The organism is Ideonella azotifigens, from assembly GCF_021043325.1.
Lineage (GTDB): Bacteria > Pseudomonadota > Gammaproteobacteria > Burkholderiales > Burkholderiaceae_C > Ideonella > Ideonella azotifigens.
In genome coordinates this window covers 113,457-224,675 of the sequence record NZ_JAJNKD010000007.1, presented here as the reverse complement: position 1 = coordinate 224,675, position 111,219 = coordinate 113,457, and the positions used below count along the sequence as shown (strand labels likewise).

Sequence of the window (111,219 nt, the reverse complement as noted above, 5' to 3'; positions counted from 1 at the left end):
GCCCGAACTGGACGCCGACAGCGTGAGCGCCCTGCGCAGCCTGGCGATCGACGGCGGCGCCAGCGGCAGCTTCCACGCCGCCTGGAGCTTCGCCCACGGCCCGCTGGGGCTGGACGGCGCAACCGTCTGTGCCAGCCGTGCCGACTGCGGCGACGGCGGCAACGGCCGCCTGGGTGACCGCGGCCTGAGCCCGAGCGCACGCGACGCCACCATCAGCCTGAGCAACCGCGGCAGCGTGGTCAATGCCAACGACGCCAAGACCCTGGCGCTCTATGGCCGCACCGGTGACGGCGTGGACCTGCAGAGCAACTACAGCAGCTGCCCCGGCGCGGCGGCGGGCGAGTCCTGCCACTGAGCTGCTTTTTGCCCCTGACACGACGGCGCCCCGCGGGGCGCCGTTTTTCCTGGCTCACCCACACCGCAGCGCCCTGACGCACAAGAAGTAACCCCCTCGAAACTCCTGCGGAGTAAGCTGCGCCGCGGCACCGATGGAATCGGTTCCAAACCGGCGCAGCGCGCTGCCCGCATCGCGGCCGCCGCCACAACAAAAGGAGACAGAGATGCAGCTTCTTCCCACCTCACCGGCGGGTCGCGCGCCCGCGCGCCACAACGCCGAGGCGCGGCGCACACGACCGCTGATGCTGGCGCTGGCCGCCGTCATCGCCACCACCGGCCTGTCGGCCACGGCCTTCGCGAAGTCCGTCAAGCCCACGGTCGTCGCCGCGCCGGACTTCGGCCCCAACGTGCACATCCTCACGCCCGACATGGCGCTGGCCGACATCCAGACCGTGGTCGACGGCATTGCCGCGCGCCAGGTGTCCAACCAGTTCGGCCCCGAGCGTGATGCCGTGCTGTTCATGCCCGGCGCCTACGGCACGCCGGCTGCGCCGCTGAACTTCCAGGTCGGCTACAACACCGCCGTTGCCGGCCTCGGCCGCTCGCCCACCGACGTGACCGTGACCGGCTCGATCAACGTCTACAACCAGTGCGACAGCAGCGGCTGCTTTGCGCTCAGCAACTTCTGGCGCTCGCTGTCCAACCTCAACATCGAGGTCAGCAACAGCAGCTTCGGCTGCTACGCCGGCGAGTTCTGGGCCGTCTCGCAGGCAGCACCCATGCGCCGCGTGCGCGTGAACGGCAACACCACGCTGATGGACTACTGCACCGGGCCGTCCTATGCCAGCGGCGGCTTCATTGCCGACTCGAAGTTCGAGAACACCGTGATCAACGGCTCGCAGCAGCAATGGCTGGTGCGCGACAGCGCGATGGCCGGCTGGAGCAACGGCGTCTGGAACCAGGTCTTCTCCGGCGTGCTGGGCGCGCCTGCGCAATGCTTCCCCGGCGGCAACGGCTGCGGCCCGTACACCACGCTGGCCACCAGCCCGGTGACGCGCGAGGCGCCCTACCTCTACGTGGACGGTGACAGCGGCTACAAGGTCTTCGTGCCGGCCCTGCGCCGCAACTCCAGCGGCACGACCTGGGCCAACGGCCCGACCGCCGGCACCGCGATCCCGATTGCCGACTTCTTCATCGCCAAGCCCAGCGACTCGGTGACCGCGATCAACCAGGCGCTGGCCGCTGGCAAGCACCTGATCCTCACGCCAGGCGTCTACAACCTGAGCCAGACCATCGTCGTCAAGCGCGCCAACACCGTGGTCCTGGGCCTGGGCTTTCCGACGCTGGTACCGCAGGGCGGCGTGATCGCGATGAAGGTCACGGACGTGCCGGGTGTCGACATCGCCGGCGTGGTCTTCGATGCCGGCCCGGTGCTGTCCTCGGTGCTGCTGCAAGTGGGCACCAAGGCCAACACCGCTGGTTTCACCGACCAGCCCGGCGCACTGCACGACGTGTTCTTCCGCATCGGCGGCATGGCGGCCGGCTCGGCCACCAACAGCCTGGCGGTGAACACCGGCGGCACCCTGCTGGACAACATCTGGGCCTGGCGTGCCGACCACGGCAACGGCGTGGGCTGGACGGTCAATCCGGCCGACCACGGCGTGATCGTCAACGGCGACGACGTGACGGCCTACGGCCTGTTCGTCGAGCACTACCAGAAGTACCAGGCGATCTGGAACGGTGAGCGCGGCAAGGTCATCTTCTTCCAGAACGAAATGCCTTACGACCCGCCCTCGCAGGCCGCCTGGTCCAAGTCGCCCACCAGCCCCGGCTGGGCCGCGCTGAAGGTGGACAAGGACGTGAAGGCCTTCAACGCCTGGGCGCTGGGCTCGTACACCTTCTTCAACCAGGGCATCGACATCTTCGCGGCCCGCGCGTTCGAAGTGCCGCGCAGCCTGCCCAAGGGCAGCCTGAAGGACATCACGACCATCTTCCTGGACCCCAGCCACGGCATGGGAGGGACGCTGAACGTGATCAACAGCACCGGCGGCCCGGCGCTCATCACCAACCCGAGCACGCCGGTGACGGTGACCAGCTTCCCGTGATGCGGGCAGGCTGAACTGACCGGCAACGGCGCCCCGCGGGGCGCCGTTTTCCTTGGTGCTTTCGCCACGCGCCAGCAGCTTCGCGGGCCTTGGTCCACAATCTCCGCGCCGCCTCTGGCAGCCTCACTCCCCTCGGTGCCACCGGGCATCGCCTCACTCAGGAAGCGCACAAGATCATGAAGATTTCCACCTCGCTCTTCGCCGGCCTGGCGCTTGCCACCGCTGCCCTCGCCACTCACGCGGCCGACCTGCTGGACGGCGTGAAAAGCCGTGGCACGCTGCGCGTGGCGCTGGAAGGCACCTACCCGCCGTTCAACTTCAAGGACAAGGGCGAACTCGCCGGCTTCGAGGTGGACCTGGCCAAGCTCATCGCCACCAAGCTGGGCGTGAAGGCCGAGTTCACCACCACCGAGTGGAGCGGCATCCTGGCGGGCCTCTCAGCCGGCAAGTACGACGTGATCCTCAACCAGGTCGGTGTGACCGACCAGCGCAAGCAGGCCTTCGACTTCAGCGAGCCGTACACCATCTCGGCGCCGCAGCTGATCCTGCGCAAGAACGAGACGCGTGAATTCAGGAACCTCGAAGCGCTCAAGGGCCTGAAGCTGGGCGTGGGCCAGGGCACGAACTTCGAGCAGAAGGCCAAGGCCACGCCGGGCGTGGAGGTGCGCAGCTACCCCGGCGCGCCGGAATACCTGCAGGACCTGGCCGCCAAGCGCATCGACGCGGCGCTGAACGACAGCCTGATGGTCAACTACCTGGTCAAGACCTCGCCGCTGCCGATCAAGCCCGGCGCGCCGGTGGGTGACGTGGAAAAGTCGGCCATTCCCGTCGTCAAGGGCAACCCGCAGCTGCTGGCCGCGCTGAACAAGGCGCTGGCCGATGCGTTCAAGGACGGCAGCTTCAAGACCGTCTCGGTCAAGTGGTTCGGCGTGGACGTCAGCAAAGCGCCGTCCGAGCGCTGAGCAACTGACGAAGACCCACCGATGGAACTGCTGGATCTTTGGGAACTGTTCCGCGATGCCGCGCCCATCCTGCTCAAGGGCTGCGGCTACACGCTGATGTTCGCGCTGGGCGCGATGGTGGGCGGCACCGTGCTGGGCTTTCCATTGGCCATTGCCCGCGTGCTGCCGAACAAGGCGCTGCGCGGCGCGGCAGCGGCCTACGTCAGCATGATGCGCGGCACGCCGCTGCTGGTGCAGGTGTTCGTCATCTACTACGGCCTGCCCAGCATCGGCATCGAGTTCTCGCCGTTCACCGCCGGCCTGCTGGCGCTGAGCCTGAACGCCGCGGCCTATCTCTCCGAAACCTTGCGCGGCGCGCTCAACGGCGTCTCGCGTGACCAGTGGGCCGCCGGCTACAGCCTGGGCCTCACCTACGCGCAGGCGCTGCGCTTCGTGGTCCTGCCACAGGCCTTGCGCACAGCGCTGCCCGGCATGAGCAACACCTTGATCAGCCTGATCAAGGACACCTCGCTGGTCTCGGTGATCACCGTGACCGAGCTGATGCTGGCGACCAAGGAACTCATCGCCGCCACCTTCCGTCCGCTGCCGCTGTACCTCGCCGCCGCCGCGCTGTACTGGTTGATGAGCCTGGCCTTCGAGCGCCTGCAGGCCTGGCAGGAGAAGCGGCTGAACCGCGCCCACGCCCGGTAAGCGGCGCCGCCCGGGAGGGCGGCGCATCGTCCACATGGGAGTCGTCTTTCGGCGGGTCTTGCCTGACAGTGGCAGGGTCCGACGCACGCGTGACACGCGTTGTCACGCGTCGCGCGCCAACCGAAAGACGACCATGACCACCACCGCGCTGCCCACTGTCCAACCCCTGCTCGCGCGCCAGTCCGTCGCCAACTTCGCCTGGGTCATGGGGCTGGGTGGCCTGGCCAATGCCTATGCCGGCGCGCACGCGGTGTTCGGCCTGCCGCTGTGGTGCAGCCAGGTGCTGCTGGGGCTGAGCTGCGCGCTGTTTGCCTTGCTGGTCGTGACTCACGTGGCCAAGGCCTTGCTGCACTTCGACGCGGTGCGCGCCGAGTTCAACCACGCGGTGCGGTCCAGCTTCTTTCCGGCCGCTTCGGTCGCCACCGTGGTCGTGGCCATCGGCCTGCGGCCTTACAACGAACCACTGGCGCGGGCCTTGTGGTGCCTGGGCGCCGCAGCGCACTTCGCGCTGGCGCTCACCTTGATCCGCCGCTGGCTGCTCGCGGCGCAGGACGAAAGCGTGATGACGCCGGCCTGGTTCATCCCGGTGGTCGGCAACATCCTGCTGCCGGTCGGCGGCGCGCCGCTGGGCTTCGTGCACGCCAGCTGGTTCTTCTTCTCGGTCGGCCTGGTGCTGTGGCTGGTGTTCTTCACGATCGCGATGCACCGCGTGCTGTTCTTCGCGCCGATGAGCGAGCGCAGCATCCCCACGCTGTTCATCCTGCTGGCGCCGCCGTCGATCGGCTTTGCGGCCTACACCGCGCTGGAAGCCACGCAGGTCGGCCAGGTGGGCCTGCTTGCCACGGTGCTCTACAACCTGGCACTGTTCATTGCCATCCTGCTGGCCACGCTGGTGCCGCGCATCACGCACGGCCCGTTTTTCCTCAGCTGGTGGGCCATGACCTTCCCGCTGGACGGCTGGGCCGGCGCCTGCCTGGCCTACCACCGCCTGCAGCCCGGCCCCGCCACCGGCGCGGTGGCCGCCGTCGCGCTGGGCTGCGCCACGCTGATGGTGCTGTGGATGACGCTGCGCACGCTGCTGTACATCCTGCAGGGCAAGGCCTTCCTCGAAGACTGAACCCGCGCAGCGGCGGGCAAGCGTCGACCTCTGCATTTCGGGAGAGCGGCGACGGCCCCATTGCCAGGGGACGGATCGCCGCGCACGCGGCGAGCATGCGCCATGGGCGCATGTCGCGCACCACCACCGATCCACAGGAGTTCCCATGACCCAGCAGCCCTGCCACGACCTGCCCACGCTGTTCCAGCAGCTCGGCCTGCCCAGCGCCGAAGAGGACATCGCCCGCTTCGTCGCCACGCACCGACCGCTGGCCCCCGGCGTCGTGCTGTCCGAAGCCTCGTTCTGGACGCCCGCGCAATCGGACTTTCTCTGCACCGGCATTGCCGACGATGCCGAGTGGGCCGAGGTGGTCGACCGACTCAGCCAGATGCTGCGCTGAGCGCCGCACGCTTCAGAAAGCATTCAGATGTCTCCTCATTCGCGCATTCCCGGCAAGATCTCCACTGTCATGGCAGGCGCCCTCACGGCCTGCGCCCTGCTCGCCGTCGAGCTTGCCGTCCCGCCGGCCCGGGCGGCCGCCCCGCAACAGCGGGTGCAGGTGGCCGGCTGGTACCGCATGATGCTGGGCGACTTCGAAGTCACCGCGCTGCTGGACGGCACCCACCCGTTCCCGGTCGACGAGGTGATGACACACGCCACGCACGAACAGCTGGACCAGCTGCTCGCCAGCGCCGACACGCCGCGCCCGGTCGAAGGTCCGATCAACGCCTTCCTGATCAACACCGGCTCGCGGTTGGTGCTCATCGACAGCGGCGCAGGCACGCTGTACGGCGAGTGCTGCGGCCACCTGATCGCCAACCTGCGCGCGGCTGGCTACCAGCCGGAGCAGGTCGACGACATCTTCCTGACCCATTTACACCGCGACCATGTTGGCGGCATCAACGCCCGCGGCCAGATGGCGTTTCCCAACGCCACGCTGCACATCAGCCGCACCGACGCCGACTACTGGACCAGCCGCGACCAGCAGAAGCTCGCGCCCGCCTTCCTCGGCTCGATGTTCGACGGCGCCATCGAGTCGCTGCAGCCCTACCTGGCAGCGCATCGCGTGCAGACCTTCGTCGGCGGCGTGGACCTGCTGCCTGGCCTGCGCGCCATGCCCAGCGCCGGGCACACGCCTGGCCACACGGCTTATGTGGTCGAGAGCCGGGGGCAGAAGCTGGTCGTCTGGGGCGACGTGGTGCACGTCGCACCCATCCAGTTCCCCGCACCCGGCATTCGCCTGAAATACGACAGCGACCAGGACCAGGCCGAGCAGGTGCGGCGCCAACTGTTTGCCGAAGCGGCCCAGCAGGGCCAGTGGGTGGCTGCGGCGCACATCGCCTTCCCCGGCATTGGCCACATCCTGGCGCGCGACGGGCGCTACGACTGGGCACCGGCAGCGTTCACCAGCTGGCTGCCCGCGCCCGCCGCGGCCTCCGCGCCGGCGCGCTGAACGCAGACGCAAAAAAGCCCCGGCCTTCGCGGGCCGGGGCTTTTGCGTCGAGCCGGAAGCCCGCGCGCGGGACTCAGCCCTTGATGAAGGCCAGCAGGTCGGCGTTGAGCACGTCGGCGTTGACCGTCAGCATGCCGTGCGAGTAGCCCTTGTAGACCTTCAGCGTGCCGTTCTTCAACAGCTTGATCGACTTCAGCGCCGCGTCTGCGATGGGGACGATCTGGTCGTCGTCGCCGTGCATCACCAGCGTCGGCACCTTGATGGTCTGCAGGTCTTCGGTCTGGTCGGTCTCGGAGAAGGCCTTGATGCCGTCGTAGTGCGCCTTGGCGCTGCCGGTCATGCCCTGGCGCCACCAGTTCTGGACCACGCCCGGCAGCGTCTTCGCGCCAGGACGGTTGAAGCCGTAGAACGGGCCGGCCGGCACGTCCAGGAAGAGTTGTGCGCGGTTTTCGGCCACGCCCTTGCGGAAGCCGTCGAAGACCTCCATCGGCAGGCCTTCCGGGTTGCTCGCGGTCTTGAGCATCAGCGGCGGCACGGCGCTGACCAGCACGGCCTTGGCGACGCGGCCGGACGGCTGGCCGAACTTGGCCACGTAGCGGGCAACTTCGCCACCGCCGGTCGAGTGGCCGATGTGCACGGCGTTCTTCAGGTTCAGATGCTCGACGACCGCAAACGCGTCGGCCGCGTAGTGGTCCATGTCGTGGCCTTCACTGACCTGCGCCGAACGGCCGTGGCCGCGCCGGTCATGGGCGACCACGCGGAAGCCCTTCTGCAGGAAGTAGATCATCTGCGTGTCCCAGTCGTCGCTGGACAGCGGCCAGCCGTGGTGGAACACGATGGGCTGGGCCGACTTGTCGCCCCAGTCCTTGTAGAAGATCTGGACGCCGTCCTTGGTGGTCACATAGCTCATGGTTTGATTTCCTGTTGGGTCGTTGGGGTGGGACAGATGAGACGCGGCAATGGCCGCACCGGGCAAGGCGAACGTGGCGGCCAGGCCGGCACCGCTCACCAGCAGTTGCCGGCGGCTGAGGTTCGCCAAAGTGGTTTCGAATTCGATGGACACCGGGGTGCTCCTCGCGGGTTCGTGGGTTGGACGAAGTCATTGTGTTGACCCGCGTCAAGCCCGACATCGCCATGACACCCGTGTCCGGTCTAGGTCGAATGGCCGGGTTGACCCTGTACCTTGGGAGTGCTCAGCCAAGCGCAAGTTGCCGCAGCGAGACGCAACATGCAAGCCCTTGTCAGCACCGGCCTGCTTGGCTAGACTGCGCTCCCTTTGCCACCCCCAGCCGCCACGGAGCTTCAATTGCCCTGCCGCATCGCCGCCCTTTAAGCCGTCGACCGCTTTCCGACTCGCCCCAGGCGCTGACCCCTCAGCCCTCGCCATGCCGCCGCCCCGGCGCATGCCCCAGAGTCCGGCCGCCGCTGCAAGCGCTCCGTGCCCGCGCCGCCACGCCATGGTGGAGGCGCCGCACCCAGCCAGGCAGGCACCGCGTTGTCAGGTCGTCGGTTCGTTCACCCGAACCTGGAGACGACCATGTCTGCGCCATTTGACGCGAAGCATCCGCTCGCGCCCGAACTCCACTCGCTGGAGATCCTGAAATACCCCCGCACGCCCCACCTGGAGGGCTCCCGGCTGCAAGCCGGTGACGAAGGGCACGACCACGTGCCGCTGGCCGACTTGCGCGGCCGGCATGCCGTGATCGAAGAAAAGCTCGACGGCGCCAACGTCGCCGTCTCGTTCACCTCGGCAGGCGACTTGCTGCTGCAATCCCGCGGCCACTACCTGGCCGGCGGCGGGCGCGAGCGCCAGTTCGCACCGTTCAAGCAATGGGCCAAGGCCCACGAAGCGACCCTGCTCGCGCTGCTGGAGGACCGCTACGTGATGTACGGCGAGTGGCTGTACGCGAAGCATTCGGTCAGCTACGACCGGCTGCCGCACTACTTCTGCGAGTTCGACGTGTTCGACCGGCAGGCCGGCGTGTTCCTCAGCACGGCCAGGCGCCACGCGCTGCTGGCCGGCTCGCCGGTGCTCAGCGTGCCTGTCCTTCATCAGGGCACCATGCCAGCGGCGCTGAAACCGCTGCGCGCCTTGCTGCAGCCTTCGCTGGCCAAGGGGCCGGCGTGGCGGCAAGCCTTCGAGCGGGCGGTGCGGCGCCAGTCGCTGGACCTGGCGCTGGCCTGGCGGCAGACCGACGCGTCCGACCTGGCCGAAGGCCTCTACATCAAGCTCGAAGACGGCGAGCAGGTGCTGGGCCGCTACAAGTGGGTGCGGCCGGACTTCGTGCAGACCATCCTGGACTCCGGCTCGCACCACAGCACCCGACCCTTGATCCCCAACGGCCTGGCCGACGGCGTGGACCTCCACGCGCCGCAGCCGCTGGTCGGCTGGCCACAACCCAACCACGATGGAAGGACCGCATGAACGCCGACACCTTGCGCGCGCTGTGCCCTGCGCCGGGGCAAGACTACGACTGGGCCGCCTGCTGCGAGGCCATCCCTCGCCTGCATGCGCTGGAGACCACGCCGCAAAGCCCGCGCTATCACGCCGAAGGCAATGTGGGCATCCACACCAGCATGGTGCTGGACGCGCTGCTGGCCGACCCGCACTACCAGGCGGCGGGCGACACGCGCCGCCTGGTGCTGTTCCTGGCCGCGCTGCTGCACGACCTGTGCAAGCCGGAGACCACGGTGGTGGACCCGCTGACCGGCGACATCGGCCAGCCCGGCCACTCGCGGCGCGGCGCGGTCGACGTGCGGGTGCTGCTGTGGCGGGCCGGCCTGCCGTTTGCGGTGCGCGAGGCCATCTGCCGCATCGTTGCCGCGCATCAGGTGCCCTTTTTCGCTTTCGACTCACGCCGCGGCGAGTCGCCCGAGTTCATCGCCCGCAAGCTGTCCTGGGGCGTGGACCTGTGCGACCTGGTCTGCGTGGCACGGGCCGACATGCGCGGGCGCATCTGCGAGGACCAGCAGGCGCGGCTGGACGACATCGCGCTGTTCGAGGAGTTGGCGCGGGAGGACGGCTGCTGGGACCAACCGAAGGCCGCCGCGTCGGCCCACACGCGGCTGATGTACGCCCGCGGTGCAGCGCTGCACCTGGACACGCCACTGTTCCAGCCGCCCGGCTCGCAAGTCATCGTGCTCAGCGGCCTGCCGGCCTCGGGCAAGAACCCCTGGGTGGACCGGCACGCGGCCGGCCTGCCGGTGGTCTCGTTCGACGACGCGAAGACCGAGCTCGGCCTGAAGCATGGCGAGAACGACGGCATGGCCGCACACCACGCGGTGGACAAGGCCAAGGCCTTGCTGCGCCGGCACGCGCCTTTCGTGTGGAACGCCACACATCTCAGCGAGCAGATGCGCAACAAGACCCTGGACCTGCTCTACGCCTACGACGCGCAGGTGCAGCTGGTCTACCTGGAGGTGCCGCATGCCACGCTGTTCCAGCGCAACTGCCTGCGCGACACCACGCTCAGCCAGCAGGCCCTGGCGCGCATGCTGCACCGCTGGGAACTGCCGCTGCCGTGGGAGGCGCACGAGGTGGACCACGTGATCGGAGGGTGACATCCACCACGCAGCTGTTCGGGCGCCACAGGCCGATGAACCTGGCGCTGGTCTCCAGCGTGCTCGGCGACAACGGCCCATCCGGCGGTGACGGCCATCGACGCGGCCTCGGCGCTCACTGCCATCGCACACCAGCCGCGCGACCTGATCCTGATGGACGTGCAACTGCCCGGCATGATCGAAGCGCTGCTGCAATCGACACCTGACGCTGGCGCTTTACCTTGACGTGCAGCTTGCCCTAGGCCTCGTGCAGCGCGTCGCCCAAGGCGCGACCGAGCTGCCGCTGCGCGGCGCGCGCGGCCGCCGAAAATCCACCTTGCGACAAGAAGCCGTGCGGCAGGCCATGACACTCGATCACGCTGACCAGCACGCCACTGTCGTTGAGGCGTGCTCCCAGGGCCAGGCCCTCGTCGCGCAGCGGATCCAGCGCTGCCAGCATCAGCAGCGTACGAGGCAATCTCGACAGATCGTCCGCCAACAAGGGTGCGCCGCGATGATCGGGCGCGCGGCCGGCGTCGCCGAAGAAATGGTGGCTGCACCAGTCCATCGTGCGCTTCGTCAGGGTCGGCCCGGCCGCGTGCGCCGTGTGCGATGGATAGTCGCCGTGACCGCCCGCGGCCAGCGGGTAGGCCAGGGCCAGGCTGCGCAGCCCTGGACCCCCTTCGTCACGCGCCCGCAGCGCGGTGGTGATGGCCAGCAGCGCGCCGGCACTGTCACCCGCCAGGGCGAGCCGGCCCGTGTCGGCCACCGTGCCGAGCGCCCGCGCGCCTTCCGGCGAGGCCACCCACTTCAATGCCGCCCAGGCATCGTCGAAGGCGGCTGGGAACGGGTGCTCCGGCGCCAGCCGGTAGGCCACCGAGACAACCACCGCCCGCGCGTCCACCGCGAGCTGCTTCACCACCACGTCGTATTCGTCCAGGCCGCCGACCACGCAGCCGCCGCCATGCGTCCACAGCACGACCGGAGCGGCCTGCGCGCCGGGCGGCGTGTAGACACGCAGTGCGGGCACGCCGCCAGCCGCCGCAATGTCCCGGGTGTCTACCCCGGCCGGCGGTGCGCCAGCGCCGCCCATGATCTGTCGATAGATCTCGCGCGCCACCGGCAGCGGCACGTCGCAGAGATCGGGGGCGCCATTGGCGCGGGCGGCTTCCAGCACCTGCTGGATCTGCTTGTCGAGCATTGATTACTCCTGGTTTGAACGAATGGGTGCCATTCAGGCCACCTGGCCGACCGGCGCGGCCACGGCCGCGGCACTGGGCTTGGGCGGCGTCAACAGCCAGCGCGCCAGCGCCGGCAACAGCACCAGGGCCCCGACCATGTTCCAGAGGAACATGAACGCCAGCAGCAGCCCCATGTCGGCCTGGAACTTGATGGGGCTGCCAAGCCAGGTGCCCACCGCCAGCGCCAGCGTCATGCCGGTCAGCAGCACCACGCGGCCGGTGAACTGCAGCGCGGCGCGCCACGCGGCGTCCAGGCTGTCACCGCGCTTGAGCCGCTGCAGCATGACGGCCAGCACGTACAGCGCGTAGTCCACACCGATGCCCACCCCCAGCGCGATCACCGGCAAGGTGGCCACCTTCACGCCCATGCCCAGCACCACCATCAAGGCCTCGCACAGCATCGAGGTGAGCGCCAGTGGCAGCACCGCCACCACGGTGGCGCGCCACGAGCGGAAGGTCAGCAGGCACAGCAGCAGCACCGCGCCGTACACCCACAGCAGCATCTGATGCATGGCCTGGCGCACCACGATGTTGGTGGCCGCCTCGATGCCGGCCGAGCCGGCGCCCAGCATGAAGCGCACGTCGCCATCGGCACCCTGCGGCTGCTCGGCGATGAAGGCTTCGGTGGCGGCAACGACCCGCTCCAGCGTCTGCGCCTTGTGGTCCTTGAGGAAGACGTGCAGCGCGAGGAACGAGCAGGCCTTGTTGAACAGCTCGCGCGGCGCGATGGCCTGCACGCCGCCGAGCGACTTGTCGTTGGCGATCAGCTCGTACCACTTGAACTGGCCTTCGTTGAAGCCGACCATCGCCAGCTTGGCCAGCCCCGCCATCGACTGCGTACCCTCCACGCCGGGCAGTTGCTTGAGCCGCCAGGCCAGCTCGTCGACGCGGCTGAGGTTGGCGTAGCGCGTGCACTGGTCATCGGGCGTGGTGACCATCACCGTCAAGATGTCGGAGCTGGCGGCGTAGTTCTGCACCACGAAGGCGCTGTCGCGGTTGTAGCGCGAATCGGCACGCAGCGCCGGGGCGCCGGCATCCAGGTCTCCCACCTGGATGCGCGACGACAGCGCCGCCGCTCCGGCCAGCAGCAGCGCCGCTGCCGCACACGCCCATAGCGCCGGCCGGGTGCGCGTGAAGCCGGCCAGCACCGCCCACGCACCACGCAGCTGCGCCGCCTGCTCCTGCCTGAGGCTGCGCTGCGCGGCCTGCGGGTTGACGCCGACGTAGGAGAGCAGCACCGGCAGCAGCACGAGGTTGGTGAAGATCAGCAACGCGACGCCGATGCTGGCGTTGATGGCCAACTCCTGGATCACACGGATGTCGATCAGCGCCAGCACGGCGAAGCCCACCGCATCGCACAGCAGTGCCGTCAGGCCGGCGGCGAACAGGCGGCGGAAGGTGTAGCGCGCCGCCACCACGCGGTGCGTGCCGCGGCCAACGTCCTGCAGGATGCCGTTCATCTTCTGCGCGCCGTGGCTCATGCCGATGGCGAACACGAGGAAGGGCACCAGCACCGAGTACGGATCCAGCGCGTAGCCCAGCAGGCGAAGCAGGCCCAGCTGCCAGACGACCGCGACCAGCGAGCAGGCAACGACGATGGACGTCGAGCGCGCGCAGCGCGTGTAGCCGAAGAGCACGCCGGCGCAAATGGCCAGCGCCGCCAGGAAGAACAGGGCCACCTGGTGCACCCCTTCGATCAGGTCACCCATCACCTTCGCGAAGCCGACGATGTGGATGTCCACCTTCCCGTTGGTGTGGCGCTGGCGCAGCTCCTCGATCCGGCGGCCGAGGTCGCCGTAGTCCAGCGGCGCGCCGGTGCGCGGGTCCTTGTCCAGCAGCGGCACGTAGACAATGCTGCTCTTGAAGTCGGCCGCGACCAGCTGGCCGATCTCGCCCGAGCGCTCGACGTTGGCGCGAACCTCCGCCAGCGCGGCGGGGCTGCCGTCGTAGCGGTCGCTCATCACGGTGTCGCCGTCCAGGCCGTCTTCCGTCACGGCCACCCAGCGCGTGTTGGCGGTCCACAGGCTCTTGATGAACGGCCGGTCCACGCCGGGCATCAGGAACAGCTCGTCGTTGATCTGGCGCAGCGTGTCGAGGTAGCCGGGGTCGAAGATCGTGCCCTGCTTCGCGGCCACCGCAACGCGCAGCGCATTGCCGCCACCCGCCAGCTGCTCGCGATGCTTGAGGAAGTTCTGCACGTAGGGGTGATGCGTGGGGATGGTCTTCTCGAAGCTCGCGGCCAGGCCGATGCGCGCGGCCTGCCAGCCCAGCACCAGTGTGGCCAGCAGGCACAGCAACAGCACCCAGGGGCGGTGGTTGAAGAACAGGCGCTCGGTGCGCGATCCGCTCGCGGGGTCGAAGTCTTCCAGTCGCTGGATGACCGGCTGGGTGCTGTCGTCAGTGGAGATGGCCACGGGGTACTCGTAATCGGTTGGGGTTCAGACCTTGGGGCGGCGCTGCAGGCCGCGAAGACCGGTGACGACGAGCTCGCCGCCCGTGGTCGCCGCCAGCGCGGCGGCCGGAAAGGGCTGCGCCTGTGCAGCCAGGCTCAGCGTGGCACCGTCGTCGCGGCTCACCAGCAGCTCGCCGTTCTGTGTCACCAGCGCAAAGCCTCCACCAGGCAGCGCAGTGGCCGCGCTCACGGACACCGGATGCGGCATCGGCACCTGGGTCCAATGCTCGCCGTGGTCGGCCGAGCGCCACACGTTGCCGCGCAGGCCGAAGGCGATCACGCTGCCGGCGGCGGTGAGGTGCAGGCCGAACAGGCTTCCCTTGTAGGGCGAAGGCAGTGCCTCGAAGCTCTCGCCGCTGTCCACCGAACGCAGCAACAGGCCCTGCTCGCCCACGATGAACACGCGCTCGCCAGCGGCGCGGATGCCATAGAGGTGCAGCTGCCTGGGATTGGGCAGGCGCGGCGTCAAGCCATGGAAGGCCTGGCCGTCGCGGGTCTGCAGCGCGATGCCATAGGCGCCGACGGCCAGCCAACGCCCCCCCGCCAGGGCGATGTCGAAGAAGGGCTTGTCGGCCCCCTCCTTGAGGCGGCGCTGCGCAACTGCGCGCTGACTGTCGTCGCTGGCTTCGTTCAGCAGCAGTTCGGCGGCGCGGGTGCCGTCCATCATGCGCTGCCAACGGGCGCCACCGTCCTGCGTGCGCAGCAGCACGCCGAAATGTCCGGTGGCCCAGCCATGCTGCGCGTCGGCGAACGAGAGCGAGGTCAGGCTCACCTGCACCGGCACTGCGGCCTGCTGCCAGGTGGCGCCGTCGTCGTCGCTGTAGAGCACGATGCCGCGCTCGCCGCCGACCACCAGGCGGCTGCCGGCCCGCGCCGCGGCCAGCAGCACCGCCCCGCGGGCCAGCGACGTGGACACGGCAGCGCGATCAAGCACCGGCGGCAGCGCGGCGAGCGCGCCTCCCGCACCGGTCGCGCCGGCCGCCAGGGCCAGCACCAGGCTGCGGCGCCGTCGGTTCATCGCAGCCCCTCGTTGGCCAGTTCCTCGGGGCTGAAGAAGCTGCGCTGGAACGACGGCAGTACCTTCATCTGGACCGGCAGCTCGTTCAACGCAAGGTTCAGGTAGTAGGCGCCGGTCTGCAGGTCGTAGCCACCCCACTGCACGGTGCCGATCACGGCCGGCACGTCGGGCGCCGTCAGCGTGAGCGTGAAGTTGGTGCGCCAGAGCTCGCCATTGGCATCCCAGCCGTCGAGCAGGATGATCTGCCAGGTGTCTTCGTCGAGGTAGTACCTGCGCTTGGCTGCCACGTGCCGCTTGCCCGGGGCCAGCGCAGCTTCCACCACCCACACGCGGTGCAGCTCCCAGCGCACGAGGTCGGGGTTCAGTGTCTTGGGCGTGACGAGCTGGTCGACCTTGGCGAGCGCGGCGCGATTATTGTTGTAGGGGATGTAGATCTCCTTCTTGCCGATGAGCTTGAGCTCGTGCTTGTCGATCGGACCGAAGAGCATGAAGGCTTCGTCAAACAGGCCGATGCCGCTGGTCACCGCGTCCGGTGTGTCGTAGCCGACCGAGGGCGACTTGCGCACGCGGCGCTGACCCACCAGGTATTGCCAAAGGCCGCGCGGGTGCTGGGCGTCGATGCCGTCGTGCGCCAGGATCGCTTCGCCGGCCTTCGAGCCCGGCTCGCTGGCAATGAACTTGCCCAGCGCGTAGAAGCCGTCGAACTTGTCTGCCGCGAGGTTCGGATCGTGGTAGGGGCGCCACCACGACTGCGTGCCGCCGGAGGCCAGGCTGCGCCTGCCGTCGGCCGTCATCACCCACACACGGAAAGGCGTCTGCATGGCCATGCCGGTCCAGGCCAGGCGATGGTTCATGATGACCTCGTCGCCGCTGGCGGGAATCGGAAACGGGGTGCCGCCGAACGCGCCTTCCACTCCCAGGCCGTTGTCCACCAGCTTGGCCTTGGTCGCATTCTTGAACGTGTTGTCGTACACATGCTGCGGCGCCGCCGCGCTGCGACGCGTGGGGTACACGTCGATGCGGAAGTCGGGGTACTTCTTCATCAACGCCTTCACGCCGTCGGACAGCTTCGCGGCATGCTGGTCCATGTTCTTGGCGCTGATCTGCAGGATGGGTTTGTCGCCCGGGAAGGGGTCGGGCCGCGGGTCGCCGTTCTTGTAGCCGGCGGCGGCCTTGGTCAGGCCCCCTTCCCACGAAGGGATGGTGCCGTCCTTGTTGCCGGCCCTCTCGGCGCCCAGCGGCGTGAGCGTGGTCTTGAGCTTGGCAGCCTCTTCGGCCGACACCGCGGCATGGGCCGTGAACGGCAGGAGCGCGGCGCAAGCCAGTGCAATGAGCTTGTGCTTCATGGTGATGATCCTTAGAAAGTGCGCGAGGCGCTGAACGACAGGTTGGCGCGGTCGCGCAGGGTCTGGCCGAAGCTCAGCTGGCGCAGCGCTGCGCTGCCGGGCACCAGCGTCTCGGTAAAGGTCTTGGCCTTGCCGAAGTAGTCGGTGTAGGCCAACGAAAAATTCCAGGCGTTCTGGTACTTGCCCTTCAGGCCAAGGCTCCACTCGCCGCCATCGGAAACGCCGCCGGCGAAGTTGCTCACGGCCGATGACCGCCCTGCGAAGTTGTAGGCCACGGAGATGGGCACCGAGAGATCCAGCCCCGATGCCGCCTGGAAGTACGCCGGCTCGAAGAGTGCGCGGGCGGCCCAGGCGCCCTTGGTGGTGTTCGGGTCCAGCCCGCCGATGCCCTGGCTGCTGCCGTCCGCTCCGGCGAATATGTCGCGCTTGATCTTCAGCCGGTAGTTGTAGGCAATCTCGCCCAGCACCGCGCCGCCACCCCAAAGTGCCGAAGGCTGCAGCACGTAGATGCCCGACAGGTTCAGGTGCGCAGTGTTGCCAAGCGCGTAGCAGGGGTTTTCCTTGCCGTTGTCGCAGGCCAGCACCGGACTCGCACCCCCAAGCACTGCGGGGTCGCTGGTGAGCGGCGTGTCCTGTCGCACGCTGCCCTCCAGCGCCCAGTTCAGCTGACCCAACGACGAAGTCATGCTGGCACCATAGGCACGAATGTTCTTCGCGTAGGCGACGTGCACGTCGCCGTTGACGAAGTCCATGACCAGCGCACTGGGCGTCTTGTCATGGTATTGAACCGCGTAGAAGCCGAACTCATAGTCGCCACCGGGCGGGCTCCAGCGCAGCTGCACGCCACCCTGGCCGCTGTTGCCCGGTGTTTTGTCGCGCTCGGTCAGCGTCGGCAGGATGATCGGGCTGCCGTCGGGTGCATTGCCGAAGTTGACCTGGTCACCGCCGATGTAGTCCTGGTTCGAGAAGAAGCTGCCGACACCGGGCAGCTTGCTCTTGCGCCACTTGAGCTGGTAGTACGCACCCAGTTGCACGCCCTCGGCCACGCGCAGCGAGCCCGACAGTTGTTCCACCGGCAGAAGCACTTCCTTGAACTGCCAACTGGGCACGGAAACGATTTTCGCGATGTCCACCGGCCCCTGCGCGTTGGCAATGGCGTTCTGGCCGAAGAACAGGCTCTCACCCCACTGCAGGGTGTGCCTTCCGAGGCGAACCGTGCCCGCCATTCCGGCAACCTCCCCCTTGGCAAAGACAAAGGCATCGAGCAGCTCCGTGCCGCGACCGTGCCGACGCCGCGTGGCGGACACGAACTCGTTGGGATCCTGGCCGATCTGGTTGTTGCTGGTGTCAATGACCGGGCCGAGCGGCACGCCGCCGGCATACAGCGGCGTGCCGTTGTAGTCGTTGCGGCCCAGGTACATGCCGTCATACCAGGCCGTGCCCGACAGGCGACCGCCAAAGTTGGGGGCCTGCACATCCAGTTCGGTGAGCAACTCGAACCGACGGCTGATCAGACCCTTCCTGAAGTTGTGGTCGCCATCGTCCTCGTTGACGACACCGGGGTCGTCGGCCACGTCCACGCGCGTCAGGTCGCGCGACGGGTCCTTCAGCCGATAGCCGGCGCTGAACTTCGGCGTCAGGTCCAGCCGGACCTTGAGGTCCGGGTCCGGTGTGTCGATGGTGAAGGCGTGTGCCGTGCAGGCGGCAAGCGCCGCCGCCGCCACTGCCGTCAGGTGCAGTTTCATTGTTGTCTCCTGTGGGTCTTCTTCGGTTCGATCAGAGGTAGCTGGCTTCAAATCCGCCGTCCACCGGCAGGTTGGCACCAACGATCGCGCGCGCGTCGTCGCTGCAGAGGAACGCGATCGCCGGCGCCACTTCGTCAGCGAACGAGGGGCGCTTGACGCGCGAGGCATCGGCCTGCACGCGTGCTTCACCCAGCTGGGTGGCAAACTCGCCCAGGATCGGCGTGAACACCGGCCCAGGCGCAACCGCGTTCATGCGGATGCCCTGCTCGAGGAAAAGCGCGTGGCCGCGACGCATGGTCCAGACGATCAGCGCTTCCTTGAAGAACTCATAGCAGGTGGCCTGCGAGACCGGGTTGCGCGCCAGCCAGGCCAGGCCCGCCTCAAAGCTGCGGGTGTCGGCCAGAGCCTTGTGCTGGTCCAGCCGCTGCATGTAGAAGTGACCGAGGATCGACGACACGTTGACGATGCTGGCGCCTGCCGACATGCGCTCTGCCACGCGCTCGCTCAGGTGCCGCAGGCTGAGGTAGTTCACGCGCCCCAACAGTTCGGCCGGCGCGGTGCCGGGCACGCCAGCCACGTTGGCCAGCGCATCGACCTGCGCCGGCAGCTGCTTCATCGCGTGGTCGATGGCGGCCTGCTCCGACAGGTCGGCCTTGACGAATCCGTCCAGTGTCAGCATCGGGTCGCTGCGGTCCAGGCCGATCACGCGCGCGCCGCGGGCACGCAGCACGCGCACAGTTTCGGCACCAATGCCCGAGCACGCGCCGGTGACGACGATGGTCTTGTCCTTGAGACTCATGAATCCTCCTGGGCCGGGTTCAGAACGGATACGCCGGAGGCGTGTCCTTGACGGTCAACCACTGCCATGTGGTGAAGGCCTCCCAGTCGGCCGGTCCACCGTGCACGCTGCCGTTGCCGGCGACGCCGGGGCCGCCGAACGGGTTCACGATGTCGTCGTTCACGGTCTGGTCGTTCACGTGCACCATGCCGGCCTTCAGTCGCTGTGCGATCCCGCTGGCGCGGCCCACGTTTCGCGAGATCACGGCCGCGGCCAGGCCGCCGGCGTGGTCGTTGGCCAGCGCCACCGCCTCGTCGTCAGTCCTGAAGGTCATCAGGCAAAGCACCGGGCCGAAGATCTCCTCGTCGTACGCGCGCATGCCGCGCCCCACGCCGGCCAGCACGGTGGGCTTGTAGAAGAGCCCGTCGTACGTGCCACCGGCCAACAGTTGCGCACCGGCCTTCACGCTGTCCTGCACGACGCCATGCACGCGGTCACGCTGGCGTTCGTCGATCAGCGGACCCAGCGCCACCTGCTGCGTGGCACCGTCACCCAGCGGCAGATGCCTTGCCTTGGCAAGCAATCGTTCGGTGAGCGCCGCAGCAATCGACTCGTGCACGATCACGCGGTTGGTGGCCATGCAGATCTGGCCCTGGTGCCCCCACGCGCCCCAGGCAGCGTTGCTGGCGGCGAGGTCGATGTCGGCGTCTTCCAGGATCACCAGTGAATTGGTGCCTCCCAGTTCCAGCGAAGCCTTCTTCAACTGGCGAGCGGCCAGTTCACCCACACGTCGACCTGCGGCGACCGAGCCGGTGAACGAGATCATGTGAATGGACGGTTCGGCAACCAGCGCCTCGCCCACGTCGGCGCCGCCGGGCAGCACATGCAGCATGCCGGCCGGCAGGCCGGCGGCCTCGAACAGCTGCGCCAGCAGGTAACCGCCGGACACAGGCGTACGCATGTCGGGCTTGACGACCACCGCATTGCCCGCAGCCAGCGCCGGAGCCACCACGCGCAGCGTCAGGATCAGTGGGAAGTTGAACGGGCTGATGACCCCCACCACGCCGTGCGGCACCCGCCGCGCCACGCTTGTGCGGCCCGGCACGCTGGGCAGCACCTGGCCCTGCGGCTGCATCGGCATCGCGGCGGCCTGCTCGCAAAAAGCCATGGCTTCGCGCACCTCGTGCTGCCCCTTGGGCAGAACGCCGCCGGTCTCGCGGGTGACCCACAACGCCAGTTCGTCGAAGTGCTGCTGAAGCAATGCCGCGGCCCTGCGGAAGACGGTGGCCTTCTCGCGCGGCGGCTTCGCGGCCCACACGGCCTGCGCGGCAACGGCGACCTCGGCGGCGCTCTTCACATCGGCCGGCACGGCGCGGCCGGCGCGCGCCAGCACCCGGCCCGTGGCGGGCTCGACGATGTCGGCCGACTGCGAAGCGGCGCGCCATCCGTTGCTGTAGATGTGCTCGCGCCAAGCGTCGAAGTCAAGGAAGGAGGATGTGCTCACGTATGTTTTCTCCACAAATAGTTAGTGTGGCTATGCATGTTATTGGCTTTGCATCCAATGCGCCACGCGCATCGCCTCGGGACCAACCCTTAGGAGCGACTCGAAGACGCGGCCGCTGCCGGCACAACGCATGTGCCACAGGGCCGACTCCCTGCGCATGCCTTCACGGCAGCGATCAGGGTTTGCACCGATCGGCTTCTGTCGATATCCAATTGCCACACACATTCTTATCCAAGATAATGATTTCACTATGTCAGCAATACCGCTCAAACCATGATGGATTCCTCCCTGTCCAGGCCTGTGGGCGCTCCGGCGCTCGTCGAGGTCGAACTGCACGACTGCGTCGCCACGCTGACGCTGAATCGCCCCGACAAGCGCAACGCGCTGAGCCTGGGCGTGATCGGCGAGCTGCGCGCCGCCTTCGAGTCGCTGCCGGATGCCGTGCGCGCGGTGGTCCTCAGCGGGCGCGGCGAACACTTCTGTGCCGGCCTCGATCTCAGCGAGCTCACCGAGACCTCGCCGGCCGAGGGCCTGATGCACTCACGCTCCTGGTACGAGGTCTTCGACCGCATCCAGTTCGGACGGCGGCCGGTGGTGTGCGTGATGCACGGCGCCGTGGTGGGTGGCGGGCTGGAGCTGGCCTCGGTCGCGCATGTTCGCGTGGCCGAGCGGTCGGCCTACTTCGGTCTGCCCGAAGGCCAGCGCGGCATCTTCCTGGGCGGCGGCGGATCGGTGCGCGTGTCCAAGCTGATCGGCGGCTCGCGGGTGGCCGAAATGATGCTCACCGGCCGCGTGTACAACGCCGAGGAAGCCTTCCAGGTGGGCCTGACGCACTACACCGTGCCCGATGGCGAAGGCCTGGCCAGAGGCCTGGAGCTGGCTCGACGCATCGCCAGCAATGCCCCGCTGTCCAATTTCGCGATCATGCAGGCGCTGCCGCTGATCGCCGAACAGCCGATGGCCCACGGCCTGCTCACCGAGGGTCTGATGGCCGCCGTGACCCAGTCCGACGGCGAAGCCAAGGCGCGCATGCGTGCCTTCCTGGAGAAGCGCGTCGCCAAGGTGACGCCGCCCGAGGCCCGCGTGAGCAACGCTTGAGGAGAACGCCGATGCCCGCGATGTCCAACACCCCCGATCTCCGGCCACTGCTCGCTCCGAGCTCGGTCGCCATCGTCGGCCTGTCCACCAAGCCAGGCTCGGCCGGCCTGGTGGTACTGCAGAACCTGCTCCAGGCTGGCTACGACGGCGCGCTGCACCTGGTGGGCAGAAGCGGCGGCAGCGTCGGCGGACGCACCGTCCACACCTCGATCGCCGAGCTGCCGCCAGGCCTGGACCTGGCCATCCTGCTGGTGCCTTCGGATGCCGTGCTTGACACCCTGAAGGCCTGTGTCGAACGCGGCGTGCGCGGCGCCGTCTGCTTCGCCTCGGGCTTTGCCGAAATGGGCGAGGAGGGTCGCACGCGCCAGCAGCTGATCGCCGAGACGGCACGGGCCGGCGGCCTGGCGCTGCTGGGCCCCAACACCATCGGCTTCTTCAACAGCGTGGCCGGCTTCCATGTCTCGATGGTCGAACTCGTGCTGCCGCCGAAGCTTCGGCCCGAGGACGGCCCTGCCGTGGCCGTGGTGGCGCAGAGCGGTGGCATCGGCGTGCATGTGTCGGCCTCGCTGCGCGCGCGCGGCGTGCCGGTCTCCTATGTGCTGACCACCGGCAACGAGGCCCAGGTCGGCCTGTCGGAGACGCTTTCCTTCCTGGCCGACGACCCCAGCACCCGAACGGCGGTGGTGTACGCCGAGCAGATCCGCTCGGCACCCGAGGTGCTCGCGGCCTTCGGGCGCATGCATGCCGCCGGCAAGGGCGTCGTGTTGCTGCACCCCGGTCGCAGCGAAGGCGCCCAGGCCGCCACCAGCTCGCATACCGGCGCGCTGGCCGGCAACCACGGCGCCATGCGGCTGGCCGCAGAGCGTGCCGGCGTGCTGGTCGTGGACAGCCTGGAGGAAGCCATCGACCTCGGCCAGCTCATGCTGCGTTTCCCGCAGCCGCCGGTCGGCGGGCTGGGCCTGATCACCGCGTCCGGGGCGCTGTGCGGCATCGCGCTCGACTACCTCGAACCGCTCAATCTGGAGATGCCCCCGATGTCGGCGCCGCAGGTCGAGGCACTGCGCGAGCAGCTGCCCGCCTACACGCCGCCACGCAACCCGCTGGATCTGGGCACACTCATCGGCCCGCGGCCGGAGCTGATCACGCTGGGCGTGGTCGCCGAGCAGGACGATCCCGCCATCGGCAGCCTGCTGGTCTCGCTGCCCATGCCCTCGCCCGAGATCGCCCCGGTGTGGCTCGACGCCCACCTGCTTGGCATGGAAGGCCGCACCAAGCCGGCCATCTTCGTGATGCAGAACGAAGACACGCCCCTGCCGCCGGCCATGGTGGAGCGCGCTGCGCGCATGGGCACGGTGGTGATGCGCTCGCCCGAGCGTGCGCTGCGCGCGCTGGCCACCTTCACGCGCTTCGGCCGCCTGCGGGCCGAGTGGCACGCGGGGCCGTCGCAGATGTCCCTGCCGCTGTCCGCCCTGCCGAAGCTGGCCGGCGGCACGCTGCCCGAGTGGCAGGGCAAGCAGGTGCTCGCCGCCGCCGGCCTGGCCACACCGCCCGGCGCGCTGGCACGCTCGCTGGAAGAGGCGCTGGCCACCGCCGCGCGCATCGGCTACCCGGTGGTGATGAAGGCGCAGGCTGCCGCCCTGGCCCACAAGACCGAGGCCGGCGGCGTGCTGCTGAACATTGCCGACGAGGCCGCCTTGCGCCAGGCCTGGCAGCGGCTGCACGACAACATCGCGCGCCATGCGCCCGGCATGGTGCTGGACGGCGTGCTCGTCGAGACCATGGCCGCCAAGGGCCTGGAGCTGGTGGTGGGCGCGGTGCGCGACGCGCAATGGGGCCCGGTGCTGATGCTCGGCCTGGGCGGCATCTGGGTGGAGGCGCTGGGCGACGTGCGGCTGCTCAGTCCCGACCTTCCGCACGCCGCCATCGTCGCCAGGCTGCGCTCGCTGAAGGCCGCCAAGCTGCTGCAGGGCTTCCGCGGTGCGCCGCCGGTGGACCTGGACGCGGTGGCACGCGCCGTGGCCACGATAGGCGCACTGATGCTGCAGCGGCCCGAGATCGCGGAGATCGACGTCAACCCGCTGTTGGCCTACGGACCGGAACGTGGCGTGCTGGCGCTCGACGCGCTGGTGGTGGTGCGATGAGCGAGGCACCGCTGCCGGGGCAGGGCTTCCTCGACGCGATCGTCGCCATCGACATCCACACGCACGCCACCGTCTCGACGCGCAACCCGCCCGACGAGGTGGCGATCGCGATGGATGCGGCAATGGACGCCTACTTCAAGCAGCCGATGGCGCGGCCGACGATCAGCGAGACGGCCGAGTACTACCGGCAACGACGCATGCTGGCGGTGATCTTCACCGTCGACACCGAACGCGAGACCGGCCAGGCCCGCATCACCAATGAGGAGGTCGCCGAAGAGGCGGCTCGCCACCCCGACGCGCTGATCCCCTTCGCCAGCATCGACCCGATGCGCGGCAAGATGGGTGCGCGCGAAGTGCGCCGCCTCGTCAAGGACTGGGGTGTGCAGGGCTTCAAGTTTCATCCCTCGGCCCAGGGCTTCTACCCGAACGACCGCGCCGCCTACGCGGTGTACGAAGCCATCGCCGAGGTCGGCCTGCCGGCGATCTTCCACAGCGGGCAGACCGGTCTGGGCGCCGGCCTGCCTGGCGGCGGCGGCATCCGGCTGAAGTACTCCGACCCCATGTTCCTCGACGACGTGGCGGTGGACTTCCCGCAGATGCCCATCGTCATCGCCCACCCCTCGTTCCCGTGGCAGGACAACGCGCTGGCGGTGGCCACCCACAAGCCCAACGTCTACATCGACCTCTCGGGCTGGTCGCCACGCTACTTTCCGCCCCAGCTGGTGAAATACGCGAACTCGCTGCTCAAGCACAAGATGCTGTTCGGCTCGGACTACCCGGTGATCACGCCTGATCGCTGGCTGAAGGACTTCGAGACGCTGGACATCCGTCCCGAGGTGCGGCCGCTGCTGCTCAAGCAGAACGCCATCCGCTTGCTGGGCCTGGACCGCGATCCCGTGAATGGCCGCTACTCGCGGCTCAAGCCGCCCTCGGGCGAGTGCTGCTGAGGGGCCGGCATGCCATCCCGCAACCCCGCCATGCCGCTGCTGCTGCTTCCCGGCCTGCTGTGCGACGAAGACGTCTGGGCGGCCCAGGCCGAGGCCCTGGGCAGCACGCGCGAGGTGATGGTCGGCCCGCTCGGCATCGACGACACGGTCGACCACCTCGGCGCGATGGCGCGGCAGCTGCTCGCTGCCATTGCGGCGCCGCGGTTCGCCGTGGCCGGACACTCGATGGGCGGGCGCATTGCCCTGGAAATGCTGCGCCAGGCGCCAGGGCGCGTGGGCGGGCTGGCCTTGCTGGACAGCGGCACGGCTGCGCGCCCGGACGGCGCCGCCGGCGAGGCCGAGTACCGCTCGCGCCACGCCCTGGTGGCGCTGGCGCGAAGCCAGGGCATGGCGGCGGTGAGCCGCGAATGGCTGCCACCCATGGTGCACCCCGCCGTGATCGGCACCGCGCTGTTCGAGCGCATGGTGGCGATGGTGTTGCGCAGCAATCCCGCCCGCTTCGCCGCGCAGGTGCAGGCGCTGCTGCACCGCCCCGATGCCGAACCGGTGCTGCGCGGCGTCCACAGCCCGGTCCTGCTCGTCTGCGGCGAGCAGGACCGATGGAGCCCGCCGGAGCGCCACCGCGCCATGCAGGCCCTGCTGCCGGGCTCGGTGCTGCGGTTCATCGGCGAGTGCGGACACATGAGCCCCATGGAGCAGCCCGCGGCCGTGTCGGCCGCACTGGCACAGTGGCTGGTGCATTGCGATGCAGCAGCCTGATCCGGAGCACCAGGCCGATGCGATGCGGCGCCTGCTCGACGAAGCCGCCTGCCGCGAACTGGTGCTGCGGGCCGCAACGCTGGCGGACACCGGGCAGGCCGATGCGCTGGCCGCGCTGTTCACGGCCGACGCGCATCTGACGCGCCCGAACGGCGCGGCGCTCAAGGGCCGCGAAGCCATCGCCCGGGCCTACCGTGAGCGTCCCGCGCACCGCATCACGGTGCACCTGGTCTGCGGCACCTTGTTCGACGAAGTCGGCCCGGACCACGCCGAGGCCACCACCCGCGTGCTGCTGTGGGCCGCGGACCTGCGCGCCGACAGCGGCCCTCAGGGGCGCGCTGCCGAAGGGCGGCAGATCGTCGGTCGGTTCATCGACCGGTTCGTTCGCAGCGCGCAGGGCTGGCGCATCGACCAGCGCGTGGCCTGTTTCGATCTGCACACACCCGACCTGCCGCAGGTTTGACGCCTCACCCGCCGCACCATGCCCTTCAACCGCCACATCGCCCCGGCCCTGCTCGCCGCCTGCAGCTTGCGCCGGTGCGCACGCAGCCGCGTGGCCGGACCCGCATGCTGAACGGCCTGCCTGCCGGCAGCGCCAGACCTTCGAGCGCATCCGCATGAGCCCACCCCTCTCCAAGCCCTACCTGGACATTCCGGGCACCACCGTGTTCGATGCCGACATGGCACGCCGCGGCTACGGGCTCAACCAGTTCTGCATGTCACTGATGCAGGCCGGCAACCGGAGCCGCTTCCGAGCCGACGAAGACGCCTACCTCGCAGCCTGGCCGATGACGCCCGAGCAGCGCGCGGCCGTCCGGGCCCGCGACTACAACGCCTGCATCGCGCTGGGCGGGAACATCTACTTCCTCGTGAAGATCGGTGCCACCGATGGCATCAGCGCGCTGCAGTTGGTGAGCTCGATGAGCGGAATGAGCGAAGACGGGTACCGCCACATGATGTTGGCCGGCGGGCGCTCGCCCGAGGGCAACCGCCGACTCGGCGAACACGGCGATGCGCAAGCACCCCGAACCGCAGACTGAACACGCCATGGCCCAGATCACAGCTTCGGTCTATACCTCGCATGTGCCCGCCATCGGCGCAGCGCTCGACCACGGCAAGACGCAAGAGCCGTACTGGCAACCAGTCTTCGAGGGCTACCAGTTCGCCAAGGAATGGGTCGCCGCGCGGTGCCCGGACGTGGTGGTGCTGGTCTACAACGACCACGCCACGGCCTTCGGCCCGGAGCTGGTTCCCACGTTCGCCCTGGGTACCGCCGCCGAGTTCCCCATCGCCGACGAGGGCTTCGGCCCTCGCCCGGTACCGCCGGTGCAGGGTCACCCCGAACTGGCGGCACACATCGCGCAGTCGCTCATCGAGGAAGACTTCGACCTCACCCTAGCCAACCGCTTGCCGGTTGACCATGGCCTGACGGTGCCGCTGTCGCTGATGTTCGGCGAGCAGCCCGTCACCGGGCAATGGCCGGTGCGCGTGATCCCGCTGGCCGTGAACGTGGTGCAGTACCCCGTGCCGTCGGGCCGCCGCTGCCTTGCGCTGGGCCGCGCACTGCGTCGCGCGGTCCATGGCTTTCCCGCGCCTTTGAACGTCCAGGTCTGGGGCACCGGCGGCATGAGCCACCAGTTGCAGGGCCGCCGCGCCGGCCTGATCAACCGCGCCTGGGACCAGCAGTTCATCGACCGGCTGATCTTCGAGCCCGAGGCGCTGGCCGCAGTGCCCACGGTCGACTACGTGCGCGAGGCCGGATCCGAAGGCATCGAGCTCGTGATGTGGCTGGTGGCGCGCGGCGCCATGGGCGATCTGGCCGGACAACCGCCCCCGCGCTTGGCGCGACGCTTCTACCACGTGCCCGCGTCCAACACGGCCGTGGGCCACCTGATTCTCGAGGACCCGGAGATCCGCACATGAACATCCAAGATCAGTCGGCCGTCGTCACCGGCGCCGGCTCCGGCCTGGGCGAGGCCGTGGCCCGCGCCCTGGCCGCCGGCGGCGCCCGCGTGGCCTTGCTGGACATCGACCTCGACCGCGCCGAGCGCGTGGCGGCGAGCCTGCGCGAGCTGGGCCTTCAAGCCAACGCCTGGCTCTGCGACATCAGCGATGCCGACAGCGCGACCGCAGCGCTCGAAGCCGCCGCGACCGCGCATGGCCCGGCGCGCGTGCTAATGAACATTGCAGGCGTGGGTGGCGCACGCCGCGTCATCCAGCGCGACGGCACCCCCGCGCCGCTGGCCGACTTCGAGCGCACATTGCGCATCAACCTGCTGGGCACCTACAACATGGTGCGGCTGATGGCGGCGCAGGCAGCCACCCTGCCGCCGCTGGCCGACGGTGAGCGCGGCGTGATCGTCAACACGGCCTCGGTCGCCGCCTTCGACGGCCAGGTAGGCCAGGAGGCCTACGCCGCCAGCAAGGCCGGCATCGCCGGCATGACGCTGCCGCTGGCGCGCGACCTGGCGCAATGGGGCATCCGCGTCTGCACCATCGCGCCGGGCATCTTCGCCACGCCGCTGCTGAAGGCGCTGCCCGAGCCGGTGCAGCAGTCGCTTGCCGAGTCCATTCCGTTCCCCAAGCGCCTTGGGCACCCTGAAGAGTTCGCCGCCCTGGCGCTGCACATCGCCGTCAACGGCCACCTTAACGGCGAGGTCATCCGCCTCGACGGCGCGCTGCGCATGGCACCGCGCTGAACACCCGCCCCGAAGACGCCAGTGCCCGAGCTGGCCGGCCAGACGCTGCCGACCTTCAGCGCCGGGGCGCATGTGGACCTGCGAGCGCGCGCCGCTCTCATCCCGGCAGCGCGGTGCGGTTGAGCAGCCCGATCAGCTGCTCCCGCTCTGCGGGCGACAGGCCGGCGGCGATGCGGTCCTCGTACTCGGCCATCCGCACGCGAAGCTGCTCGAGCTTGGCGCGGCCCGTGGCGGTGAGCGCCAGCACGTAGCGGCGCCGGTCACCCTGTACGTCGAGCCGGCAGATCAGGCCTGCGGCCTCGAGCGCATCGACGATCTTCAGCGCGCTCGGACCGGCGATGTCCAGGCTGCGCGCCAGCTTGGCCTGGTTCATGTCGTCGCCGGTGGCGATGAGGGACAAGGCCGTTACGCGCGCCGGCGTCAGGCCCAAGTCGCCGATCATCTCGAAGAACAGGTTGTACATCCGCACCTGCGTCAGGCGCAGGGAGTATCCAAGCGAGCCCGTCAGGAAATCGAAGCGCGCCAAAGGGTCGTCGGACATGGCTGCGGCCCGCGGACGTCGCGCTGCTGGTTTGCCTTTGATGGGGGAAGCTGACACGTGATCGGAACCTTGCGCGAGATGGGTGCGGGTTGGCAGGCTGCGGCCCCGGAGAATCCAGGGACATCGTGTGACCGCGCCGGAACGGCCAACCGCCGCGGGAATCGGCATTGCGATAATTAGTATATCTAACGCTTAACCTGCCACGCGCACCGTCCGCCACGCCTTGGTGGCCCGGGACTTGCTCGCGTTGTTGCCACGACGGCGTATGCTTGTTCACGTCGGCCACCAAGCAGGAGCGGTGCGAGATGAGCAGTGAGAAGTCAGGGGACGTGCGTGCCACCCGGCACATCCGCCTCACCAGCCACCCGGGCCAGCAGGGCCCGAGCGGCGCGCCCGCGATCCACTGGGGTGCGGCCACCGCGGCCAAGCGCGGCCCGGTCATCGGCACCACCACCAACCGCAGCCAGCGCAACGTCATCGGCACCCACAGCGGCAGCTATGGCGTGTACCGCGCGCTGGCGGTTGCGGCCGGCAACCTGGTCAAGGGCCACCGGGCCGACCTGACCAACACCTCCCCCACCGACCTGATCGGCCCGAATCCGCAGTGGGGCGAGGCCGAGAAAATGGTCTCGATCGACCCCTGGGGCGCCAGCGTGGCCGACGTGTTCAGCGAACACATCGCCCAGGGTTACGACGTGCGGCCGACGATTGCCGTCACCAAGGCCCACATCGACCTGCCCGAAATCCGCCATGCGATGGTCTTCCAGCGCCTGATCCCGGACAACCGGGTGCTGCTGGAAAACGGCTCGGCGGTGGTCACCAAGGTTGCCATCGAGCCAGTCTGGTGGCTGCCGGGCGTGGCCAGGCGCTTCAATGTGAGCGAGGCCGACCTGCGGCGCAACCTGTTCGAGGAGACCGGCGGCATGTACCCCGAGCTGGTCACGCGCAGCGACCTGGAAGTCTTCCTGCCACCCATCGGCGGGCAGACGCTGTACATCTTCGGCAACCCGCGCGACCTGGCCGATTCGAACGTCACGCTGACCGCGCGGGTGCACGACGAATGCAACGGCTCGGACGTGTTCGGCTCCGACATCTGCACCTGCCGGCCCTACCTGACACATGCGATCGAGGAATGCATCAAGGGCGCGCAACAAGGTGGCGTGGGCCTGATTGCCTACAGCCGCAAGGAAGGCCGCGCGCTCGGCGAAGTCACCAAGTTCCTGGTCTACAACGCCCGCAAGCGCCAGCTCGGCGGCGACAGCGCGGACAAGTATTTCCTGCGCACCGAGTGCGTGGCCGGCGTGCAGGACATGCGCTTCCAGGAGCTGATGCCCGATGTGCTGCACTGGCTGGGCATCCGCAAGATCCACCGCCTGGTCAGCATGAGCAACGACAAGTTCGACGCGATCACCGGCAGCGGCATCGAGGTGGGCGAGCGCGTGAAGATCCCGGACGAGCTGGTGCCAGCCGATGCACGGGTCGAGATCGAGGCCAAGATCGCTGCGGGGTATTTCACGGACGGTGCAGTCCCGGACGGAGATCAGCTCGCAGCCACCAAGGGGCGCACGCTTGGCTGACCTGGCTTCCAAACTGCGATCCACCACGACCATCCGCGAGCGCTGCGGCAACATCCTCGCCGCGGCCGACGCAGGCCAGTCGCGCCACTTCACCGTGCAGCGCAGCCGACTTGAAGCCGCCGCCCAACTGGTCGAGCAGGTGACGCGCCGGCAGTACCCGGACCTGCGCATTCCGTACCACAGCCGCTGGCGGCACTTCGAATCCGGCGGCGTGGACCGCAAGGGCGAGCTCGACGCGCTGCTGGCCGGGCGCGACGCAGCCGCGCAGGCCCGGGCGCGCATCGACCTGACACTGGTCAGCGTGTTGCTGGACGCCGGCGCCGGGCCGCAATGGCGCTACGCAGAGGTGGCCTCGGGGCAAAGCTTCAACCGCTCCGAAGGCCTTGGCGTGGCGAGCTTCCGGGCGTTTCTGCAAGGGCTGTTCTCGTCCGACGCGAGCGACCCGTTGCGGGTTGACGCCGCCGCGCTGCAGCGCGTGGACGAAGCCGCGCTGGCCGCCGTGTTCCAGGTCAGCGCAGACAACCCGCTGGTCGGCCTCGCAGGCCGCGCCACCTTGCTGCGCGGGCTCGGTGACACGCTGGCCGCCCAGCCCGCAGCCTTCGGCCTCGAAGGTCGTCCCGGCCGCCTGTTGGACCTGCTCACCGACAACGGCCAGACCACCCACCTGCCCGCGCCGCGCGTGCTGCAGGCCTTGCTCGACCACCTGAGCCCCATCTGGCTCACCGGCAGCGAACTTGAAGGCGTGCCGCTGGGCGATTGCTGGCAGCACCCCGCCGCGGGCGGCAGCGGCCCCACCGCCGGCTGGGTGCCGTTCCACAAGCTAAGCCAGTGGTTGACCTACTCTCTTCTCGAACCCTTCGAGTGGGCCGGCATCACGCTCACCGAGCTGGACGGCATGACCGGCCTGCCCGAGTACCGCAACGGCGGCCTGCTGCTGGACACGCAGGTGCTGCTGCCGCGCGACCCAAACTTCGCAGAGCGCCAGTACACGGCCGCGAACGAGGCCATCGTCGAGTGGCGCGCACTCACCGTCGCGCTCATCGATGAACTCGCACCGCTGGTGCGCGCCCGGCTCGGCAAGACCGCGGCCGAGATGCCGCTGGCCTGCATCCTCGAAGGCGGCACCTGGGCGGCAGGCCGCGAGATCGCCAGGACGCTGCGCGAAGGCGGCAAGCCGCCGCTGAACATCGCCAGTGACGGCACGGTGTTTTGAGGAGTTGAATTGAACCCACCCATGTCGAAGCAGCGGGCCGAGCGCCAGGCCGCTCCCAAGCCGGCCCGCGCCCCCTCCGGGGGCCGGGCGATGTACCCATCGCACGCGGGGCAGTCATGAGCCAGATTCATCACGTTGTCCACCCGCTGATCCAGCACAAGCTCACGCTGATGCGCGAGAAGGACCGCAGCACCAACAGCTTCCGCCGCCTGATGGGCGAGATCAGCATGCTGATGGCCTATGAAGTGACGCGCGACATGCCCACGCAGCTGATCGACATCGAGACGCCGCTGGAGCCCATGCAGAGCCCGGTGATCGACGGCAAGAAAACCGTGTTCATCAGCATCATGCGGGCGGGAGCCGGTTTCCTGGACGGCATGCTCAACGTCGTGCCCGGTGCCCGCATCGGCCACATCGGCCTGTACCGCGACCCGAAGACGCTGGTGGCCGTCGAGTACTACTTCAAGATGCCGGCCGACATGGAAAACCGCGACGCCATCGTGCTCGACCCCATGCTCGCCACCGGCAACTCCGCCGTCGCCGCCGTCGACCGCCTGAAGGAAACCCGCCCTAAGTCCATCCGCTTCGTCTGCCTGCTGGCAGCCCCCGAAGGCCTGAAGAACTTCACCGAAGCCCACCCGGACGTACCGGTCTACACGGCAGCCATCGACCGCGGCCTGAACGAACACGGCTACATCGTGCCGGGGCTGGGGGACGCGGGGGATCGGCTGTTCGGGACGAAGTAGCTGCACGTCAGCCTCTTCGGCCCAGCGCTGCCTGCCAACCTTCGCTCCGCCTTACTGGCCGCTCACCAACTCGTTTGCGACCTCTCGCAGGCAACGGATCAGTTGCGCGCTGCTGGGCGTGTTCACGCGAGTGCGCAGCGTGATGATGCCCACCGGCGGCAATTCGATCGGCACCTTGATGGGCAGCACCTTGAGCAGGCCCTCGCGCTCGAAATGCAGCGCCACCTGCTGGGCGAGAAAGCCCAGTGCGGCGCGGTCGCGCACGAAGCTGAGCGTGGCCAGGAAGGAAGCTGATTCGATCAGATCCGCCGGCGGGTTCAGCCCATGCTTGTAGAACATCTGGTGGAGCTTGATGCGCGAGGAAGCCCAGGGCGGAGGCACAACCCAGGGCTCGCGCGCGAGGTCGGACCATGTCAGCCTGACCTGCCTGGCAAGCGGGTGATCGGGACGGGCCACGACACGCATCGGCTCCTCGTACAGCGCTTCGGTCGCCAGGTCCGGCGCGGCATAGCCAGGTTCCAACCGGCCAACGAACAGATCCAGCTCGCCCACCCGCAGCCGCGGCAGCAAACGGGTCAGGTCCCCCTCTTCCACCAGCACCGTGCTCTGCGCCGATTGCGCCTTCAGCAAGGCCACCGCCCGGGTCAAGAGCACCGGCATGGCCACCACCATGCAGCCCACGCTGGTGCGGCCAGCCGCGCCGCTGGCCACGGATGCGATCTCGTCACGGGTGCGCCCGTAGTCGGCCAGCACCGAGCGGGCGAAGCGCACGACCGCGGCGCCATACGGGGTGGGCTCGGTGCCGCGCGTGGAGCGGTCGAACAGACTCAGCTCGAACATGCGCTCGATCTCCGCGAGCGTTTTGGAGACGGCCGGCTGGGTCACCGACAGGAACTCGGCAGCCCGCCCCAGGTGGCGGAATTCATCCAGGGCCACCAGCAGTTGCAGGTGGCGCAGCTTGAGGTTGGAGCGCAGCACACGGTCAATGTCAGCCATCCCGCGACCATAACCTGGACGGAATGAAGACAGTCCACTATGTGATTGGATCGCCATGAGCCAAAGGCGAAGAATGGGCGCCACTACAACAGGAGACATTCCCCATGCATGCCAGCCGCCGCCACTTCATCCTTGGCAGCTTGAGCGCCGCTGCGCTCGCTGCCACCAGCCGCGCTTCTGCCGCCGGCTATCCCGACCACCCCATCACCTTCGTCTGCCCGTGGCCCGCAGGCGGCACGGCGGACATGACGATGCGCGTGCTGTGCGCAGAGGCTGCCAAGCCACTGGGCCAGACCATCGTGGTGGACAACAAGGCGGGGGCGGCCGGCATGCTGGGCCTGCGCGCGCTGGCCGCGGCCAAGGCCGATGGCTACACCATCGGCCAGATTCCCATCTCGGTGGCGCGCTTCTCGCAGCTGGGGTCGGTGCCGCTCGATCCGTTGAAGGACCTGAGCTACATCGCCCGCGTGTCGGGCCAGACCTTTGGCATCGTGTGCCAGGCCGAGGCGCGCTGGAAGGACATCAAGGAGCTGGTGGCCGATGCCAAGGCCCACCCGGGCAAGCTGACCTATGCCAGCGCGGGCGTGGCCGGTGCCACGCATGTGGGCATGGAGGAATTCAACCAGGTCGCCGGCATCGAGATGCTGCACATCCCCTACAAGGGCGGTGCACCGGCCCTGCAGGCGGTGCTGGGTGGCGAAGCCGACCTGCTGATCGATTCCAGTTCCTGGGCGCCGCATGTGCAGTCCGGCAAGCTGCGTCTGCTGGGCACGCTGGGAGCACGCCGCACGAATGACTTCAAGGACGTGCCCACCGTCAGCGAACAAGGCTTCCCGGTGGTGGTGGACGCGCCCAATGGCATTGGCGGGCCCAAGGGACTGGACCCTGCCGTGCTGGCCAGGCTGCGCGCAGCCTTCAGGCTGGCCGCAGCCAGCCCGGAGTTCGCTGCCGCCTGCGGCAGGATCGATGCGCCGCTGATGTACCTGGACGGCCCGGACTACGAGAAGTACGTGGCCCAGACCATGCAGAAGGAAAAGCTGCTGATCGACAAGCTCAAGCTGCGCGAGCTGCTTGCCAAGGGATGACCACCACCGCCCTCCTTCAAGGCTTCATGCAAAACAACGCACCGCTGATACGCCTGCACCCGCGGGACAACGTGCTGATCGCCCGGCGCCCCATTGCGCTGGGCGAAACCCTGGCTGGCATGGGCCTGCGCGCCCGTGCCCAGGTGCCGGCCGGGCACAAGATCACCGCCCGCGCCATCGCCGAGGGTGAAGCCGTCCTCAAGTACGACACCGTGATCGGCTTCGCGGCGCGTGCGCTCGAGGCCGGCGAGTACCTGCACACGCACAACATCCGCCACGAGGAACGCGACGGCTTCGCCTACGAATTCGGCACCGACCTGAAACCCGTGGCCCTGTTGCCAGCGCACGAGCGGGCCACCTTCCTGGGCATCGTGCGTGCCGATGGCAGGGTGGCCACGCGCAACTACATCGGCCTGATCGCCTCGGTGAACTGTTCCTCCACGGTGATCCACAAGGTGGCCGAATGGTTCACGCCGGAGCGGCTGGCCGCCTATCCGAATGTGGACGGTGTCGTCGCCTTCGCCCAGACCAGCGGCTGCGGCATGTCCTCGCCCAGCGAACATTTCGATGTGCTGCGCCGCACCCTGGCAGGCTATGCGCGCCACCCGAACCTGGGCGGCGTGGTCGTCGTGGGCCTGGGCTGCGAGCGCAATCAGGTGCCTGAATTGATGGCCTCGCAAGGCCTGGATGAGAGCCGGCAGCTGCAAAGCCTGGTGATGCAGCAGACGGGCGGCACCCGCGCCACCATCGCGGCAGGCATCGCCGCCGTACAGGCCATGTTGCCGGCGGCCAATGACATCCAACGCGTGCCGGTGCCCGCCAGCCACCTGAAGATCGGCCTGGAATGCGGCGGCTCGGACGGTTTTTCCGGCATCAGCGCCAATCCTGCATTGGGTGCGGCAATGGACATCCTGGTCGCCCATGGCGGCACCGCCATCCTGTCGGAAACGCCGGAGATCCATGGCGTGGAGCACCTGCTGACGCGCCGCGCGGTCAGCGAAGCCGTGGGCCGCAAGCTGCTGGCCCGGCTGGACTGGTGGAAGCGCTACACCGCCGGCCACAACGGCCAGTTCAACGGCGTGGTGGGCCCTGGCAACCAGGCCGGCGGGCTGGCCAACATCGTCGAGAAGTCGCTGGGCTCGGCAATGAAAGCCGGCACCACGCCGCTGCGCGCGGTCTACGAATATGCCGAGCCCATCACCGAAACCGGCTTTGTCTTCATGGACTCGCCCGGCTACGACCCGGTGGCGACCACCGGCCAGATCGCCAGCGGCGCCAACCTGATCTGCTTCACCACCGGCCGCGGTTCGATGTTCGGCTCCAAGCCGGCCCCCACGCTGAAGCTGGCCTCCAACACGCCGATGTTCGAGCGGCTCAGCGAAGACATGGACATCAACTGCGGCCTGGTCATCGACGGCAAGCTCGGCATCGAGCAGATGGGCCGCCAGATCTTCGAGCACATCCTGCGTGCGGCCTCTGGCGAAGCCACCTGCAGCGAAAAACTTGGCCTGGGCGACCATGAATTCGTCCCCTGGCACCTTGGAATTGTGAGCTGAACATCCCGATGCAACACGACCTGACCCTGCACAACAGCGAGCTGCTGCGCACCCGGAATTTCATTGCCGGCACCTGGCGCGCCGCGGCTGGCGGCGCCACGCTGCCGGTGACTGACCCGGCCAACCAGCGCCTGATCGCCGAGGTGCCCGACAGCAGCGCCGACGACGCGCAACAGGCGGCCGATGCCGCCTACGCCGCCTTCCCGGCCTGGCGCGCCACCCCCGCCAAGGCCCGGGCCCAGGTCATCAAGCGCTGGCTGGCCTTGATCCTGGCGAACCAGGACGACCTGGGCCGCCTGATCTCGCGCGAACAGGGCAAGCCGCTGGCCGAAGGCCGGGCCGAGGTGCTGTACGCAGCCAGCTATGTCGAATGGTTCGCCGAAGAAGCGGTGCGCATCTGCGGCGACGTGATCGCCCCGCCGGTGGTCGGCCGGCAGATGTTCGCGATCAAGGAGCCGGTGGGCGTGGTCGCGGTCATCACGCCCTGGAACTTCCCCGCGGCGATGATCGCCCGCAAGATCGCGCCGGCCCTGGCCGCAGGTTGCAGCGTGCTGGCCAAGCCTGCCGAGGACACGCCGCTGACGGCCCTGGCCCTGGTGCACCTGGCCGAACAGGCCGGCTTGCCGGCCGGCGTGCTGAACATCATCTGCGCCTCGCGCGCCCAAACGCCTGCCGTGGTCGATGCCTGGCTGGCCGACGGGCGGGTGCGCAAGATCAGCTTCACCGGCTCCACGCCGGTGGGCAAGCACCTGGCGCGCGAGTCGGCCGCGACCCTCAAGAAGCTCTCGCTGGAGCTGGGCGGCAACGCCCCCTTCATCGTGTTCGACGACGCCGACCTGGACGCCGCAGTCCAGGGCCTGATGGCCGCCAAATTCCGCAATGGCGGCCAGACCTGCGTCTGCCCCAACCGCGTCTACGTGCAGGCCGGTGTGTTCGAAGCCTTTGCCGACAAGCTGGCGGCCCAGGTGGGTGCGTTGCGCGTCGGTCCGGCCACCGAGGCCGATGCACAGATCGGGCCGATGATCAACGAGCGCGCGGTCCACAAGATCCTGCGCCACATCGACGACGCGGTTGCGCAGGGGGCCAAGGTGCTGGTGGGCGGCCACCGCGTGCGCGAGGAGCTGGGCCCGAACTACATTGCCCCTACGGTGCTGGCTGGCGCCACCAAGGCCGCCGCGCTGTGCGCCGAGGAGACCTTCGGCCCGGTCGTGCCGCTGTTCCGCTTCGAGCAGGAGGACGAGGTGCTCCGGGACGCCAACGACACGCCCTTCGGCCTGGCCGCCTACTTCTACTCGCAGGACGTGCGGCGCATCGCCCGCGTGGCCAGCGCGCTGGAATGCGGCATCGTCGGCATCAACGAAGGCGCGGTTGCCGCCGAGGCGGCCCCGTTCGGCGGCGTCAAGGAATCCGGCTACGGCCGCGAGGGGTCACGCCACGGCCTGGAGGATTACATGCACATCAAGTACCTTTGCCAAGGCGGCCTGGCATGATCGCCGCCGGCAACCCCTTCAAGGCCGCGCTGGCCCGCGGCGAGCCGCAGATCGGCCTGTGGCTGTCCATGGCCCATCCCTACAGCGCCGAGATCTGTGCCACGGCCGGCTTCGACTGGCTGCTGATCGACGGCGAGCACGCGCCCAACGACGTGCGCGCCAGCCTGGCCCAGCTTCAGGCAGTGGCCCCCTATCGCGGCCAGCCGGTGCTGCGCAGCGTGAACAGCGACCCCGCGCTGATCAAGCAGCTGCTGGACATCGGCGCCCAGAACCTGCTGGTCCCCATGGTGGACACGCCCGAGCAGGCGCGCGCCATCGTGGCTGCAACGCGCTATCCACCGCAAGGTGTGCGCGGCGTGGGCGCCGCGGTGGCCCGGGTGTCGCGCTGGGGCGCTCGCGCCGACTACGTCCACCGCGCCAACGACGAAGTCTGCCTTCTGGTCCAGGCCGAGACCGTCACCGCGCTGGCCAACCTGGAGGCGATCTGCGCGGTAGACGGCGTGGACGGCGTCTTCATCGGGCCGGCCGACCTGGCCGCCTCCATGGGCCATCTCGGCCAGCCCCAGTACCCCGAGGTGCAGGCCGCCATCGACGACGCGATCCGCCGCATCCACGCCAGCGGTAAGGCCGCCGGCACGCTCACCGGCGACGTGGCCGCGGCCCGCCGCTACCTGGACCTGGGCGCTCGCTTCGTTGCCGTGGGCATCGACGTGACGCTGATGATCAGCGCAGTGCGCCAGCGCGCCGCGGAATTCGGCCTGGGCGGCCCGTCATCCGTACCGAGCGGCGGCCCTTATTGAATGCCCATGCCCCGCTGGCTTCGACCGAGCCCAGAAAGGCGGTGACCAGCGCGCTGACGTTTCGTTGCTCCAGCAAACGCTCGTCCTCATCGAGAATGTCGTGGAACTCGCTGAAGCGACTGGGGCCATCCTTGAGGAAGCCTTCTGTCTGCGCGTCGTCACAGAAATGCAGGTCGAGTGCGTCGAGCGCGGTGCGCAGGGCCTGCTGGTAGGGGCCCCGGGGTCGGAGGCGTTCCACAAAAAGTGCAGACAGCGCCGACCACGAGCCTGGAAGATAGCGAAGGACGTGGACGATGTCGGCCACATCCTTGGGCTCCTGGCGGCCCAAGGCGAGCGCCTTGAGTGCAATGAAGGCGCCGGCATCGGCATGCCGCACGACTTCCGTCGCCGTCTCGCCGCCATCGGGCAGCGCGACCGTCAAGGACCGCTCGCGGCACCAATCGGTGGCCATGGCTGCGAACGGCATGCCGCCTGCGAACAGGCTGCCATCGGCGATGGGCACTTGCTTGAAGTCCTGGAAGTCCGTGGTGTTGACCAGGAGGTCAACCCGCATCCAGTTGCCGTCGATCTCACGCTCCCATTGCCAGCGGCTCTCCCCGCCCTTGCCGTTCTGGAATGGGGCAAATCCGGCGTTCTCCAGCCGAGCTCTCAGATCGCCCGGAGTCTGGAGGCCCGCCAGTACCGCCACATCGAGGACCACATCCACGTCGTTGGATCCCACGTGGGCAGGCACGTCCGGCGGCGACTCGGGTGCGAGGTAGCGCGGCACCAAGCCTCCGATGAGACGCAGGCCACTGCCCAGTTCACCGAAGGCGCGGAGCAGCAAGACCAACAGGGTCTCGCACGCCAGCGTCATGTCGGGGCTGTACCCCGCGGCTTTCTTGGGTTTGTCAGACATCGCTCGCCTCGTCAAGCTTCAGGTAGCGCTGCCGGAATTCGGCTGCCAGTTCCTTGTTGCGGCCCACGCCGTCCAGCAGGTCCAGGTACTGGACGAAGGGGCTGGCAGCGCGCAGGCCTGGGTGATCCGGCAGCTCTTCGGCGAACAGCAGCGCGGCACCTTCGCGTTCGATGAACATGAAGTTGGCACCCTTGTCCGCGGGCTTGAGCTTCAACCCTTCTGCCCAATCCTCGCCCTTGCCTGGCGGCACGACGACCACCGCGCGGTCCACGCTGGTCAAGGTGGGAACAAGCAGATTGGCCGCAGCCGCACCGGTAAGTACCCATCCATTTCGCTCGACGAGCCCCTTGGCCAGCGCGCTCGTGATGCCTTCTGGCGCGAAGCCGTACCAACGACTGCGCACTTCGGACCGCGCAGCCCAAACAGCCGCCCAGGCATCCAACAGTTCGGCGGGCCGGGAAATTCGGCGCCGCTGGGTCGGCCCTGCGCCCGTTGACTGCACCCAGTCCTGGCGCTCCATCTCCTGCATCGTCTTGGAGACGGTGTAGGCGGAAGTCGCGGCCATCTGGGCCAGTTCGGCGCCCGAAATGAAGTCGCGCCCCGCAGTGCGATGCCAATGCATCAGCATCGCATGCACGACCTGCTCACGCGCGCCGGAAAAGACACTGCCAATGCGCCGCCCCGGCAGGGCCTGGGGCGCTCGCTCGATGTCCACCAGCCAAGTGCCATGATGGAAATAAAGCGTGCCACTCGTGTCGAAGTAGTTGATGCCGGCCTTGCGCAAGGCCTCGCGTGAACCTTGGCTCAGGTGGTCAGCGGCCACGACCAGCAGCACGGGCACCTGCCGCGCAGCTTCGGTTCGACTGCCCTCGTAGGCCCGGAGCTGCTCGACCGCCAGACGGACATCTCTCGGATAGGCGGTTCGTCGGGTCTCGATGGCAAGCTCAAGCACTTGCCCGTCAGGCATTCGCACCTGCAGCGCCGCATCCAGCTCGCGCACATCCTCATGTCCGTCGCGAAAGCGCACGCCATCCCGGCGCGCCAGGCAGTGGAGCTGGGTCGCTGATGTCAGCGCCTCCAGCAGGGCCGCCACCAAGTCGCTGTCGTCATGAAGGATGCCAGACATGGGCTCATGTTAGCTGCCCAGCCAATATAGCTCAAGCTCATAAATTAGCTGTTTTAGACATATTTGCTGCACAGCAAATATGCCCCCTGCTCCGCTCAACCCGCCCCCGGGCCGCCTTTGCAGGCGGCCAAGCTCACGTGGCTGCACTTCACGCGCAATTCGCCATCGCTCAGGACGGCAGCCTTGAACTTGTCGCCCAGCCTGTCGAACAGTTGCTGCGACTCGCCATTGGCGGTGCAGCGGCAGGCGCCAATCCTGGGCTTGATGACTCACCAGTCGTGGCGGCAGCGGTGGTTGGGGGAACGTCGTCATGACACACGAGGGCCTCAGGACATTCCCGTTCGGGACAGTCACGATTTGGTCATCGAAAGGGCAGGACTTTCGGTCGTCCGGCAGGTTACTTTCCCGATTGGGAATTTCCACCGCAAGGTCGCTTCAGCGGCGTTTCACCGCCTGGCATTTTGAAGTTCCAGTTGCGCACCCTCCTCGGCACCATCGCCCGCCACAGGCATCGAATCATCCACAACCCCATGACCCGCTCTCCCTTTCTTGTGTCAGCCCTTCGTTCGGCCGCCGTCTGCATGGCGCTGTCCGGGACATGGGCAACGCACGCCTTTGCCGGCGTTGCATTTGCTATCCACGACACCACGGCGCAACCAGACCGATTCACCACCGTGGTGCAATTCGAGGTCATTCGCAGCAGCGACATTGCATCGTACGCACAAGTCGATTTCGCCACCGTGGACGGTTCCGCCGTGGCGGGGCGGGACTACACCGAGACCAAGGGAACCCTCAGCTTTGAGCCCGGACAAACCATGAAGATGGTCACGGTGCCAATCGCTGGCCGGCAGGTCAGCACGCCGCTGGAATTCGGCTTGAAATTGACCAACCCTGCGGCTCGGCCCACCGCCGGAAAAGTCTGGCTGGAAGCGGGTTCGTCAAGCATCTCGAACTTTGTGCAGGGCGCTGCGGTCGCTGACCTCAACGGCGACGGCCAGCCCGACGCCGTGTTCACCGCGGCCAGCAGTGGCGCGCCCGCACTCTCGATCCTGCGCAACGCCACGCCAGAGAAGTCCGGGAAGTCCAAATTCGCAAAGGCAATCACTGTTGCCCTTCCCTCCGCTCCGTTCAGGGTCAGCAGTGCCGACCTCAACCGTGACGGTCGCCCGGACCTGATTGTCTCGACCTCGGACGCGACGGCTTTCTACGTGCTCCTGAACGACACCAAAGTTGGCGGGAACGACCTTGCCTTTTCCAGGACCGATGTCGCACTGTCCTCGGCCACCTACGACGCGGCAACCGCGGACTTCGATGGCGACGGCATCGAAGACATCGCCACGGCAGGAGGCGTGAGCGGCACCGTGTCGGTTTGGAGGAACACCACCCCGAAGGGCGCTGAAACGCCTCAGTTGACCAAGGTCGGCACGCTCGCCAGCAGCCCCGGCGCGAGCTCCTACAGCTTCTCGGTGCGCACCCTGGATGTCAATCACGACGGCAAGCCCGACCTCGCCGTCGGCAACCTTCTGGCCCCTGAGGTAGACATCCTGATCAACACCACCGCGGCAGGTGGACCCATCACTTTCGCCCCTGCGATCGCAGTCCCGGTTGCCGACGGCGTCACCGGCCTGGAAACCGGCGATGTGGATGGCGACGGGCTTCCTGATCTCGTCAGCGCCAACAACAGCTCGCAGCAAACCGGGAAGACATTCAGCGTGCTGCTGAATCGCACGGCAACCGCAGCACCCACGCCTGCTTTCACCGTGCAGAACATGGTGGAAGGTGCTCCCTATGACCTGCGGCTCGCCGACATGAATGGCGACGGGACAATCGACATTGTGTTGGCAAACTTGAACTCCGACGGCCAAGGCAATGGCGCGATCACCATCTACCTGAATCGAACGCCGGCTGGCGCGCCCAGCGCTCAATTCGAGAAGCTCTACACCGCCTTTGTCGCCGAGGAGCCGCATGCGCTCGGGTTGGCAGACTTCAACCACGACGGCCGCCTCGACATCGTCACCGCCCAGTTTTCGTCGTTCCCACCCGAGGCTGCCGCAGCCAAGTTCCTGTTCGGTCAAAAGGCACCTCAAAACCCTAGCGCCAAGATCAAGGATGCCGAGGGCATCGCCACCTTGACGCCAAAGCGAGGATCCTGACCCTCAAGGGGCAGCGTCCCTTGATGACCGTTGCCGCCTTGCCTGAGTCCGGGCAGCCGACACCGCGGCCATCAGCCAAGCGCCGGCCCCTGGTGAAACACCAGGTCCTCGACCACCTCGCCGCCCACCAGATGCCGCTCGATGATGCGGTCCATGTTGGCCGGGGTGACGTTGTAGTACCAGGTGCCGTCCGGCTGCACGCACATCACCGGGCCGCCTTTGCAGGCGGCGAAGCAGCTGACGCGGCTGCGCTTCACACGCAGTTCGCCATCGTTCAAGCCCGCTGCCTTGAACTTGTCGCCCAGGCTGTCGAACAGCTGCTGTGACTCGCCGTTGGCGGTGCAGCGGGTGCCGGTGCAGACCAGCAGGTGGCGGCGGTAGGCGCCGATCTTGGGTTTGGTGACGGTGACCGCGATGTCGGTGGACTCGCCTGCAGAAGCTGTGTCGCTCATGCCTCGTCTCCTGCAGTGGCAGCGTCAGCCAATTCTGCGGCCTCGACCGGCTCGGACAGGGTCGACACGATGTAGTCCAGCGGCAGCCGGTGGCGCAGCGCCAGCGCCTCGGCACTGGCGCCTGCGGCATGTTCGGCCTGCAGCGTGTCCAGCCAGCCCAGCAGGCCGGTGGACAGCGAGCGGCCGGGCTTTTCGCCTTCGCGTGTATCGCCGCCAGCGTCCAGGTCGTACTTGTTGGCATAGCCGCGCGGCGTGACCATCAGACCGTGGCGCACAAAGGTGTGGCTGTTGCCGATCAGCACGGTGGTCAACATGCCGATGTCGGCCTCGGCCATCCTGTCCAGCGTGCTGAACTCGATGCGCTCGCGGCGGCGGTAGGCGCTCTTGACGATGGCCACCGGCGTGTCCGCCCGGCGGTGGCGCAGGAACAGGCGCTGGGCCTCGACGATCTGGCGCGTGCGGCGGCCGCTTTTCGGGTTGTAGAGCGCCACCACGAAGTCGGCGCTGGCGACGGCATCCAGCCGGCGCGCGATCACCGGCCACGGTGTCAAGAGGTCACTCAATGAGATGGCGCAGAAGTCGTGCGTCAACGGCGCGCCGACCAGGGCTGCGCAGGCGTTCAGCGCCGAAGCGCCGGGCACGATCTCGACCTTGACCTCGTCGTCCGGCGTCCAGCCGGCCTGGAACAGCACCTCGAAGGTCGGGCCGGCCATGCCGTACACGCCCGCGTCGCCCGACGAAATGAGCGCCACCTTCTTGCCGGCGCGCGCCGCTTCCAGCGCGCTGACGGCCCGGTCCAGCTCCTCGGTCATGCCCTTGCGCACGACCTCCTTGCCTTCCAGCAGCTCGGCCACCAGCTTGATGTAGGTGACGTAGCCGATCACCACGTCGGCTTCGGCAATCGCCTCGCGGGCGCGGGCCGTCATGTGGGCCTGGCTGCCGGGGCCGATGCCCACCAGCATGATCTTGCCGGCGGGCTTGGCGGTGTCGGGAGATTGGATCTCGGTCACTGTCTCGGTGGTCATTGCAAAAGCTCCGGAGAAGGTCAGGCGCGGGCCGCGATGGGCTGCGTCGCACCACTGCGGCCGGCCAGCAACAAGGGCTGCAGGAAGCGGCGGAACAGCGGCAACGCCGCGGCACCCAGCGAGGCCCAGAAGGCCAGCGCCAGCCAGGCCGTGGCCCAGACGAACTGCTGCTCCAGCGACTGCATCTGCTCGCGCGCGTTGCCGCTGAAGCCGGCCAATGCATCGCCGCCCTGGGGCGCGCCGACCAGGAAGGGCAGCGCCAGCAGCGCGGCGGCGGCCGGCCAGCGCCAAGCGCGCGTGCCAAAGCCCATCAGCGCACAGGCGGCCGCGGCGCTGGCGGCGCTCAGCAGCCACCAACCCTGGCGCTGGTGCAGCGCCGGCGCGTCCATGCCCGGCAGTTCGGCCGGCAGGCCGAGCGAGGGCCAGAAGTGCAGGCTGAGCCAGCCAGCGGCGGCGATGGTGGCCAGCGTGCGCCAGCCCACCGGTGCAGCGCGGCGCCAGACGGCGACCGAAGCGACAACCAGCACCAGCAGCGCCATCGCCATCGCATTCATCACGTTGGCGACCCAGGTCCAGAAGCCGCGCTCGACGCCGTTGGCCGGCTCCCAGACGCCGGCGCCATGGTCGTGGTCATGGGCCTCTTCATGCGCATGTTCGTGGGCATGCGCATCCGCATGCGCATGCTCGGCAGCTTCCGGCGCTTCGGCCTTCTGCCCCTCGAACACCTCGGCCGCCAGCAGCAGCGGCACGGCCTGCCAACGCTGCAGCGCAAACTGCAGGCTGCCCACGGCCAGCGCCAGCGCCAACGCGCAAAAGATCAAGCGTCGCAGCAACATGCTCGCCTCGCTCAGTGGCAGGGCCGCACGGTGACGTGGCGCACGTCGTGCGCGGCGTTGTGCGCCAGCGGGCTGTCGGCAAAGGCCACGCCGTACAGCATCACCAAGCCCAGCAGCGCCGCGGCGGCAAGCTGGCGCGCGAGGTGGGTGCCGGTCAGGGCCTGGGTACCGAAGGTGGTGGGGTTCAGCGTCGTGGTGGTGGTCATGTCAGCTCCTTGAGGGGTGAGGGAAAAATGGGTTGGACAGCCATCTGGGCAATCGACACCGTGGCATTGCGACCATCGGCGCCACGGTGGCGCAGCTTCTCGACGCGCAGCGCGCTGGCATCGGCCGCGCCGGCGGCCAGCAGTGCCGCTGCTTCGCTGACCGAAGGCGTGCCGGTGTGGCGGCGCACGGTTTCGGATGGGTTGGGCACGGCGACCGCGGCCAGTTCGCCTGGTTCGTAGAAATGGACAGCCCAGCCGCGCTCTGCGGCCAGCGCCAACAGGCCCGGCTCGTCGGCCTTCAGCGTGATGCTGGCAACGGCGGCCACGTCGGCCAGCGTTGCGCCGATCTGCGCCAATGCGAGGTCGACGGCCTGCGCCAGCGTGGCCCGCGGCGTGCCGCGGTCACAGCCAATGCCCAGGGACAGCTTCACTGCGCGGCCTCGACCGGCGGCCGGTAGACCACCAGTTTCTCGTTGAGCTGCTGCCACTGCGCCTCGGGCACCTCTGCATGCGTGACCCACAGCACCGCGGCGAAGCGGGCAAGGTCCACTTCCTCGAAGCGGTCGAAGCGGTGGATGTTGGCGGGCAGCGGCGTGGGCCGGGTCCACCAGTGCGGGCTGCCGGCTTCCTGCACAAAGGCCACAGGCTCCTGGTTGACGACCGCGGCCGAGACGCGCGTGATGTTCAGCTTCGGCGCCTCCACGCGCCAGCCCAGTTCGCGGCCCAGGATGTCGACCGGGATGGTCTTGCCCACGTCCGAAGCGGTGGTCAGCACCGGCGTGGCCTGCAGCAGCTCGGCGACCTGTTCGGCCATGGCGTTGGCGCCGCCCACGTGGCCGGACAGCACGGGGATCACGAACTGGCCGGCGTCGTCCACGACCACCACGCCAGGGTCCTCGTCCTTGCTCTTCATGTGGGGCGCGATCAGCCGCACCACCGCGCCCAGCGAGACGAAGAACACGATCTGGTCGAAGCGCTGGAACAGGCCGGCAATCTCGTCCTTGAAGGCGCCGCTGTAGGCCAGCACCGGACTGGTGAGGCCAGCCATCGCGTCGGCAAACTTCGCGGCCACGCAGACCTCGGCTTCGGGCAATGCGCGGGCCAGCGCGGCGACTTGCGCTGCGCCATGCTTGGTGATGGCCACCAGCGCGATGCGGACGGTGGGGTTCGGGGCTTCAGTCATCGGCCATTTCCTCTTCGGTGATGGGAGCCGGCGCTGTGCCGGAGGTCTTCTTCTTGCAGCCCTTGATGCGTTCTCCGCGCTGGCGCAGCGGGTTCTGCACGATCAGCAGCGAGAGGTAATTGACCTTCTCGCCGCGCAGCGTGGTGATGTCACGCACCACACGCTCTTCCGGCGCGCCGGCCTTCTCGACGAAGCAGACGCGGTCCAGCAGGCCGCGCCGCTCGAACAGTGCGATCAGCTCATCCAGCAGCGGCTTGACCTTCATCAGCACCAGCGTGTCGAAGTCGTCCAGCAGGCGCTCGACCAGGTCCACGCCATAGGCCGCCGGCACGATGGCCACGGTGTCGTCCTGCTCGGCCAGCGGCTGGCCCAGCTCGGCGCAGCTGGCGATGAAGCTGGGCACGCCGGGCACGATCTCCACCGCCACCTCGGGCGCCATGGCTTTCACGGTCTGCGCCAGGTGGCCGAAGGTGGCGTAGGTGGACGCATCGCCTTCGACCAGGAACAGCACGTCGCGCCCGGCCTGCAGCAAAGGCAGCACGGCTTCAGCGGCGCGCAGCCAGGCGCGGCCCAGCTTTTCGCCGTCATGTGTCATCGGGAAGAGCAAGGCTTGCGACAGGCCCTGGCTGGCCGCCGGTGGCACCAGGCCAGCACGCGAGGCAATCGCCAGCGCATAGCTCTCGCTCTTGCCGCTGCGGATCGGCCAGGTCCACACGGTATCCGGCCGCTGCAGCAGCGCAAATGCGCGGCGAGTCATCAGCTCCGGGTCTCCCGGGCCGAGTGAGACGCCGAACAAGGTGCCGGTCATGACCCCACCTGCGCCTTCTGGGCACAGACGATCCAGACAGGGTTCTCGGCCGCCATGCGGTTCATGTGCAGGATGGGCTTGCTGCGCGCGGCTTGCAGTTGCAGCACGTCCCACACAACATTGGCTTCCTTCAGCGCCGCGGTCGCGGTGGCAAGGTTTTCCAGCGTCACGAAGTTCATCACCAGCCAGCCGCCGCTGCGCAGCCGGCGCAGGCACAGCGCGATCAGCTCGGCCAGCTCGCCGCCGGAGCCCCCGATGAAGACGGCGTCCGGGTCGGCCCAGCCGTCCAGCTGCTCGGGCGCCTTGCCGTGCACCAGCGTGTGGTTGGCCACGCCGAAGCTGGCGCGGTTGCGGCCGGCAATCGCCACGTCCGCCTCGTTTTTCTCGATGGCCCAGACATGGCCTTCCGGGCACAGCCGCGCGGCCTCGATGCCCACCGAGCCAGAGCCCGCGCCAATGTCCCAGACGATGCTGTCCGCGCGCAGTTGCAGCCGCGCCAGCGACACCGCCCGCACCTCCTGCTTGGTGATCAGGCCTTTGTCGGGCTGCCGCTGCTCGTAGGCCGCATCGGGCAGGCCGAAGCTGACCGGCCGCGGCCGGGCCTGGTGGCGCCACAGCAGCATCACGTTCGGTTCGGCAAACCTCATCTCGGCCGCTTGCGCGGCGCTCAGGCCGCTGTGGATCTTCTCGTCCGGCAACAGCAAGCGCTCGGCCACCGCAAGCTGGAAGTCCTCGCCCAGGCCTTCGGCCAGCAGCAGGCGGGCGACACGGTCCGGGCTGTTGGCCGGGCTGGTCAGCAGCGCCAGGCGCTCGTGGCGGCGCAGCGCCTGGGCCAGCGCGTACAGGCCGTGGCTCGGGTCCGCGCCGACAAGCCACTCGCCAGCGTCTTTTGCATGGATGCTGACGATCTTCAGGTCCTGCCAGACCAGGCCGACGCGGGCGCAGGCCAGCTGGATGGTGGAGACATTGGGTAGCACCTCGATGGCGTCCAGGCACAGCTTCATCGCCAGGTAGCCGGCAATGCCGTGGCACAGCGGATCGCCGGTGGCCAGCAGCACGCAGCGCTGGCCGCGCGCCTGCGCTTCGCGGATCTGCTCGACCACGGCGCCCAGGCCCGCCAGCTCGCGCCGCTCAGCCTCGGGCGAGATGCGGGCTTCCAGCAGCGCCAGCGTGCGCCGCGCGCCAATCACCAGGTCGGCCTCGGCCAGCGCCTGAAGCGCGGGCGGCGCGAGGCTGGCGGCGCCATCGTCCAGCACGCCGACGATGCGGCAGCGGGGCGGCGGCAGGTGTTCCATCTGCATGGTCAATCGTCCTCCCCAGCGGGGTCGTGTTCGGGTTCAAAAGCAGGCAGCGTCGGGTCTTCGGCCAGTGGGCCGGAGGAAGCCTCGGCGATCTTGTGGCCATCGAAGTCGCAGACCAGCACGTCGAGCTGGAAGCGGCCCGGGTAGCGGCCGATCACGGTTTCGACGACCTTCTCGGCCAGCGCCTGGTGGAAGGGTTCGAGCAGACCCAGCGCTGTCATGCGCTCGGACGCAAAGCGTGCCGTCTCGGCCGCGGCAATCGCCGCGCATTCGTCCGGCGGCGCGCCGATGCGCGCGGCCAGCTCGGCCAGCAGGCCGGTGTCGACCTCGGCGCGGTTGGCGTGGGTAATCGTTTCGCCCTGCGCGATCTTGGTCAGCTTGCCGACCATGCCGCCAATGACGATGTGCTTCAGGCCGACCTTGACCGAGGTGTCCAGCGCGTAGCGCAGGAAGTCGCCCATCTGCACGAAACAGGCCTCAGGCAGGCCGGGGCGCTCGGCAATGGCGAACTTCTCGGTCCGGCCGCCGGTGGTCAGCACCACCATGCCGGCGCCTGTCGTGGCCGCCACTTCCACGCCCTGCACCACGCTGGCCCGGTAGGCGGCCGTCGAATACGGCCGCACGATGCCGGTGGTGCCGAGGATGGAGATGCCGCCCAGGATGCCCAGCCGCGCGTTCAGCGTCTTCCTGGCCATGTCCAGGCCTTGCGGCACCGAGATGGTCACCGCCAGGCCGCATTCGTCCAGCAAGGCGCCTGCGGCAGTGCGCACATTGGCCTCGATGTTCTGCCGCGGCACCGGGTTGATAGCCGGGCCGCCGACCGCCAGGCCCAGGCCCGGCAGCGTGACGGTGCCGACGCCAAAGCCGCCCAGCAGCAGCACCTGGCCGGGCAGCTCGGGGCGCAGCGCCACGTCGGCGGTGAGCCAGGCCTTGTCAGTGCAGTCCGGATCGTCGCCGGCGTCCTTGATGACGACCGCGTGCGCGCAGCGCGCCCAGCCCTGGCCTTCGCAGCGTGGTTCGGTGACCGCGAAGCGCACGCGCTGGCCGTTGGGCAGGTCGCAATCGACCTCGGCCGGCACCTCGCCGTCCACCAGGCCCAGCACCGCCGCGCGCGCCGCCGCCGCCGAGCAGGCGCCGGTGGTGAAGCCCGTGCGGGTGCCGCGCTTGGCGGTCTTTTCCATCATGACGAGCTGCGCTCCTGCGCTTCGGCCAGGCCGAGCAGCGCATGGATGGCGGCGACGACCAGCGTCGAGCCGCCCTTGCGACCGCGGATCACGATCCACGGCACCTCGTTCACCGTGGCCATCAGGTCCTTGGACTCGGCCGCCGAGACAAAGCCCACCGGCATGCCGACGACCAGCGCCGGCTTCACGCCCTCTTCGCGAATCAGCCGCACCAGCTCGATCAAGGCCGTGGGCGCATTGCCGATGCCGACGATGGCGCCGTCCAGCAGGCCGTGGCGATGGGCCTGGCGCATGGCCTGCACGGCGCGCGTCGTGCCCTCGGCGGTGGCCTGGGCGATCACGTCCGCGTCGCTGATGAACTGGTGCGTGGCCATGCCGAAGTGGGCCAGCCGCGGGCGCGAGAGGCCCACGCAGATCATCTCCACGTCCGCCACCACCGGCGCGCCGCCGGCCAGCACCGCGCGCAGCCCGGCGGCCACCGCGTCGGGGTGGAAGTCGGTCAGGCCGTTGAAGTCGAAATCGGCGTTGGCGTGGATCATGCGGCGCACGATGGACCACTGGGCGGACGTGTAGAAGGCCTGCGGTCCGACCTCGGCGTCGATCACCGCAAACGAGTCGTGCTCGATCGCGCGGCCGGCCGCCGTCAGCTGCTCGGTGACGACGTTGCCGTTCGGGATCTCAGGCATGGCTGTGGCCCGCGTGGTCGTGGCCGTGCGCACGGTCGTGTGCATGCCCGTGCTCATGTGCATGGTCATGCGCCTGCGCCGGCACGTGGCCGTCGTCGTGGTGATGGTGGCCCTGGCCGTGCTCCTCGGCGAAGAGGCGGAACTTGCAGCCGTCGCAAGGCATCAGCGCTTCGGGCGCGCCGTCCAGCAGGTCGTGCACGCGCTGGTCCATCAGCCCGAAGATTTCGGGCTCGAAACCGAAGTAGTGGCCGCTGGCAAAGCGCACATGCGGGTACTGCAGGCGCAGGTGATCGATCTGCCGGCCGATGCGCTGCACCAGCGTGCCGGTGAACAGGTAATACGGCAGCACGACGATCTGCCGCATGCCCAGCAGCACCTGGCGCTGCACGACCTTTTCCAGCCGCGGCCAGGTGATGCCGGTGAAGGCCAGGTCCACCAGCTCGTGGTCAGTCTCTTCCAGCAGCCAGCGCGCCATCTTGGCCAGCTCGCCATTGGCGCCGCGGTCCGACGAGCCGCGGCCCAGCACGATCACGCCGGTGCCGGTCGGGTCTGGCATGTCCAGCGTGTTCATCGCGCTGCGCAGCTGGCGGCGGAGGATTTTCAGGATTTGTTCGCCGGCACCCAGGTGCGGCGCGTAGAGGAACTGCACGCCCGGGCTTTCGGCCCGCGCCTCGGCGATGTGCTCGGGGATCTCCATCTTCGCGTGGCCGGCCGCGTTGAGGATCAACGGCAGCACCAGCACGCGCCGGCTGCCGATTGCGGCGCGGCGCAGGCCGGCTTCCAGCATCACCTCGGCGAATTCGATGAAGCAGACCTCGATGCGCCATTCGGGGTGCCTGGCTCGCCACTGCGCGGCGAACAGCTCGATCTCGTCGTTGCCGCTGCGTTCTCTTGACCCATGCCCGATGATCAGGACCGTATCGGTCAGTGCGGCGTGGGTGTGCGCGGCGGTTTGCAGTGCGATGGGCACGATGTCGTTCATGAGGTTTCCTTCGTGGCTTCGCTCGCGCGCCGGAAGCGGTGCGTGAACGTGGCGTCGTACAGCTTGGATTTGGTGAGCTCGGCCCAGCCGCGCGCGCCCAGCGTGGGGCTGGCGATGACCATGGCCTGGCTGACGATGCCGGCCTCGCGGCACAGCTGCTTGATGGTGGCCACCGTGCCGCGCACGATGCGCTCTTCGCCCGGCCAGCTGGCCTTGTGCACCACCAGCACCGGTGCGTCTTCCGGCCAGCCGGCTTCGCGCAGGCCTGCCTCGACCTTGTGCAGCAAGGTGATGGACAGGAAGATGCACAGCGTGCAACGGTGCGCCGCCAGCTCGGCCAGCGATTCGCCGGCCGGCATGGGCGTGCGGCCCTCCACGCGGGTGAAGATCGTCGTCTGCGTGACCTCGGGCAGCGTGAAGCTTTCGACCGCCGCGGCGGCCGAGGCCATGGCCGAAGACACGCCCGGGACCACGCCGATCGGGATGCCGGCGGCGTCCAGCGGCTGCACCACCTCGATCAGCGTGCCGTACAGCGCCGGGTCGCCGGTCTGCAGGCGCAGCACGGTCGCATGGCGGCTGGCGCGCTCGGTCAGCCAGGCGACCATCTCGCCCAGCGTCATGTCCTTGGAGTCGGCGATCTCGCAGCCGGCTGGCGCCCAGCGCGTGGCGGCTTCGCTGACCAGCGAGCCGGCGAACAGGATGGCGCCAGCGCGTTCGATAAGGCCGCGGCCCTTGACCGTGATCAGGTCCGGGTCGCCCGGGCCGGCGCCAACGAACCAGACCGTGCCCGGGCGTGCGGCGGCCACAGGCCTCTCGGGTGCCGGCGCATCGGGTGCCAGGTGCATCTCGTCTTCCTCCGTCGCCCCCACCGGGCATGGCGCTGCAAAAGCGCAGGACGAAACGAAGACGAAAAACGGGGATGGACGCGCTGGAGGGCCCGGTTGCCCGGACGTGGTGGCGCATGCACCCCATCGCCCACCGCAACGGCCTGCTCACATGCGACAGGCCGGTCTCCGGGCTCGCGAGCCGCCGGGCATGCAGGTGCACGCCGGCTGGCCGCCGATCCCCTTCCCACACCCTTGATTGTCGGGCGCAGTGGTCGAAACGCCGGGCCAGGCCCGTCGCCGATCGGCTGCCAGAAACTCGCTTACCGTTGCGGGGGCAGCGCCGGAATTGGAAGAACCCTGGGGTTTCTTGCGCACCGGCTTCCCGTTTCATCTTGCCCAACCCGAAGGCCTGGCAAGACACCTGAAGCTGGTGGCAGTGTAACGGCTAGGCCGGCGCCACGGCCACCGCGCGCCGGGTGCCGAGCAACAGCAGCGCGGCCAGCACGGCAAAGCCGGCGCTGGCCAGCGGCACTGGGCTGGCATCTTCGCCCTGTACCATGAAGGACGCCACCAGCGGGCCAAACGCACTGCCCAGCAACTGCGCCGCGGGCACCAGGCCGGCCAGGCGTCCACTGGCATCGGCACGGAAGGCCAGGCCGATGTGGAAGGGCAGCATGAACAGCCAGACGAAGCCAAACACCGCGCAGGCCAGTGCAAAGGCCTGCGGCCGGCCCGGTGGCAGGCTGTGCACCGTGAGCGTGGCGGCGGCCAGCAGCGCCGAGGCCAGCGCCAGCAGCGGCAACACCGGCCAGCGGCGCACTGCCAGCGAGCCCACGCTGCCGCCGATCACCTGCATCACCAGCACGCCGGCAATCAAGGTCTGCGCGGCTTGGGCATCGAATCCTGCGGCCTGCGCCAGCGGGTCCAGGTAGGCCCAGAACGCGCCCAGCGTGGCCAGCTGCAGGAAGACCACCGCCAGCGGCAGCGCGGTGGCCAGTGACCAGCGAAAGCCCGAGGCAGCCGCCGGGGCCAGCGGCGCCAGCTTCGCCGGCTGCAGCCAGGCCAGCACGCACACCAGCGCCGACAGCAGTGCCAGCGCGACAAACGCACCCTGCCAGCCCCACGGCGGCACCACCGCCTTGGCCAGCACCAGCCCGAGCGCGGCCTGCGCCAGCGTCTGCACCACGAAAAACACGCCGCCAATGCGCGCCGGCTGGGCGCAGCGCACGATCACGCCGGTCGTGCCCCAGACCAGCACGCCTTCGGCGAGACCCGCCGCGGCGCGCACGGCGATCAGCGCGCTGTCGCCCACGGCGCGCAGCGTCAGCAGGTCCAGGGCCGCCGTAAGCAGCGCCGCAATGATGGTGATGCGCCGCAACTGCGCCCCCGGCAGCAGCGCGTCGCCCAGCACCACGCCCAGGCCGACCGCGACGATCTCGCCCATCGCCACCAGGCCCACGCCTTCCAGCGTCAACGCCTTGGCCTCCAGCAGCGCGCCCAGCACGATGGGCTGGGTGCCGATGATCAGCACCGCGATGGCGCCCACCGCCAGTGCCGCCGCGACCTGCGCCGTGGACCAGGCCTCACCTTCGTTCCGGCTCATGCTCACTCCTCCGCCATTACCCTCGTGGATCAATAGCCTTTTGCCTCTTCGGGCAACAGGGCTTGCGCAAAGCGTGCCATGGCCCGCTGCTCGTCCTTCATCAACCGGCCGTTGGCAATGGTGCGCACCAGCCACGGCAAGGGCCTGACCTTGCCGCCGGTGGCGGCAGCCAGCACAAAGGCCTTGGCGCATTTTTCGAACAGCTCGGCATTCAGCGCCAGCCGTGTCGCGGTGGCGCCCAGGCAGACGACGCGGCCTTGCAGCAACAGCGCGTTGCCGCCAGCCGCCAGGGACCGGCCCAGTTCGGCCGGGTCGTTCACGGCCGGGCCCATGCGGCCGAGGTGCCGCGCCTGTTCGTCGAAGACGGTGGGCATGGTGCCGCCAAAGTCCGGCAGGCACAGCCCGAACGGGCCGCCGCCGATGGCGATGGCGCCCACGTCCGGCCGCAGCCGGTAGATCGCCGCGTGCGTGCGGGCATCGCCTGGCCAGACGGCCGGCGCGTTGACGCCTTGCCATGCCACACTGCGCGGCATGTGGGTGCCTGTGCTGTTCCACCACATGGCTTCTTCCCCCGGCAGGCGCAGCGACAGGCTGGCGACGCTTTCGCCGACCTGGCCCATCACGCCGCGCGCCTGCAGCCGCACGAACAGCGGCCACCATGCAGCGTCCAGGTCAGACGCAGCCGAAGACATCATCGAAGCGGTTGAGGGCGTCATCGATGACCTCGTCGGTGTCGGCCAGGCTGGTGTAGATGCGGCTGCCGGCCAGCGTGACCAGGCCGTGCGCGGTGTAGGCCGCGCCCATCTCCTCCATCATGTGCTTGCGGGCCTTGGCCTCGTCCTTGGCGCGCCAGAGCTTGTAGAGGTTGCCGGTGTCCATCAACAGCACGCCCGAGGTCTGCAGGTGCACGATGGAGCCCATGTTGTAGGCCACGTAGGGCAGCGCGCGGCGCTGGATGATCTCGTCCAGCCCCTTGCGCAGCCGGTCGCCCGCACGGCCGGCCACGCCCGCCGCGTCGCAGCGCTGCGCCTCCTTCAGCGCGTAGTACCCCGCCACGCACGAGAGTGGGTTGGCCGACAGCGTGCCGCCGACAAACGCCCGCCGCGCGGTGGTGCCGATGCCACCGACCAGCAGCATCATCACGTCCTTGCGGCCGCCGATGGCGCCGGCCATCGGGTAGCCGCCGGTGAGGCATTTGCCCAGCACCGTCAGATCCGGCGTGACGCCGAAATAGGCCTGCGCGCCGCCCATGCCGAGACGAAAGCCGGTGACGACCTCGTCGAAGATCAGCAGCGCGCCGAATTCATCGCAGAGCTTGCGCACCTCGGCGTTGTAGCCAGGGTGCACCGGGCGTGTGCCGCTCTCCGGGCCCAGCGGCTCCAGCAGCACGGCCGCAGTGCCGCCGCGCAGGCGGTTCCATTGCAGTTTGCGGCGCAGCGCTTCCAGGTCGTTCGGGTGGCATTCCTGCGTATGGCCGGTCACACCGTGCGGAATGCCGACGGCCTCCATTCGGCCGGTGCCGGGCAGGCGCATGCCGTAGACCAGCTGGTCGCTCCAGCCGTGGTACGCGCCGCCAATCTTGACGATCCACTTCCTGCGCGTGTAGGCCCGCGCCAGCCGCACCGCGCCCATCACCGCCTCGGTGCCCGAGCCCAGCAGCCGCAGCATGTCCACGCCCGGCATCACGCTGCAGACCAGCTCGGCCAGCTTGACCTCGTATTCATGCAGCAGGCCGGTGACCGGGCCGCAGGCGTCCAGCACCTCGTTGACCTTCTGCCGCACCGCCGGGTGCTTGCTGCCCAGCAGCGTGGGGCCGCCGGCCTGCAGGAAATCGATGTAGCGGTTGCCGTCCACATCGGTCAGGTGCGCGCCTTCGGCCTTGGCCACGGCCAGCGGAAACGGATGGTTGAAGGCCAGGTTGTGCTGCACGCCACCGGGGATCACTGCCTGCGCCCGTTCGGCCAGGCGCCTGGAGCCCTGGCAGCGCTCATCGAAGTAGCGCATCACGCGGGCCATCTCGGGCGGACGGATCGGCCGCATCGGCTGCTGGACCAGCTCGCTGAAGCGCCGGTACAGCGTGCCAACCTCGGGCCAGGCCGAGATCGCAGGCCGAGGTGCCGCTGCAGTGGCGGGAAAGGCAATGGGGTCGGAGGTCAGCGCGCTCATGGCATCGGTTCAATCGTCGGTTGCGCAGCCAGCGCGTTCAGCACCCGCGTCAGCGCGGGTTGCAAGGCAAGGTTGGCGGCGCGTTCGGCAATGCGCCGCGCCAGTTCGGCATGCGCCAGCGCCTCCAGGTCCACGACCGCGCGCATCGCCTGATCAATGCCGGCGCCGCAGCACAGGATGCCGTGGTTGCGCATCAAGTAGGCGTGCACGTCGGGCCGCAGCGCGCGGCCCAGCTTGGCCGCGAGCCAGCCGGTGCCCGAAGGCGCATAGCCGACCACCGGCACGCGCTGGCCCAGCGAGCCGCGCAGCGCGGGCGGCACGGCCAGCGCCTGGCCCAGCAGCGCGCAGGCGCTGGCGACCGGTTGGTGCGTGTGGATGCTGCAGCCCACGTCGGGCCGGGCGCGCAGCAAACGCGCATGCAGCCCTGTTTCCACCGATGGCGCGCGCGCGCCTTCGAGCTGCGCCAGGTCGGCCAGCCGCAGCACTGCCACGTCGGCCGCAGCCATCGCGTGGTAGTCGGTGGCCGAAGGCGTGACGGCGAAGTGCTGCGCGTCGATGCGCAGCGCCAGGTTGCCGCCGGTGCCGGCGAAAAAGCCTTGGTGCGACAGCGCCAGGCACAGGTCCACCACGGTCTGGCGTTCGGCAGCGTGTTTCATGCGGCGGACTCCAGCGCGGCAGGCACCGGCAACGCGCCGGGCTGGGGCGTGTTCAGCCGGCGGTACAGCGGCGCGAGCCGGGTGCGCACTTCCTTGAAGGTCTCGAACTGGTCCTGGTGCAGGCGCTGCAGTGCGAGGTTGGGCGCGTAGGTCGCGCGCACGCGCCGCATGCCGTCCAGCTCATCGAATCTCAGCTCGCCCAGCGCCACCGCGGCAATGAAGGCCGCGCCAATGGCATTGGCCTGGATCGGGCTGGCCAACTGGCGAATGGGCTGGCCGGTCACGTCGGCCATGATCTGGCACCAGACGTCCGACTGCGCGCCGCCACCAACCGCCGTGATGGTGCCCACGTCTCGGCCCAGCAGCCGCGCAAACGGCTCCAGCATCCAGCGCGTGTTCAGCGCCACGCCTTCGAGGAAGGCGCGGAAGATGTCTTCGCGCGAATGCGCCAGCGACAGGTTCAGCAGCCCGGCACGCAGGTGTGGGTCGTCCACCGGCGTGCGCTCACCCATCAGCCAGGGCGTGTAGATCAGCCCGCGCGCACCGGGCGGCACGCGCGCGGCGATCTTGTTCAGCAGCTCGTAGACGGCGGGGTGCTCTTCGTCGCTGGCCAGCTCGTCGGGGTGGTAGAGGATGCGGTCGCGCAGGAACGAGAGGTTGGCGCCGGCAGTCGACTGCAGCGCCATCGCCAGGTAGCGGCCGGTGACCGCGCAGGGCACGGCCGCGAGCTTGTGGCGCACATCGGTCTTCATCTTCGGCACATGGGCACCCAGCCATGAAGAAGTACCTAAATAGAGGTGGGCTTGATGGTCGCCCACCGCGGCGCCGACCGCCACCGCCGAGTTGTCCATCGCGCCGGCCACCACCACGGTGCTGGCCGGCAGCCCCAGCGCCGCCGCCACCTCGGGCAGCAGCGGGCCGAGGATGGCTGTGGACTTCACCAGCGGCGGCAGCTTGTCGGCGTCGATGCGCAGCATGCGGATCAGGCCGGCGTCGTAGCGCAGGTTTTCCACGTCGCGGTTGTCGGTGACCCAGGCGGTGAGCATCGCGTCCTGCGTCGCGCAGCAGCGGCCGGTCAGGCGCAGGTTCAGGTAGTCCAGCGCGTTGAGGAACTTGTGCGTGCGGGCGTAGCGCTGCGGCTCTTCATCGCGGATGTAGGCCATGTGGCCGGCGGCGTCCCGGCCGGTGGCCGACGGCGCGCCGCCGGTCAACCGCAGCCAGCGCCACAGCTTCAGCGGCCCGTAGCCTTCGATGTTCAGCAGCTTGCCACGCGCACGGCGGGCGATGGCCGCGGCACCGCGCGAATCCAGCCAGCTCATCGCCGGGCTGATGGCCTGGCCTGCCTTGTCCACGCAGACCGTCACCTCCGTCTGCGTGGAGCAGCAGACGGCCACCACGCGCGCACGCCGCGCCGCATCAGCCGCCAGCAGCTCGCCCGCGGCGCCCAGCAAGGCCGCCCACCAGTCCTCCGGCTGCTGCTCGGCCAGCGCACCCTGCACACGCAGCGCCACCGGGCGGAACGCCCAGGCGACGACCACACCGTCCAGCGAGACCAGCGCGCACTTGCAGCCGGAGGTGCCGAGGTCAACCGCGAGGATCAGGCGCGCATCGGAGAGCGGTGGCATGGACAGCGGGTGACCAGGATCAGAAGCGCCGCAGCACCGAGACGACGAAGCGGTTGTCGTCGGTGGCGCGCAGCTTGGAACCGTCCACCGCCAGGTAGAGCTCGCGCGCCTTGGTGTTGCTGGTCATCCAGTCGGCGTTCCACTCGAAGCCCCATTGCTTGTGGGTGATGCCGATGCTGTAGTCCGAGAAATCGGCTTCCTTGAAGTGCTTGATCTTCTGCAGGCCGGCATGCAGGTTCAGCGTGGTGGCAGGCGCCAGGTTGAACTTGTAGCCCAGGTCGAACAGCCAGCTGCCGCGCGAGTTCTGGTCGCCGCGGGCGTAGCAGGCCAGGCCTGGCGTCGGGTCCGGGTTCAGCGCCAGCATGGTGCCGCAGACGCCGCCGGTGTCCGCCCCGCGATAGGTCTTGGAGATGACGTTCAGCACCCGGCCTTCGAGCTCGCCGTAGTTGATCTCCAGCACCGCGAACTTGCTGTTGAAGTTGCTGCTGCGCACGTCGGTGGGCGTGAAGGTCTCGAAGTCGAAACCGTGCGGTGCGTCGAACTTCGCGCCAGGGAAAAACTCGGTCGCCAGGCCCAGGCCGAAGTGCCAGCCCTCCGGGTCGCCAAAGCGGTAGCCACCGGCCACCGTGAAGCCCAGGCCGTCGCCTTCGAGGAACTGCTTCTTGCTGACGGTCGCCACCTCGATCAGGCCGATCAGCCCGCTCTCGTGCGCCGCCTCCACGCTCAGGCGCAGGCCGGGCTTTTTCAGCGAATCGGAAATGCCGCGGGTGCGCTGGTCCGAGCTGAGCTTGAGCGAGGTGTCGACCGCGAAGCTGGCGGTGTCGGACTCCGCGTGCGCCGGCAAGGCCGCGGCCAAGGGCAGGGCCAGGGCCAGGGCGGCGATGAGCAAACGGGGCGTGGGCATGGATGTCGTCTCCTCCGGTGGGTGGACAGGTCAGGGTTTGCAGGCCGGGGCCGCGGGCAGCGCGGCAACCCGCTTGAGCAGTTCGGTCTGGCCCAGCACCTCCACGCCCACGAAGGCGCGGATGGCCAGGTCGCCCGACTTGATGCGCACCACGCCCTTGTATTTCTTCTTGTCGCGCGGGTCGTAGACCCAGCCATCGCGCCAGGCCTCGTTCTCGTAGCGCGCCAGCTGGGCGATCTGCACGCCGCAGGTGTCGGCCGGCGTGCCGGCGTCCTTGTCCCAGACGATGCGGCCGCACAGCGCGCCGGCCTGGTCGGCACAGGGCTTGAACTCGATCACCGCGTCCTTCTCGGCCGTCATCCACAGGCCTTGGGCCTCTTCCGGCCCCGCGGCCCAACAGGACGCGCCGGCCAGCGCAGACACCAGCGAACACAGCACCGAACAAAACATCTTTGGCATCGGAACGCTCCAGGCTTGAGGTGGATCAGAACGTCATCAGGTAGTCATGGCTAGTTTATAGCGATGACTATCGTTTTTGTCTACTCTTCCGGCGTCCTTTCGCTGGGACAATCCCGAACAGACCTGCTGAACCCGATGCCCGCTACCCGCAAACCCGCGCCTTCGCTGGCGACCAAGAAACAGCCCGCGCAGGCGCGCGCCACGGAAACCTACGAGCGCATCCTGGAAGTCACGGCGCACACGCTGGCCGACGTGGGCATCGAGCGCCTGTCGACCAACCTGGTGTGCGAGCGCGCCGGCTTGAGCCCACCGGCCCTGTACCGCTACTTCCCGAACAAGTACGCACTGCTGTCCGAACTCGGCCAGCGCCTGATGCAGCAGCAAAACGAGCTGGTGGGCCGCTGGATCAGCGTCGAGCTGTTTGCCGGCAGCCCGCAGGCGCTGGAAGACGCGGTGGCCGGCCTGGTGCTGGACACCTACCGCGTCACCGCGCAGACCGTGGGCGGCGTGTGGATCATGCGGGCGCTGCGCGCGGTGCCCGCGCTGCAGCAGGTGCGCCTGGCCTCGCATGCCGAAGTCACCGCGGCCCAGACCGAGCTGCTGGCGCAGGCGCTGCCGCAGGCCAACAAGGCCGAGCTGCGGCTGGCCAGCCGCATCGTCGTGGAGCTGATCTATGCCACCGTCGAAATGCTGTTCGACGAAGCCCTGGACGAACAGGCCGTGGCCCGCACCGTGGCCGGCATGCTGCTCAGCCACCTGGAACGCATCCGGCCCGGGCTGGCGAAGAGGCCAGCCGCTCGCCGCACCGCCTTGGCGGGTCGAAACAAGGCCTGATCCGCCACAAATTGGGGACTCAAGCTTCCAAGACCGAGCAGCTTGCTCAAGCTTGGAAAACAGGCGCCGATAGCGGTGAAAGCTCTGATGCATGCCCGCTTGCATGCTGGGGTTCCCCCACACACGCTGTCCAAAGAGGCGCCCCAATGAACACCTGGACCCACTGGAAAATCGGCACCCGGCTCAGCCTGGGGTTCGCCGCCGTCCTCACCTTGCTGATCGTGATCACCACCAGCGCCTGGTGGCGACTGGACAGCACCATGCGCGCGATGCACAACATGATGGACGAGCCACTGGCCAAGGAGCGCATCGTTTCCGACTGGTATCGGGGCATCCATACCAGCGTGCGCCGCACCACCGCGATCGTGAAGAGCGCCGACCCCTCTCTGGCTGCCTTCTTTGCGCCCGAGAACAAGGAGGCCACGACCAAGATCACCGAGCTGACGCAGCGCCTGGAAGCGCTGCTGCGCAGCGACCAGGAACGCCAGCTCTACCAAGAGGTGATGACGGTGCGCAAGCGCTATGTCGCAGCGCGCGACGAGATCGTCGCCACCAAGGCCCAGGACCCGGGCCAGGCCGAAGCCTTGTTCGAGCGCAGCTTCATGCCCGCAGGCAAGGCCTATCTCGAAACCTTGCAAGGCCTGCTGGATGCGGAGCGGGCACAGATCGACAGCTTGCGTTCCGACATCGACAAAGACGCCGCTGCGGCCCGCCAGCATCTGCTGGCGCTGGGCGGCCTGGCGCTGATCCTGGGCATGTTCTGCGCCTGGTCCATCACCCGCAGCGTGACCGGGCCACTCCGACATGCCGTGGCCGAGGCCCAGCGCGTGGCCGCTGGCGACCTGCGAGAGCAGGGCAGCGCGCCGCCCGCCCGCCATGACGAAACCGGCCAGTTGCTCACCGCGCTGGCGCAGATGCGCAATGCCCTGGCCCAGATGATCCATGGCATCCGCGATTCGACCGACAGCATGGGCATTGCCAGCCGTGAAATCGCCTCCGGCAACCAGGACCTGAGCCTGCGCACCGAGCAGACCGCCAGCAACCTGCAGGAAACCGCTTCGGCCATGGAGCAGCTGACGGCCACCGTGGGCCACAGTACCGACAACGCCCGGCAGGCCAGCCAGCTGGCCGCCTCGGCCGCCGAAGTGGCTGCCCGCGGCGGCGCTGTCGTCTCCCAGGTAGTCGCCACCATGGGCGACATCAACAGCTCATCGAAGCGCGTGGTGGACATCATCGGCGTGATCGACGGCATTGCCTTCCAGACCAACATCCTGGCGCTGAACGCGGCCGTGGAAGCGGCCCGCGCAGGCGAGCAGGGCCGCGGCTTCGCCGTGGTGGCCAGCGAAGTGCGCACGCTGGCCCAGCGTTCGGCCCAGGCTGCCAAGGAAATCAAGGCCCTGATCGGCGCCTCGGCAGAGCGGGTGGACAGCGGCACCGCGCTGGTGGCGGATGCAGGCCGCACGATGCAGGAGCTGGTGGGCTCGGTGCAGCGCGTCTCGGACATCATCGGCGAGATCTCTGCTGCTGCCGGTGAGCAGCACGACGGCATCGGCCAGGTGAACATCGCCGTGACCCAACTGGACCAGATGACCCAACAGAATTCTGCACTGGTGGAGCAGAGCGCTGCCGCGGCGCAAGCGCTGAGCCAGCAGGCCGAACGCCTGGCCCACTCGGTGCGCCGCTTCCAGCTGGCGGCCTGACCGACGGGCGCCCAGGGGCCGCCGCAAGGCATCACCGGTGGCGCCAAGGGCCGAGCACAGATCATGTTGCAATCCTGACCGCCTTGTTGTCCCTGGCACCACTGCAAGTGCAGGAGGCACGCAAGCGCTACCCCGTGCCCGAGGCTGATGCGGCCGGCCTCCTGATTGGCCCGGAGCTGGACCACAAACTGGATAAGCAGGGCATTTCCAGCCGGGCCATCGATCCGGTCTGCAAATACCTGGGCCTGGGCAAAGGTGCGCTGGCCGAATACCTCGACCTGGACCGCACGACAGCCGCCCGCCTGATCGCCAGCGACCGTCCGTTGCCCACCCATTCGGCCGAAAGCATGTCGCGCCTGCTGGAACTGCAGCACCTGGCGCTGGACACCTTCGAGTGCCCGGCGGGTGCGATGGCCTGGCTGGGCAAACCAAACCCGCTGCTCGAAGGCGACAGCCCGCTGGAAGCCGCCAAGACCTCCTTCGGCGGCGAGCGCGTCAGGGACCTTCTGCTGGCCATCAAGTACGGCGGCGCGGCTTGACCAGCGTCTGGCGGATCGGCCACTGCCCCGCGCCACAGCCCGCCCCTTCGGCCCTGCTGGCGAACTGGCGTGACGACCAGTCCATCAGCCAGCGCATCGGCATGGCCTGGCTGCAATCGGGCGCGAGCCTGGCGCTGTGGGTCCCTTCGTTCGTCGCGCCGTTGGAGATGAACCTGCTGCTGAACCCGGCCCACCCACAGTACCGGCAGTCAGTTCGACCCGCGGCTTTTCTGAAATTTGGGGTCGCAGCCGGCTTGACGTGAGGCTATTCGGGAGAATTCGGCCCTGGATTTTCCAAAGCCTGCCGCCTTTGACGCGAAACGTGCGGCGATGAGCCAGGCGCCCTGATTCAGGCTGCCGCGGGCATCCACAGGTCCAGCATGCTTTCCAGTGCCGAACGTGTCACCGGCTTGGCCAGGTAGGCGTTCATGCCGACGGCGATGCACTGCTCCATGTCGCCGGAAATGGCGCTGGCGGTGAGGGCAATGATCAGCAAATCGTTCAGGCCGGCTTCGCGCAGCCGGCGCGTGGCCTCGAAGCCGTCCATCTCCGGCATCAGGCAGTCCATCAGCACCAGGTCATGATCGTGGCGCAGCGCCATCTCCACGGCCTGCCTGCCGTTGGCGGCCTCGAAGACCTCGAACCCCAGGTCTTCCAGCATGGCCCGCGCCACCATCGCGTTGACGGCGTTGTCCTCGGCCAGCAGCACGCGCCGGCCCTGGAAGCGGCGCGGCTGCTCGGCCGGGCTTGCCGGCGTCTCGGCCAGCGCCACCGGCAGCGCTGAAATGGCGGCCAGCGTCATTGGCAAGGTGGCCAGGAAAACCGAGCCACGCCCGGGCTCGCTGCTGGCCTCCAGCCGGCCCCCCATCAGGTGCACCAGCTCCTGGGCGATGGCCAGGCCAAGGCCGGTGCCGCCATAGCGCCGGGTGGTCGAGCGGTCCGCCTGGCTGAAGGGCCGGAACAGCCGCGGCAGCGCCGAGGGGTCGATGCCAATGCCGCTGTCCTGCACGCGGAACTGCAGCAGGATCCTGCCGGGCTGCTCGCCTGGCAGCGGCCGTACCGCCAGCCGCACCTGGCCGGCTTCGGTGAACTTCAGCGCGTTGCTGAGCAGGTTGGACAAGACTTGCTGCAGCCGCACCGGGTCGCCCAGCACGGCAGCCGGCAAGTCTGGCGACAGCTCGCCGGACAGCTCGATGCCCTTGCGCCGGGCCTGCACGCCAAACACCTGCAACGTCTCGTTGATCAGCCCCCGCAGGTCCATCGCAATCTCTTCGAGCTCAACCGCGCCGGCCTCGATCTTGGAGATGTCCAGCACGTCGTTGACCAGCTTCAGCAGCAGCTCGCCCGAGCCATAGGCGGCCTGGGCCATCTCTCGCTGGCGCGGCGTGAGCTCGGTGTGCAGCAGCAGGTCGGCCATGCCCAGCACGCCGTTGAGCGGCGTGCGGATCTCGTGGCTCATGCTGGCCAGGAAGGCCGACTTGGCACGGTTCGCGTCGTCCGCCGCGTTGCGCGCTTCGTTGGCCTCGCGCTGGGTAACCATCAGCTGGCCCAGCGCCAGGGCCTGGCGCGTCAGCAGACGGTGCACCGCCGCGCTCAGCGCGAGCAGCGCCGCGGTGGCCGCGAGCATGAAGGCGCCGATCCAGCTGGCGCTTTCTTGCCAGCGTGCCAGCACCAGGGTCTCGGAGCCGGTGATCGTGACCAGCAGCGGGTAGGCCGGCGACATGGTCGCGCTGACGATGCGCAGCCGGGTGTCGCTGGGGTTGCTGGGCCGCGGGCCACGCAGCACCTCGGTGACGGTGCTGCCGCCGGCATTCGGCATGGCGGCCAGGCGCTGGGCCACGCCGGGCACCGGTTGGCCCATCAGCGCGTCGCTGGTCGGATAGCGGGCCAGCACCCTGCCGTCGGGGCGCAGCAGCGTCAACGTGGGCTCACGCTGGCCCAGGTTGATGGAGCGGTAGAACTCGCCGAAATAGTCGCTCTCGATGCCCACCAGCGCCAGGCCGATCATGCGGCCTTGCGGATTGGCCACCTTGCGCGCGATGTAGAAGGTCCAGCTGCCGTTGCCGCGGTTCTGCACCGGCACCGACAGGTAGAGCTTGAGCCTGGGGTCGGCCACGTGGGCCGCGAAGTAGTCGCGGTCGCCGAGCTGGATCTGGGGCGGCGGGAAGCTGCGCGAGAAATTGATCAGCTCGCCGCCGGCCAGCGCGACGCTGATGACGTCGACCTGCGGCAGGTCGGCCTGGAGCTGCCGCAGCTTGGCAAAGGCCTCGGGCGTGCCCATCAGCCGGCGCAGCGCCGCTTCGTCGGCCGGCTGGGCCCGCTCGGCTTCTTCGACCACCCGCTGCAGCACCGCGTCGGCCGCGGCAATCGTCTGGTCGGCATGCTGGCTGGTCAACCGGCACAGCGCGGACAGCGAACGCTGCCAGTCGGCCAGCGCGTCCTCGTGCGCCCGCCAGATCGCCAGCCCACCCAGCGCCCAGGCCGAAGCGATCAGCAGCCCGCTGGCGCCCAGCACCAGCCAGGTCCAGCGCATGCGCCCACGCTCGGCGCGCGGCGGCGGGTCTGCCTTGATCAGCACGGGCATGGGGGGCGGCTGGCTCGCGCGTCTTCCGCGTCTTCCACGTTTTCCACGTTTTCCATTTTCCACCGCGGACCCGGCAGGTCCGGGGGGCGCTTCAGGGTCAACGGTTGTAGCACGCGGCCGCCGACCCTGTCTGCCGGGACACACCCGCCGCGCCCGCCCGCCCGCCCGCAGTTTCGCGGCCCCAGCACCCGAAGGAGCGCTGAACAAGGCAGCACAGATCTGGGCCGGATTTGCGGCTTTGTTCCAGCTTTGGCCCCTCAATGAAAAAGCCCAACATGCCGATACATGCGAGAGCCGCGTGGATTCCGGTGACAAGGCCGTCGGCCGCGTCGGATCCACCCCCCTCACCAAATGCTCCGACAGAGGAAATCAGGATGAACCGCAAGCAATGCCTTGCCACGCTCGTGGCAATCTCCAGCCTCACTTTGGCCAGCGCGCTGCCGGCTTTCGGCAACGAGCTGCCCGCCGAGGTGCAGGCCAAGGTCGAGAAGGCCAAGAAGCGGCTGGCCGAACTGGCCGCCAATCCCACCGTGGTGGCCGCCGTGCGCGAGGCCAATGGCCATGACGGCGGCGGCATGACCAACGGCAAGTGGGTTGACCTGACGGACGCCGACCCGGCGGTCAAGAGCATGCTGGCCAGCAAGGTCAGCGTGCAGATCGCCAAGTGGGAAACCGAGGACGACACGGTCAACAAGCTGGTGCTGCGCGACCAGAAGGGCAACCTGATCGGCGCCAGCATCCGACCGCTGATCTACAACAACGCCAGCCGACCGGTGTTTGCCAACCCGATCAAGGGCCAGGTCTGGTCCGCCAATGAGATCAAGCCCGACACCTCCACCCAGATCCCCAGCGTGCACGTTGCCGCACCGGTGATGGATGGCGGCAAGGCGATTGGCGTGTTGCAAGCCGGTGTGACCGCCAAGTAATTTCGCTGGAATCAACCGTGCGTGCCCGGACACCGGGCCGCATTGGAGGAACGCATGTTCAAGAATTTGAAAGTTGGCGCAAGGCTGGCGCTCGGCTTTGCCGCGGTGCTGGCACTGATGACCGTGATCAGCGCGATTTCGCTGAGCAGGCTGTCGGCCATCAAGGCCGACCTGGCAGCAGTGACCGGCGAGGCGCCCGAGCGCCTGGCCAGCAACCTGCGCGACCTGGCCCGCTACCAGGCGATCGCGCTGCGAGACGTGGTGATGCAGGACGACGTGGCCTTCAAGAAGAAGGAATTCGACCTGATGAAGAAGTCCCGCACCGAGTACGAGCACACCGCCCAGACCCTGGGCGCGATGCTGACCGAACCCGCGACCAAGGCCGCCTTCGACAAGGCCGCAACCGCCCTGCAGGCGACCAAGGCGCCGATGGAAAAAGCCATCGACAAATCCATGGCCGACGACATGCCTGGCGCTGCCGAGACCGTGCGCGAAGAAGTCCGCCCGGCCCAGCTGGCCCACGTGGCTGCGCTGGACCAGGTGGTGGAAGCCGTGCAGGAAGCTTCGCGGGTGCGCAACGAGCAGGCCGACAAGGCCTACCAGCGCGCGGTGATGCTGATCATCGGCCTGTCGATCACCGCACTGGTGCTGGGCGTGCTGATTGCCTGGCAGATCCAGCGCAGCATCACCCGGCCGCTGAACATCGCGGTGGACGTGGCGCAGGCGGTGGCGGGCGGTGACCTGTCGCGCGTCATCAGCGTGCAGTCGGACGATGAAGTCGGCCGCCTGCTGAAGGCGCTGCAGACGGTCAACACCGACCTGGGCCGCACGATGCTGCAAGTGCGGTTTGCGGCAGAAACCATGCAGACGGCGTCGCTTGAAATTGCGGCCGGCAATGCCGACCTCAGCCAGCGCACGGAGCAGCAGGCCTCCAGCCTGCAGCAGACGGCCTCCTCGATGGAGCAGCTGACGGCCACCGTGAAGAACAACGCCGACACCGCACGCAGCGCCGCGCAGATGGCCAGCTCGGCCAGCGCCGCGGCCGCCAAGGGGGGCGACGTGGTGGCCCAGGTCGTCACGACCATGGATGCCATCAAGGCCAGCTCGCAGAAGATCGCCGACATCATCGGCACCATCGACGGCATCGCCTTCCAGACCAACATCCTGGCGCTGAATGCCGCGGTCGAGGCGGCCCGGGCCGGCGAGCAGGGTCGCGGCTTCGCGGTCGTGGCCAGCGAAGTGCGGGCGCTGGCCCAGCGCTCGGCCCAGGCTGCACGCGAGATCAAGACCCTGATCGGCGCCAGCGTCGAGAACGTCGAAAACGGCGCCACCCTGGTCAGCACCGCCGGCACGACGATGAGCGACATCGTCGACCAGGTGCAGCGCGTCACCGACCTGATCGGCGACATCAGCAGCGCCACGCAGGAGCAGACCACGGGCATCGGCCAGGTCAGCCAGGCGGTGGTCCAGCTGGACCAGGTCACGCAGCAGAACGCCGCGCTGGTCGAGCAGAGCGCCGCCGCGTCCGAAAGCCTGAAGCAGCAGGCCGGCAAGCTGGTCGACGTGGTCAACGTCTTCACGCTGGCGCCCGGCGCCCACGCCGCACTGGCCTGAGCAGGCGCAGCCTCGGCGCTGCACCAAGATCACCAGGCCGCGTCCCGGGAGGGGCGCGGCTGTTTTCTATTTGGCATGTTCACGTTGCGCGGCTTCCAACAGCTGCAGCCGTCTGGCCTGGAAGATTTGCAGAGACTCCCGCAAATCAAGCAGCTTGTGCATGCTCAGCGGATCCAGCCCCCCATTGGCCGCCTTGGCATCTTCCAGCCGAAGGATGTGAGCCTCCACCGCGAGAATGCCTTGCTCGATGGCGTCGAGCACATCAAAACGGTTCGTCATGGCGGGTCCAGTTGCACTTTCAATCCCGGGCGTCCAGCGAGGAAGGCGCCCCTCCCGCATGTGACTCGCAAAAGGCCGCGATGAACGTGGGAATGAACGCACCCATCGTGTAGGCCACGCGCTCTTCGGGTTCCAATGGAGCGAGAGAGCCCACTGCCCGGGCGGCCTGGGCAAAAATGGCCGCCCGGGCTGGCCATCGCCGCATGCCGGCTTGATCTTCCGCAACGGAAGGCCAGGTTTGCCCCCTACACTCGGCGGGCCTTTGCCGCCCACACCTTGAACCATCCAGCCGAAGAGCGAAAAGATCCGATGCGCTTTCTCGCTGGTGACGGCGAGATGGCCGCGCGCATTCGCGCGTTCGACTGGGCTTCGACGCCGTTGGGGCCGCCAGCGACCTGGAGCGCAGGCCTGCGCACCATGGTCCGCATGCTGTTGACCACACGGCACCCCGTCTACATTTTCTGGGGCGCCGAACACACCGGCCTCTACAACGACGCTTACCGCGAGTCGCTCGGGCCGGAAAAGCATCCCGCCATCCTGGGCATCCCAGGCCGCAGGGCCTGGGCCGAGATCTGGCACTTGATCGGCCCTCAGATCCTGCAGGTGCTCGCAGGTGGCGGCGCCACCTGGCATCAGAATCAACTGGTGCCGATCATTCGCCACGGTTGCCTGGACGACGTCTATTGGACCTATTCCTTCGGTCCCATCGACGACGAATCGGCCGCCAACGGAGTCGGCGGCGTGCTGGTGCTGGTGACCGAAACCACCCGGCAGGTCATGGCCGAGCGGCAGGCGAAGTTGAACCATGCCAGGCTGGCCAGCCTGTTCGAGCAAGCGCCCAACTTCATGGCCATGCTGAGCGGCAAGGATCACCGGTTTGAGCTGGTGAATCCAGCCTACGAGCGGCTGATCGGGCGGCGCGACGTGATGGGCTTGCCCTTCAGCCAGGCAATCCCGGAAGCGGTGGATCAGGGCTACGTCGACCTGCTGGACCAGGTCTTCGCCACTGGCGAGCCCTACATCGCGGCCTACGCCAAGTTCCGCAGCCAGCCTGCAACAGATGTCCCGCCCGACGAGCGCATTGTCGACTTCGTCTTTCAGCCCACCTTCGACAATCGCGGCGAAGTGGACGGGATCTTCGTGGTTGGCATCGACGTGACGGCGCAATGGCAGGCGCAACAGGAACTGGCTGTCAAGATCGAACAATTGCAGTTGGCCACCGACGCAGGCGAGGTCGGGCTGTGGGATGTCGACAACCTGGCCAACACGCTGTACTGGGCGCCACGGGTCAAGAAGATGTTTGGGGTCCGCGAACAGATGCCCGTCACGATCGCAGACTATTACGACGGGATCCACCCCGAAGACCGGGACGCGACCATTGCGGCCTACCAGCGCGCGCAAAGCCCGTTGGAGCGGGCTTTGTACGACGTCGAGTTCAGAACCATTGGCAAAGAGGACGGGCGGGTTCGCTGGGTGGCCGCCTGCGGCCGAGGCATCTTCGATTCGCAGGGCCATTGCACACGCGTGATCGGCACGGCCATCGATGTCACCGCTCGCAAGCGCAACGAAGCGCTGTTGCGACACCTGAACGAGACCCTTGAACGCAAGCTGTCGGACTACCTCGCCGAGCGAAAGCTGCTGGCCGACATCGTCGAAGGCACGGACGCACTGATCCAGGTCATGGACCTGAACTACCGCTGGCTGGCGATCAACCGTGCGAGTGCGGCGGGGTTCGAACGGGCCTTCGGCATCAGGCCTCGCGTGGGCGATCAGCTGCAGTACCTGCTTCATGAGCACATCGAGGTGCTCAAGGAGATCGAGCCGGGCTGGACCCGGGCCCTGGCAGGCCAGGAGTTCCTGGAGGTGCGGTCGTTCGGGCCGTCGCCCTCGGAGCAGCGGTCCTTCGAGATGCGCTTCCAGCCGCTGTATGACAGCGATGGACGTCTCATCGGCGCCTACCAGTTTGCCTACGATGTGACCGAGCGCATCGAGCACCAGCGAAGACTCGCGGAAAGCGAAGCAGCGCTTTACCAGGCCAGGAAACTGGAGGCGATCGGACAGCTGACAGGTGCCATCGCGCACGACTTCAACAACCTGCTGCAGGTCGTCAGCGCCAACCTGGAGATGATCCGGCGCCGCGCGGAGAATCCGGCGCAGGTCAGAGACTTCGCCAAAAGAGGCACCGAGGCAGCCAGTCGCGGCGCCCGCCTGACAGCCCAGCTGCTGGCGTTCTCCCGCAAGCAGGAGCTGGTCATTCGACCGGTTGGGCTGGGCGCGCTGGTGGACGGCATGGCCGACCTGCTCAAGACCACCCTGGGGGCCAGTGTCGAGTTGCAGCTTGCTGCTGAAGACGTGTGGGTGCACGCCGATGCAACACAGCTCGAAATGGCGCTGCTCAACCTGGCAGTGAACGCCAAGGATGCGATGCCTGACGGTGGGCGGTTCACCCTCGCCAGCCGCGTGCCGGCATCCTTGCCCAGGGACCTTGCACCGGGCGAGTATGTGGAGATCAGCGCGACCGACACCGGCACCGGCATGCCGCCCGAAGTGATGGCCAAGGCCTTCGATCCGTTTTTCACGACCAAGGCAGTCGGGAAAGGCAGCGGGCTGGGCTTGAGCCAGGTTTACGGCCTGGCAACCCGAGCGGGCGGCACCGTCGTCATCGACAGCGATGGCGTGACCGGGACAACGATCAAGGTCTACCTGAAACGGGCGCTCGGTGAAAACTCCGGAGCGTCTCAAGACGCCCCGGCCAGTGGCCCGGTGGCCCTCGCGCCATGGTCGGTGCTGTTGGTCGATGACGAGGAGGAGGTCAGGCGCGGCATCGCCGCCATGCTCACCGATCTGGGACTTGGCGTTCACCAAGCCGAGAATGCAGAGCAAGGGCTTCAGCTCCTGGACGCCCACCAGGTCGAGCTGCTGCTCGTCGACTACGCGATGCCGGGTTCAGACGGCGCCGCCATGGCCAGGGTGGCACGCCAGGCCAAGCCCGAGCTCCCCATCATGTTTGTCAGCGGGCACGCGGACGCCGAAGTGATTCGGGAAGCCATTGGCTACGGTGCCACGCTGTTGCGCAAGCCGGTCTCGTCGGATCAACTCGAGCTCGCGCTGAGGCGCCTCCAATCGCGGTAGGACCGGAAGCCGCCCTCAGCGGAAGGCGGCAGCGCGCCGGACCTGGCGACACCCGGGGAAGAACGCCGGGACTGAAAGACGCCGACGCGGCTCGCCTTGCATGGCGGACCGCGTCGCGCCGGCAGGCTTCATTGACCGGCCGGTGGTTGCCACAGCTCCACCTTGTTGCCCTCGGGATCGATGACCCAGCCGAACTTGCCGTACTCGGAGTCATCGATCTTGTCGAGCACGTCGCAGCCTTCCGCCTTGAGCGTCGCAACCAGGGCATGCAGGTCTTCCACCCGGTAATTGACCATGAACGCGGCCTTGCTGGGCGCGAACTGATCGCTGTCCTGTGGACCGATGGACCAGACCGTCGTGCCGCCCGCGGGCTTGCCATCCGAGTCGGTCCAGGTGAAGGCCGCCCCGCCCCAGGGCTGGACATCGATGCCAAGGTGGCGCTGGTACCAGGCCCGCAGCGCAGGGGCATCCTTTGCCTTCAAGAAGATGCCGCCAATGCCAGTGACTCGCTTCATGTGAACCTCCGATGTGTGAATGTGCCCGGGATCTGCGGCTGCCGGTAAGGCGCGGACCGGATCCGGCTGGGCACTACCATGCCCGAGAACCGCAGCAGCCGCTTGCCAAATCTTGCGAACCGACCGAGAAGCCAGGGGCCTCGCCTCCGTGGACTACGCCGAACGGGTCAACCGTGCAGTCGACCACATCGTGCGCAACCTTGCCCGGCCCTTGCGGCTGGAAGAGGTGTCCGCGGCGGCCGGATTCTCCCCCTTCCACTTCCACCGCATTTTCAAGACCTTGCTGGGGGAGACGCTGCAGCAGTTCGTCAAGCGGCAGCGGCTGGAACGGGCGCTGTACCTGATGTCCCACGCGCCCGGGCGTTCGCTGACCGACGTGGCCCTGGACTGCGGCTTTTCCTCGTCCTCCGACTTTTCCCGCAGCTTCAGGCAACACCACGGCGTGGCACCCAGCCTGTTCGACCTCGAAGCCTTCCGGAGCACTAGGCGGGACGCTTTCGAGCGCATCTTGACCACCCAGGCCGGATCGCCGCTCCTCACGGCCCTGCCGGCGGGCCAGAACCCGGACGGCTTCGAAGTCGTACTTCGTGAGCTGCCCGCACGCACGGTCGCCTACATCCGTGTGCACAACCCCTACCGCGAGGGCGCCGTGCAGGCCGCTTGCGAGCGGCTGCTCGCCTGGGCGATCCCCCGGGGTTTGGCGGACGGCCAGTGGCTGGGTTACATGTGGGACGAGCCCGAGATCGTCGAGCTCGCAAAATGCCGTTACGACGTTGCGCTCGTGGTCGACGACTTCCAGCCAGCCGGTGAGATCGGCCGCTTCGAGTTCTCGCCAATGCGCGTTGCCGAACTCGTCTTGCGCGGCGACATGGCACTCGAGGCCCGCGCTTTCGACTGGCTGTACAAGACCTGGCTGCCGCGAAGCGGCCATGTCCCGGACCATCAGCCTGCGTTCGAGGCCTGGATCGGCCGACCGTTTGCCCACGGGAACGCGCACTTCGAACTCGCGTGCCAGCTCCCTGTCCAGCCTGGCTGACCGCGGGCCGCCGGGCAAGGTACAGCACATGACGGCACTGGTCCGGCCAGACCATGGCTTGCCGCCGCCGTCGCGATTAGTTTATATTTGAACTATTCACTCCTCAAACAACGAGGGGCGACGCTGAACCCGAGAGGACGGCATGCGCATTGTTTGCATCGGCGGCGGGCCTGCAGGTCTTGCCTTCGCGCTCATCATGAAGAAGCTGGACGCCAGCCACGAGATCACCGTGGTCGAGCGCAACCATCCCTACGACACCTTCGGCTGGGGCGTGGTGTTCTCGGACGCAACGATGCAAAACCTGCGTCGCTGGGACGCCGAAACGGCCGGCGCCATCGAGGCCTCGTTCTCGCACTGGGACGACATCGTGCTGGAGTTCAAGGGCCGCAGCCTGCGCTCGGGCGGCCACGGCTTCGTGGGCATTGGCCGCAAGCGGCTGCTGAACATCCTGCAGGCGCGCTGCGAGGCCCTTGGCGTGCAGCTGGTGTTCGACCGCGAGGTGCGCTCGGACGAGGCGTTCGCCGATGCGGACCTGGTCATCGCCAGCGACGGCATCAACTCCGCCGTCCGCACCAAGTACGCCGAAACCTTCAAGCCCGACATCGTCACGAGGCCCAACCGCTTCATCTGGCTGGGCACCAGGAAGCGCTACGACGCCTTCACCTTCGTGTTCGAGAAGACCGAGCACGGCTGGTTCCAGGCCCACGTCTACAAGTTCGACGAGGAGACCTCGACCTTCATCGTCGAATGCACCGAGGAGACCTGGCGCGCCCACGGGCTGGACCGACTGGACGTGGACGGTTCGGTCGCCTTCTGCGAACAGGTCTTCGCGCGTCACCTGGCCGGCGCCAGGCTGATGAGCAATGCCCGCCACCTGCGCGGCTCGGCCTGGCTGAACTTCCAGCGCATCCGCTGCGAACAATGGTGGCTGGACAACGGCCGCCAACCGGTGGTGCTGATGGGCGACGCTGTGCACACCGCGCATTTCGCAATCGGCTCGGGCACCAAGCTGGCGCTGGAAGACGCGATCGAACTGGCGAACCAGTTCAAGCTGAAAGCCGAGGCTGACGGGGCCGTCACGCGTGCCGACCTGCCCGCGCTGTTGGACCGCTACCAGCAGATCCGTGCAGTCGAAGTGCTGCGGCTGCAGAACGCCGCCTGGAACGCCATGGAATGGTTCGAGGTCTGCGGCCGGCGCTACTGCGACCAGCTCGAGCCCGAGCAGTTCATGTATTCGCTGCTCACGCGCAGCCAGCGCATCAGCCACGAGAACCTGCGACTGCGGGATGCGGGCTGGCTGGGGGGCTACGAGCAATGGTTTGCCAAAAAGGAAGCCACCCCGCCGATGTTCACGCCATTCACGGTGCGCTCGGTCATGCTGAAGAACCGCGTGATCGTCTCGCCGATGGCGCAGTACTCGGCCGTGGACGGCACCGTGGGTGACTACCACCTGGTGCACCTGGGCGCGCGCGCGATGGGCGGCGCGGCGCTGGTGATGGCCGAGATGACCTGCACCAGCCCGGACGCGCGCATCACGCGCGGCTGCCCCGGCCTGTGGAACGACACGCAGCGCGACGCCTGGGCCCGCATCGTCGACTGGGTGCACGACCAGAGCGACGCGAAGATCGGCATGCAGCTGGGCCACGCCGGCGCCAAGGGCGCGACCAACCTGGGCTGGGAAGGCATTGACCAGCCTTTGACCTCCGGCGGCTGGCCACTGATCTCCGCCTCGCCGCAGCAGTACCTGCCGGGTGTCAGCGACTGGTCGCGCCAGATGAAGCGCAGCGACATGGACCAGGTGCGCAATGATTTCGCCGCCGCCGCGCGCCGCGCCGCCGAGGCCGGCTTCGACTGGCTGGAGCTGCACTGCGCGCACGGCTACCTGCTGTCCTCTTTCATTTCGCCGCTCACCAACCAGCGCGAGGACGAATACGGCGGCTCGCTGGAGAACCGGCTGCGCTATCCGCTGCAGGTCTTCGCCGCGGTGCGCGAGGCCTGGCCTCAGCAGCTGCCGATGTCGGTGCGCATCTCGGCCCACGACTGGGTCGAAGGTGGCGTCACGCCGGCCGACGCGGTGGAGATCGCGCGGGCCTTCAAGGCGGCCGGTGCGGACCTGGTAGCCTGCTCGTCCGGCCAGGTCAGCAAGGCCGAGCGCCCGACCTACGGCCGCATGTGGCAGACGCCGTTCTCCGACCGCATCCGCAACGAGGCCGGCATTGCCACCATCGCGGTGGGCGCGATCAGCGAGGCCGACCATGTCAACGCCATCATCGCTGCCGGCCGCGCGGACCTCTGCGCCGTGGCCCGCCCCCACCTCGCCAACCCGGCCTGGACGCTGACCGAGGCCGCTCGCATCGGCTACACGGCCATCCCATGGCCAGCACCGTACCGCTCCGGCAAGCCGCAGCTGGAAGCGATCTTCCAGCGCGAGAAGGCGACGCAGCAAGGGGCCGGCCAATGAGCGCGCCGGGCCCCCAAGCGCGAATCCCGCAGTGCGCCGCACGGAGGGTCTTCCGGTGAACGCGCCGCATGTGCTGATCACTGGCGGGAACCGCGGCATTGGCGCGGCCATTGCGCATGCGCTGGCGGCGGACGGCTGGCGCGTGACGCTGGCCGGCAGGTCCATTGAGGCGCTTGAATCAACGCGGACCACGCTCCCCGGTGATGGACACGCCGTCGTGCAGATGGACGTGGCCAGCGCCGACAGCATCACGCGTGCCTTCGCCGATGCGCGCACCGCGCAAGGCCCGCTGCACGCGCTGGTGAACAACGCCGGCGTGGTCGAGACGGGGCCCACGCAACGCTTTGCGCTCGCCAGCTGGGAGCGGATGCTGGATGTGAACCTCACCGGCGTTTTCCTCTGCTGCCAGGCCGCGCTGGCTGACCTGCGCGAAACGCAAGGCCGCATCGTCAACATCGCCAGCACCGCGGCGCAGAAGGGCTATGCCTTCACGGCGGCCTACAGCGCCGCCAAGCACGGCGTGGTCGGTTTCACGCGTTCGCTCGCGCTGGAGCTGGCGCCCGCCGGCATCGCCGTCAATGCCGTGTGCCCGGGCTACACCGACACCGACATCGTGCGCGGCGGCATGGCGCAGATCATGGACAAGAAGGGCAAGAGCGAAGCCGAAGCCCTGCAGAGCTTCACGCAGGCCAACCCGATGCAGCGCCTGGTCCGGCCCGACGAGGTGGCCGAGGTCGTGCGCTGGCTGTGCCGGCAGGCGCCGGCGGCGATCACCGGGCAATCCATTTCGATCAGCGGCGGCGAGGTGATGTGAAGCCATGAAAAACGAAACACCAAGAGACCCGCGCAGCACGGACAGCCTGGACGAGCTGATCGGCGACGACGCGATTGGCCACGAAGGCCGTGCCGGCGCAGGCGACCACGCGGCGGTGCGCACCTGGCTGCGGCTGCTGGCCTGCACCACGCAGATCGAGACGGAAATTCGCCGCCGGCTGCGCACGCACTTCGACATGACGCTGCCGCGTTTCGACTACCTGGCGCAGCTGCACCGCTTTCACGCCGAGCAGCCCGAAGGCCTGCGCATGAGCCAGCTTTCGCGCTACCTGATGGTGACCGGCGGCAACGTGACCAGCCTGACCGACGAGCTCGAGAAAGGCGGCCACGTCACACGCAACATCGATCCTGACGACCGCCGCTCGATCCGCATTGCGCTGACCACGCGCGGGCGGCGCGCCTTCGAGAAGATCGCTGCCGAGCATGAGCGCTGGGTCGTGGAACTGCTGGCCGACCTGAGCGCCGACGAAAGCCGGCAGCTGCACACGCTGCTCGGCCACTTGCGCCTGGGCCTCACGCGCCGCCTCAACGACAAGGCTTGAACACGATGACCAAGACACTGGCCCCCGCGCTGGCCGCCGGCAACCGCCGCCCGCTGGCAGACTTCGCCGCGAAGCACTTCCGCTGGGAGTGCCGCGACCGTGTCGCGCACATCACGCTCTCGCGGCCCGAGCGCAAGAACCCGCTGAGTTTCGAGAGCTATGCCGAGCTGCGCGACCTGTTCGAGCAGCTGCGCTTTGCGCACGACGTGCGCGCCATCGTGCTCGCGGGCGAAGGTGGCAACTTCTGCTCGGGCGGCGACGTGCACGAGATCATCGGTCCGCTGATCGACCTGCCCGCGCCCGAACTGCTGATGTTCACGCGCATGACAGGTGACTTGGTGAAGGCGATGCGCCACTGCCCGCAACCCATCGTGGCCGCGGTGGACGGCGTGTGTGCCGGCGCCGGCGCCATCCTCGCGATGGCCAGCGACCTGCGCTACGGCACCGCGCGCAGCAAGACCGCCTTCCTGTTCGCCCGCGTGGGCCTGGCCGGCTGCGACATGGGCGCCTGCGCGATGCTGCCGCGCATCGTCGGCCAGGGCCGCGCGGCAGAGTGGCTCTACTCTGGCCGCTCACTGGGCGGCGAAGAGGCCGAGCGCTGGGGCTTCTTCAACAGGCTGGTCGAGCCCGAGGTGCTGCTGGACGAAGCCACCGCCTTCGCGCAGTCGCTGGCCGACGGCCCCGCCTTTGCGCATTCGCTCACCAAGTCCATGCTGCACCACGAGTGGAGCATGGACATCGATTCGGCCATCGACGCAGAAGCCCAGGCGCAGGCGCTGTGCATGCTGACCGAGGATTTCGGGCATGCGTACCGCGCGTTTGCCGCCAAGGCGAAACCTGTCTTCGAGGGGCGCTGACATGGTCGACGCTGTCGCTGAAGCATTGGCGTGGCCCTTTTTCGAACCCCGCCACCGCGAGCTGCATGCGCGGCTTTCGAACTGGCTGGCCGAGGCCAAGCTGCCCGAACACCTCTCGCCCCACGCCACGCAGGCCGAACTCGATGCGCATTGCCGCGACTGGGTGCGTGCGCTGGGCCAAGCCGGCTGGCTGCGCCATGCCGTGGCCGGGCGCGAACACGGCGGCGAGTCCGACACACTGGACACGCGCACGCTGTGCCTGCTGCGCGAGACGCTGGGCGCGCACGACGGCCTGGCCGACTTCGCGTTTGCGATGCAGGGCCTGGGCAGCGGCGCCATCTCGCTTGCCGGCTCGCCGGCACTGAAGGCGCGCTACCTGCCGCGCGTGGCCAGCGGCGAGGCGATCGCGGCGTTTGCGCTGTCCGAGCCGGACGCGGGTTCCGACGTGGCTGCGATGGCCACCACCGCGCAGCGCGACGGCGAGGCCTGGGTGCTCAACGGCGAAAAGACCTGGATCTCCAACGGCGGCATCGCGGACTTCTATGTGGTCTTCGCGCGCCAGGTTGCACCGGGCATGACGCCCGAGGCGCGTGGCACCGGCCGCATCGCGGCCTTTGTGGTCGACGCCGACACGACCGGCTTCGAGATCGCCGAGCGCATTGACGTGATGGCGCCGCATCCGCTCGCGCGCCTGGCTTTCCGCGAATGCCGCGTGCCGGCCGCGAACTGCCTGGCCGAGGGTGAAAACGGCGCGGGTTTCAAGCTCGCAATGCGCACGCTGGACGTGTTCCGCACCTCGGTCGCCGCCGCGGCGCTGGGCTTTGCGCGGCGGGCGCTGGCCGAAGGGCTGGACCGTGCGGTCTCGCGAAGCATGTTCGGCCAACGCCTGGCGGACCTGCAGCTCACGCAGGCCAGGCTGGCCGACATGGCACTGGCCGTCGACTCGGCCGCGCTGCTCACCTACCGCGCCGCCTGGCGCCGCGACCAGGGCCACACCGTCACCCGCGAAGCCGCCATGGCCAAGCTGGCCGCGACCGAAAACGCGCAGCGCGTGATCGACGCCGCGGTGCAGCTCTGGGGCGGCGCGGGCGTGCGCTCGGGCGCGGTCGTCGAGCGCCTGTACCGCGACATCCGCGCGCTGCGCATCTACGAAGGCGCCAGCGAAGTGCAGCAGCTCATCATCGCCAGAGAGCTGTTGAAGTAGTTCTCACGAGGAACGCACCATGACCCAAGGCCGATCCGCCCACCTCGACACCTTTGCGCGCGACCACCTGCCGCCGCGCGAACTGCAGCCCGAGTACCTGTTCACGCTGCCTGAACTGCAGTTCCCGCCGCAGCTCAATTGCGCGGCCGCACTGTTGGACGGCGCCATCGCGCGCGGCTGGGGCGAGCGGCCCTGCATCCTCGCCCCCGGCCTGCGCTGGACTTACGCCGAACTGCAGGCGCGTGCCGACGCGATAGCGCATGTGCTGGTCGAAGACATGGGCTTGGTCCCCGGCCAGCGCGTGCTGCTGCGCGCGCCGAACAACCCCATGCTCGCGGCCTGCTGGTTCGGCGTGATGAAGACCGGCGCGATTGCGGTGGCGACCATGCCGTTGCTGCGCGCCAAGGAGCTGAAACAGGTCGTCTCGAAGGCGCAGGCCACGCACGCGCTGTGCGACCTGGCGCTGGCCGAGGAACTGCAGCTGGCGCGACCGGACTGCACGACGCTGGCGCAGGTTCGGCTTTTCAACGATGCTTCGCCCGAAGGCCTGGAAGCCGCGATGGCCCGCCACCTCGGCAAGCCCTTCACGGCCGTGGACACCGCGGCGGACGACACCTGCCTGCTGGCCTTCACTTCCGGCACGACCGGCGTGCCCAAGGCGACCATGCACTTCCACCAGGACGTGATGGCCATCTGCGCCTGCTGGCCGAAACACGTGCTGCGCGCGGAAGCCTCGGACACCTTCATCGGCAGCCCGCCGCTGGGCTTCACCTTCGGCCTGGGTGGGCTGCTGCTGTTCCCGCTGTCGGTGGGGGCCAGCACCGTGCTGCTCGAAAAACCGACGCCGCCCGCGCTGCTGGACGCCATCACCGAGCACCGCGCCAGCGTGCTGTTCACGGCGCCGACAACCTACCGCGCGATTGCCGCACAAGCGGGCGAGCGACGGCTCTCGGCAGCGCAGGGCGGCCCGCTGCGCAAGTGCGTGGCCGCGGGCGAAGCACTGCCCGCGGCCACGCGCAAGCTGTGGCAGGACGCCACCGGCATCGCGATCATCGACGGCATCGGCTCCACCGAGATGCTGCACATCTTCATCTCGGCCGACGAGGAACACGCCCGAGGCGGCGCAACCGGCACTGCCGTGCCGGGCTACGTTGCCTGCGTGCTGGACGAACGTGGCCAGGAGGCGCCGCGCGGCCAGGTCGGCCGGCTCGCGGTGCGCGGGCCCACCGGCTGCCGCTACCTGGACGACGAACGCCAGGCCAGCTACGTGCAACACGGCTGGAACCTGACCGGCGACGCCTACCTGCAGGACGAGGACGGCTACTTCCGCTACCAGGCGCGCACCGACGACATGATCATCTCGGCCGGCTACAACATCGCGGCCCCCGAGGTCGAAGGCGTGCTGCTGGAACACCCGGCAGTGGCCGAATGCGCGGTGATCGGCGTGCCGGACGAGGAGCGCGGCGAGATCGTCAAAGCCTACGTCGTGCTGCGCGCCGGCCACGAAGCCAACGACACCACCGTGCGTGCGCTGCAGGATTTCGTGAAAGCCAGCGTTGCGCCCTACAAGTACCCGCGCGCGGTCGAGTTCCGCAGCGAGCTGCCACGCACCACCACCGGCAAGCTGCAGCGCTTCCGCCTGAAAGTCTGAGAAACCCATGAAAACCACGCTCCAACCCGCCGACTGGCCGCGCCCGCGTGGCTATGCCAACGGCGTCGCTGCCCAGGGCCGCCAGGTGTTTGTCGCCGGCATGATCGGCTGGAACGCCGCGCAGGCCTTCGAGAGCGACGACCTGGTCGACCAGGTGCGGCAGGCGCTGCGCAACGTGCGTGCGGTGCTGGACGAAGCCGGCGCCGGGCCGCAGCACATCGTGCGCATGACCTGGTATTTGGTCGACCGTGCCGACTACCTGGCCCGCAACCGCGAGATCGGCGCCGCCTACCGCGAAGTGATGGGCGCGCACTACGAGATCGCGATGAGCGCGGTGGAGGTGCGCGGGCTGATGGAGGCCCGCGCCAAGGTGGAGATCGAGGTCACCGCCGTCGTGCCGCAAGCGCTGTGAGGCCTGCGGGATAACCCGCGCCATATCTCAAACCGCGATAGCTGCTATCGGTGCCCGGGTCTGGAACCGCAGGGGCAGCAGCAGAACAATGCGGCGGCGGATGGCTGTCGTCTCCGCACAGGAGACCCGCCCGCATGACCCCCGCCGCCCCTCGCCGCGTCGATGTCCAGACATTGATCAACGAGCACCCGTTTTCCCCGTTCCAGTGGGTGATCTTCGGCCTGTGCTTTTTCATCGTGCTGCTGGATGGTTTCGACACCGCAGCCATCGGCTACATCGCCCCTTCGTTGCTGAAGGAGTGGGGCCTGAGCAAGCCGCAATTGGCACCGGTGCTGAGCGCGGCGCTGTTCGGCCTGGCGGCAGGTGCGCTGTCGGCCGGGCCGCTGGCTGACAAGCTGGGCCGCAAACGCCTGCTGGTGATCTCGGTTGCGGTGTTCGGCCTGGCCTGCGGCGCCTCGGCGATGGCGGGCGAGCTCAGCACCCTGGTGCTGCTGCGCTTCCTCACCGGCCTGGGCCTGGGTGCGGCCATGCCCAATGCCGTGACGCTGATGAGCGGATACTGCCCGGACGCGCGCCGCGCCACGCTGACCAACGCGATGTTCTGCGGCTTCCCGCTGGGCGCCGCCTTCGGCGGATTCCTCGCCGCCTGGATGATCCCGCAGTGGGGCTGGCGCAGCGTGCTCGCGCTGGGCGGCCTCACGCCGCTGCTGCTGGTGGTGCTGCTGGTGCTGTTGCTGCCGGAATCGGTGCGCTACCTGGTGGCGCAGCGCGCGCCCATCGACCGCATTCGCGCGGTGCTGGCGCGCATTGCCGGCGACGCCGCACGCCGCGCCGAAAGCTTTGTGCTGACCGAGCACCGGCCAGTGACCAACGAGCGTGGCGGCCTGTCCGTCGTGCTGTCCGGCCCGTACCGCGTGGGCTCGCTGATGCTGTGGCTGGCCTACTTCATGGGCCTGGTGATGTTCTACGCGCTGATCAACTGGATGCCCATCCTGTTCAAGGACGCCGGCGTGGAGCCGCGCACCGCCACGCTGATCTCGGCGCTGTTCCCGCTGGGCGGCGTGGGCGCGATCTTCTTTGGCTGGCTGATGGACCGTTTCAATGCGAACCGCGTGATCGCCATCGGCTTTGCGCTGACCGCCGTGGCGATCTGGGCCATCGGCCATGCGGCCGGTGAGGTCGCCACGCTGATGGCGGTGGTCTTCATCGGCGGCACGCTGATGAACACCGCGCAGTCCTCCCTGCCTGCGCTGGCCGCCGGCTTCTACCCCACCAACGCCCGCGCCACCGGCGTGGCCTGGATGCTGGGCATCGGCCGCTTCGGCGGCATTGCCGGCTCCTTCCTGGTGGCCCAGCTCAGCGCGCAGCGGCTCAGCTTCGCCGGCATCTTCGCGGTCGTCGCGGTGCCCGGGCTGGTGGCCGCCGCGGCGCTGATCGTCAAGCAGTTTGCCGAGCCGGACGGTGGCCAAGACACGCCCGGCCGCCGCACAGGCGCTGCCGCTGCCGCCCATTGATTTCCCTTGCGAGGACACCTCCATGATCATCGACGTTCACGGCCACTACACCACCGCGCCGGCCGCGCTCGGCGCCTGGCGCGACCTGCAGATCGCCGGCCTGAAAGACCCGTCCAAGACGCCCAGCGCCAGCAGCCTGAAGATCAGCGACGACGAGATCCGCGAGTCCATCGAGAGCAACCAGCTCAAGCTGATGAAGCAGCGCGGCTCGGACCTGACCATCTTCAGCCCGCGCGCCAGCTTCATGGCCCACCACATCGGCGACTTCAACACGTCCTCGACCTGGGCCGCGATCTGCAACGAGCTCTGCTACCGCGTCTCGCAGCTGTTCCCGGACCATTTCATCCCGGCCGCAATGCTGCCGCAGTCGCCCGGCGTGGACCCGGCCACCTCCATCCCCGAACTGGTCAAGTGCGTGGAGCAGTACGGCAATGTCGGCATCAACCTGAACCCGGATCCGTCCGGCGGGCACTGGAACTCGCCGCCGCTGAGCGACCGGAGCTGGTACCCCATCTACGAGAAGATGGTCGAGTACGACATCCCGGCGATGATCCATGTGAGCACCAGCTGCAACGCGTGTTTCCACACCACCGGTTCGCACTACCTGAACGCGGACACGACGGCCTTCATGCAGTGCCTCACGTCCGACCTGTTCAAGGACTTCCCGACATTGAAGTTCCTGATTCCGCATGGCGGCGGCGCAGTGCCCTACCACTGGGGCCGCTTCCGCGGGCTGGCGCAGGAGCTGAAGAAGCCGCTGCTGAGCGAGCACCTGCTGAACAACATCTTCTTCGACACCTGTGTCTACCACCAGCCCGGCATCGACCTGCTGACCAAGGTGATCCCGGTCAAGAACATCCTGTTCGCCAGCGAGATGATCGGCGCGGTGCGCGGCATCGACCCCGAAACCGGCCACTACTACGACGACACCAAGCGCTACGTGGCGGCCACTGCCAACCTGAGCGACGAAGAGCGCTACCAGGTCTACGAGGGCAATGCGCGCCGTGTCTTTTCACGGCTGGACACCGCACTGAAGAACAAGGGGCTGTGACATGTACGAACTCGGCGTTGTCTACCGCAACATCACCCGCGCGGATCGCGCGGCCACCGACCGAATGGCCGCGCTCGGCTCGGCCACGGTGCACGAAGCCATGGGCCGCGTGGGCCTGCTCAAGCCCTACATGCGGCCCATCCAGGTCGGCACGCAGGTCAGCGGCACGGCGGTCACGGTGCTGCTGCAGCCGGGCGACAACTGGATGATGCATGTCGCCGCGGAGCAGATCCAGCCGGGCGACATCGTCGTCGCCGCGGTCACGGCCGATTGCACCGACGGCTATTTCGGCGACCTGCTGGCGACCAGCTTCATGGCCCGCGGCGCGCGTGCGCTGGTCATCGATGCGGGCGTGCGCGATGTCAAGACGCTGAAGGAAATGGGCTTTCCGGTCTGGAGCAAGGCCATCTCGTCCAAGGGCACGATCAAGGCCACGCTGGGCTCGGTCAACATCCCGGTGGTCTGCGCCGGCATGTGGGTCACGCCGGGTGACGCGATCGTTGCGGACGACGACGGCGTCGTCTGCGTGCCCGCGGCGCGTGCCACGGAAGTGGCCGAAGCGGCTGCCAAGCGCGAGAGCTTCGAAGGCGAGAAGCGCGCCAGGCTGGCCAGTGGCGTGCTGGGCCTGGACATGTACAAGATGCGCGAGCCGCTGGAGAAAGCCGGGCTGCGCTACATCGATTGAGTTCCTTCCCCACCCACGTTCAATTCAAAACACACGGAGACAAACCATGAACGTCCTGAAGTCCCTGGCCGCCGCCGCACTGGCCGCCCTCACGCTGATCGGCGGCGCGCAGGCGGCGGACGAGTGGCCGACCAAGCCGGTGCGCATCATCACGCCCTTCCCGCCCGGCGCCGGTCCCGAGGCCGTGCTGCGCGTGCTGGCCGAGAAGCTGCAGCGCAAGTGGGGCAAGCCGGTCATCGTCGAGAACAAGCCGGGCGGCAATGGCTTCATCGCCATCGACGCCTTCAAGCGCGGCGCGACCGACGGCACCGACCTGATCCAGCTCGACAACGTGCACCTGGTCGCCTACCCCTCGCTGTTCAAGAAGCTGCCCTATGACCCGGTGAAGGACTTCGAGCCAATCAAGCCTCTGTTCATCGCGCCCTTCTTCGTCGTGGTCCCCACGGGCAGCAAATACAAGACGGTAGGCGACATCGTGGCCGACGCCAAGGTCCGCCCGGGCAAGCTCAACTTCGGCTCCTGGTCCGTGGGCAACCCGGCGCACCTGGGCGCGGCGCTGCTGGAGTCCATGACCGGTACGCAGATGCAGCACGTGATCTACAAGGAAGTCTCCATGCTCTACACCGCTGTGGCCACCGGCGAGCTGGACTGGGCGCTGGGCACCATGGCCTCGGCCGGGCCCATGCAACGCAGCGGCAAGGTGCGCTTCATCGCGGTGACTTCACCCAGGCGGCTGGCCGCCTTCCCCGATGTGCCCACGGTGGCCGAATCCGGCGGCCCCGCCGGCTACGAGGTGACCGGCTGGACCACCATTGCAGCGCCGCCCGGCCTGCCCAAGGCCGTGGCCGACAAGATCCAGGCCGACATCACCACCGCACTGGCCGAGCCGGACATCAAGGAGCGCTATGCCACCTTCGGCTACGAGACCTTCCCGGTCACGCGCGAGCAGTTCCAGGCCTTCATCGCGAGCGAGTCCACCAAGTGGGCCGACGTCATCAAGCGCGCCAAAGTTTCACTGGATTGACGGAGCAACCCGAGCCATGCAATTTCAAAAGACCCCCGGCTGGCTGGACTGGTACGCCGACCCCAGCAAACCGAAGTTCCAGCTGCCGCCCGGCAGCGTGGACGCCCACTGTCATGTGTTCGGCCCCGGGGCCCAGTTTCCCTTTGCACCAGAGCGCAAGTACACGCCTTGCGACGCCAGCAAGCAGCAGCTGTTTGCGCTGCGCGACCACCTGGGCTTCGCGCGCAACGTGATCGTGCAGGCTACCTGCCACGGCGCGGACAACCGCGCGATGGTGGACGCCTGCCTCGCCGCGGGCGACAAGGCACGCGGCATCGCCACGGTCAAGCGCAGCGTGACCGACGAGGAGCTGCAGCAGTTGCATGCCGCCGGCGTGCGCGGCGTGCGCTTCAACTTCGTCAAGCGCCTGGTGGATTTCACGCCCAAGGACGAGTTGATGGAGATTGCCGGCCGCATTGCCAAGCTGGGTTGGCACGTGGTCATCTACTTCGAGGCCGTGGACCTGCCCGAGCTGTGGGATTTCTTCACCGCGCTGCCGACCACCGTGGTCGTCGACCACATGGGCAGGCCGGACGTGAGCAAGCCGGTGGACGGCCCCGAGTTCGAGCTGTTCCTGAAGTTCATGCGCGAACACGCCAACGTGTGGAGCAAGGTCAGCTGCCCCGAACGCCTGAGCGTCACCGGCCCAAAGGCGCTGAATGGCGAACAACACGCGTATCAGGACGTGGTGCCGTTTGCGCGCCGTGTGATCGAGGAATTCCCCGACCGCGTGCTGTGGGGCACCGACTGGCCGCACCCGAACCTGAAGGACCACATGCCCGACGATGGCCTGCTGGTGGACTTCATTCCGCAGATCGCGACGACCGCCGAACTGCAGCAGAAGCTGCTGGTCGACAACCCCATGCGCCTGTACTGGCCCTCCAATGAACTTGCGTGACAGACCGCCCGAGCACAGCGAGTAGCTCTGTCACCAACTGATTAAAGGCAATTGATGGCCCTCGACAAGCCCTACCTGGACGTGCCAGGCACGACCATCTTCGACGCCGAGCAGTCCCGCAAGGGCTACTGGCTGAACCAGTTCTGCATGTCGCTGATGAAGGCGGAGAACCGCGCCGCCTTCAAGGCCGACGAACGCGCCTACCTGGACCAGTGGGCCATGACCGAAGAGCAGAAGCAGGGCGTGCTGACCCGTGACCTGAACCGTTGCATCGCGGCAGGCGGCAACATCTACTTCCTGGCCAAGATCGGCGCCACCGATGGCAAGAGCTTCCAGTACATGGCCGCGACCATGACCGGCATGACCCAGGACGAATACGCCGCGATGATGCTGGCCGGCGGCCGCTCGGCCGAAGGCAACCGCCACCTCGGCGAAGACGGCGACGCCCAGCCGCAGCACCAGCCCCAGGGCCAGGCCCACACGCACAAAGGCACCTGAATGGCCCGCATCACCGCCTCCGTCTTCACCTCGCACGTGCCCGCCATTGGCGCCGCACTGGACCTGGGCAAGACCCAGGACCCGTATTGGCAGCCGCTGTTCAAGGGCTACGACTTCAGCAAGCAATGGCTGAAGGACGAGAAGCCCGACGTGATCTTCCTGGTCTACAACGACCACGCCACGGCCTTCAGCCTGGAAATGATCCCGACCTTCGCGATCGGCTGCGCCGCAGAGTTCAAGCCGGCCGACGAGGGCTGGGGCCCGCGCCCGGTGCCCGTCGTGCAAGGCCACCCGGAACTGGCCGCGCACATCGCGCAAAGCGTGATCCAGGACGACTTCGACCTCACCATCGTCAACAAGATGGACGTGGACCACGGCCTGACCGTGCCGCTGAGCCTGATGTGCGGCCAGCCGCCGCAAAGCGACTTCCATTGGCCCTGCTCCGTCATCCCGTTTGCGGTGAATGTCGTGCAGTACCCGGTGCCCTCCGGCCAGCGCTGCTTCAACCTGGGCAAGGCGATCCGCAAGGCCATCGAAAGCTACGACCAGCCGCTGAAGGTGCAGATCTGGGGCACCGGCGGCATGAGCCACCAGCTGCAGGGCGCACGTGCCGGCCTGATCAACCGCGAGTGGGACAACGCCTGGCTGGACAAGCTGATCGCCGACCCCGCCGCCGCGGCCGCCACGCCGCACATCGACTACGTGCGCGAAGCCGGATCGGAAGGCATCGAGCTGGTGATGTGGCTGATCGCCCGTGGCGCGATGGCCGATGTCAACGGCGGCCCCGCGCCCAAGCTCAAGCACCGCTTCTATCACGTGCCCGCGTCGAACACCGCCGTCGGCCACGTCATCCTTGAAAACTCCTGAGGACCCTCACATGAGCGACAAGCAGACCCTCAAGGTCGCCCTCTCGGGCGCCGGCGCCTTCGGCATCAAGCACCTGGACGGCATCCAGAACATTCCCGGCGTCGAGGTCGTCTCCCTCGTCAGCCGCGAGCTGGAGAAGACCCGCGAAGTGGCCGCCAGGTACGGCATCGGCCACGTCAGCACCGAGCTGGCCGACAGCCTGGCCCTGCCCGAGGTGGACGCCGTGATCCTCTGCACCCCCACGCAGATGCACGCCGCACAGGCCATCGCCTGCATGAAGGCCGGCAAGCATGTGCAGGTCGAGATTCCGCTGTGCGACCTGTTGGCCGACGGCGAAGAAGTGCTGCGCGTCCAGCAAGAGACCGGCAAGGTCGCGATGTGCGGCCACACCCGCCGCTTCAACCCCAGCCACCAGTGGGTGCACAAGAAGATCAAGGCCGGCGAATTCAACATCCAGCAAATGGATGTGCAGACCTACTTCTTCCGCCGCACCAACATGAACGCGCTGGGCCAGGCCCGCAGCTGGACCGACCACCTGCTGTGGCACCACGCCGCGCACACCGTGGACCTCTTCGCCTACCAGGCCGGCAGCCCCATCGTGAAGGCCAACGCCGTGCAGGGCCCCATCCACCCGACCTTGGGCATCGCGATGGACATGAGCATCCAGCTCAAGGCTGCCAACGGCGCCATCTGCACGCTGAGCCTCTCATTCAACAACGATGGCCCGCTCGGCACCTTCTTCCGCTACATCGGCGACAGCGGCACGTACATCGCCCGCTACGACGACCTCTTCAACGGCAAGGAAGAAAAGATCGACGTGTCAAAGGTGGACGTCTCGATGAACGGCATCGAACTCCAGGACCGCGAATTCTTCACCGCCATCCGCGAAGGCCGCGAGCCCAACAGCAGCGTGGCCCAGGTGCTGCCTTGCTACAAGGTGCTGCATGAACTGGAGTTGCAGTTGAAAGGCTAAAGGGGCCGCCGAGGCTGCAATACAAGCCCATGAACCCGGTGCTTCTCCGGCTAATGCTCACCGAGGCGCTGCCGATAATTGATTCATTGACGCGCAGAACCGACCACACGATTGGGTGGAACAGCGGGAACCCGTGACCCAGCGCCGAAGACCGTCCCGCATCACCAATGCGGTGTCCGGAAGAGTCAGCCCGCCACCAGCGATGGTCGCGGGCTTTTCTCCTTTGCAGCGCGTCAGCGAGGCGCGGGCCTGAGCTTGCTCAGCTGGGTGCCGGCGCTGCCGCTGACCAGCGCTGTTGCATCTTCCAGCCGCCCGATGGCGGCGCGCGGGCCGCCGGCCTCGACAAACTCGATGCAAGCCTGGACCTTGGGGCCCATCGAGCCCGCCGGCAGGGCCAGCTCGCGCAGCGCAGCAGGCGTGGTGCGGTGCAGCCATTGCGGCTCGGCCGCGCGGAAGTCCGGCGCCACGCCGGGCACGTCAGTGAGCAGCAGCAGCAGGTCGGCACCCAGCTGGCGGGCCAGCAGGCCGCTGGCGTGGTCCTTGTCGATCACGGCTTCGACGCCGTGCACGACCCCGTCGCGGCGCAGCACCGGAATGCCACCCCCGCCGCCGCAGATCACGCTCACGCCCTGTTCCAGCAGCAGGCGGATCACGGGCAGCTCCAGCACCTGCAGCGGCCGCGGTGACGCCACCAGGCGGCGCCAGCGCTCGCCATCGCGTCCGAACTGCCAGTGGGCCGGCCGCACCAGGGCAGCCAGCTCGGCCTCGCTGTAGAGCGGGCCAATCGGCTTGCTCGGATGGGCGAACGCCGGATCGGCTGAGTCGACCTCGACCTGCGTGAGCAAGGTCGCAAAGCGGCGCTCTGGCAACAGGTTGGCCAGCGCCTGCTCGATCAGGTAGCCCACCATGCCTTCGCTCTCTGCGCCCAGCACATCCAGTGGCGTGGCTTCGCCACCGGACTGACCGGCGTAGGCGGCGGCCTGCAGCGCCAGCAGGCCGACCTGCGGGCCGTTGCCGTGCGTGATCAGCAGTTCATGCGTGCGCGCCAGCGGCGCCAGCGCCTGGGCTGCAGCGACCAGGTTGTCGCGCTGCGTCTGCACGCTGAGCGGCTGGCCGCGGCGGATCAGGGCATTGCCGCCCAAGGCTGCGACGATGCGCATCTCAGGCCAGTGTGGCGACCAGCAGCGCCTTGATGGTGTGCAGGCGGTTCTCGGCCTGGTCCCACACCACGGAGGCCGGCGACTCGAAGACCTCGTCGGTGACCTCCAGGCCGTCCATGTCGTGCTTGCGGCAGATCTCGCCGCCCTTGCGGGTGCTGCGGTCGTGCAGGGCCGGCAGGCAATGCATGAACTTGACCGCAGGGTTCCCCGTGGCCTTCATCAGCGCGGCATTGACCTGGTACGGGCGCAACAACGCGATGCGTTCGTCCCACACGGCATCGGGCTCGCCCATCGAGACCCACACGTCGGTGTAGACAAAATCCGCACCGCGCACCGCCTCGATGGCCGATTCGCAGAAGTTCAGCCGCGCACCAGTGTCGCGCGCCTTGTTCTGGGCCGACTGGATCAGCGCATGCGAGGGCCAAAGCGCCGGTGGCGCGCCGATGCGCAGGTCCATGCCCATCAGCGCCGCGCCCTGCAGCAAGGTGTCGCCCATGTTGTAGCGGGCATCGCCCAGGTAGGCCAGGCGCATCTCCGACAGCGGGCGGCTGCAATGCTCCTGCATGGTCATGAAGTCCGCCAGGATCTGCGTGGGATGGAACTCGTTGGTCAGGCCGTTGTAGACCGGCACGCCGGCGTACTCGGCCAGTTCCTTGACGATGGCCTGCGCGAAGCCGCGGTACTCGATCGCGTCGTACAGCCGGCCCAGCACGCGCGCCGTGTCCTTCACGCTTTCCTTCTCGCCCAGCTGCGAATCGCCGGGGCCGATGAAGGAGACGTTGGCGCCCTGGTCGAAGGCCGCCACCTCGAAGGCGCAGCGCGTGCGGGTGGACGCCTTCTCGAACAGCAGCGCGATGTTCTTGCCTCGCAGCTGCGGCTGCTCGGTGCCGGCGGCCTTGGCGCGCTTGAGCTCGTGGGCCATGCCCAAGAGGTAGTCGAGGTCGCGTGCGCTCAACTCGTCGAGCGAGAGCAGGCTTCGGTTGTGCAGGTTGTAGCTCATCAGGAACCTCGGGTTCAGCGGTAGGCGACGGGGTCGCGTTGAATCGGGCAGCTCATGCAGTGCGCGCCGCCGCGGCCGCGGCCCAGCTCGCCGCCAGGGATCTCCACCACCTCGATGCCGGCCGCGCGCAGGCGGCGGTTGGTGGTGGTGTTGCGGTCATAGCCGACGACCACGCCAGGCGAGAGCGCCAGCACGTTGTTGCCGTCGTCCCACTGCTCGCGCTCGGCCTCGAAGTGGTCGCCGCCGGTGGCAATGGCCTGGAAGGCCGGCAGCTCCATGACCTCGGCCAGCACCTGCAGCAGCGGCGTGTCGCCGTGCGAGCGCAGTTGCAGGCCGGCACCGTGCTCGGAAGGCCGAAGTTCGTGGCAGACGATCTGGCTGACCACCTCGGGGAAGTAGGTGAAGACGTCAGGCGCGCACTGGGTGAACACCGTGTCCAGGTGCATCGCGGCGCGCGAGCGAGGCAGCTGGGCCGCGACCACGGCGCGGGCCGCGCCGCCCCGCATCAGGGATTGGGCAAACTGCATCACCGCCTGCGGGCTGCTGCGCTCGCCCATGCCCACCAGCACCACGCCTTCGCCCAGCATCATCACATCGCCGCCTTCCAGCGTGGCCAGGCCATGATCCTGCGTCGGATCGCCGAACCAGGTCTTGAAACCCGCGTTCTCGAAGCGCGGGTGGAAGCGGTAGATGGCGGCCGTCAGCAGCGTCTCGCCACGGCGAGCCGGCCAATACAAGGGGTTCAGACTCACGCCATGACCCACCCAGCAGGTGGTGTCGCGGGTGAACAAGGTGTTGGGCAAAGGCGGCAGCACGAAGTCTTCGAGCGCAAGGTAGGCGCCCAGCAGACCGCGCGGCTGGAAAGGCAGGTCGGCCTTGGTCATGCCGCCAATCAGCAACTCGGCGAGCCGGGCCGGTGGCAGCTCGGCCAGCGCGGCGCGCAGCTCTTCGAGCATGCCGGGGCCCACGGTGTCCGGCGCGATCTTGCGTTCCAGCAGCCAGCGCTTGGCCTCTGGCAGCGCCAGGGTCTGGGCCAGCAGCTCGTGCAGCTCCAGCACCTCGATGTCGCGGCTGCGCATCTCGTGCACGAACTGCGCAAAGTCGCGCTGTGCGCGCTCCACCCACAGCACGTCATCGAACAGCAACTCGTGGCAGTTGGCCGGGGTCAGGCGGCGATGGGCCAGGCCGGGGCGGCAGACCAGCACGCTGCGCAGGCGGCCGACTTCGGAAAAAACACCTTGTTGCATCATGCGTCCTTCAGATCTTGGCCAGGTCCAGCGAGCCATTGGCCAGCATGGCCAGCGTCGCCGCCGCTGCCGCCACCAGCACCGCGGCCAGCGCCCATTCGGCCCCGCGCAGCACGCTGCGACCCTGGGCCCGCTGGGACCAGGCATGCACCGCCAGGCCAGGCGCGTAGATCAGCGCCGTGAGCAGCAGGTAGATCGGGCCAGCCGCGTACAGCAGCCAGAGGCTGTAGACCGTGGCCACGCCGCCGGTCAGGCCGAGCGCTGCGCCGCCCTTGCGCAGCGAGAGCTTGAGTGCGAACAGTGCGCACAAGAGGTAGGGCACCAGGATGGTCGAGGTGGCCAGCTTGATCAGCGCCAGGTAGGCATCTCCGGCGAAGAAGGACAGCAGCAGCATCAGCTGCACCACGCCATTGCTCCACCACAGCGCGGTCGTCGGCGCGCCCTGCGCGTTCTCGCGCTCGAAGGCCGCGGGGAAGACCCGCTCCTTGCCGGCAGAAAACGGCACCTCGGCGGCCAGCATGGTCCAGGACAGCATCGCGCCACCCACCGAGAGCAGCACGCCACCCAGCATCAGCACGGCACCCCAGGAGCCCACCGCCCGCTCCAGCACGGCAGCGGTTGACGGGTTCTTCATCGCGGCCAGCTCGGCCTGCGGCACCACGCCCAGCGAGAGCAGCGTGATGGCCATGTAGAGCACGATCGTCAGCAGGAAGCCGATGACGGTGGCACGGCCCACGTCGCCAGGTTCACGCGCCCGGCCCGAGAAGACCGCCGCCCCTTCGATGCCGATGAAGGCCCAGACGGTGACCAGCATGGTCGACTTGACCTGGCCGAACACAGGGCCCAGGGCTTCGCTGCCCCAGAAGTCCAGCGAGAAGCTGCGGGCCTGGAAGGCCAGCGCCACCAGCACGCCGAACAGCGCCAGCGGCACCAGCTTGGCCAGCGTGACGACGGTGTTCACCGCCGCAGCCGACTTCACGCCGCGCAGCACCAGCGCGTGATAGAGCCACAGCAGCACCGACGCGCCGGCAATGCCGGCCGCCGTGTTGCCATCGCCAAAGCCAAGGTTCGGCAGGAAGTAGGCCAGCGACGAGAAGATGATGATGAGGTAGCCGGCATTGCCGATCACCGCCGAGAGCCAGTAACCCCAGGCCGAGTTGAAGCCGACAAAGTCGCCAAAGCCGGCACGGGCATAACCGTAGACGCCGCCAATCGCATCGGGCGCCTGTCGTGACAGCTGCACGAACATCAGCGCCAGCGACAGCATGCCCACCGCCGTCACCGCCCAGCCCAGCAGGATGGCACCGGCACCGGCACCCGCTGCCATGTTCTGCGGCAGCGAGAACACGCCCGAGCCAATCATCGAGCCGACGACCAGGCTGCTGAGCGCGCCCAGCCCCAACGCGCCCCGGCCCCCGACCGCCACGACGGGCGATGCGCGTGGCACTTCTGCAAGGCGCGGCAACGGCCGCGAACTGCGGAGAGGAGGGTGCGAATTCATGGCCTTGATCCCGGACTTTTGTGACATCAGTCACTCTAGGCCGGTGCCTGGCTCGCACCTTGACATCCATCAACCGCGCCACCAGAAGCGCCGCGCGGTCGCCGCGCTCCTCCAGCCGCTCATCAAGCGCGCATCAAACGCGGCAGCGCGCCGATCTGCAGCGTCGGCTGATCAGCCCTGGATGCCGCGGCGCGGCGGACGGGCCGCCCGGGCGAAGGCCTGTTCGGCGTGGGCCAGCAGGCGGCTGTCCAGCGGGCGGAAACGGGGCGTTGAGGGGGAAGCCATCAAGGCCTTCCATTCGCTGTCCGAATGCGCGCTGGTGCCCAGGCCGCGGTTGAACAGCGTGAGCGCCACAGCAGGGCTCACACCCAGCGCATCGACCAGGTCGCGCAAGCGCTGGTTGTTGCCGGCATCGGGGCCAGCGTCGGCGGCCTGCGCATCATTGGCAGACTGCTGGCTGCCAGGCAAGGCGGGGGAGGCGGACATCATCGACGGGCTCATGGGCCGCATGCTAACGACAGGCCACGAGCCTTCGCCACCCCTCTTTTAGGGGTTATCGGAAACCTGTTTGCCCCGCAGCACTGGGCGATTCAGGCCATCGGCGGCGCGCCCCGCAGGGTCTCGACCAGCACGCGCAGCCCTGCTTCCAGCCGGCTGGCCGAGACCTGCGGCGAACCGGTGCCGGCGCGCGCACACAGCAGCGAAGCCATCGGCGTCATCGCGATTGCCGGGTGCGCCGGCCGCCGGCTGCAATTCGCGCCGCCGCCCGACATCTCGCGCCGCCTGGCGCCGTTCCGTCGCATCCGCGGTGCGAGGCAGGGCGAGCACTCCTAGAGTCCGCTCATTCGCCAACCACGGGAGTCCTCATGAAAGCATTGTTCACCGCCGCCGCCGCCGGCCTCGCACTGGCTTTCTTCGCCACGCTGGCGCACGCCGAAGCGCCGGGCGGCTGCGCCAAGGTCGAGGTGCAGAACCTGCGCACCGGCCAGGGGCCGTTGATGGTTGCGGCCTACACGGACGTTGCCAGCTTCCGCAAGACCGCGGCAAGCCAGCTGCAACTGGCGGTGACTGGCGAGACGATGGCGATCCAGGTCTGCGGCCTGACCGGCGACACTGTCGCGCTGACGGCCTATCAAGACCTGAACGCCAACGGCAAGATGGACGCCAACCCGTTTGGCATGCCGACCGAGCCCTGGGGCGCCTCGGGCAAGGTCGCAATGATGGGACCGAGCTGGGACTCGGCACAGGTGCCGCTGGGCACCGAGACCCTCGTCGTCAAGCTCTCCAAGTAGTCGACGGGCCAAGCGGAGCACCCCATGCGCACCACCCTGCAACGCCGCGCCTTCCTCCGTGCCTTTGCCGCTGCGACTGCCGCGACCCGCTGGCCAGCCTTTGCGCGCTCGCCCGAGGGCCAGGTCTTTGACGATGCGGTGGCCGGCCAACCCTGGCTGAAGCCATTCAAGGGCGTGACCGATCAGGACCTGCGCTGCGATGCGCTGAGCCTGTCGGGCAAGTGGCCCGCCGAATTCCGTGGACGCTTCTACCGCAACGGCCCGGCACTGAACGAGCGCGACGGCCAGCGCTACCACCACTGGTTCGCGGGCGACGGCATGGTGCAGCAGTTCAGCTTCAGCGGCGGTGCCAAGCCCGCGGTGCGCCACCTCGGCCGCCTGGTGCGCACGCCCAAGCTGGTCGCCGAGCAGAAGGCCGGCAAGTTCCTCTTCAATGCCTACGGCACGCGCATCGAGGGCGGCGAACCCGCGCAAGGCCCGGACAGCTTCAACGTTGCCAACACCAACGCGATGGAGCACGCCGGCAGGGTGCTGGCGATGTGGGAAGGCGGCTCGGCGTTTGCGCTCAGCCCCGACGACCTCGCCACGCTGGGCCCGGTGACCTGGCAGCAAGGCCTGGCGCAGATGCCGTTCTCGGCCCATCCGAAGCTGGACGCCAAGGGCAACCTGTGGAACTTCGGCAGCGCCGGCGCGAACCTGGTGGTCTGGCATGTCGACCCGATGGGCCAACTGGTCAAGGCGCAGATCGGCGAGTCGCCCTACCCCGGCGGCATGGCGCATGACGCGGCGATCACCGAGCGCCACATCGTGCTGCCGCTGCCGCCGGTGAAGCTCAACTTCGGCGAAGACGTGACAGGCGGCAAGGCCTTCACCCATGAACCCAAGGAGCCGCTGCGCATCCTGGTGATGAAGAAGGACGACATCGCCCAGCGGCGCGTGTTCGAGCTGCCGTCGCAAATGGTCTTCCACGTGGGCAACGCCCATGAGCGCGCCGACGGCAGCATCGTGCTGAGCTTCGTCAGCTCACCCACGCCCGAGTTCCTGATGCACGGGGCGTCGTCTCTGGTGGCCGGCCACCCGGCCAGCTTCGGCGGGTCCAGCACGCAACTCGCGGTGCTGGACATGCGGACCGGAAAGGTCCGCGTCGAAGGCATGCAGGACACCGTCGAGTTCCCACGCGCGCATCCGCTGCGCAACGGCCAGGCCACCCGCCACCTGCTGACCGTCGCCAGCTGGGACCGCGGCGCAGGCCGGCCGCAGTGGTTCCACGGCCTGCAGCTGCGCGACCTCCAGACCGGCCGCACGCAGCGCCATGACTACGGCCCGGGCACGGTGGTCGAAGAGCACATCGTCGTGCCCAAGCCCGGCAAGCAGGGCGAACTCGACGCCTGGCTGCTGGGCACGAGCTTCGACACGGCCAATGGCGTGACACGCGTCAACCTGCTGGACGCGCGCCACCTCGCGGACGGACCCGTCGCGCAGGCGACCCTGCCGTACGGGTTGCCGTATGGCTTCCACGGCAACTTCACGGCTGCCTGAGGAATGCGGCCCGGCACCATTGCAAGCGGCAGATTCGCACACCGTGCCGGACGGCGGTCACACCCGCGAATGTGCGCAAGTTACGATTGGGCCCTTACCTCTTTCAAGGATTGAACGCATGGCCAAGAAGATCGACCGCAGCCGCATCGAAGCAGGACGCTTCGAATTGCCGAAGAAACTGGCTTTCCTGGTGGAAGCCAAGGTGGACTACACCTCGATCTCGGAAGCGGAAGACGGTTGGCGCGTGGAATTGCCGGCGACGGCGCTTGCAGCACTGGCCAAGCTCAAGGCCAGCCTGAAGTCGCTGAAGGCCGACGGCAAGCAGGCCGCCACCGATCAAGCCGCCGCGTTGACCGCCGCCACGGCCGCGCACGAAGAGACCCGCAAGGAGCTTGCTTCGGCGCAGCGCAAGATCAAGGCGCTTGAAAAGAAGCTGTTGGCCTCGGCGCCAGCGCCCGTGGTCGCAGCCAGCGCACCCGCCAAGCTCAGCGAAGCGGCGTCGGCCAAGGCAGCCAAGCCTGCGAAGGCACCGAAGAAGCCAGCCAAGCCGGAAGCGGCCGCAGCCGCCCCTGCGGTGGAAACAGTGGTGCCAGTGCCAGGCCCGAAGCTGCCGAAGAAGCTGGCTGTGAAGAAGGCCACTGTCGTGGCACAGCCGGCACCGCTGGCCACCGCTGGTGCGATCCTGCCTGCGGGTGATGCCCCGGCCGAAGTGGCTGTGAAGTCCTGAGGGCACAGGACAACCGGTGCTAAGACCGGTTGTCCGCCTGAGGCGGCTGGCCGGCCTTTGAAGACCTGGGCCGCCAGCGCTTCTCGCGCATGGCCGCTGTCCAGCGGCCCGCCCATCGGGCGACGCGCTCGCCGTGTCAGACGTTCGCGGTGACCCGCTTGCCGACGATCACCACGACTTGCGCCGGCGCATCGAAGCGCGCGGCATTGGCCAGCGTGACGCCATCAACCTGGCGATCCGCGATCTGCGACAGGGCCGCCAGCACGCTGAACGTCATCACCAGCGCCAGCCCCGCAAAACCCACCCGCTCAACGCCCGACTGGGTCGTGGCAGAGACAGCGCGAGCGGTGTTGAAAGTGGCGGTCATGGTGGGCTCCTGAAGCGGTGCAAATCCGTTGTCGATGGATGCACTTTAGGAAACGCCACCCATGGCTGCCAGCGCGCTGCGACGAATGACGGGTTCGGCCGCGTGAACTGCAGCCGGGACCGATGGAAAGCTTCCATCGGGCGCATCCGTCAGAATGGATTCACCCGAACCCGGAAACCGCCATGTCCGTGATTTCCAGCCAGTACATCCAGCGCATCACCTTGCTTCGCGACAAGGTCGAGTCCTTCGCTCGCTACCCGTTTTCGCTGCCGGCCATCCGCTCCTTCGACAGCCTGGACCTGCACCCCAAGGTCACGTTTTTCGTCGGTGAAAACGGCTCGGGCAAAGGCATTGCCCAGGTCGCCTACGAAGACACCGAACACTTCAAGATCACCCGCGACTTCCTGGCCCATCACCAGCACGTCATGCGGGCGCTGATGGCGCCATGAACATCACGCTGTCACAAGGCGACGTGTCGTCACGGTGCGAAGCCATCCTGCGCAGCCTGCCGGACTGGTTCGGCATCGAAGAGTCTCTGCTCGAATACGTGCGGGACTCGGTCCTGCACCCGACCTGGGTGGCGCAGGACACGGACGGGCCAGCGTTCGGGTTCATCACGCTGCGCGAGCACTTCCCGTCGTCATTCGAGGTGCACTGCCTGGCGGTGCATGCAGACCGGCGGCGCAGTGGCTGCGGGCTGGCCCTGATGCAGGCTTCAGAGGCTTGGGCGAAGACGCGTGGCGCGCGCTTCATGCAGGTCAAGACGATTGCAGCCGGACACCCCAGCCTGGCCTACGCCGAGACGCGGGCCTTCTACGAACGGGTGGGTTATCTGCCGCTGGAGGTGTTCCCCGACCTCTGGCACCCGCGCAACCCCTGCCTGCAGCTGATCAAGGCGCTTTAGGTTCAGGCCTTCTTGCGTGCCACGATGAACAGCCGCGGGAAGGCCAGCAGGCGCTGGCCGTCGGCGCGCTGCGGGTAGGCTGCTTCGATGCGGGCCTGGTAGGCAGCCAGGAACTCGGCCTGCAGCGCCGGGCTCAGCGGTTCGAGGAAAGGTTTCAGGCCGGTCGCGCGCAGCCATTGCACGATGGCGGCGGCGTCGGCCATCGGGTGGTAATAGGTGGTGCGCCAGACGTCGACCTCGGCCTCGCGGGACAGCAGGTCGTGGTACTGCTCAGCCGGCAGGATGCGGGCTCGCACCTGGCCGGCGTCGCCGATGCTTGCAGCAAAGCGCGGCTCGGCGGCGGTCTCGCGCATGGACACGTGGCTGGGCTGGTCCAGGTTGTCCGGCATCTGAATCGCCAGCGCGCCACCAGGTGCCAGCAGCGACAGCAGGCGCGGCACCAGTTGCTCGTGGCCGGGCAGCCATTGCAGCGAAGCGTTGGCGTACAGCAGGTCCACCGGCGCAGGGGGTGACCAGGTGGCGATGTCGCCCTGCTCGAACAGCACGCCGGGCAGGCGCTCGCGGGCGCTGACCAGCATGGCAGGCGAGCTGTCCATGCCAATGACCTTCGCACCGGCAAAGCGCCGCACCAGCAGTTCGGTGGAGTTGCCCGGGCCGCAGCCCAGGTCGACCACGCTGCCGGCCGAGGCCAGCGGCACGCGCGCCAGCAGTTCGGCCGCGGGCCGGGTACGCTCTTCTTCAAAGCGGGTGTACAGCGCGGGGTTCCAGTCGCTCATGGTGTCGCTCCTTCAGGGGCTTCACTCTACAGCGCTCCGCCATGCGCGCGGGGTGGCTAGACTCGCTGCTGAGCCATCTCGCCAAGGACCGTCACCATGCTTCCCACCCGCTCCCTCGGCCCATTCCAAGTCAGCGCCATCGGCCTGGGCTGCATGAACCTCAGCCATGCCTACGGCCAGCCGCCCGCCTTGGCGCAGGCCGAGCAGTTGCTGCTGCATGCGCTGGACCGCGGCGTGACGCTGTTCGACACTGCCGCACTCTACGGCTTCGGCGCCAACGAGGAACTGGTGGGCAAGGTACTGAGCCCGCACCGCAGCCGCTTCACGCTGGCCAGCAAGTGCGGGCTGCATGGCGTGCCCGGTGAAGACGGCAAGCTCAAGCGCGTGCTGGACGGCCGCCCGGCCACGATCAAGGCCAGCTGCGAGGCCAGCCTGCGCCGCCTGCGCACCGACGTGATCGACCTGTTCTACCTGCACCGCTGGGACAAGAAGGTGCCGATCGAGGACTCGGTTGGCGCGATGGCCGAGCTGGTGAAAGAGGGCAAGGTGCGTTGCCTGGGCTTGAGCGAAGTCTCGGCCGGCACGCTGCGGCGCGCGCATGCGGTGCACCCCATCACCGCGGTGCAGACCGAGTATTCGCTGTGGACCCGCAACCCCGAGATCGCCGTGCTGGACGCTTGCCGCGAGCTGGGCACGGCCTTCGTCGCCTTCAGCCCGCTGGCGCGCGGGTTCCTGCCGGGCACCTTGAAGGACGTGAGTGCTTTGGTCCCCACAGACCTGCGCCGCAGCATGCCGCGCTTCGCGCCCGAGGCCTATGCGGCCAACCTGACGCTGCTGCCCGCGCTGCAGGCGATTGCGGACGAAGCCGACTGCTCGCTGGCCCAGCTCTCACTGGCCTGGCTACTGCAGCGCGGCGAACATGTGATACCCATCCCCGGCACCACGCAGATCGCCCACCTGGACGAAGACCTGGGCGCCACCAGCGTGCAACTCAGCGAACAGCAGATGGCACGCCTGGACGAGATCGTCAACGTGGCCAGCGTGCAGGGCGGGCGCTACAACGCCGGCTCGCAGGCGGAGGTCGACACCGAGACCTTCGGCGAAGCCGGCTGAAGCTTCCGGAGCGGCGGGGCCGGTAAAGTGCGTGCGCGGCCGTTTGGCGCCGCGGCAGTCCAGAAGGAACATGCATGAGACACCCTGGCCATGTCACGCGGGCCGAGCGCCGGGCCGCTCCCAAGCCGGCCCGCATCCCCTCGGGGGATCGGCCGACGTATTCGTTGGACGAGGGGCAGTCATGAGCCTCACATTCAACGACCGCGTCGCCATCGTCACTGGCGCCGGTGGCGGCCTGGGCCGTTGCCACGCGCTGGCCCTGGCCGCGCGGGGCGCCAAGGTGGTGGTCAACGATTTGGGCAACGCACAGCCGGTGGTCGACGAGATCATTGCGGCGGGCGGCCAGGCCATCGCCAACTCGGCCTCGGTGACCGACATGGCGGCCGTGCAGGCCATGGTGGACGAAGCGCAACAGACCTGGGGCCGCGTCGACATCCTGGTCAACAACGCCGGCATCCTGCGCGACAAGAGCTTCGCCAAGATGACGCTGGAAGACTTCCGCCTGGTGCTGGACGTGCACCTGATGGGCGCCGTGCATTGCTGCAAGGCCGTGTGGCCGCTGATGCAGGCCCAGCAGTACGGCCGCATCGCGCTGACCACCTCGTCCAGCGGTCTCTACGGCAACTTCGGCCAGAGCAACTACGGCGCCGCCAAGATGGCGCTGGTGGGGCTGATGCAGACGCTCTCGCTCGAAGGCGCGAAGTTCGACATCCGCGTCAACTGCATGGCCCCCACCGCTGCCACCCGCATGACCGAAGGCCTGATGCCGGCCTCCGTGCTCGAAGCCCTGAAGCCCGAAGCCGTGACCCCCGCCCTGCTCTGGCTGATCAGCCAGGACGCCCCCAACCGCGCCATCGCCTGCGCCGGCGCCGGCACCTTCGAAGCCGCCCACATCACCCTCACCCAAGGCCTGCACCTGGGCATCGGCGACGACGTGCCGGAGCAACTTGCCGCGGCCTGGGCAGAGGTCAGCGAGCGGGACAGCGAGCAGGTGCCGGGCAGCGGCGCGGCTCAGGGCATGAACGAGGTGGGCAAGGCGATGGCAGCGAAGCGGGGCGAGTGAACCTCGGCGACCGTTCGAGGGACCGGCAGCGCCTGCGGCTGCCGCACTGCCCGACCCGCGCGGGTCAGACGTAGCGCGGAATCGGCCCGTTCTGTGGCGTCGTGTTTTCGCCGAGATCGAGTACCAGCCGGTCCACATAGCACCAGCCCCAGCCTTCTGGCGGGTCATAGCCTTCGATGATCGGGTGACCCGTGGCATGGAAGTGGGCAGTCGCGTGACGATGCGGCGAATCGTCGCAACAGCCAACGTGGCCGCAATGTCGGCACAGGCGCAGATGCACCCATTCGCTGCCCGTCTTCAGGCAGTCTTCGCAGCCCAGCGCGCTGGGAACCACCCGCAGGATGCCGGCGGTGTGGGAACAGACGGGTCTCATGTCGATGCCCTCGGGATGGACGGAGGATGGATGAACAATGGTGGTACGGCGCGCTCAAGCCTCGTCGGGCGTCCAGTCCGGGCTGTAGCCGCCCAGCGTCGGGTGGTACATCTCGTCGCCAGTGTGCTGCGTGAATTCGACGTTGAGCCGGTCCTCGCGCAGGCCGAGCTGTTCGATGCAGTGGGCACACAGCGCCTTGGCAAGTGCCATCCGCAACTCGGGTGATCGTCCCTGGCGGATGTCCAGCATCATCAGCGAGACGGGCACGGGTGGCGCGTCCGGGTCGGGCATGCGCCACAGCCCACCCTCGCCGAGTTCACGCACCGCGATGCTGATGCGCCGGATGTCCACCGACATCATCTCGGCGTAGGTGCGGCACATGCTTTCGGCAAGCCGTTGCTTGACGGCGGTCGGATAGTGGTCGTTGACGTCCAGTTGCAGGTAAGGCACGGCAAGCTCCTGGTTTCGGGTCAAGGGAAAACGGCGGCGTCAGCGCACCCGCTGCCTCGCCTGCCGCGCCGCGTGCGCCCGCGGAATCCAGTACGCCAGCTGCGCCGCCGCGGCAAACGCGATGAGCCCGGTCGCGGCAATGCCTGCGCCGAGCGACAAGGTCGCCGCCAGGAAGGACAGCAGCGTCGGCCCGCAGGACGAGCCGATGTCGGACATCAGGCGCCAGACGCCGAGGAAGTGGGCGCGGCCAGTGCGGGGGGAATGGTCGGCGCCGAGGGTCATCACCATGCCGGAGCCGATGCCGTTGCCAAAGCCGATCAACGAGGCGGCGAGCAGCAGCGTGGCGGCGCCATGGGTGAAGGGCATCAGCAGCAGCGGGATGCCCATGGTGATCATCGAAGGCACGGCCACCCAGCGGCGGCCTTTCTGGTCCATGACCTTGCCGGCGGGGTAGAACACCAGCATCTCCACGCCGCCGGCCACGCCGTAGATCAGCGCGGCCACCGAAGGCGCGAGGCCGATGTGATCGGCCCACAGCGGGATCACCGCCTGCCGCGTGGCGCGCACTGCGCTGACCAGCAGCACGCCGATGCCCAGCGTGACGAAGAGGCGGTGGTGGTCCCGCAGGATGGACCGGAACGAGGGCTTGGCGGTGATAGACGCAGCGACAGCGTGAGGCTGTGTTTCATTGGCAGCCGGCACCAGGTCCGGGATGCGCGCGGCAACGCCCGCGGCCACGATCAATGCGCCGATGCCCACGCCGTAAGCCCCCGTCAGCCCGAAGTGATGGATGACCAAGGCCGCGATGAACGGGCCGATGAACAGGCCCACGCGCATCGCGCCGCCCAGCGTGGACATGGCGCGCGCGCGGAACTCGGGCGGCACGGCTTCGGTCAGGTAGCTCTGCCGCGCCAGGCTGAAGACGGCCTGCGACATGCCGATCATGAAGCAGCCCAGCGCAAACAGGCCGAGGTGATCGGTCCAGGCGGACAGCGCCATCGCCAGCGCGCACCACACGGCCGCGGCGACGATGGCCCAGCGCTCACCGCGGTGCAGCGTGATCAGCGAGGCCGGGATGTTGCTGACCATCGAGCCGATGCCGATCAGCGTGACCATCAACGCGGCCTGCGCGACCGAGGCACCGAGGTCTCGGGCAGTCAGCGGGATGACCGGGAGAATGGCACCTTCGCCAATGCCGAAGAGCAGCGAGGGACCGAAGGCCGAGACGGCGATGCCGCGCAGGGAAAAAGGTTCGGGTGTGAGGTCGGTTGTCGGGGCCATGCGTCGTCGTCAAGCCGAGTGGCGCCGGGACAGGCAGGCGCGTTGCGAACGATTGTCTGCAGATGACGCCGCGCCTGCTCGGCAAGCCGCGGTTCCCGAGCCGCCGGCATGGCTGATCAAAGCAGCGTCACTCCGGTTCGATGCCCGCGGCCTTGATCACCTTGCCCCACTTCAGCGATTCGCTGGCCTGGAAGCGGCCAAGCTCTTCGGGCGTGGAGGTCCAGGCCGTCGTGCCGGTGCTGTCGTTGAAGCTCTTCACGCCGGCGCTGCGCGTGGCGTTGAGCAACAGCTCGTGCACCCGCGCGACGATGGCCGGCGGGGTATGCGCCGGCAGGTAGGCGGCGAACCAGTAGCTCATGTCGTAGCCCTTCACCCCCGCCTCGTCCAGCGTGGGCACGTCGGCCAGCAGCGCGATGCGCTGGGTGGTGGACACGCCCAGCGCGCGCAGCTTGCCGCCCTTGATCTGCGGCACGCCGGTGGCCGTGTCGGGGATCATGAAGTCGACCTGGCCGCCGATCAGGTCGGTCAGCGCATTCGGGTTGCTCTTGTAGGGCACGTGCAGGATGTCGGTGCCGGTGAGCTGCCTGAACATCTCGCCGGCCACGCGGCTGGACGCGCTGCCGCTGGCAAAGCTCAGCTTGCCGGGCTGCTTGCGCGCGGCGGCCACCAGCTCTGCGGCGGTCTTGTACGGCGAATCGCTGCGCACCACCAGCACCTGCCCGCCCTTGGCCAGGCCGGTGACGGGCGCGAAGTCCTTCACCGGGTCGTAGGGCAGCTTCTTGAACAGGTGCTCGTTGGCGGCCTGCGTGGTGTTGGTCGCAATCAGCACGGTGTAGCCGTCCGGCTGTGCGCGGGCCACGCTTTGCGCGGCCAGCATGCCGCTGGCGCCAGCCTTGTTGTCCACCACCACGGCCTGTTTGGTCTGCTCGCTCACGGCATTGCCCAGCGCGCGGGCCAGCTGGTCGGTGGCGCTGCCGGCGGCAAAGGGCACCACGAAGGTGATGGGCCGCTCGGGGAAGCCGGACTGGGCGGCGCTCACCAGCGGCAGCGCGGCGGTCAACAAGGCGGCGAGCAGCTGGCGACGCAAGGTCGGTTGAGAGAAATGTGGCATGGGCTTGTCTCCTGTTGGTTTTGAAATGAGGGCACCGAAAGGTTCAGGGCTCGGGAATTTCCAGTGCCAGCAAGGCCGAGCTGAGCGACTTGCCGTGCGCGTCCAGCGCCAGTGAACGCGTCACGCCGCCACCCAGCGCGCCTTCGAGCACGAAGTTCAGCGCACCGAGTTGCGGCAGCTCGTAACGCCGCACCTCGCCGAGCACCAGGCCGGCAAAGTGGGCCTTCACGGCCTCGGCGCTGACGTGCTGGCACAGGTGCGCGAAGTGGGCCGGATCGTAGGCGATCAGTGAAATGTTGGACGTGTCGCCCTTGTCGCCGGTGCGCGAGTGGGCCAGCGTGCGCAGCGCAATCGTGGGATTCGGCATCAGGCCTCCATCAGGTGGACTTGCAGCGACACCGCGGACTCGGGCAGCAGCACCGACTGCACCGCGACGATCTCGCGGGCCGACTTGCTGGCCCCGCCGCCGCCGGCCGGGCCGTTGGTGTACAGCGTCTCGACCTCGTTGCCCACGCGCACCGCTTCAGCCAGCGTGTCGGTTCGTGCGGCCACGCGAAGCCGCACTTCGTAGGGCTCGGCGGCGGACGGGGGCGAAGCCGCGCCATGCAGCGCGTTCACGCCGATCAGCTCGCAGCGCAGCTCGCGCAGCGCCACGCCAGTCAGCGCCAGCCGCTCTTCGACGATGGCCTGCGCCAACTGCGCTCGGGCCAAGGCGCCAGGTCCGGCATAGGCGATCTGGCCCTCGCCGACAAAACCGTCGTGGTAGCCGACCGAGACCTTCAGCAGCCCGCTGCGCGGTGCGCCACGGCCACCGCTCACCTGCACCCGGTCCGGGCCGAGCTGCTGCACCGTCACCTCGGAGAAGTCCGCCACCACGTCCGGCTGCAGGTAGCGCTGCGGGTCGTGGATTTCGTAGAGCAACTGCTCCTTGCAGGTGGCCTCGGTCACGCAGCCGCCAGCCGCGGCCAGCTTGGTGACGACCAGGCCGCCGTCTTCGCTGACCTCGCCCATCGGGAAGCCCAGGCGCGCCAGGTCCGGCACGTCCTTGAAGCCAGGGTCGGCAAAGTAGCCGCCGGTCACCTGGCCGGCGCATTCCAGCAGGTGGCCCACCACCGTGCCCTGGCCCAGGCGCTGCCAGTCGTCCCAGGCCCAGCCGAATGCGTGCACCAGCGGCGCGAGGAACAACGCCGGGTCTGCCGCGCGGCCGGTGATGACCAGCTGCGCGCCCTGCGCCAGCGCCTGCACCATGGGCGCGGCGCCCAGGTAGGCGTTGGCCGAGAGCACGCGGTCACCCAGCGAAGCCACGGTGTCGCCGGTTTCCAGCAGGCGGTGCTCGCCGGCCTGCACGGCAGCCAGCACGTCGTCACCCGTGACCGCGGCAATCTTGAAGCCCTGCAAACCCAGCTCGGCGGCAATCGCCATCGCGCAACGCGCAGCGCCCAGCGGGTTGGCCGCGCCCATGTTGGTCAGGATGCGGATGCCGCGCGCCGCGCAGTGCGGCAGCACGGCCCGCAGCCGCGCCGCCAGCAGCGGGTCGAAGCCAGCCTCCGGGTCGCGCAATCGCGCCTGCTGGGCCAGCGCAATGGTGCGCTCGGCCAGGCATTCGAAGACCAGGTAGTCGATCTCGCCCTGCTGCGCCAGCTCGACCGCCGGCTCGATGCGGTCGCCCGAGTAACCCGCACCCACGCCCAGGCGAACAATGCGGGGCGGGGCCGATGCGGAGGTGGCAGTCATGGGGGCGAAGCGTAGGCCCGCGGCAGCGATCCAACAATTGAAATGATTGGATCGCAGCCATAAGCTATCGGCATGGACTTGAATTTCCGCCAGATTCGCGCGTTCGTCAGCGTGGCCCAGCTCGGCAGCTTCACGCGCGCCGCCACAGCGCTGCACTTATCGCAGCCCGCGCTGACGGTGCAGATCCGCAAGCTCGAAGAGGCGCTGCACAGCCGGCTGCTGGACCGCAACAGCCGCTCGGTCGCCCTCACCCGCACCGGCCGCGAGCTGCTGCCGCTGCTGCAGCGCATGCTGCAGGACATGGACGCGGTGGTGGCCGACACGCGCGAGGCCAGCGCCGGCCGGCGCGGCACGGTGCGCATTGCCGCGCTGCCCTCGTTTGCCGCCAGCCTGCTTCCGGACGTGATCCTGGCCTGCCGCGCCGCGCAACCCGGCATTGCGTTTGTGGTGCGGGACGCCGTGGCCAGCCAGGTCATGCAGTTGGTGCGCGACGAGCAGGTCGACCTGGGCCTGACCGGCGGCGCGGTGGACGCTGCCGAGTTCGACACGCTGCACCAGTGGGCCGACCGGCTGTGCCTGGTCTGCCCGGCCGACCACCCACTCGCCACCAAGCGGCAGCTGCGACTGGCCCATTTCGCCGATCAACCGCTGGTGTTGACAGACCCGTCGACCAGCGTGCGCGCGCTGGTCGACGCGGCCTTCCGCCAGCTCGGCCGGCAGGCCATCGTCGCCTGCGAGACCACCTACATGATGACGGCCGTGGCCATGGTGCGCGCCGGGCTGGGGCTGACCCTCCTGCCCGGCGGCGCACGCGAGCTGCGCGCCGAGCCCGGTCTGGTCGCCAGGCCGATTGCCGACGCGGCGTTTGTGCGCACCGTCAGCCTGATCAAGCGCCGCGGCCGCACGCTACCGGCCGCAGGGCAGGACTTCCTGGCGGCCAGCATTGCCGCCACGCGCAAAACCTAGCCAGCCTTGGCTTCGAGCAGCTTGACCAGCGTGTGCAGCACGCGGTTCACCGGCGTGGGCACGCCCCGCGCGGCGCCACGGCGCACCACCAGGCCGTTGAGATGGTCGATCTCGCTGGGCTTGCCGCGCATCAGGTCCTGCGCGGTGGAAGAGAACTGATTGGGCATGGTCTCGGCAATGCGGCGCACGGCGGCCGGCACATCGCCCGGCACGCGCACGCCTTCGGCCTCGGCCACCGCCAGGCACTCGGCCACCACGTCGCCCATCACGTCGGCAACACCTGCGGCCTGCGCCAGCACGCCATAGGGCTGGCGGCTGATGGCCGATAGCGCGTTGTAGGCGCAGTTCAGGATCAGCTTGGCCCACAGCGCGCCCACCACGTCGGGCGAAACCTCCGTCGGCACGCCGGCGGCGATCAGCATCTGCGCCACCGCCTCGCTGCTGACGGCCGCGGTGTTCGACGGCTCGATCACCAGTTCACCCCGCCCGTGGTGCTTCACATGCCCCGGCCCGGCCATCTCGGTGGCCACGTAGACCACCGCCGCGGCCACCGCCTGCGGCAAGCGCTTGCGCAGCCGCTCGGCGTTGTCCACGCCGTTCTGCAGCGTGAGCAGCAAGGCGCCTGGCGCCAGGTGCGGTCGCAGCAGGTCGCCCGCGCTTTCGGTGTCCGGCGACTTGACGCAGAACAGCACCAGCTCGGCCCCGGCCACCGCCGCCGGGTCGCTGCTGGCCGAAAGGCGGATGTGCTCGTCGAAGCCCTGCGCCTCCAGCCGCAAGCCATCGCGCTCGATGGCCGCCACATGCGCAGGCCGCGCGATCAGCATCACCTCGTGCCCGGCCCGCGCCAGCATGCCGCCGTAGTAGCACCCCACGGCGCCCGCGCCCATCACTGCGATCTTCATGCGTTTGTCTCCTGCTCGGCACATTGGATTATCGACAACTATCGCGCACAAGATATATTATCTACTTCAAGATAATTTCGGATAGTCGCATGCTTGCCTTCCCTCGCCAAGCGCTGGCACAGGAGCTGGTGACGGCCCTTCAAGGCCTCAGCCTGCTGGGCGACGCGCACAACGGATTGTTCCTTGCCGCGCCAAGGCGAACTGGCAAGTCGACTTTCCTGCAAGGTGATCTCCGCCCCGCCTTGGAAGCGGCCGGCGTGGTGGTCGTGTACGTGGACCTGTGGGCCGACGCTCGGCGTGACCCGGGCGCGCTGATCGCCGAGGCGATTGCCAGGGCACTGCAGCCGCAGCTCGGGCTGGTCGCCCGCACGGCCAAGAAGGCGGGGCTGGACAAGGTCAGCCTGGGCGGCTGGCTGCAGGTGGACACCAGCAAGATCGGCAAGGTCGACGGTCTGACGCTGGTCGACGCACTTAGAGCGCTGCACGAGACCGCCGCCAAGCCTGTGGCGCTGATCGTCGATGAAGCGCAGCACGCGCTGACCAGCGAGGCGGGCGAGGCCGCCATGACGGCGCTGAAATCGGCCCGTGACCAGCTGAACCAGCCCGGCCAGGTGAACCTGATGCTGGTCATGTCTGGCTCGGACCGCGACAAGCTCCTGCGCCTGGTCAACACCAGCGGCGCGCCCTTTTATGGCTCGCAGGTGCAGCGCATGCCGCCGCTGGGGCCGGACTTCATCGCTCACCTCACCGGATTGATCGAAGCGCAGCGGCCAAGCCTGGCGCCGGTGGACACCGCAACGCTGCAGCAGGCCTTCGCGGCCTTTGGCCACCGGCCCCAGTTCTTCATGACCGCACTCGGCCAGGTGCTGAGTCCCTTGGCGAGCCTGAGTGGCCGCTTCGAACCCGCACTGCTTCAGGCTGCGCAACTGCAACAAGCCCAGGATGAAGCACAGATGGAGTCCGACTACCTCGGACTGAAACCCAGCGAGCAGGCGGTTCTGTGGCGCATGCTCGCTCAGGGCACGCGCTTCCGGCCGTATGACGCAGAGGCCTTGCGCTTTTACCGCGACAAGACTGGCAAGCCGGTCAGCGTGGCCCAGGCACAGAAGGCGCTGGAGGCACTGCGCCAGCGAATGCCCGCGCTGGCCTGGAAATCGGCGCGCGGCGAATACGCGCTCGAAGATGCTGCCATGCACCGCTGGTACGAAGCGCGGGTGGCCGCGGGCACCTGGCCACCCGCCCCGCCCCAAGGGCTGCTGCCCCTGGAAGACGACTGACGCAGACCGCTCGCCACGCTTATCGCACTCACCGCGACTTCAACTCCAGCCGCTTGATCTCCGGCACGATGACCAGGTAGGCGACGACGGTGACCAGGGCGTTCAGGCCGACGAAGACCAGCGCGCCGTTGAACGAGCCGGTGTGGGCCAGGATGTAGCCGATGACGATGGGCGTGACGATGCCCGCGGCATTGCCGAACATGTTGAACACGCTGCCGGCCAGGCCGATGATTTCCTTCGGTGCGGTGTCGGAAACGACCGCCCAGCCCAGCGCGCCGATGCCCTTGCCGAAGAAGGCCAGCGCCATCAGGCCGACGACCAGCCACTCGTTGTCCACGTAGTTGCAGAAGATCATCGTGACCGACAGCAGCATGCCCAGCACGATGGGCGTCTTGCGGGCCACCGTGAGGCTGGCGCCCCGCTTGATCAGCCCGTCCGAGATCACGCCGCCCAGCACGCCGCCAAGGAAACCGCACAGCGCCGGCAGCGAGGCCATGAAGCCGGCCTTCAGGATGGACATGTGGCGCTGCTGCACCAGGTAGACCGGGAACCAGGTCAGGAAGAAGTAGGTCAGCACGTTGATCGAGAACTGGCCCAGGTAGATGCCCAGCATCATGCGGCTGCGCATCAGCTGTCCCAGGTTGGCCCAGGTGCGGCCGTCGCGCACGATGCCAGAGGGCATGGCCTGCGGGCCCAGGTTCAGCAAGCCACCGCCCTTGGCGATGTACTCGCGCTCGGCCTTGTTGGCCCGTGGGTGGTCGGCGGGGTTGTGCACCACCTTCAGCCACACACCGGCCAGCACGAAGCCGATCACGCCCATCCACAGGTAGACGTGGTGCCAGCCCATCCACTGGGTCAGCCCGGCCATCAGCGGCGTGAAGACCACCGCGGCGAAATACTGCGCCGAGTTGAAGATCGCCGAGGCGGTGCCGCGCTCTGCCGTGGGGAACCAGCTGGCACTCAGCTTGGCATTCGCCGGGAAGGCCGGCGACTCGGCCAGGCCGACCAGGAAGCGCAACGCGAACAGCAGCGTCACCGCGCCGAACACCCCGGCCACGGCGCCGGTGAAGGCCTGCAGCAGCGTGAACAGCGACCACAGCACGATGCTGGCTGCGTAGATCTTGCGCGCACCGTAGCGGTCCAGCAGCCAGCCGCCGGGCAGCTGCGCGGCCACGTAGGCCCAGCTGAAGGCCGAGAAGATGAAGCCCAGCTGCACCGAATCGAAGCCGAACTCGGCCTTCATCGCCGGGCCGGTGATGGACAGCGTGGCCCGGTCGGCGTAGTTCACCGTGGTGACGATGAACAGCATCGCCAGGATCAGGTAACGGACCCGGGTGGGACGCGCGGCGGCCGAAGCTGCGCCGGCCGCAGGGGGCGCGGCAAATGTGCTGTGTGTGCTCATGAAAACCTGAAGCTGAAGGGCAGGCGCGGCGCGGGCCAGGGGCGACAAGGTCCAGGGCGAGGTCGCAAGTTATATGACATCGTATGACTTATTCGCCGCCCAAGCCAAGCGGGCCTGGGCCGCCCTGCCGACGAGTCGACAAAGGAAAACCCCGGGGAAACCAAGGGATTTCCCAGGGGTGGACGAACGGATCGCACTCTAGACCCGGGCTGCCAGCGCGTCATACGCGATCTCACGTAGACGCAAGACAGCCCAGGTTGTCAGACAACTTATCCGGCCACTCAGCGCCGGCCAGCCCTCAGCGCTGCACTTCGGCCTGGGCGCCTCCGTCCACGCTGATCGAATGCGTGTCGCGCGAGGCCTGAGCGGCAGCGCTGGCCGAGGCATTGGCCTGGCGGGTGCTGCCGCTGGCGTTGGCATTGCCGGCCAGCGCGCGGCTGGTGCCGGTGGCGCTGCCGTTGGCCGCGGCAGTGGCCGGCGCTGGCGCACTCTGCGGGGCCGCAGCCTGGCCGTTGGGCGCAGGGCTGGCAGTGCCGTCCGCGGTGGCTGGTTTTGCAGTGCCAGCGGCATCGGTGGCCGAACTCACGGCGTCGCGTGCGCGGCTGGCGGCGGGCAGCGGTGCGCCGTTGCGGCTGGCCTGAGCGTTCGCCTGCCCGGCCAGGTCGAGGCTGCGCGGCGCGAAGCCGCCGTGGAAGCTCCCTCCCAGGCCACCGCCCACACCGCCCAGACCACCACCGCTGCCACCACCACCGCCGCCGAGCAAGCCGGCATGCGCCGCCGGTGCCAGGCAGCAGGCCGACAGCAGCGCGATCGAGACGCGGGAAGCAAACTTGAATTGACGTGGCTTGAACATGATCTGCACTCCTTGACACTGTGAAGGGCCGGCGGTTTCCAACCCTTTCACCGAGCACAACGAGCACCGCGCCGGGCTTCTTCCGCAGGTGGTGGTAACGCTTTGTCAGCGCGACCGAGCGTGCACTCTTTCCGGCGCCACGCGCAGACCTTCGCCCACCAGGCCGAAGCCGTAGACCGGGTCGCGGCCCGGTGCGCCGAGGTCCACCGCCTGGCGGGCCAGTTGCTGCAGCGCCGCCGCAGCCTCCTGCGGGCCGGGCTGCGCCAGGGTCTCCGCCAGCAGGCCAGCCACGACAGGCGCCGCAAACGAGGTGCCGCGTGCGACCGCATAGCCGCCGCCCGGCCGGGCCACGGCCATCTCGCTGCCGGGTGCGGCCAGCAGCACCTGCGGGCCTTGCGCGGCTTCCGGCAGCACCCGGCGCGCGGCGCCGATGCCTGTCACGCCGACCACGCCGGGGTATGCGGCCGGGTACAGCGGCGGCGCGGCCGGCCCGTCGTTGCCCACTGCGGCCACCACCA

General features: G+C 68.4%; 109 protein-coding genes, 1 pseudogene and 1 riboswitch (2 of these 111 running past the window's edge). Of the genes and pseudogenes, 58 read left to right on the top strand and 52 right to left on the bottom strand.

Features of this window, described 5'->3' with window-relative positions:
- The 7 genes from LRH25_RS16925 to LRH25_RS16895 form a co-directional block, all read left to right on the top strand.
- On the top strand, positions 1–355 hold the 3' portion of the coding sequence (locus LRH25_RS16925) for a hypothetical protein (RefSeq protein WP_231011733.1). The gene continues 1,601 nt to the left of window position 1, outside the view; the window shows 355 of its 1,956 coding nt (coding positions 1,602–1,956); its start codon lies beyond the left edge, outside the window; the stop codon is at positions 353–355.
- 205 nt (positions 356–560) lie between these two features.
- Positions 561–2,441: a pectate lyase-like domain-containing protein gene (locus LRH25_RS16920; protein WP_211361374.1), complete on the top strand. Its 1,881-nt coding sequence runs from the start codon at positions 561–563 to the stop codon at positions 2,439–2,441.
- Positions 2,442–2,617: 176 nt separating this feature from the next.
- Positions 2,618–3,403 carry a transporter substrate-binding domain-containing protein gene (locus tag LRH25_RS16915; protein ID WP_141287556.1) on the top strand — a complete coding sequence of 262 codons (786 nt, stop codon included), beginning with the start codon at positions 2,618–2,620 and terminating at the stop codon, positions 3,401–3,403.
- Between the two features lie 21 nt (positions 3,404–3,424).
- Complete coding sequence (locus tag LRH25_RS16910; RefSeq protein WP_141287555.1) at positions 3,425–4,093, top strand: amino acid ABC transporter permease; 669 nt, start codon at positions 3,425–3,427, stop codon at positions 4,091–4,093.
- A 133-nt stretch (positions 4,094–4,226) separates the two neighbouring features.
- On the top strand, positions 4,227–5,210 hold the full coding sequence (locus LRH25_RS16905; RefSeq protein ID WP_170200852.1) for an SLAC1 anion channel family protein: 984 nt from the start codon (positions 4,227–4,229) through the stop codon (positions 5,208–5,210).
- A 145-nt stretch (positions 5,211–5,355) separates the two neighbouring features.
- A complete protein-coding gene (locus LRH25_RS16900) occupies positions 5,356–5,589 on the top strand; it encodes a DUF2789 family protein (RefSeq protein ID WP_141287553.1) in 234 nt (77 codons plus the stop codon).
- A gap of 27 nt (positions 5,590–5,616) precedes the next feature.
- On the top strand, positions 5,617–6,642 hold the full coding sequence (locus tag LRH25_RS16895; protein ID WP_170200851.1) for an MBL fold metallo-hydrolase: 1,026 nt from the start codon (positions 5,617–5,619) through the stop codon (positions 6,640–6,642).
- Positions 6,643–6,715: 73 nt separating this feature from the next.
- On the opposite strand, the gene LRH25_RS16890 is transcribed toward LRH25_RS16895, so the two are convergent.
- Positions 6,716–7,552, bottom strand: coding sequence for an alpha/beta fold hydrolase (locus LRH25_RS16890; RefSeq protein WP_170200854.1), 837 nt, complete (start codon positions 7,550–7,552; stop codon positions 6,716–6,718).
- 627 nt (positions 7,553–8,179) lie between these two features.
- On the opposite strand from LRH25_RS16890, the gene LRH25_RS16885 reads away from it, so the two are divergent.
- The 3 genes from LRH25_RS16885 (at position 8,180) to LRH25_RS16875 (ending at position 10,428) form a co-directional block, all read left to right on the top strand.
- On the top strand, positions 8,180–9,067 hold the full coding sequence (locus LRH25_RS16885; protein WP_141287551.1) for an RNA ligase family protein: 888 nt from the start codon (positions 8,180–8,182) through the stop codon (positions 9,065–9,067).
- Positions 9,064–10,203 carry an AAA family ATPase gene (locus LRH25_RS16880; RefSeq protein ID WP_141287550.1) on the top strand — a complete coding sequence of 380 codons (1,140 nt, stop codon included), beginning with the start codon at positions 9,064–9,066 and terminating at the stop codon, positions 10,201–10,203. The genes LRH25_RS16885 and LRH25_RS16880 overlap by 4 nt, the downstream gene beginning before the upstream one ends.
- Before the next feature lie 87 nt (positions 10,204–10,290).
- Complete coding sequence (locus tag LRH25_RS16875; RefSeq protein WP_170200850.1) at positions 10,291–10,428, top strand: response regulator; 138 nt, start codon at positions 10,291–10,293, stop codon at positions 10,426–10,428.
- A gap of 13 nt (positions 10,429–10,441) precedes the next feature.
- Here the strand turns inward: LRH25_RS16875 and LRH25_RS16870 are convergent, their stop codons facing one another.
- From LRH25_RS16870 to LRH25_RS16840, 7 genes are read right to left on the bottom strand one after another with little or no spacing between them, the layout of a single operon-like run.
- Entirely contained in the window at positions 10,442–11,383 is a 942-nt protein-coding gene (locus LRH25_RS16870; protein WP_231011731.1) for an alpha/beta hydrolase, read from the bottom strand.
- Positions 11,384–11,416: 33 nt separating this feature from the next.
- Positions 11,417–13,831, bottom strand: coding sequence for an efflux RND transporter permease subunit (locus LRH25_RS16865; RefSeq protein WP_231011794.1), 2,415 nt, complete (start codon positions 13,829–13,831; stop codon positions 11,417–11,419).
- 30 nt (positions 13,832–13,861) lie between these two features.
- Complete coding sequence (locus tag LRH25_RS16860; RefSeq protein WP_231011729.1) at positions 13,862–14,893, bottom strand: WD40/YVTN/BNR-like repeat-containing protein; 1,032 nt, start codon at positions 14,891–14,893, stop codon at positions 13,862–13,864.
- Positions 14,890–16,239 carry a DUF1329 domain-containing protein gene (locus LRH25_RS16855; RefSeq protein ID WP_231011726.1) on the bottom strand — a complete coding sequence of 450 codons (1,350 nt, stop codon included), beginning with the start codon at positions 16,237–16,239 and terminating at the stop codon, positions 14,890–14,892. Before LRH25_RS16855 ends, LRH25_RS16860 begins: the two co-directional genes overlap by 4 nt.
- Positions 16,240–16,250: 11 nt before the next feature.
- On the bottom strand, positions 16,251–17,984 hold the full coding sequence (locus tag LRH25_RS16850) for a DUF1302 domain-containing protein (RefSeq protein WP_141289568.1): 1,734 nt from the start codon (positions 17,982–17,984) through the stop codon (positions 16,251–16,253).
- 31 nt (positions 17,985–18,015) lie between these two features.
- Complete coding sequence (locus LRH25_RS16845) at positions 18,016–18,783, bottom strand: coniferyl-alcohol dehydrogenase (protein WP_141289567.1); 768 nt, start codon at positions 18,781–18,783, stop codon at positions 18,016–18,018.
- A gap of 19 nt (positions 18,784–18,802) precedes the next feature.
- Complete coding sequence (locus LRH25_RS16840; RefSeq protein WP_375142179.1) at positions 18,803–20,266, bottom strand: benzaldehyde dehydrogenase; 1,464 nt, start codon at positions 20,264–20,266, stop codon at positions 18,803–18,805.
- A 273-nt stretch (positions 20,267–20,539) separates the two neighbouring features.
- Here LRH25_RS16840 and LRH25_RS16835 point away from each other — a divergent pair, with 273 nt between their 5' ends.
- From LRH25_RS16835 to LRH25_RS16800, 8 genes are all read left to right on the top strand, one after another.
- Positions 20,540–21,364, top strand: a complete 825-nt coding sequence (locus LRH25_RS16835; protein WP_211361613.1) for a crotonase/enoyl-CoA hydratase family protein — start codon at positions 20,540–20,542, stop codon at positions 21,362–21,364.
- A gap of 11 nt (positions 21,365–21,375) precedes the next feature.
- Positions 21,376–23,505 (top strand): acetate--CoA ligase family protein, encoded by a 2,130-nt coding sequence (locus LRH25_RS16830; RefSeq protein WP_231011724.1) that lies wholly within the window; start codon positions 21,376–21,378, stop codon positions 23,503–23,505.
- On the top strand, positions 23,502–24,452 hold the full coding sequence (locus LRH25_RS16825) for an amidohydrolase family protein (RefSeq protein ID WP_141291963.1): 951 nt from the start codon (positions 23,502–23,504) through the stop codon (positions 24,450–24,452). Before LRH25_RS16830 ends, LRH25_RS16825 begins: the two co-directional genes overlap by 4 nt.
- A 9-nt stretch (positions 24,453–24,461) precedes the next feature.
- Positions 24,462–25,211, top strand: coding sequence for an alpha/beta fold hydrolase (locus LRH25_RS16820; RefSeq protein WP_231011722.1), 750 nt, complete (start codon positions 24,462–24,464; stop codon positions 25,209–25,211).
- Positions 25,198–25,674, top strand: a complete 477-nt coding sequence (locus tag LRH25_RS16815) for a nuclear transport factor 2 family protein (RefSeq protein WP_231011719.1) — start codon at positions 25,198–25,200, stop codon at positions 25,672–25,674. The genes LRH25_RS16820 and LRH25_RS16815 overlap by 14 nt, the downstream gene beginning before the upstream one ends.
- Before the next feature lie 154 nt (positions 25,675–25,828).
- Positions 25,829–26,251, top strand: coding sequence for a protocatechuate 4,5-dioxygenase subunit alpha (ligA, locus tag LRH25_RS16810; protein ID WP_141291734.1), 423 nt, complete (start codon positions 25,829–25,831; stop codon positions 26,249–26,251).
- A 7-nt stretch (positions 26,252–26,258) separates the two neighbouring features.
- Positions 26,259–27,134 (top strand): class III extradiol dioxygenase subunit beta, encoded by an 876-nt coding sequence (locus tag LRH25_RS16805; protein ID WP_231011717.1) that lies wholly within the window; start codon positions 26,259–26,261, stop codon positions 27,132–27,134.
- A complete protein-coding gene (locus tag LRH25_RS16800) occupies positions 27,131–27,910 on the top strand; it encodes an SDR family NAD(P)-dependent oxidoreductase (RefSeq protein WP_231011714.1) in 780 nt (259 codons plus the stop codon). The genes LRH25_RS16805 and LRH25_RS16800 overlap by 4 nt, the downstream gene beginning before the upstream one ends.
- Before the next feature lie 97 nt (positions 27,911–28,007).
- On the opposite strand, the gene LRH25_RS16795 is transcribed toward LRH25_RS16800, so the two are convergent.
- On the bottom strand, positions 28,008–28,451 hold the full coding sequence (locus LRH25_RS16795; protein WP_170201116.1) for a MarR family winged helix-turn-helix transcriptional regulator: 444 nt from the start codon (positions 28,449–28,451) through the stop codon (positions 28,008–28,010).
- 305 nt (positions 28,452–28,756) lie between these two features.
- Between LRH25_RS16795 and LRH25_RS16790 the strand changes: the two genes are divergently transcribed.
- From LRH25_RS16790 to upp, 3 genes are all read left to right on the top strand, one after another.
- Entirely contained in the window at positions 28,757–30,028 is a 1,272-nt protein-coding gene (locus LRH25_RS16790; protein ID WP_141291038.1) for a GTP cyclohydrolase II, read from the top strand.
- Complete coding sequence (locus tag LRH25_RS16785) at positions 30,021–31,241, top strand: URC4/urg3 family protein (RefSeq protein WP_231011711.1); 1,221 nt, start codon at positions 30,021–30,023, stop codon at positions 31,239–31,241. Before LRH25_RS16790 ends, LRH25_RS16785 begins: the two co-directional genes overlap by 8 nt.
- A 116-nt stretch (positions 31,242–31,357) precedes the next feature.
- The gene (upp, locus tag LRH25_RS16780) at positions 31,358–31,987 is read left to right on the top strand and encodes a uracil phosphoribosyltransferase (RefSeq protein WP_141286881.1); all 630 of its coding nucleotides are present in this window, start codon (positions 31,358–31,360) and stop codon (positions 31,985–31,987) included.
- Between the two features lie 51 nt (positions 31,988–32,038).
- On the opposite strand, the gene LRH25_RS16775 is transcribed toward upp, so the two are convergent.
- The gene (locus tag LRH25_RS16775; protein WP_141286880.1) at positions 32,039–32,983 is read right to left on the bottom strand and encodes a LysR substrate-binding domain-containing protein; all 945 of its coding nucleotides are present in this window, start codon (positions 32,981–32,983) and stop codon (positions 32,039–32,041) included.
- A 104-nt stretch (positions 32,984–33,087) separates the two neighbouring features.
- Between LRH25_RS16775 and LRH25_RS16770 the strand changes: the two genes are divergently transcribed.
- The 4 genes from LRH25_RS16770 to hpaI are packed head-to-tail and all read left to right on the top strand — an operon-like array spanning position 33,088 to position 37,914.
- Positions 33,088–34,068: a tripartite tricarboxylate transporter substrate binding protein gene (locus LRH25_RS16770; protein ID WP_141286879.1), complete on the top strand. Its 981-nt coding sequence runs from the start codon at positions 33,088–33,090 to the stop codon at positions 34,066–34,068.
- Complete coding sequence (locus LRH25_RS16765) at positions 34,065–35,624, top strand: D-arabinonate dehydratase (RefSeq protein ID WP_375142177.1); 1,560 nt, start codon at positions 34,065–34,067, stop codon at positions 35,622–35,624. Before LRH25_RS16770 ends, LRH25_RS16765 begins: the two co-directional genes overlap by 4 nt.
- A gap of 8 nt (positions 35,625–35,632) precedes the next feature.
- A complete protein-coding gene (locus LRH25_RS16760) occupies positions 35,633–37,114 on the top strand; it encodes an NAD-dependent succinate-semialdehyde dehydrogenase (protein WP_141286877.1) in 1,482 nt (493 codons plus the stop codon).
- Positions 37,114–37,914 (top strand): 4-hydroxy-2-oxoheptanedioate aldolase, encoded by an 801-nt coding sequence (gene hpaI / locus LRH25_RS16755; protein ID WP_310733313.1) that lies wholly within the window; start codon positions 37,114–37,116, stop codon positions 37,912–37,914. The genes LRH25_RS16760 and hpaI overlap by 1 nt, the downstream gene beginning before the upstream one ends.
- Here the strand turns inward: hpaI and LRH25_RS16750 are convergent.
- On the bottom strand, positions 37,838–38,812 hold the full coding sequence (locus tag LRH25_RS16750; RefSeq protein ID WP_141286875.1) for a hypothetical protein: 975 nt from the start codon (positions 38,810–38,812) through the stop codon (positions 37,838–37,840). The genes hpaI and LRH25_RS16750 overlap by 77 nt on opposite strands.
- Positions 38,805–39,905, bottom strand: a complete 1,101-nt coding sequence (locus LRH25_RS16745) for a type IV toxin-antitoxin system AbiEi family antitoxin (protein WP_231011710.1) — start codon at positions 39,903–39,905, stop codon at positions 38,805–38,807. The genes LRH25_RS16750 and LRH25_RS16745 overlap by 8 nt, the downstream gene beginning before the upstream one ends.
- 563 nt (positions 39,906–40,468) lie before the next feature.
- On the opposite strand from LRH25_RS16745, the gene LRH25_RS16735 reads away from it, so the two are divergent.
- Positions 40,469–42,091 (top strand): FG-GAP-like repeat-containing protein, encoded by a 1,623-nt coding sequence (locus tag LRH25_RS16735; RefSeq protein ID WP_141286873.1) that lies wholly within the window; start codon positions 40,469–40,471, stop codon positions 42,089–42,091.
- A gap of 71 nt (positions 42,092–42,162) precedes the next feature.
- Here the strand turns inward: LRH25_RS16735 and LRH25_RS16730 are convergent, their stop codons facing one another.
- The 19 genes from LRH25_RS16730 to LRH25_RS16640 form a co-directional block, all read right to left on the bottom strand.
- A complete protein-coding gene (locus LRH25_RS16730; protein ID WP_141286872.1) occupies positions 42,163–42,543 on the bottom strand; it encodes a (2Fe-2S) ferredoxin domain-containing protein in 381 nt (126 codons plus the stop codon).
- Positions 42,540–43,568 carry a precorrin-3B C(17)-methyltransferase gene (gene cobJ / locus LRH25_RS16725; protein ID WP_141286871.1) on the bottom strand — a complete coding sequence of 343 codons (1,029 nt, stop codon included), beginning with the start codon at positions 43,566–43,568 and terminating at the stop codon, positions 42,540–42,542. Before cobJ ends, LRH25_RS16730 begins: the two co-directional genes overlap by 4 nt.
- A gap of 20 nt (positions 43,569–43,588) precedes the next feature.
- Positions 43,589–44,404, bottom strand: coding sequence for a CbtA family protein (locus LRH25_RS16720; RefSeq protein WP_231011709.1), 816 nt, complete (start codon positions 44,402–44,404; stop codon positions 43,589–43,591).
- Between the two features lie 11 nt (positions 44,405–44,415).
- Positions 44,416–44,610 (bottom strand): CbtB domain-containing protein, encoded by a 195-nt coding sequence (locus LRH25_RS16715; RefSeq protein ID WP_141290303.1) that lies wholly within the window; start codon positions 44,608–44,610, stop codon positions 44,416–44,418.
- A complete protein-coding gene (locus LRH25_RS16710; RefSeq protein ID WP_141290302.1) occupies positions 44,607–45,041 on the bottom strand; it encodes a cobalamin biosynthesis protein in 435 nt (144 codons plus the stop codon). Before LRH25_RS16710 ends, LRH25_RS16715 begins: the two co-directional genes overlap by 4 nt.
- Positions 45,038–45,793, bottom strand: coding sequence for a cobalamin biosynthesis central domain-containing protein (locus LRH25_RS16705; RefSeq protein ID WP_141290301.1), 756 nt, complete (start codon positions 45,791–45,793; stop codon positions 45,038–45,040). Before LRH25_RS16705 ends, LRH25_RS16710 begins: the two co-directional genes overlap by 4 nt.
- Positions 45,786–46,601, bottom strand: a complete 816-nt coding sequence (gene cobI, locus LRH25_RS16700; protein ID WP_141290300.1) for a precorrin-2 C(20)-methyltransferase — start codon at positions 46,599–46,601, stop codon at positions 45,786–45,788. The genes LRH25_RS16705 and cobI overlap by 8 nt, the downstream gene beginning before the upstream one ends.
- On the bottom strand, positions 46,598–47,896 hold the full coding sequence (cbiE, locus tag LRH25_RS16695) for a precorrin-6y C5,15-methyltransferase (decarboxylating) subunit CbiE (protein ID WP_231011791.1): 1,299 nt from the start codon (positions 47,894–47,896) through the stop codon (positions 46,598–46,600). The genes cobI and cbiE overlap by 4 nt, the downstream gene beginning before the upstream one ends.
- An 8-nt stretch (positions 47,897–47,904) precedes the next feature.
- A complete protein-coding gene (locus LRH25_RS16690; RefSeq protein WP_231011708.1) occupies positions 47,905–49,086 on the bottom strand; it encodes a cobalt-precorrin-5B (C(1))-methyltransferase in 1,182 nt (393 codons plus the stop codon).
- A complete protein-coding gene (locus LRH25_RS16685; protein ID WP_211361624.1) occupies positions 49,083–49,772 on the bottom strand; it encodes a precorrin-8X methylmutase in 690 nt (229 codons plus the stop codon). Before LRH25_RS16685 ends, LRH25_RS16690 begins: the two co-directional genes overlap by 4 nt.
- A complete protein-coding gene (locus LRH25_RS16680) occupies positions 49,765–50,754 on the bottom strand; it encodes a sirohydrochlorin chelatase (protein WP_141291304.1) in 990 nt (329 codons plus the stop codon). The genes LRH25_RS16685 and LRH25_RS16680 overlap by 8 nt, the downstream gene beginning before the upstream one ends.
- On the bottom strand, positions 50,751–51,599 hold the full coding sequence (cobM, locus tag LRH25_RS16675; protein WP_231011706.1) for a precorrin-4 C(11)-methyltransferase: 849 nt from the start codon (positions 51,597–51,599) through the stop codon (positions 50,751–50,753). Before cobM ends, LRH25_RS16680 begins: the two co-directional genes overlap by 4 nt.
- Positions 51,600–51,741: 142 nt before the next feature.
- A riboswitch (cobalamin riboswitch) is annotated at positions 51,742–52,021 on the bottom strand.
- Between the two features lie 5 nt (positions 52,022–52,026).
- Complete coding sequence (locus LRH25_RS33130) at positions 52,027–53,184, bottom strand: MFS transporter (protein ID WP_310742430.1); 1,158 nt, start codon at positions 53,182–53,184, stop codon at positions 52,027–52,029.
- A gap of 29 nt (positions 53,185–53,213) precedes the next feature.
- Positions 53,214–53,900, bottom strand: coding sequence for a hypothetical protein (locus LRH25_RS16665; RefSeq protein ID WP_231011703.1), 687 nt, complete (start codon positions 53,898–53,900; stop codon positions 53,214–53,216).
- Positions 53,857–55,350 carry an aspartate aminotransferase family protein gene (locus tag LRH25_RS16660; RefSeq protein ID WP_141291000.1) on the bottom strand — a complete coding sequence of 498 codons (1,494 nt, stop codon included), beginning with the start codon at positions 55,348–55,350 and terminating at the stop codon, positions 53,857–53,859. The genes LRH25_RS16665 and LRH25_RS16660 overlap by 44 nt, the downstream gene beginning before the upstream one ends.
- The gene (locus LRH25_RS16655; RefSeq protein ID WP_231011701.1) at positions 55,347–56,006 is read right to left on the bottom strand and encodes a class II aldolase/adducin family protein; all 660 of its coding nucleotides are present in this window, start codon (positions 56,004–56,006) and stop codon (positions 55,347–55,349) included. The genes LRH25_RS16660 and LRH25_RS16655 overlap by 4 nt, the downstream gene beginning before the upstream one ends.
- Positions 56,003–57,631, bottom strand: a complete 1,629-nt coding sequence (locus LRH25_RS16650) for a xylulokinase (RefSeq protein ID WP_231011699.1) — start codon at positions 57,629–57,631, stop codon at positions 56,003–56,005. The genes LRH25_RS16655 and LRH25_RS16650 overlap by 4 nt, the downstream gene beginning before the upstream one ends.
- 19 nt (positions 57,632–57,650) lie before the next feature.
- Positions 57,651–58,535 (bottom strand): TorF family putative porin, encoded by an 885-nt coding sequence (locus LRH25_RS16645; protein WP_141288557.1) that lies wholly within the window; start codon positions 58,533–58,535, stop codon positions 57,651–57,653.
- 30 nt (positions 58,536–58,565) lie between these two features.
- Positions 58,566–58,994 carry a DUF2147 domain-containing protein gene (locus LRH25_RS16640; protein ID WP_231011697.1) on the bottom strand — a complete coding sequence of 143 codons (429 nt, stop codon included), beginning with the start codon at positions 58,992–58,994 and terminating at the stop codon, positions 58,566–58,568.
- Between the two features lie 135 nt (positions 58,995–59,129).
- Between LRH25_RS16640 and LRH25_RS16635 the strand changes: the two genes are divergently transcribed.
- The 4 genes from LRH25_RS16635 (at position 59,130) to LRH25_RS16620 (ending at position 62,330) form a co-directional block, all read left to right on the top strand.
- Positions 59,130–59,828: a TetR/AcrR family transcriptional regulator gene (locus LRH25_RS16635; protein WP_141288558.1), complete on the top strand. Its 699-nt coding sequence runs from the start codon at positions 59,130–59,132 to the stop codon at positions 59,826–59,828.
- Positions 59,829–59,974: 146 nt separating this feature from the next.
- Positions 59,975–61,528: a methyl-accepting chemotaxis protein gene (locus LRH25_RS16630; protein ID WP_141288559.1), complete on the top strand. Its 1,554-nt coding sequence runs from the start codon at positions 59,975–59,977 to the stop codon at positions 61,526–61,528.
- An 83-nt stretch (positions 61,529–61,611) separates the two neighbouring features.
- Positions 61,612–62,067 carry an Xre family toxin-antitoxin system antitoxin gene (locus tag LRH25_RS16625; protein WP_141288560.1) on the top strand — a complete coding sequence of 152 codons (456 nt, stop codon included), beginning with the start codon at positions 61,612–61,614 and terminating at the stop codon, positions 62,065–62,067.
- Positions 62,064–62,330, top strand: coding sequence for an RES family NAD+ phosphorylase (locus LRH25_RS16620; RefSeq protein ID WP_211361434.1), 267 nt, complete (start codon positions 62,064–62,066; stop codon positions 62,328–62,330). The genes LRH25_RS16625 and LRH25_RS16620 overlap by 4 nt, the downstream gene beginning before the upstream one ends.
- Positions 62,331–62,416: 86 nt before the next feature.
- Here the strand turns inward: LRH25_RS16620 and LRH25_RS16615 are convergent, their stop codons facing one another.
- Entirely contained in the window at positions 62,417–64,651 is a 2,235-nt protein-coding gene (locus LRH25_RS16615; protein ID WP_231011696.1) for a hybrid sensor histidine kinase/response regulator, read from the bottom strand.
- Between the two features lie 374 nt (positions 64,652–65,025).
- Here LRH25_RS16615 and LRH25_RS16610 point away from each other — a divergent pair, with 374 nt between their 5' ends.
- Positions 65,026–65,577, top strand: coding sequence for a hypothetical protein (locus tag LRH25_RS16610; RefSeq protein WP_141287035.1), 552 nt, complete (start codon positions 65,026–65,028; stop codon positions 65,575–65,577).
- A gap of 54 nt (positions 65,578–65,631) precedes the next feature.
- A complete protein-coding gene (locus tag LRH25_RS16605) occupies positions 65,632–67,191 on the top strand; it encodes a methyl-accepting chemotaxis protein (RefSeq protein WP_141287037.1) in 1,560 nt (519 codons plus the stop codon).
- Between the two features lie 66 nt (positions 67,192–67,257).
- On the opposite strand, the gene LRH25_RS16600 is transcribed toward LRH25_RS16605, so the two are convergent.
- The gene (locus tag LRH25_RS16600; protein WP_141287038.1) at positions 67,258–67,470 is read right to left on the bottom strand and encodes a hypothetical protein; all 213 of its coding nucleotides are present in this window, start codon (positions 67,468–67,470) and stop codon (positions 67,258–67,260) included.
- 276 nt (positions 67,471–67,746) lie between these two features.
- Between LRH25_RS16600 and LRH25_RS16595 the strand changes: the two genes are divergently transcribed.
- Complete coding sequence (locus LRH25_RS16595; RefSeq protein ID WP_231011691.1) at positions 67,747–70,602, top strand: PAS domain-containing protein; 2,856 nt, start codon at positions 67,747–67,749, stop codon at positions 70,600–70,602.
- Between the two features lie 128 nt (positions 70,603–70,730).
- Here LRH25_RS16595 and LRH25_RS16590 read toward each other — a convergent pair whose 3' ends face one another.
- A complete protein-coding gene (locus LRH25_RS16590) occupies positions 70,731–71,117 on the bottom strand; it encodes a VOC family protein (RefSeq protein WP_141287042.1) in 387 nt (128 codons plus the stop codon).
- A gap of 148 nt (positions 71,118–71,265) precedes the next feature.
- Here LRH25_RS16590 and LRH25_RS16585 point away from each other — a divergent pair, with 148 nt between their 5' ends.
- The 16 genes from LRH25_RS16585 (at position 71,266) to LRH25_RS16510 (ending at position 87,663) form a co-directional block, all read left to right on the top strand.
- Positions 71,266–72,153, top strand: a complete 888-nt coding sequence (locus LRH25_RS16585; RefSeq protein ID WP_231011687.1) for an AraC family transcriptional regulator — start codon at positions 71,266–71,268, stop codon at positions 72,151–72,153.
- A 142-nt stretch (positions 72,154–72,295) separates the two neighbouring features.
- Positions 72,296–74,614: a bifunctional salicylyl-CoA 5-hydroxylase/oxidoreductase gene (locus LRH25_RS16580; protein WP_141287046.1), complete on the top strand. Its 2,319-nt coding sequence runs from the start codon at positions 72,296–72,298 to the stop codon at positions 74,612–74,614.
- A 55-nt stretch (positions 74,615–74,669) separates the two neighbouring features.
- A complete protein-coding gene (locus tag LRH25_RS16575) occupies positions 74,670–75,428 on the top strand; it encodes an SDR family NAD(P)-dependent oxidoreductase (RefSeq protein ID WP_141287048.1) in 759 nt (252 codons plus the stop codon).
- A gap of 4 nt (positions 75,429–75,432) precedes the next feature.
- Positions 75,433–75,990 (top strand): MarR family winged helix-turn-helix transcriptional regulator, encoded by a 558-nt coding sequence (locus tag LRH25_RS16570; protein ID WP_141287050.1) that lies wholly within the window; start codon positions 75,433–75,435, stop codon positions 75,988–75,990.
- A gap of 5 nt (positions 75,991–75,995) precedes the next feature.
- Entirely contained in the window at positions 75,996–76,847 is an 852-nt protein-coding gene (locus LRH25_RS16565) for an enoyl-CoA hydratase family protein (protein ID WP_141287052.1), read from the top strand.
- A 1-nt stretch (position 76,848) separates the two neighbouring features.
- A complete protein-coding gene (locus LRH25_RS16560) occupies positions 76,849–78,051 on the top strand; it encodes an acyl-CoA dehydrogenase family protein (RefSeq protein ID WP_231011686.1) in 1,203 nt (400 codons plus the stop codon).
- A 19-nt stretch (positions 78,052–78,070) separates the two neighbouring features.
- Complete coding sequence (locus tag LRH25_RS16555; protein ID WP_231011684.1) at positions 78,071–79,702, top strand: AMP-binding protein; 1,632 nt, start codon at positions 78,071–78,073, stop codon at positions 79,700–79,702.
- A 7-nt stretch (positions 79,703–79,709) separates the two neighbouring features.
- Positions 79,710–80,114, top strand: coding sequence for a RidA family protein (locus LRH25_RS16550; protein ID WP_141287930.1), 405 nt, complete (start codon positions 79,710–79,712; stop codon positions 80,112–80,114).
- A 134-nt stretch (positions 80,115–80,248) separates the two neighbouring features.
- A complete protein-coding gene (locus LRH25_RS16545) occupies positions 80,249–81,628 on the top strand; it encodes an MFS transporter (RefSeq protein ID WP_141287929.1) in 1,380 nt (459 codons plus the stop codon).
- A 22-nt stretch (positions 81,629–81,650) separates the two neighbouring features.
- On the top strand, positions 81,651–82,679 hold the full coding sequence (locus tag LRH25_RS16540; RefSeq protein ID WP_141287928.1) for an amidohydrolase family protein: 1,029 nt from the start codon (positions 81,651–81,653) through the stop codon (positions 82,677–82,679).
- Between the two features lies 1 nt (position 82,680).
- Complete coding sequence (gene ligK / locus LRH25_RS16535) at positions 82,681–83,364, top strand: 4-carboxy-4-hydroxy-2-oxoadipate aldolase/oxaloacetate decarboxylase (protein ID WP_141287927.1); 684 nt, start codon at positions 82,681–82,683, stop codon at positions 83,362–83,364.
- Between the two features lie 46 nt (positions 83,365–83,410).
- Positions 83,411–84,388 carry a Bug family tripartite tricarboxylate transporter substrate binding protein gene (locus LRH25_RS16530; RefSeq protein ID WP_141287926.1) on the top strand — a complete coding sequence of 326 codons (978 nt, stop codon included), beginning with the start codon at positions 83,411–83,413 and terminating at the stop codon, positions 84,386–84,388.
- A 16-nt stretch (positions 84,389–84,404) separates the two neighbouring features.
- A complete protein-coding gene (locus LRH25_RS16525; protein ID WP_141287925.1) occupies positions 84,405–85,325 on the top strand; it encodes an amidohydrolase family protein in 921 nt (306 codons plus the stop codon).
- 54 nt (positions 85,326–85,379) lie between these two features.
- A complete protein-coding gene (gene ligA, locus LRH25_RS16520; RefSeq protein ID WP_141287924.1) occupies positions 85,380–85,823 on the top strand; it encodes a protocatechuate 4,5-dioxygenase subunit alpha in 444 nt (147 codons plus the stop codon).
- Positions 85,824–86,690, top strand: a complete 867-nt coding sequence (locus LRH25_RS16515; RefSeq protein ID WP_141287923.1) for a class III extradiol dioxygenase subunit beta — start codon at positions 85,824–85,826, stop codon at positions 86,688–86,690.
- Between the two features lie 10 nt (positions 86,691–86,700).
- Positions 86,701–87,663, top strand: coding sequence for a Gfo/Idh/MocA family oxidoreductase (locus LRH25_RS16510; RefSeq protein ID WP_141287922.1), 963 nt, complete (start codon positions 86,701–86,703; stop codon positions 87,661–87,663).
- Positions 87,664–87,896: 233 nt separating this feature from the next.
- Here LRH25_RS16510 and LRH25_RS16505 read toward each other — a convergent pair whose 3' ends face one another.
- The 6 genes from LRH25_RS16505 to LRH25_RS32815 form a co-directional block, all read right to left on the bottom strand.
- Entirely contained in the window at positions 87,897–88,823 is a 927-nt protein-coding gene (locus LRH25_RS16505; protein ID WP_231011678.1) for a carbamate kinase, read from the bottom strand.
- 1 nt (position 88,824) lies between these two features.
- On the bottom strand, positions 88,825–89,823 hold the full coding sequence (argF, locus tag LRH25_RS16500; RefSeq protein WP_141285999.1) for an ornithine carbamoyltransferase: 999 nt from the start codon (positions 89,821–89,823) through the stop codon (positions 88,825–88,827).
- Between the two features lie 14 nt (positions 89,824–89,837).
- On the bottom strand, positions 89,838–91,070 hold the full coding sequence (gene arcA / locus LRH25_RS16495; protein WP_211361312.1) for an arginine deiminase: 1,233 nt from the start codon (positions 91,068–91,070) through the stop codon (positions 89,838–89,840).
- A gap of 10 nt (positions 91,071–91,080) precedes the next feature.
- The gene (locus LRH25_RS16490) at positions 91,081–92,571 is read right to left on the bottom strand and encodes a basic amino acid/polyamine antiporter (RefSeq protein ID WP_141286003.1); all 1,491 of its coding nucleotides are present in this window, start codon (positions 92,569–92,571) and stop codon (positions 91,081–91,083) included.
- A 171-nt stretch (positions 92,572–92,742) separates the two neighbouring features.
- Complete coding sequence (locus tag LRH25_RS16485) at positions 92,743–93,060, bottom strand: hypothetical protein (protein WP_141286005.1); 318 nt, start codon at positions 93,058–93,060, stop codon at positions 92,743–92,745.
- A gap of 101 nt (positions 93,061–93,161) precedes the next feature.
- Positions 93,162–93,290 carry a hypothetical protein gene (locus LRH25_RS32815; protein ID WP_259372426.1) on the bottom strand — a complete coding sequence of 43 codons (129 nt, stop codon included), beginning with the start codon at positions 93,288–93,290 and terminating at the stop codon, positions 93,162–93,164.
- A 147-nt stretch (positions 93,291–93,437) separates the two neighbouring features.
- On the opposite strand from LRH25_RS32815, the gene LRH25_RS16480 reads away from it, so the two are divergent.
- The 3 genes from LRH25_RS16480 (at position 93,438) to LRH25_RS16470 (ending at position 96,129) form a co-directional block, all read left to right on the top strand.
- Complete coding sequence (locus tag LRH25_RS16480) at positions 93,438–93,863, top strand: DUF2141 domain-containing protein (protein ID WP_141286007.1); 426 nt, start codon at positions 93,438–93,440, stop codon at positions 93,861–93,863.
- Positions 93,864–93,887: 24 nt separating this feature from the next.
- On the top strand, positions 93,888–95,402 hold the full coding sequence (locus tag LRH25_RS16475; protein ID WP_141286009.1) for a carotenoid oxygenase family protein: 1,515 nt from the start codon (positions 93,888–93,890) through the stop codon (positions 95,400–95,402).
- A 118-nt stretch (positions 95,403–95,520) separates the two neighbouring features.
- Positions 95,521–96,129: a hypothetical protein gene (locus tag LRH25_RS16470; RefSeq protein WP_141286010.1), complete on the top strand. Its 609-nt coding sequence runs from the start codon at positions 95,521–95,523 to the stop codon at positions 96,127–96,129.
- Between the two features lie 136 nt (positions 96,130–96,265).
- Here LRH25_RS16470 and LRH25_RS16465 read toward each other — a convergent pair whose 3' ends face one another.
- Positions 96,266–96,496, bottom strand: a complete 231-nt coding sequence (locus LRH25_RS16465; protein ID WP_141286012.1) for a hypothetical protein — start codon at positions 96,494–96,496, stop codon at positions 96,266–96,268.
- A gap of 188 nt (positions 96,497–96,684) precedes the next feature.
- Here LRH25_RS16465 and LRH25_RS16460 point away from each other — a divergent pair.
- Together LRH25_RS16460 and LRH25_RS16455 are read left to right on the top strand one after the other, a co-directional pair.
- Positions 96,685–96,843 (top strand): annotated as a pseudogene (locus LRH25_RS16460) (AAA family ATPase); the annotation flags it as partial.
- A 98-nt stretch (positions 96,844–96,941) separates the two neighbouring features.
- Complete coding sequence (locus LRH25_RS16455) at positions 96,942–97,400, top strand: GNAT family N-acetyltransferase (protein WP_141286014.1); 459 nt, start codon at positions 96,942–96,944, stop codon at positions 97,398–97,400.
- 2 nt (positions 97,401–97,402) lie between these two features.
- On the opposite strand, the gene tam is transcribed toward LRH25_RS16455, so the two are convergent.
- Entirely contained in the window at positions 97,403–98,176 is a 774-nt protein-coding gene (gene tam / locus LRH25_RS16450; protein WP_141286016.1) for a trans-aconitate 2-methyltransferase, read from the bottom strand.
- A 96-nt stretch (positions 98,177–98,272) separates the two neighbouring features.
- Between tam and LRH25_RS16445 the strand changes: the two genes are divergently transcribed.
- Both LRH25_RS16445 and LRH25_RS16440 read left to right on the top strand, forming a co-directional pair.
- Positions 98,273–99,289, top strand: a complete 1,017-nt coding sequence (locus tag LRH25_RS16445) for an aldo/keto reductase (protein ID WP_141286018.1) — start codon at positions 98,273–98,275, stop codon at positions 99,287–99,289.
- A gap of 181 nt (positions 99,290–99,470) precedes the next feature.
- A complete protein-coding gene (locus LRH25_RS16440; protein ID WP_141286020.1) occupies positions 99,471–100,352 on the top strand; it encodes an SDR family NAD(P)-dependent oxidoreductase in 882 nt (293 codons plus the stop codon).
- 64 nt (positions 100,353–100,416) lie between these two features.
- Here the strand turns inward: LRH25_RS16440 and LRH25_RS16435 are convergent, their stop codons facing one another.
- The 6 genes from LRH25_RS16435 to LRH25_RS16410 form a co-directional block, all read right to left on the bottom strand.
- Positions 100,417–100,725: a UBP-type zinc finger domain-containing protein gene (locus LRH25_RS16435; RefSeq protein ID WP_141286022.1), complete on the bottom strand. Its 309-nt coding sequence runs from the start codon at positions 100,723–100,725 to the stop codon at positions 100,417–100,419.
- Between the two features lie 54 nt (positions 100,726–100,779).
- Positions 100,780–101,175 (bottom strand): tautomerase, encoded by a 396-nt coding sequence (locus LRH25_RS16430; protein WP_141286023.1) that lies wholly within the window; start codon positions 101,173–101,175, stop codon positions 100,780–100,782.
- Positions 101,176–101,214: 39 nt separating this feature from the next.
- Positions 101,215–102,456 carry an MFS transporter gene (locus tag LRH25_RS16425; RefSeq protein ID WP_141286025.1) on the bottom strand — a complete coding sequence of 414 codons (1,242 nt, stop codon included), beginning with the start codon at positions 102,454–102,456 and terminating at the stop codon, positions 101,215–101,217.
- A gap of 127 nt (positions 102,457–102,583) precedes the next feature.
- Positions 102,584–103,567 carry a Bug family tripartite tricarboxylate transporter substrate binding protein gene (locus LRH25_RS16420; RefSeq protein ID WP_141286027.1) on the bottom strand — a complete coding sequence of 328 codons (984 nt, stop codon included), beginning with the start codon at positions 103,565–103,567 and terminating at the stop codon, positions 102,584–102,586.
- A gap of 43 nt (positions 103,568–103,610) precedes the next feature.
- Positions 103,611–103,919, bottom strand: coding sequence for an AtuA-related protein (locus LRH25_RS16415; RefSeq protein ID WP_141286031.1), 309 nt, complete (start codon positions 103,917–103,919; stop codon positions 103,611–103,613).
- A 14-nt stretch (positions 103,920–103,933) separates the two neighbouring features.
- Positions 103,934–105,301 (bottom strand): acyclic terpene utilization AtuA family protein, encoded by a 1,368-nt coding sequence (locus LRH25_RS16410; RefSeq protein ID WP_231011675.1) that lies wholly within the window; start codon positions 105,299–105,301, stop codon positions 103,934–103,936.
- Positions 105,302–105,373: 72 nt separating this feature from the next.
- On the opposite strand from LRH25_RS16410, the gene LRH25_RS16405 reads away from it, so the two are divergent.
- Complete coding sequence (locus tag LRH25_RS16405; RefSeq protein ID WP_231011674.1) at positions 105,374–106,267, top strand: LysR family transcriptional regulator; 894 nt, start codon at positions 105,374–105,376, stop codon at positions 106,265–106,267.
- Here LRH25_RS16405 and LRH25_RS16400 read toward each other — a convergent pair.
- The gene (locus LRH25_RS16400; protein ID WP_231011669.1) at positions 106,264–107,169 is read right to left on the bottom strand and encodes a ketopantoate reductase family protein; all 906 of its coding nucleotides are present in this window, start codon (positions 107,167–107,169) and stop codon (positions 106,264–106,266) included. The genes LRH25_RS16405 and LRH25_RS16400 overlap by 4 nt on opposite strands.
- 89 nt (positions 107,170–107,258) lie before the next feature.
- Here LRH25_RS16400 and LRH25_RS16395 point away from each other — a divergent pair, with 89 nt between their 5' ends.
- The gene (locus tag LRH25_RS16395) at positions 107,259–108,446 is read left to right on the top strand and encodes an ATP-binding protein (RefSeq protein WP_141289314.1); all 1,188 of its coding nucleotides are present in this window, start codon (positions 107,259–107,261) and stop codon (positions 108,444–108,446) included.
- 28 nt (positions 108,447–108,474) lie between these two features.
- On the opposite strand, the gene LRH25_RS16390 is transcribed toward LRH25_RS16395, so the two are convergent.
- The 3 genes from LRH25_RS16390 to LRH25_RS16380 form a co-directional block, all read right to left on the bottom strand.
- Entirely contained in the window at positions 108,475–109,848 is a 1,374-nt protein-coding gene (locus tag LRH25_RS16390; RefSeq protein WP_141289313.1) for an MFS transporter, read from the bottom strand.
- A gap of 298 nt (positions 109,849–110,146) precedes the next feature.
- Positions 110,147–110,701 carry a hypothetical protein gene (locus tag LRH25_RS16385; RefSeq protein WP_231011668.1) on the bottom strand — a complete coding sequence of 185 codons (555 nt, stop codon included), beginning with the start codon at positions 110,699–110,701 and terminating at the stop codon, positions 110,147–110,149.
- Between the two features lie 105 nt (positions 110,702–110,806).
- On the bottom strand, positions 110,807–111,219 hold the final stretch of the coding sequence (locus LRH25_RS16380) for a S8 family serine peptidase (protein ID WP_310742429.1). It continues 880 nt past the right edge of the window; the window shows 413 of its 1,293 coding nt (coding positions 881–1,293); the start codon falls outside the window, past its right edge — the gene reads right to left on this strand; the stop codon is at positions 110,807–110,809.

What these genes read in the sequence shown, in the direction of transcription:
- LRH25_RS16385 (WP_231011668.1), bottom strand. Translation starts at nt 110,701, where the DNA reads ATGTTCAAGCCACGTCAATTCAAGTTTGCTTCCCGCGTCTCGATCGCG.
- LRH25_RS33130 (WP_310742430.1), bottom strand. Translation starts at nt 53,184, where the DNA reads ATGAGCCGGAACGAAGGTGAGGCCTGGTCCACGGCGCAGGTCGCGGCG.
- LRH25_RS16765 (WP_375142177.1), top strand. Translation starts at nt 34,065, where the DNA reads ATGACCACCACCGCCCTCCTTCAAGGCTTCATGCAAAACAACGCACCG.
- argF (WP_141285999.1), bottom strand. Translation starts at nt 89,823, where the DNA reads ATGAGCTACAACCTGCACAACCGAAGCCTGCTCTCGCTCGACGAGTTG.
- LRH25_RS16760 (WP_141286877.1), top strand. Translation starts at nt 35,633, where the DNA reads ATGCAACACGACCTGACCCTGCACAACAGCGAGCTGCTGCGCACCCGG.
- LRH25_RS16920 (WP_211361374.1), top strand. Translation starts at nt 561, where the DNA reads ATGCAGCTTCTTCCCACCTCACCGGCGGGTCGCGCGCCCGCGCGCCAC.
- tam (WP_141286016.1), bottom strand. Translation starts at nt 98,176, where the DNA reads ATGAGCGACTGGAACCCCGCGCTGTACACCCGCTTTGAAGAAGAGCGT.
- arcA (WP_211361312.1), bottom strand. Translation starts at nt 91,070, where the DNA reads ATGCAACAAGGTGTTTTTTCCGAAGTCGGCCGCCTGCGCAGCGTGCTG.
- ligK (WP_141287927.1), top strand. Translation starts at nt 82,681, where the DNA reads ATGTACGAACTCGGCGTTGTCTACCGCAACATCACCCGCGCGGATCGC.
- LRH25_RS16560 (WP_231011686.1), top strand. Translation starts at nt 76,849, where the DNA reads ATGGTCGACGCTGTCGCTGAAGCATTGGCGTGGCCCTTTTTCGAACCC.
- LRH25_RS16660 (WP_141291000.1), bottom strand. Translation starts at nt 55,350, where the DNA reads ATGAGCGCGCTGACCTCCGACCCCATTGCCTTTCCCGCCACTGCAGCG.
- LRH25_RS16830 (WP_231011724.1), top strand. Translation starts at nt 21,376, where the DNA reads ATGCCCGCGATGTCCAACACCCCCGATCTCCGGCCACTGCTCGCTCCG.
- LRH25_RS16600 (WP_141287038.1), bottom strand. Translation starts at nt 67,470, where the DNA reads ATGACGAACCGTTTTGATGTGCTCGACGCCATCGAGCAAGGCATTCTC.
- LRH25_RS16800 (WP_231011714.1), top strand. Translation starts at nt 27,131, where the DNA reads ATGAACATCCAAGATCAGTCGGCCGTCGTCACCGGCGCCGGCTCCGGC.
- LRH25_RS16665 (WP_231011703.1), bottom strand. Translation starts at nt 53,900, where the DNA reads ATGACGCCCTCAACCGCTTCGATGATGTCTTCGGCTGCGTCTGACCTG.
- LRH25_RS16870 (WP_231011731.1), bottom strand. Translation starts at nt 11,383, where the DNA reads ATGCTCGACAAGCAGATCCAGCAGGTGCTGGAAGCCGCCCGCGCCAAT.
- LRH25_RS16410 (WP_231011675.1), bottom strand. Translation starts at nt 105,301, where the DNA reads ATGACTGCCACCTCCGCATCGGCCCCGCCCCGCATTGTTCGCCTGGGC.
- LRH25_RS16895 (WP_170200851.1), top strand. Translation starts at nt 5,617, where the DNA reads ATGTCTCCTCATTCGCGCATTCCCGGCAAGATCTCCACTGTCATGGCA.
- LRH25_RS16805 (WP_231011717.1), top strand. Translation starts at nt 26,259, where the DNA reads ATGGCCCAGATCACAGCTTCGGTCTATACCTCGCATGTGCCCGCCATC.
- LRH25_RS16525 (WP_141287925.1), top strand. Translation starts at nt 84,405, where the DNA reads ATGCAATTTCAAAAGACCCCCGGCTGGCTGGACTGGTACGCCGACCCC.
- LRH25_RS16880 (WP_141287550.1), top strand. Translation starts at nt 9,064, where the DNA reads ATGAACGCCGACACCTTGCGCGCGCTGTGCCCTGCGCCGGGGCAAGAC.
- LRH25_RS16540 (WP_141287928.1), top strand. Translation starts at nt 81,651, where the DNA reads ATGATCATCGACGTTCACGGCCACTACACCACCGCGCCGGCCGCGCTC.
- LRH25_RS16550 (WP_141287930.1), top strand. Translation starts at nt 79,710, where the DNA reads ATGAAAACCACGCTCCAACCCGCCGACTGGCCGCGCCCGCGTGGCTAT.
- ligA (WP_141291734.1), top strand. Translation starts at nt 25,829, where the DNA reads ATGAGCCCACCCCTCTCCAAGCCCTACCTGGACATTCCGGGCACCACC.
- LRH25_RS16900 (WP_141287553.1), top strand. Translation starts at nt 5,356, where the DNA reads ATGACCCAGCAGCCCTGCCACGACCTGCCCACGCTGTTCCAGCAGCTC.
- LRH25_RS16635 (WP_141288558.1), top strand. Translation starts at nt 59,130, where the DNA reads ATGCCCGCTACCCGCAAACCCGCGCCTTCGCTGGCGACCAAGAAACAG.
- LRH25_RS16770 (WP_141286879.1), top strand. Translation starts at nt 33,088, where the DNA reads ATGCATGCCAGCCGCCGCCACTTCATCCTTGGCAGCTTGAGCGCCGCT.
- LRH25_RS16860 (WP_231011729.1), bottom strand. Translation starts at nt 14,893, where the DNA reads ATGAACCGACGGCGCCGCAGCCTGGTGCTGGCCCTGGCGGCCGGCGCG.
- LRH25_RS16590 (WP_141287042.1), bottom strand. Translation starts at nt 71,117, where the DNA reads ATGAAGCGAGTCACTGGCATTGGCGGCATCTTCTTGAAGGCAAAGGAT.
- LRH25_RS16435 (WP_141286022.1), bottom strand. Translation starts at nt 100,725, where the DNA reads ATGAGACCCGTCTGTTCCCACACCGCCGGCATCCTGCGGGTGGTTCCC.
- LRH25_RS16705 (WP_141290301.1), bottom strand. Translation starts at nt 45,793, where the DNA reads ATGACTGAAGCCCCGAACCCCACCGTCCGCATCGCGCTGGTGGCCATC.
- LRH25_RS16690 (WP_231011708.1), bottom strand. Translation starts at nt 49,086, where the DNA reads ATGATGGAAAAGACCGCCAAGCGCGGCACCCGCACGGGCTTCACCACC.
- cobJ (WP_141286871.1), bottom strand. Translation starts at nt 43,568, where the DNA reads ATGACCACCGAGACAGTGACCGAGATCCAATCTCCCGACACCGCCAAG.
- LRH25_RS16790 (WP_141291038.1), top strand. Translation starts at nt 28,757, where the DNA reads ATGAGCAGTGAGAAGTCAGGGGACGTGCGTGCCACCCGGCACATCCGC.
- LRH25_RS16730 (WP_141286872.1), bottom strand. Translation starts at nt 42,543, where the DNA reads ATGAGCGACACAGCTTCTGCAGGCGAGTCCACCGACATCGCGGTCACC.
- LRH25_RS16475 (WP_141286009.1), top strand. Translation starts at nt 93,888, where the DNA reads ATGCGCACCACCCTGCAACGCCGCGCCTTCCTCCGTGCCTTTGCCGCT.
- LRH25_RS16605 (WP_141287037.1), top strand. Translation starts at nt 65,632, where the DNA reads ATGTTCAAGAATTTGAAAGTTGGCGCAAGGCTGGCGCTCGGCTTTGCC.
- LRH25_RS16905 (WP_170200852.1), top strand. Translation starts at nt 4,227, where the DNA reads ATGACCACCACCGCGCTGCCCACTGTCCAACCCCTGCTCGCGCGCCAG.
- LRH25_RS32815 (WP_259372426.1), bottom strand. Translation starts at nt 93,290, where the DNA reads ATGACGCCGATGGCTTCGCTGCTGTGTGCGCGCGCCGGCACCGGTTCG.
- LRH25_RS16555 (WP_231011684.1), top strand. Translation starts at nt 78,071, where the DNA reads ATGACCCAAGGCCGATCCGCCCACCTCGACACCTTTGCGCGCGACCAC.
- LRH25_RS16855 (WP_231011726.1), bottom strand. Translation starts at nt 16,239, where the DNA reads ATGAAGCACAAGCTCATTGCACTGGCTTGCGCCGCGCTCCTGCCGTTC.
- LRH25_RS16530 (WP_141287926.1), top strand. Translation starts at nt 83,411, where the DNA reads ATGAACGTCCTGAAGTCCCTGGCCGCCGCCGCACTGGCCGCCCTCACG.
- LRH25_RS16485 (WP_141286005.1), bottom strand. Translation starts at nt 93,060, where the DNA reads ATGATGTCCGCCTCCCCCGCCTTGCCTGGCAGCCAGCAGTCTGCCAAT.
- LRH25_RS16505 (WP_231011678.1), bottom strand. Translation starts at nt 88,823, where the DNA reads ATGCGCATCGTCGCAGCCTTGGGCGGCAATGCCCTGATCCGCCGCGGC.
- LRH25_RS16820 (WP_231011722.1), top strand. Translation starts at nt 24,462, where the DNA reads ATGCCATCCCGCAACCCCGCCATGCCGCTGCTGCTGCTTCCCGGCCTG.
- upp (WP_141286881.1), top strand. Translation starts at nt 31,358, where the DNA reads ATGAGCCAGATTCATCACGTTGTCCACCCGCTGATCCAGCACAAGCTC.
- LRH25_RS16420 (WP_141286027.1), bottom strand. Translation starts at nt 103,567, where the DNA reads ATGCCACATTTCTCTCAACCGACCTTGCGTCGCCAGCTGCTCGCCGCC.
- LRH25_RS16630 (WP_141288559.1), top strand. Translation starts at nt 59,975, where the DNA reads ATGAACACCTGGACCCACTGGAAAATCGGCACCCGGCTCAGCCTGGGG.
- LRH25_RS16440 (WP_141286020.1), top strand. Translation starts at nt 99,471, where the DNA reads ATGAGCCTCACATTCAACGACCGCGTCGCCATCGTCACTGGCGCCGGT.
- cobI (WP_141290300.1), bottom strand. Translation starts at nt 46,601, where the DNA reads ATGACCGGCACCTTGTTCGGCGTCTCACTCGGCCCGGGAGACCCGGAG.
- LRH25_RS16610 (WP_141287035.1), top strand. Translation starts at nt 65,026, where the DNA reads ATGAACCGCAAGCAATGCCTTGCCACGCTCGTGGCAATCTCCAGCCTC.
- LRH25_RS16890 (WP_170200854.1), bottom strand. Translation starts at nt 7,552, where the DNA reads ATGAGCTATGTGACCACCAAGGACGGCGTCCAGATCTTCTACAAGGAC.
- LRH25_RS16815 (WP_231011719.1), top strand. Translation starts at nt 25,198, where the DNA reads ATGCAGCAGCCTGATCCGGAGCACCAGGCCGATGCGATGCGGCGCCTG.
- LRH25_RS16825 (WP_141291963.1), top strand. Translation starts at nt 23,502, where the DNA reads ATGAGCGAGGCACCGCTGCCGGGGCAGGGCTTCCTCGACGCGATCGTC.
- LRH25_RS16470 (WP_141286010.1), top strand. Translation starts at nt 95,521, where the DNA reads ATGGCCAAGAAGATCGACCGCAGCCGCATCGAAGCAGGACGCTTCGAA.
- LRH25_RS16510 (WP_141287922.1), top strand. Translation starts at nt 86,701, where the DNA reads ATGAGCGACAAGCAGACCCTCAAGGTCGCCCTCTCGGGCGCCGGCGCC.
- LRH25_RS16390 (WP_141289313.1), bottom strand. Translation starts at nt 109,848, where the DNA reads ATGAGCACACACAGCACATTTGCCGCGCCCCCTGCGGCCGGCGCAGCT.
- LRH25_RS16650 (WP_231011699.1), bottom strand. Translation starts at nt 57,631, where the DNA reads ATGCCACCGCTCTCCGATGCGCGCCTGATCCTCGCGGTTGACCTCGGC.
- LRH25_RS16395 (WP_141289314.1), top strand. Translation starts at nt 107,259, where the DNA reads ATGCTTGCCTTCCCTCGCCAAGCGCTGGCACAGGAGCTGGTGACGGCC.
- cbiE (WP_231011791.1), bottom strand. Translation starts at nt 47,896, where the DNA reads ATGGAACACCTGCCGCCGCCCCGCTGCCGCATCGTCGGCGTGCTGGAC.
- LRH25_RS16850 (WP_141289568.1), bottom strand. Translation starts at nt 17,984, where the DNA reads ATGAAACTGCACCTGACGGCAGTGGCGGCGGCGGCGCTTGCCGCCTGC.
- LRH25_RS16615 (WP_231011696.1), bottom strand. Translation starts at nt 64,651, where the DNA reads ATGCCCGTGCTGATCAAGGCAGACCCGCCGCCGCGCGCCGAGCGTGGG.
- LRH25_RS16490 (WP_141286003.1), bottom strand. Translation starts at nt 92,571, where the DNA reads ATGAATTCGCACCCTCCTCTCCGCAGTTCGCGGCCGTTGCCGCGCCTT.
- LRH25_RS16480 (WP_141286007.1), top strand. Translation starts at nt 93,438, where the DNA reads ATGAAAGCATTGTTCACCGCCGCCGCCGCCGGCCTCGCACTGGCTTTC.
- cobM (WP_231011706.1), bottom strand. Translation starts at nt 51,599, where the DNA reads ATGCACCTGGCACCCGATGCGCCGGCACCCGAGAGGCCTGTGGCCGCC.
- LRH25_RS16580 (WP_141287046.1), top strand. Translation starts at nt 72,296, where the DNA reads ATGCGCATTGTTTGCATCGGCGGCGGGCCTGCAGGTCTTGCCTTCGCG.
- LRH25_RS16515 (WP_141287923.1), top strand. Translation starts at nt 85,824, where the DNA reads ATGGCCCGCATCACCGCCTCCGTCTTCACCTCGCACGTGCCCGCCATT.
- LRH25_RS16570 (WP_141287050.1), top strand. Translation starts at nt 75,433, where the DNA reads ATGAAAAACGAAACACCAAGAGACCCGCGCAGCACGGACAGCCTGGAC.
- LRH25_RS16720 (WP_231011709.1), bottom strand. Translation starts at nt 44,404, where the DNA reads ATGTTGCTGCGACGCTTGATCTTTTGCGCGTTGGCGCTGGCGCTGGCC.
- LRH25_RS16455 (WP_141286014.1), top strand. Translation starts at nt 96,942, where the DNA reads ATGAACATCACGCTGTCACAAGGCGACGTGTCGTCACGGTGCGAAGCC.
- LRH25_RS16795 (WP_170201116.1), bottom strand. Translation starts at nt 28,451, where the DNA reads ATGTCCGACGACCCTTTGGCGCGCTTCGATTTCCTGACGGGCTCGCTT.
- LRH25_RS16545 (WP_141287929.1), top strand. Translation starts at nt 80,249, where the DNA reads ATGACCCCCGCCGCCCCTCGCCGCGTCGATGTCCAGACATTGATCAAC.
- LRH25_RS16465 (WP_141286012.1), bottom strand. Translation starts at nt 96,496, where the DNA reads ATGACCGCCACTTTCAACACCGCTCGCGCTGTCTCTGCCACGACCCAG.
- LRH25_RS16640 (WP_231011697.1), bottom strand. Translation starts at nt 58,994, where the DNA reads ATGCCAAAGATGTTTTGTTCGGTGCTGTGTTCGCTGGTGTCTGCGCTG.
- LRH25_RS16715 (WP_141290303.1), bottom strand. Translation starts at nt 44,610, where the DNA reads ATGACCACCACCACGACGCTGAACCCCACCACCTTCGGTACCCAGGCC.
- LRH25_RS16750 (WP_141286875.1), bottom strand. Translation starts at nt 38,812, where the DNA reads ATGTCTGACAAACCCAAGAAAGCCGCGGGGTACAGCCCCGACATGACG.
- LRH25_RS16400 (WP_231011669.1), bottom strand. Translation starts at nt 107,169, where the DNA reads ATGAAGATCGCAGTGATGGGCGCGGGCGCCGTGGGGTGCTACTACGGC.
- LRH25_RS16915 (WP_141287556.1), top strand. Translation starts at nt 2,618, where the DNA reads ATGAAGATTTCCACCTCGCTCTTCGCCGGCCTGGCGCTTGCCACCGCT.
- LRH25_RS16845 (WP_141289567.1), bottom strand. Translation starts at nt 18,783, where the DNA reads ATGAGTCTCAAGGACAAGACCATCGTCGTCACCGGCGCGTGCTCGGGC.
- LRH25_RS16885 (WP_141287551.1), top strand. Translation starts at nt 8,180, where the DNA reads ATGTCTGCGCCATTTGACGCGAAGCATCCGCTCGCGCCCGAACTCCAC.
- LRH25_RS16775 (WP_141286880.1), bottom strand. Translation starts at nt 32,983, where the DNA reads ATGGCTGACATTGACCGTGTGCTGCGCTCCAACCTCAAGCTGCGCCAC.
- LRH25_RS16405 (WP_231011674.1), top strand. Translation starts at nt 105,374, where the DNA reads ATGGACTTGAATTTCCGCCAGATTCGCGCGTTCGTCAGCGTGGCCCAG.
- ligA (WP_141287924.1), top strand. Translation starts at nt 85,380, where the DNA reads ATGGCCCTCGACAAGCCCTACCTGGACGTGCCAGGCACGACCATCTTC.
- LRH25_RS16565 (WP_141287052.1), top strand. Translation starts at nt 75,996, where the DNA reads ATGACCAAGACACTGGCCCCCGCGCTGGCCGCCGGCAACCGCCGCCCG.
- LRH25_RS16425 (WP_141286025.1), bottom strand. Translation starts at nt 102,456, where the DNA reads ATGGCCCCGACAACCGACCTCACACCCGAACCTTTTTCCCTGCGCGGC.
- LRH25_RS16655 (WP_231011701.1), bottom strand. Translation starts at nt 56,006, where the DNA reads ATGAAACACGCTGCCGAACGCCAGACCGTGGTGGACCTGTGCCTGGCG.
- LRH25_RS16445 (WP_141286018.1), top strand. Translation starts at nt 98,273, where the DNA reads ATGCTTCCCACCCGCTCCCTCGGCCCATTCCAAGTCAGCGCCATCGGC.
- LRH25_RS16735 (WP_141286873.1), top strand. Translation starts at nt 40,469, where the DNA reads ATGACCCGCTCTCCCTTTCTTGTGTCAGCCCTTCGTTCGGCCGCCGTC.
- LRH25_RS16835 (WP_211361613.1), top strand. Translation starts at nt 20,540, where the DNA reads ATGATGGATTCCTCCCTGTCCAGGCCTGTGGGCGCTCCGGCGCTCGTC.
- LRH25_RS16910 (WP_141287555.1), top strand. Translation starts at nt 3,425, where the DNA reads ATGGAACTGCTGGATCTTTGGGAACTGTTCCGCGATGCCGCGCCCATC.
- LRH25_RS16680 (WP_141291304.1), bottom strand. Translation starts at nt 50,754, where the DNA reads ATGAACGACATCGTGCCCATCGCACTGCAAACCGCCGCGCACACCCAC.
- LRH25_RS16645 (WP_141288557.1), bottom strand. Translation starts at nt 58,535, where the DNA reads ATGCCCACGCCCCGTTTGCTCATCGCCGCCCTGGCCCTGGCCCTGCCC.
- LRH25_RS16685 (WP_211361624.1), bottom strand. Translation starts at nt 49,772, where the DNA reads ATGCCTGAGATCCCGAACGGCAACGTCGTCACCGAGCAGCTGACGGCG.